The sequence below is a fragment of the Skermanella aerolata KACC 11604 genome (genome assembly GCF_000936425.1).
Taxonomy (GTDB): Bacteria; Pseudomonadota; Alphaproteobacteria; order Azospirillales; family Azospirillaceae; genus Skermanella; species Skermanella aerolata.
This window is the reverse complement of the sequence record NZ_AVFK01000013.1, coordinates 57,672-173,014: the sequence shown is the minus strand read 5'-3', so window position 1 is coordinate 173,014 and position 115,343 is coordinate 57,672. Positions and strand designations below refer to the sequence as shown.

Sequence of the window (115,343 nt, the reverse complement as noted above, 5' to 3'; positions counted from 1 at the left end):
CGTGGTCCAGACTAGGACTCCTGCCGCAAGGAACGATGCCTGTTCCATGACGAAGAGACCGGTTTGCATCCGGGCGGCGTCATGCAGCGCCGGGGCGTGCCATGTCCAGACGGCCGCGAACTCGAACAGCGACGCCGCGATCGCCAAGGCGGGCGGCAGGGCCGCGACTTGTGCCGGAAGCGCCCGTGAGATGCCGAGGGCGAGCAGCGGCGACACGACTGCGACGACTCCCATATGCATCACCATGTGTGCCGAGAACGACCCTCGTGCCATTTCGGGGAGAGGGCCGAACCACAGGAATCCTAGCAGGGCCAGCCCGGCGGCGAGCGGCCAGAGATGTGCCTGGTTGACGGCGAATGGGGCTGTGGTGTCCGTCATCGGCAATCCCAGATGGTAAGTGCAGGCATCGCGACGAATATCACGCCGACGAAGGAGAGTGCCGCCAGAAGCACTGTCGAGAACTCCAGGAACCTCTCACGGTCGAGGTCGGTGTCCTCGTTGTGGCGGTAGCCGCCGCCGTGATAGCGCCACTCCCGGATGGACCGCCACAGGACGAAGCCTATGGCTACTAGGGCAATTACCGTAATGCCGGCCACCAGGAGCCGCGTTCCGCCGATCGGCTCGAAGATGTCGCTGTTCGGAGCGCATTCGACGGCGGCGACGACGTAGCTGAGAAGGAAATGGAAGGCCCAGACTGTCGGAGCCGCGATCAATGTCCAGAGGTTGTCTTCGGTATGCCGGGAGAATGCCAAATCAGCCTCCTCAAGCCGCAAGTGGAGACAGGCCGATGGCGGCGACCGTGATCAGACCTGTCGCTGCCATGAAGTGCCAGTAGAGGGCGACATTCTCGATGTCGATGTCGTAGACCGGGGTCAGTCTGCCGGCGAAGGAGCGCGCCAGACAATAAGCCAGCATCAGGGCGCCGACGGCGGCATGGGCCACCGTCCAGATGACGAGCACCCAGACCGTGGCCGGATAGACGTGGCTGACGGGGTCGAGGCCGGCTCCGTACGGCGCCCAGACGAGAGCCGCTCCGCCTGCCAATGCCAGACCGGTACCGCCTGCCATCAGGACCCGCGCCACGGCGACATTCCCCGCCTTGTTCGTCTTCAACGCCGCCCAGGCGGCCGCCCAGGCTCCGGCCGTCAGGGCCAGCGAGACCAGCGGCCACAGCAAGCCCGGGGTCGGCGCTCCGGTCGGCGGAAAGTCCTCGTGGATCGTGAAGAAGAAGAAATAGCCGAAGACGAGGGACAGGAAGGCCGTCCCGTCGCCGACCATGGTGATGAACATGGCCCACCAGCCGACCGATTGCGGGCCGGACTTGTAAAGGGGCAGGCTGAGGCCGAGGCCGACGTCCTTCTCCGCTTTTTCCGGGATCAGCGACGTGCCGCGCCACAGCCAGACCAGGATCGAGATCGTCGTCAGGACCATGGCGACAAGTGTCGCTTCCCACCAGTGGAAGGTCGCGAAGATGAAGACGGCGCCCAGCAGGATCGCGGCGATCATCGTCATGAAGGTAGGGCCGGGTACGCGAAGACACTGCACCGGCTCGCCGTCGAGCACGCTTGTCACCATCGTCTCGCGCTGGAGTTCCTCGGCGTCGGCCAGATAGAAGCGTCCCTTGTCGTAGTCCTCCATGAAGCCTGGCTGCTCCCACAGCGGATAGCGCGTCTTGATGATGGGGACGCAGCGCACGCCCCAAGACTTGCCGGGGACCTCGGAAAGCCATTCGAGCGTTCCGGCATTCCAAGTATTGCGCTCGGCGTAGGGCTGGTTCCCCTTCGGCCGAAGGATGTCGAAGACGATGATCAGGATACCCGCGGCGAAGATGAAGGCTCCGACCGTCGATATCAGGTTGGGAAGATCCAGTCCCAGGCCCGTCGGATAGGTCCAGACGCGCCTCGGCATTCCCATCAGCCCCGACAGGTGCATCGGGAAGAAGGCGACGTTGAAGCCGATCAGCATCAACCAGAAGGCGATCTTGCCCAGCCGGTCCGACAGCCGTCGCGAGCCGACCAGCGGCCAATAATAGTAGACGCCGGCGACCACCGGGAAGAGCATGCCTCCGATCAGGACGTAGTGCAGGTGAGCGACGATGAAATAGGTGTCGTGCGCCTGCCAGTCGAACGGCGCCAGCGCCACCATGACGCCGGTCAGCCCGCCGATGACGAACACGGCGAGCGCTCCGCTGACGAACAGCATCGGCACGGAGTTGACGACCCGGCCGGCCAGCAGGGTCGCGATGAAGACGAAGACCTGGACGCCTGTCGGGATCGCCACCGCTTCGGAAGCGGCCGAGAAGAAACCCAAGGAGATCGACGGCAAGCCGGTCGCGTACATGTGGTGGACCCACAGGCCGAAGGACAGGAAGCCGGTGCCGACCGCCGCCAGCACGATCCAGGAATAGCCGATCAGGGGCCGCTGTGCGAAGGTCGGTATGATCATTGCTACCAGAGCGATAGCTGGAAGGAACACGATGTACACTTCCGGATGACCGAAGATCCAGAAAAGGTGCTGCCACAGCATCGGGTCGCCGCCGCGTTCCGGATCGAAGAACGGCCAGTTGAACAGCCTTTCGAGTTCGAACAGGATGTCGCCCGCAATCAACGGCGGGAACGCGAACAGGATCATGCCGGCGACGACGAGCACGTACCAGGCGTAAAGCGGCATCAGGTTGAGCCGCATGCCGGGCGGGCGACATTTCAGGGTTCCGACGATCAGTTCGACGGCGGCGGCGATGGAGGCGACTTCGATGAACGACAGGCCGAGCAGCCAGATGTCTGGACCGTAGCCCGGCGTGAACCGTTCCTGCGTCGTCAGCGGCGGATACATGAACCAGCCGCCCTCCGGTGCCGCACCGAAGAAGATCGAGCCCGAGACGAAGACGCCGCCGATCAGGAAGCACCAGTAGCCGAAGGCCGACAGCCGAGGGAACGGCAGATCGCGGGCTCCGAGCATCTGGGGCAGGATGACGATGGCCACCGCCTCGAAGATCGGCACCGCGAACAGGAACATCATCACCGTTCCGTGCAGCGTATAGACCTGATTGTAGAAGCTTGCCGTCAGGAAGTCGTTCTCGGGAACGGCGAGCTGAACGCGGGCCAGCAGTCCCAGCACACCGGCAAAAAGCATGAAGGCGAAGGATGTCGCGGTGTACCAGATGCCGACTTCCGTGTTGTTGACCACCGACCAGTAGCGCCAGCCCTTCGGCGTTTCCCAGACCTTGTTCAGCCGTTCTTCCTGGCCTTTGCGAAGCTCCTCGGCATCGCGACCGTCATGAGTGGCGCTCATCGCAGTTCTCCCAGCCAGTTCGCGATGACCGCGATATCGTCATCGGGGAGCATGCCGAAGGCCGGCATCTGCACACCCGGTTTCACATGGTCGGTGGCGCGGATGAAGGCGGTCAGGTTCTCCCTGTTGTTTTCCAGCAGGCCGGCGCCGAGGGTAAGCCGGGACGCCACGTGGGTGAGATCCGGTCCGACGGAGCCCGCAGCCGGCGTTCCGCGGACGGTGTGGCAGGCGGCGCACCCGTTGCCGAGGAAGGCATCGACCCCTCTGCCCGACACGACGGCGGCGGGCTCGGCCATTGCCGCGACATGAGCCGCATACTCGGCTTCCGGGACGGCGACGACGCGGAGACCCATCTGGGCATGGGCATCGCCGCAGAACTCGGCGCAGACGCCGTTGTAGACACCCGCGACCAGCGGTTCCAGGACGATCCGGTTGACCCGGCCCGGTATCATGTCGGTCTTGCCGGCCAATGCCGGAACCCAGAAGGAGTGGATCACGTCGGGGCTGCCAAGCAGGATCTCGGTCCGGCGGCCAACCGGTATCCAGATTTCGTTGGCGCTTTCGACGCCGCCGGTGGGCAGGCTCTTGACGATGCCCGGTTCGCCCTCGACGTCGTAGGCGACACGCCACCAGAAGCGCTCGCCGGATACCGCGATCCTTGGACCGTCCGCCGGCCGGCGATACCCCGGCATCTTCTCCAGGCCCCAGTACAACAAGAGCGCCAGCACGACGGTCGGGAAGACGCAGCCGCCCCAGACGATCAGCCGGACCCCTATGCGGGCACTGTCGCGGGCGGGGGTCGAGCGCACCGCATAAAGGCTGAGGCCGATGACGAAGAGCCAGATGACCGAAGCGCCCGCCAGCATCACATAGAACAGGTGGAGGATGCTTTCGGATTCACTTCCGGCGGCCGTGAACGTCGACTGCGGACCGGAGCAGGACGCAAGCACGGGAAGGGCGGCCGCTACGGCTTTAGCGGCTCCGGCACGGCTGCGGGTCGGTTCCGGCGGTGGATGGGGGTCTGTCGGGTCGTGCAGCAAGATCGGCCAAGCTCTTCCGGGGGAGGTCAGGGGGACGAAGGCTGGTTCGCCTTCGCGTCGGGCTGGAGGGTATCCAGGATGCTGGCCATGAGGTCGCGGGCCTGCTTGAGGCGTTCGTGGTTGAGCCCTACGACAGGAAAACTGCCCGAGGTCATCACGCTGATCACGACGTTGGCATGATCGAGCCGCTCGTCCAGATCGCCGGACGGTTCGGACCGGCGGCGGGCGATCAGATGGTTCCGGATCGAGACCAGGCATCTCAAGACTTCCACGACTTCCTCGTGGTACTGCTCGGGCTTTTCGTCCAGCACGCGGTCCAGCGTTTCCAGCGCCTTGTCGCAACCCTGCCTGTCGATCATGGCAGTCGCCCCCGCGCATCGACGGCACGGTCGACGCGGCGGCGCGGCTTTGCCCCCTCGGGTATACGCTGGGTCAAGCGGAAGTAATCATCGGGCCGTTCGGCCGACTTATTGCCTGCCTGGAAGATCGCCTGCCGCATGACCATCCCGCCGGCCAGCAGAGCCAGCGATCCCAGGATCGAAAGTCCGCGGCTGGGCCGCTTCGACAGCGCGTTGATCGAATGGCAAACCAGCGGGACGCCAAGTCCCAGGGCCAGCGCACCGGTCTTGTAGCTCATGCCGATGGGGCCGTCGCGCAGGGTGGCGCCTACTCCGGTCTCCCGGTGGCGCTTCTCGGCGAACGCCGTCGCGATCAGTTCGCCCGCCGCCGCCACGGCGGCAAGGCCGTCCAGGCGCCGGCTGTTGTCCGCATTACCGGCGATCTGTTCACCGAGCGACAGCGCCGCCGCCGCCGTCGCCATGGACGAGGTTCCGAACTGCGCCGCCATCGCCTGTGGCGCCGATGCCCAGAGGGGCGTGCTGGTGGCGCTCAGGAGTGCGGCGGTGTAGGTGCTCATGCCGGCACCCAGGAAGGCGGCCGGAACCTGCGTCATGTCGGCCGCGCGGCGCATGGGAGAGCGTCCGCCGTCGGCCCGCCGCTCTCCGATCAGGTGCGCCACGGCGGTCAACCCGCTCGCGGCGCCGAACGCCCCCAGGATGTACGACCCGAACGACATGGGCGAACTGGTCCGGTAGATCCGCAGCATGTTGTAGAAGCGGCTGGGGGTCTTCAGGTCCATGATCAGCAGCGGCGCGCCGATCGCTACTCCGGCCACGGCCAGGAACCGGCCGTTCCGTATGGTCGTCTCGTCCCGCTCGTCGCCCAGCCGGTCGGCCAGGGTCGCGATGATCTGCGCCGACCCTGCCAGCCCCGCGACATAGACATAGGCCGCGACCCTCCAGTCGAACGGGCTGGGCTTGACCGAGGCTTGGCCGTAATAGGTCTCGCCGTTCCATTCCTCGACGGCGGGGTGCGGTATAGCCGTTTGCTCGACCCGTCGTTCGACCGGCTGCCGGGCCTGTTCCTGCTTCATCGTCCCCGCTCCCGACCCGACGACATCAGGGCTGCCGCCGCAAGGGTCAGCCCGGCCATCGCTGCCAAGCCGGTGAGGAAGCTGGGCCTGACCCGGTCGCTTGCCCGCGTCGGCGCCACCGGGAGGTTGTAGACCTCCGGCCGGTCGGTCAGCAGGAAGAAGGCGTTCAGGTGCTTCAGGCCGCCGGTCGCTCCCGGCGTATCCGGTGCGCCGTAGAGGTAAGCGTCGGTTGCACCCTTCTCGTGCAGGTCCTCGACCCGCTTTCCTGCCCGTTCGAACAGCTCGTTGATCTCGCCGAACTGTATGCTGTCGGTCGGACAGGCCTTGGCGCAGGCCGGCTCCAGCCCGCCCTTCAGCCGGTCATAGCAGAGGGTGCATTTATGCGCCTTGCCGTCCTCCAGGCTCAGTTCGACCACGCCGAACGGACAGGCCGGCACGCAGTAGCCGCAGCCGTTGCAGATGTCCTGCTGGACGACGACGGTGTCGAACTCGGTCCGGAAGATCGAGCCGGTCGGACAGGCCTCCAGGCAGGGAGCGTTCGCGCAGTGCTTGCACACGTCGCTCATCATCAGCCAGTTGCTCTGGAACGGCTTCATCTCCTGCGCGCGGTCGCCGCCGCTGCCGATCTTCTCGACGAAGGCGACGTGCCGCCACGTATTGGCACCGAGATCGCCCGTGTTGTCGTAGCTGTTGCCGGTAAGACCCAGGTGATCGGCCGGCAGGCCGTTCCATTCCTTGCAGGCGACCTCGCAGGCCTTGCAGCCGATGCACAGCGTCGTATCGGTGAAGAAGCCGTAGCTCTTGCCGGGTTCGATCTTCGTGCCGCAGGTCAGTTCCGACTCGTCTGGGATGACATGGTTCGGAAATGACTCGGCATAATCAAGCGCGCGCGGATGGACGCCCATCAGCCGTCTCCTCGGGTTGGAGCGCCCCGCGTCAGGCGCCCTGGTCTAACGTTGCAGACCAGCGCCTTGTTCTCATGCATGCTGGTATTCGGATCGCCGACGACCGAAGTCAGGACATTGGCGACGTCGCCGGTTGCATAGCCCTTCCAGCCGAAATGCCAGGGCATGCCGACCTGATGGACCACCCTGCCCTCCGCCAGACGGAACGGCTGCATCCGGTCGGTCACGAGCGCTCGCGTCTCGATCTCGCCGCGCAGCGTCGAGATCACGATCCAGTCCGTGTTTCCGATACCGAGTTCCCGTGCCAGTTCGGTCGGAATCTCGGCGAAGCCTTCCGGCTGCAACTCCGCCGTGACCGGGACCGACCGGGTCGGAGTGCCGCCGGAATGGTGCTCAGTCAGCCGGTATGTCGTGAAGGCATAAGGAAAGCGCGGATCGCCCGGCTTCGCCAGCTGGTTGTCAGGTTCCTCCCAGCGTTTTGCGACAGGGTTGGACTGCCTGGGATAGACGGCGTTGTGGACAGGGCTTTCCAGAGGCTCGTAGTGGGCCGGCAGCGGTCCGTCCTTCATGCCGGACGGAGCGAACAGCGCCGCCTTGCCGTCTGCGATCATGATATAGGGGCTGCGTCCGTCCAAAGCGTCCATGCCGGTCGGATGGCTGCTCCAGTCAGGATCGAAGCCGGGCGCCTTGTCCTTGGGGAAGTCGACCGAGTCATGGCCGGTCCACGACTCGTTTTCCTCGTCCCACCAGATCAGCCGCTTCTTCTCCGACCAGGGTTTGCCTTCCGGATCCGCCGAGGCACGGTTACACAGGGTCCGGCGGTTTTCCGGCCAGGCGAAGCCCCAGCCCAGATGGGTTCCCGGTCCCTCTGGCCCATCGGCGCGGCGCGAGCGTGACTGGTTGTGGTCGTCCTGCGGGAAGACGCCACTATAGATCCAGCAGCCGCAAGCGGTGGAGCCGTCGTCCTTGATGTCGCTGATGCCGGTAAGCTGCTTGCGGTCCGCCCAGGTATATCCGTTGATTTCCTTAAGCACCGCTTCCGCCGAGGGGTCGCGGTCCGGACCCATCTCCGGATAGGTCCAGGTCAGGTTCAGCATCGGCTTGTCCCGCTCCTTCTCGCTGCCTGCGTACAGATCCTTCAGACGCAGGCCGAGATGGTAGATGAACCACAGTTCCGACTGGCTTTCACCCGGTCCGTCCACGACCTTGTCGTGCCACTGGAGGAGCCGATGGGTATTGGTGAACGTGCCGTCCTTCTCGCCCGCCAGCGACCCCGGCATCAGGAACACCTCGGTCCCGATGTCCTCCGGCCTCATGTCGCCGTCGCGGACCAGATGCCCGTCCTTCCAGAAGGAGGCGGTCTCGGTATCGGCGCAGTCGCGCACCACCATCCAGTCCAGTTTCGCCAGTCCGGCCTGAACCAACTTGGAGTTGCTGCCGCCGATTGCCGGGTTCTGGCCCAGGAAGAACATCCCCCTGATCACGCCGTCGCGCATCGCCATAGTCATCGGCAACTGGCTGTGGTCGCCGACGATCTTGGGCAGCCATTCGTAGCCGAAGCCGTTGGATTTAGCCGCATGGTCGCCGTACCAAGCCTTCAGCAGGCTGACCGCGTATTTGGGGAAGTTGTGCCACCAGCCGGTCGGTGTCTGCTCGGTCTCCAGATACTGGTCGAAGTCCTTGTGCTTGCGATAGGCATGGGGCTGCTGAAGGTAGCCCGGCAGCATGTCGTAGAGCGTGGGGATGTCGGTGCTGCCCTGGATGCTGGTATGGCCCCGCAGCGCCAGCACGCCGCCACCCGGCCGCCCAACATTGCCCAGTAGCGCCTGGATGATCCCGGCGCCCCGTATCATCTGGACGCCGGTGCTGTGGTGCGTCCAGCCGACCGCGTAGCAGATCGCCCCGGTCCGGTCCCGTCCGGAGTTACGGGTCATCGCCTCGCAGACCTTCAGGAAGGTGTCCGCGCGGCATCCCGTCACTCGCTCGACCATCTCGGGCGTGTAGCGGGCGTAGTGCCGCTTCATGATCTGGTAGACACAGTTCGGGTGCTGGAGCGTGCGGTCTTGCGGCGGCGGACCCTCGCTGGTGCTCTTCGAGGTTTCGTCGAAGGACTCTGTCGTGGTCGCATGATGTTCGGCCAGCGACGACGGCACCTTCATGCCTTCGTACTGCCAACTGTCCAAGACGTAGCTCTTGCTGTCCTCGTCCCAGCCGGAAAACACGCCGTCCAGTTCGTCCGGTCCTTGGTAGTCCGGCGAGATGATGGTCGCGATGTTGGTGTATTCCATCGCGTATTCCTTGAACCACAGGTCGTTCTCAAGGATGTACCGGATGATGCCGCCCAGGAACGCGATGTCCGTCCCGGCGCGGAGCGGAGCATGAATATCGGCCAGGGCCGATGTCCGCGTGAAGCGCGGATCGGCATGGACGACAGTGGCGCCCTTCTCCTTCGCATGCATGACGAAGCGGAAGGCGATCGGATGGTTCTCGGCCATGTTCGACCCCATCACCAGGATGAAGTCGGAATTGGCAAGATCCCACTGGGCGAGCGTCGCCGCTCCCCTGCCATAGGTGGCACCCAAACTGGGCACCGACGAACTGTGTCAGACGCGGGCCTGGTTCTCAATCCAGACCATCCCCAGGCCGCCCGAGAACAACTTCTTGATCAGGTAGTTCTCTTCGTTGTCGAGGGTGGCGCCGCCCAGCGAACCGACGCCAAGGGTATGGTTGACGATGGTACCGTCGGGTAGTTTGTGGACGAAGGTCTCGTCGCGCGTCCGCTTGGTGAGGTGAGCGATGCGGTCCATCGCCCAATCCATCGGTTTTTCCTCCCACTGGTCGGAATGCGGCGCCCGGTATAGGACCTTGTCCAGCCGATCCGGCATCGTCATCAGCCCCAGGGTTGCCGCTCCCTTGGGACAGAGCGTCCCTTGGTTGATCGGGCTGCGCGGATCGCCTTCCACATGGATGACGCGGCCGTTCTTGGCATACATAAGCTGGGAGCAGCCGACGGCGCAGTAGGGGCAGATGTTGGTGCCGACGGTATCCGCCTCTTCCAGCCGGGGCCGCAGCCCCCGTGACAGGCTGCTCTCCGCCGCCTTCGTGGCGGAAGACTGTCCGGCGATCTGGCGCGGAACCGACCAATCGCGGACGAAGCTTCCGATGCGGTCTGAAAGGGAGCGGCTGCGGATACGCTTCATCGTCTTGCCCTTTACTGGCTTAAACTTTAACCGGCTTGAACTTAGATGGCTTGCCTGTGGCTGGGTTCGTCGGCCCACCCGATATCGTGGACGACGCCGGCGATCAGGGTCGCGGAATCCTCGTAACGGACGGTCACCTGCGCTTGGGAGCGCTGAAGCTCCGGCAGATCCTGCGGCTCGATCGGGGCGGAGTGGGACAGCACGAACAGCATCGGCTGCCCGTCTTCCGGCTCCATCTTGAAGCGCCCTTCCTGGACGATCGTGATGGTGCCGGTCATCGTCTTTAGATCTTGCTTCATAAATTCTCGACCCCGGCTTTCCGCCGCTCGGCGCTTGTTTTTTCCGAAACCTGCACGCCGGTAACGACGCTTGCCGGGGATTGTTCCGCAGTGGATTTTCAACGTCGGGGAATGCCGCCCAGCCGGACCGATATACGGTCCGCACAGGCGCGCAGCATGGCGAGGGCTTCGGCCTGACCGACCTTGTTTCCTTTCATGTGCAGGAAGGGGACCGTCAATGCGGCCAGTGCTGTGCCGGAGTACCCCAGAACGGGGCATGACAGGTCTACCACGCCCTGAACGGCGTCGCTGACGTTCTCCTCGTATCCCTGTGCCGCGATGGCATCCAGGCGGATTTCCAACCCTCCATCGGGCGGCGCGTCTTCCGGCCCGTCCACATGTCGCGACATGTAACCGGTCTTCTCGGCCGCTGGCAGGAAAGCGAGCAGCACCCGGCCCGAAGCCGTCGCCGTCAGCGAAAATCCGGCACCTGTTTTGACCGAAAAGGTCCGGCTGGTCGGAGCCTCGGCCCTTGCGATCACCAGAATGGCGTCGCCGTCCAGGACGGATAGATGGCAGGACTGGCCGGTCTGCTCGGACAGCGCCCGCATCTCCTGCCTGGCAGCCGACAGGATGCGGTCCATGGTCGGGTGCCGGATCGAAAGCTCGAACAGCTTCAGGGTCAGGACGTACCCAGCGTCGATGCCGCACCGCCGGACGTAGCCCCGCCGTTCCAGTGCCGCGAGCATCCGGAAAATCTCGCTGATCGACCGGTCCAGTCTGGACGCGATCTGGCTTTGCGACAGGGGTTCCTCTTCGCCCGCCAGAAGCTCGAGGATGTCCAATCCTTTTTCCAGCGCCGGGGCGCTGTAGCCTGACGCCCGCTCCGCCGTTGTCTGAATTTCACTCATTATAGCCTACACCCGCCTACTGTAATTTTACCCTTGCGTGGTCGTTGCCAAATATGAAAACCTTATAACCAAGGCTGCGACAACAGGCCGCATGAGGTCACCCCCAATGACCCAGTGGCCACCAAGATCAAGCCAGGAGGAAACGACATGACCCAGGCTCTGTCGAGCGATAGCATCGCCCGTCTTAAAAACGATGGAATTCTTTTCCCCATCCCCGTCTTCAGCGAGGAGGAGATATCGGGCTACCGTACCAGGCTGGAAGATCTCGCCCGGCAGGAAGGCGGAAAGCTGTCCCGCGCCACCAACCAGAAACCGCATATCCTGCTGCCATGGCTGAACCGGCTGATCCGCGATCCCCGGATCCTGGGGCCGGTATCGGCGGCTCTCGGTCCGAACATCCTGTGCTGGGGCTCCGGCTTCTTCTGGAAGCAGCCCAAGGACCCCGCCTTCATCTCCTGGCATCAGGATTCGACCTATTGGGGCTTGTCGGCGCCCGATATCGTGACCGCGTGGGTCGCCTTCACGCCGAGCACGGTGGAAAGCGGCTGCATGCGGGTCGTACCATGTAGCCATCACAAGGACCAGCTTCCCCACAAGGATACCTTCGCGGAAACCAACCTGCTGTCGCGCGGCCAGGAGGTCGCTGTCGAGGTCGACGAGCGGGAGGCGGTCGACGTCGTCCTCAAGCCGGGCGAGATGTCGATCCACCATGTCCGCCTGATCCACGGATCGGAACCGAACCGTTCCGAGCAGCCGCGCATCGGCTTCGCGATCCGCTACATCCCCACCTATATCCGGCAGACCGCCGGCGTCCGCGACAGCGCTACGCTGGTCTGGGGCGAGGACGAGTTCGGCAACTTCGATGCCGAGCCGGTGCCGGAGACCGATTTCGACCCGCGTGCCGTGGCCTTCCATACGGCCATGCTGGAGCGGACGGAACAGATCCTCTACGCCGGCGCCGAAAAGGTGAAGCCTTACGCTCAGCCGACCACACGCGGCTGAACGGCCCCGCCAAAAACTAGAAGCCAAAATCCAAAAACAAAACAACGGGATCAGGGGGAAACAATGAAGCGGATACTCTTCGCGGGCCTGCTGGCGGCTTTCTGCGCCGGCACGGCTCCGGCCATGGCGCAGAGCTACGTGATCAAGTTCGCACACTCGCTGTCTAGCACCGAACCGGCCCACCTTGCGGCGGAATACTTCGCCAAGAACGTCGGCGAGCGCACCAAGGGGGAGGTCGCCATCAGCGTCTTCCCCAGCGAGCAGCTCGGCTCCGGCAAGGACGTCAACGAGATGATGCGGCAGGGCGCTCCTGTCATGAACATCACCGATCCCGGCTACCTGTCGGATTTCGTGCCAGACGTGGGCGTGCTGAACGGCCCCTATCTTTTGAAACAGGCCGACGATTTCAAGAAGATCCTGAAAAGCGACTGGTACAAGGACCTCGACAAGAAGCTTCAGAAGGCCGGTTTCCGTGTCGTTTCCTTCAACAACCTGTTCGGGCCGCGCCATATCCTGTCGGATAAGCCGGTACGTTCGCCGGCCGACATGCAGGGCGTCACCATCCGCGTCCCGCCCAACCAGATGTGGATCGAGACGTTCAAGGCCATGGGCGCCCGCCCGACCACGGTCAACTGGTCCGAAGTCTATACCGCACTCCAGCAGAACGTCGTCTCGGCAGTCGAGGCTCCCTTGGCTTCGCTCTACGGCTCCAAGCTGCACGAGACCCGTAAGGTGCTGTCGCTCGACCAGCATTTCATCTCATGGATCACCTTCGCCATGAGCGAGCAGTATTTCCAGATGCTGCCCAAGAACATTCAGCAGGTGCTTCTGGAGGAAGGCGAGAAGGCCGGCGAGTATATGACCAAGCTCACCCTGGACCGTGAGCAGGACTACATCGCCAAGTTCAAGGAAGCCGGCGTTACCGTTGTCGACGACGTCGACCTCGCCGCCTTCGCCAAGCAGACCGAAAGCGTCTACTCGGCCTTCCCGAAATGGACGCCGGGCCTTCACAAGCAGGTCCAGACGATCCTCGACAACTGACGCCGATACGCCAAGGACCTGGGGAGAATGCCATGGTCGAACTGGCCGACACGGGCAAAGCCCGTCTCGCCGGGCGCGGGGAAGCCGGATGGCTCACCCGCGCGCTCGCCAACCTCGAAGAAACCGTCGCCAGTGCCGCCCTGCTCGTGGTCATCGGCTCCGTCTGCTGGGGCGTACTGAGCCGTTACGTCACGCAGCAGCCAGCCGTCTGGTCGGGAGAAGTCGCCGCCATCGCATTCGCCTGGGTGGTGTTCCTCGGAGCGGCGGCGGGCTTCAAGCGGGGACTGCACGTTTCCATCGACATGCTGGTGGCGCTGCTTCCCGCGAAGGCCCGGCGCGTGCTGGACCTTGCCGTCGAACTGCTGGTCGCGGCGTTCTGCGTCTACATGGTCTGGCTGGGCGCTACCTTCACCGTCACGAACTGGGACAACCCGACCTCGGTGCTCCGCCTGCCCTCCTCCATCGTCTATGCCGCCGTGCCCGTCGGCTTCGCCCTGATGGCTGTTCGGATCGTCCAGCGGGGATTGGGGTTGGGTCCGCGCTTCGATCGGCCGGAGGATGCGCCATGAACCTGCTCCCAGTTTCCATCATGTTCGGGATGCTGGCGCTCAACGTGCCGGTCGCCTTCGCGATCGCCATGGCGGCGCTTAGCTTCTTCCTGTTCGCCGGCGGCTTGCCGATCAACATCTTCGTCCAGCGTCTGGTCGGCGCCACGGAGTCCTTTCCGCTGCTGGCCGTGCCGTTCTTCATCCTGGCCGGCTCCATCATGAACCATGCCGGGATCACCCGGCGCCTGATGGTGCTGGCCGACGCCCTGGTCGGCCACTGGATCGGCGGTCTGGCGCAGGCCAACATCATCCTGGCGACCATGATGGGCGGCCTGTCGGCGTCCGCCAATGCCGATGCGGCGATGCAGGCGAAGATGCTGGGGCCCGAGATGATCCGGCGCGGCTATGCGCCGGGCTTCGTCGCGGCGCTGACCGCCTGTGCTGCGGTGATCACGCCGATCATCCCGCCGGGCATCGGCCTCATCATCTACGGCTTTCTGGCAGATGTTTCGATCGGCCGCCTGTTCATCGGCGGCGTCGTCCCAGGAATGATGCTGTGCGGCGCGCTGATGATCGTGACCGCCGTGATCTCGCGCCGCCGGGGATACCAGCCGAGCCGCCCGCGTTTCGTGTCCAGGGCGGAACTGTGGTCCGCCTTCACCAACGCGATCTGGGCGCTGACCATCCCGCTTTTCATCCTGATCGGCATCCGCTACGGCATCTTCACACCGACCGAAGCCGGGGCGATGACCGTGCTTTATGCAGCGCTGATCGGCTTCGCGGTCCACCGGGAACTCAAGCTCTCGGACCTGCCGTCCGTCCTGACGGAGACGGTGCTGGCGACCAGCACGGTCATGCTGATCATCTGCTCGGCGTCTGCCTTCGGTTTCTACATGGCATGGGAACGCATCCCGTTCACCGTGGCTGCCGGGCTGGTCGAACTCACTCAGAACCCGTACCTGCTGCTTCTTCTGATCAACGTGATGCTGATCGGGGTCGGCATGCTGATCGAGGGGACGGCCGCCCTCATCCTGCTGGCGCCCATCCTGGTTCCGGTAATCACCAAGGTCGGGATCGATCCGGTGCATTTCGGTCTGGTGATGGTGGTCAACCTGACGATCGGCGGCGTCACGCCCCCGGTCGGAACCCTCATGTACACGACCTGCTCGATCCTCAACGTGCGGCTTCAGCGCTTCACGGTGGAGGGGCTGCCCCTGATCCTGGCTCTGATTGCCGTGCTGATGCTGATCAGCTTCTTCCCGCAACTCGTCCTGTTCCTGCCCGACGCGCTGATGGAATGACGAAGAGCCGGTCAAACTAAAAACCCCTTGGGGAGGATGAAATGCTGACGTCGGAACAGATCGATTTCTACCACGAGAACGGCTACGTCCTTGTCGAGGACGCCGTGCCGCCTGACACGCTCAAGGCGCTCCGCGACCTCACCTACGACTTCATCGACCGGTCGCGAAGCGTCACGGAAAGCGATGCGATCTTCGACCTCGACGAGGGGCACAGCCGCGAAACGCCGAAGCTGACCCGGATCAAGCTTCCTCACAAGCAGCACCCGCTTTATTGGGAAACCGCCAAAAGCGAGCGTATCACCGGCATCCTCAAGTCGCTTCTCGGTCCGAACGTCCTACTTCAGACCAGCAAGCTGAACACCAAGGCTCCCGGCGGCGGCGCAGCGGTCGAATGGCATCAGGATTGGGCCTTCTATCCCCACACCAACGACAGCCTCCTTGCCTGCGGTCTGATGCTGGAGGACGTCACCGAGGAGAACGGTCCGCTGATGGTAGTCCCCGGAACCCATAAGGGACCAATCCTCAGCCATCACAACAGCGACGGCATCTTCTGCGGTGCCGTCGACCGTGACGATCCGCTCTTCGACAAGGACAAAATAGTCACGCTGACCGGCAAGGCCGGAAGCATGACGATCCACCATGTCAGGACCCTGCACGGCTCCGCTCCCAACCGGAGCGACCGGGCGCGGCTGATCATGTTCCTGGAGTGCCACGCCGCCGACGCCTGGCCGCTGCTCGGGTCCAGCGCCTATATCCACCGCCTGGGCCAGCAGGCGATATGGGACGACGCCAAGGAACGCCTGATGTGCGGCGAGCTTACGATCGAGCCACGCGTCGAGCCGGTTCCGGTACGTTTGCCGCTGCCTCCCGCACCGGACGCCAGCTCGATCTTCAAGGTGCAGAAGACGGCCGGCGTCAGGAGCGCCTTCGCCGTCTGATCCCTCGCCGCACAAACCGCGGTTCAGGAACGCGTCGCCACGGCGCGAATAACAAAGATAATCAGGGGAGGAAGAGCGATGAACATGCTGAGGAAGCTCGCGCTTGCGGGCGCGTTCGCCATGAGCCTCATGACGGCGCCGGCAAGCGCGCAGCAGACGTTGACCTTCGGCGGATCGGACGCCGTGGGTTCCCTGTTCGATCGGGCTAATGCTAAGTTCGCCGAACTGGTCAACCAGCGCGGCGGCGACAAGCTGCGGATCAACTACATCCAGGGCGAGCAGCTTGGGAACGACATCGACGTCATCCAACAGATGATGCAGGGGTCGGTCCAGATGTACGGAGACGTTCTCGACTGGTATGGCAACTGGGTGCCCGACTTCAACGTCCTGAACTGGGGCTTCACCTTCCGCGACAGCGACCATCTCGAGAAGTTCCTGGCCAGCGACCTCTACGCGGCGGCGGCGGAGCGCTTGAGGAAGGAGCAGGGGCTGAGGATTCTGTCGGCGGCCTCCACCCAGCCCCGAATCCTGCTTGCCAAGCGCGCCGTCAATACTCCCGACGACCTGAACGGCATCAAGATGCGGGTGCCGGAAATCCGCACCTACCTGCTGCTCTGGCAAGCGCTGGGCACCAAGCCCAGCCGTTTGGCCTGGGCGGAGATCTTCCTAGGCCTGAGCACGGGCACGGTAGAGGCGACCGAGGGACCGGTGTCGGCGACATACGCCGCGAAGCTCCATCAGGCGGCCAAGTTCGTGATGAGGACGGATCATCTGCTGTCCACGCACCACATCACCATCAACGATGCCGCCTATCAGGCGCTCGAGCCGGATCTTCAGCAAATACTCGTCCAGGCCGCCAAGGAGACCAGCGCGTGGGTTCGCCGGCAAGGCGAGGCCGAGACCGAGCAGGTCGTTCAGAACATGGCCAACGAGGGCGCTACCGTCATCAAGGTGGATCGTGAACCCTTCGTCCGGAAAGCGCTGGAAGGGGTCGCGGAAATGGAGAAGACCGGGGTCTGGCCGGCGGGGCTTTGGGAAAAGATCCGGGGTCTCTGAACTCGCCGATCCGACGACAAGCGGATCCAATAAAAAGCTGAATGGAAGCTCTCCGGCGCGGCAATGCACCCGCGCCGGAGAGCCCGTGCGCAGGGGAGCAAGCGGGTGGATCTCATACTCAAACCTTGGCGCAGTCTTCTGGCAGGCATCGCCTGGATCGAGCGGTTCCTGATCGTCGTCCTCATCGCGGTCATCGTCATCAGCATCACGGGTCAGGTCATCTCCCGTTATGTCTTCGGCGAGCCAATCGTCTGGGTCGAGGAAGTTGCCACATACTCGTTCATCTGGGCGACGTTCATCGGCGCTTCGCTCGGTCTCAAAAGCGACCGGCACGTCAAGATCGACACTTTCGTCGGGCGGCTGCCGCCGCGCGCGGCTGCCATCTTCAAGGCCCTAGTATTCGCCATCATCCTTGTCCTGCTTATTGCGATGCTGCCGAAGGTCTGGATCAACGTCCAGCTCGAGATGCGGCGCATGACCGTGGCGCTTCCGGTCATGGTGCCGATCGGCTGGTTCTTCTCCGTTCCGCTGTTCGTCGGGCTCGCATCCATGGCGCTGACCGCCGCCTACAGGCTGCTGGAGGAGGCGACCTTCTGCCTTTCAGGGCGGCACAGGCAGGTCATTCAAGAGGAATACGGCGACGATTCCTCGTCCGACGGCGAGATCGAACGCGCCTTCTCGGGGAGCGCCACATGAGCGTCGCCAGCCTCTTCTTCATCTTCGCCGGTCTGGTGGTGATCGAAGTGCCGATCGCCTTCGCGCTGATAGCCGCCACCATGACTTTCCTGACAATCGCCTCCCCGCTTCCGCTCACCATCGTCGCCCAGCGCATGGTATCCGGGCTGGACAGTTTTCCGCTGCTGGCGATGCCCCTGTTCATCCTGGCCGGAAACCTGATGAACCGGGCTGGATTGGCTTCGCGAATCTTCGCCTTCGCGCTGTCCCTGCTCGGGCACATCCGGGGAAGCCTGGCGCATGTCAACATCGGCTCCAGCATCATCTTCGCCGGCATGTCGGGAGTGGCCCAGGCCGACGCCGCCGGTCTTGGCACCGTCGAGGTGCGGGCGATGCGCAAGGCCGGCTTCGACCCCGCCTTCGCCGCTGCGGTCACGGCCGCGTCGTCGATCATCGGGCCGATCATCCCACCCAGCGTCATCATGGTCATCTATGCGGTGATCGCCCAGGTTTCCGTCTCGGATCTCTTCCTTGCGGGAATCCTTCCCGGCCTCCTGATGGGCGGCTTCATGATGCTGATGGTCTGGGTCCTGGCAGTGACGGGACGCATCCATGCACCGGTGCGTCCGCGAGCGACCGCGCGCGAGATCGGCCGGACCTTCATGGCCGCCCTGCCCTCCCTGCTCGCGCCGGTGATCCTGATAGCAGGACTGCTCAGCGGAGCCGCCACACCTACGGAACTGGGGGCGCTTACCGTCGTCTACGCGATCGGTGTCGGCTTCGTTCAGGGAGAGCTGACCCTGGAAGGACTGCGCCGCTCGGTAATCGAAACGGGAGTGACGGCCGGCGTCCTGATCTTCATCATCGCGGCGGCGATACCGTTCGGCTGGGTGGTCTCGATCAACAACCTGCCGGCGCAGCTTGCGACGACATTGCTCGGCCTGTCCAACGACCCGAACGTCATCCTGCTGCTCGTGAACCTGATCCTGCTGGTTGCCGGGCTGGTCATGGAAACCACGGCGATCCTCCTGATCGCTGTGCCGGCGCTGCTGCCGCTGGCGCTGGCTCTTAACATCGATCTGGTGCATTTCGGCGTGGTGGTCGTCCTCAACCTGCTGATCGGGGCGACCACGCCGCCCTTCGGCGTTCTCCTGTTCATCATGATGGACATCGCCAAGGTCAGCCTGGGCCGGTTGGTTATCGCGATGCTGCCGTTCTACGTGGCGCTGCTGGGCGCGTTGCTGGTCGTGACGTTCTGGCCCAGCTTCGTGCTTTTCCTGCCCAATTTACTGGGCCGGTGAGATACCGGCACTCAGCGCCGGCGCTGAGTGCCGTTCCACGACGGAGCAAACCGCTCAACCCGTCTGCTTGGAGGGAAGACGGATCAAGCCGTTGCCTCCAGGATATCCAGTCCACGGTTGCGGTCGATCACGTAGACCAGTTCGCGCTCATCGACGAAGACGTCGTTGCTCTGCGCGCAGGCCTGCCCCTTCGGGGGTTCCGGGATGAACCAGCCCGTTTCCTTCGGCGCCGTGGGATCGGATATGTCCAGCATGCGAAGCCCGCCGGAAAACCAGGTGCAGTAGAGGCGGTCTCCCGTCACCCGTTCCTGGAACTGGTGAGCGCCGAACCTTGCTCCGGCGCGGGCGAAGGGCGAGTCCAGTTCGCTCAGGTGGAACATGCCGATCGGTCTGATATCGGCCCTGTCCTCCACGTCGAAGAACCAGAGCCCGCCATGGAGCTGTCCATGGGTGTGGTCGTGCTCCTCGTCCACCGCGACCGCGACCTGCCTGCCCTGCCACCGGACGGGGACCGGAGCCACGGTATGGGTCGGCTCCGGGAATGGGGGATGGTAATCGTAGGCGCCGATGGTTCGCAGGTTGCCGATGTCGGAAGCGTCGATCACCCGCAGGCCGGCGTACCAGACCGAAGCCCACAGCTCGTCCCCAAAGCGGAGCGCATGATGCAGGCGGTTGCGCTGACCGGTCCAATGGGGAGTTTCCCCGCCAGCGACATGCTGACCGGGCATCGACCAGCGCGATACCTCGGCGGGCCGGGCCGGATCGGCGATGTCGTAGACGACCAGGATATTGCCGACATAACCTTCCATCTCGGTGGAAATATAGGCGTATCGGGCATCCATGTCGAAGCGGTGGACCCCGACGCCGTGTGTCCTGACATAGGCGATCTCGACCGGTCGCGCCTTGTCCGAGATGTCGTAGACCTTGAAGCCGCCGTCGCGGTACCCGTGGTCCAGCACGTGCCGCAGGCGCGGCAGCAGGTTTTCTGGAATGTTGAGGTCGGCGGCGACTTCCGCATCGGTGGGAGGGCGGCCCAGGCGGGCGGTCAGGCCGGTCGTCGCCTCCGCCAATTTCGCTCCCCGCCGCAGCGCATGCCGGTCATTCTGCTCGACATTGGTGATCATAAGGTCGCCGACGACGCGGACCTTATGAGTGTGAGAGTCCTCGGTCGGGAGTTCGATGGAGGAGGCGACACGCGGATTGGCCGGATCGCGGACATCGACGATGGTGGTCCCATGTGGCGGCTTCATGTGCCCGACATAGGCGTAGCCGTCGGAAACGGTGACCTGCCCTCCGCCGGGCAGGTCGAGGTGACCCACCAGGCGGAGGTTCTTGGACAAGGGCATGTCGGCCATCAGGCTTGGTCTCCCGTCAAGGCGGTCGGCGCCCGGTCCTGAAGGTTCTTCCTCTGCCGCTCCTGCTGCTTGCCGCGCAGCCAGGGCAGCAATACCGACAGCACGACGAAGGCCCACAGGACGTTGGCGGTTGTCGAGGAGAACAGGATGGTCAGATCCCCCTGCCCGATCCGCAGCGAGCGCAGCAGGTACTGCTCGAACAGCGGTCCCAGGATCACGCCGATCAGGATCGCGGTGACGTGGTAGTTGGTCTTGCGGGCGATATAACCGATCACGCCGAAGACGAGGGCAAGGCCCATGTCGAATACGTATTCGCGGTTGGCGAAGGCGCCGACGATGGTCAGGGACAGGATCAGCGGAACCAGGATCTTGGTCGGTATCAGCACGACCTGGCTCATATAGCGGGCGAGCGGCAGGATCGTGAAGATCATCACGATGTAGGACAGCGTCATCGAGAAGAAGATGCCGTAGGCGATGTCAGGCGATTCGATGAACAGGCGAGGACCGAGCACGATGCCGTGATATTGCAGCACGACCATCATGACGGCGGCGGTGCTGCCGCCCGGCACGCCGATCGCCATCAGCGGGACCAGCGTGCCCGAAGTGACCCCGTTGTTCGCCGATTCAGGCGCCACCACGCCCGGAGCGAAGCCCTTGCCGAATTCCTCGGGGGTCTTGGAGAACATGCGGGCCTGCTGGTACGCCACGAAGGACGCGATGCTGGCGCCCGCTCCCGGAACGACACCGATCAGCAAACCCACGAAGCTGGTCCAGATCGTCAGCCACCAGTATTTGAGGCTGAGCCGCAATCCCTCCAGGGTGTCCGCCCACTGCGCCTTGGTATCCACGACCGACGAGCGCGGCACGACGGTCGAGCGCTCCATCATGCTGAACGCTTCGGAGATCGCGAACAGCCCGATCAAGGCCGGCACCAGCGGCACGCCGTCGTAGAGTTCCAGAAAACCGAAGGCGGCGCGCGGCGTGCCGTAGATATGGTCGGTGCCGATGGCGCCGATCATCAGGCCGAAGAAGCCGGCGATGATGCCTTTCAAGGGATCGTCGGCGGCGATGGCGGCTATCAGGACAAGGCCGAACACCATCACCGCGACCATCTCGACGCTGCGGAGATAAAGGCCGAGCTGGGCCAGGTAGGGCAGCAGTGCGACGGTCGCGACGCTGGTGACCAGACCACCGACCGTCGATGCGACGAAGCAGAGGACGAGCGCCTGCTGCGCCTTCCCCTTCAGCGTCATCTGATAGCCGTCCAGCGTGGTCGCCGCCGCACCTCCCGTCCCTGGCATGTTGACAAGGATCGCGGGGATGCCGCCGCCCAGATGGGTCGCGCAGTAGAGCGACACCATGAAGGCCAGCGCGACGTTGATGTCCATCGTGAGCGTCAGCGGCAGCAGGATGATCAGGGTGTTCTGCGCGCTGAAGCCGGGTATGGCGCCGACCACGATGCCGAGCAGCACCGCCGGCACCACGATCCAGGTCAGCATCAGGGTGTCGGTGATCAGGGAGAGAAGGAGCGCGTTATCCCAACCCATGGTCAGATGCCTCCCCCGAACAGCGGAGCCAGCCCGTTCTCGATCGGTCCGGCGGGGAAACGGGCGCCCAGCAACACGATGAAGACGATATAGACGGTGGCCGAAACGCCGACCGCGACGCCCAGCAGGGTTGCCGGCGACCGGACGCCGAGAATCCACATGGCGGCCAGCATCACCGCGAACAGACCGAGCGTCGTTCCCAGCCACGGGATCGTCATGACGAACACGATCAATGCTGCGATCAGCATCAATCGCTGGCCCTGCGCCGGCGTCCATTGGGCGAAGTCGCCGAAGCCCAGGCTGCCGGTCCCGTTGCGGAGCTGGACCACGACGCGGGCGACCTGAATGGCGATCAGCACCAGCAGCGTTACGCCCACGACCGTCCCGTTGGCCCGCGCTTCCCAGACCAGATTGAACGACGAGATCAGGTAGTAGAGGGTGAAGCCGGCGGCGAGGACCGGGATGATCAGATCGGCGCCCAGCTGCGCCTTCCGGCGCTGTTTCAGCGTCCGCGATACGTCTACGCTCATGGTGTCGCTCCCTGGAGCATCGGGTTACCGCTGCGCGCTGAGCACCGGTTCGTAGCGCTTGGCCAGTTCGACCATCGCGTTGGCGTATTCGGTGCAGACTTGGCGGCTGCCGAATTTCAGCGATTCGACCGGCGCTCCCGTCTTCACGAAGGCATCGCGGAATTCCGCCGAGGCATGGGCCTGCTCGGCGGTCTTCTCCAGCATGGCGAAGTTCTCCGGATTGGCGTCCGCCCATTTCGCGTGGACCGCCCAGGCGCGCGAGGAGTAGAGGTCGGGGATCGAGGAGCCGAAGACGGAATTGATCGTCGGCGCGTTCTCGGTGATGCCGGCGAAGATGTTTTCCTTGTTGAAAACGCCGAGCACCTTGAACTGGCTGGTGAGCGAAAGCACGCCGGTTATCGGGAGCGCCCCGACATCGGCCTCCCCGTTCATGACAGCGACATAGGTCGGGTTGCCACCGCCATAAGGGATCAGGTTGTAGCTGGAGCCGGTAGCCTCGCCCAGTGCCAGCAGGCCGATGGAAGCCGGATGGGGAATACGGCTGACCGCCACGTTGAGGGGCTTCTTCTTGGCCGCCTCGACGATCGACTTGACGTCCTTGTAGGGACTGTCGTTCCGGACGAAGATGCAACTGTCGTCGATATCCGTCCGGCCGAAATAGATGAAGTCTTCCGGAAAGCGGTAGTTCGGCTTCTGCACCGCATACATGATCATTTCCGGACCCATGTTGCCGAACAGCAGGTTGTAGCCGTCGGCCTCGCGCTGCCTGACGAACAGCTCGTATCCGATCTGGCCGGCAGCACCGGGATGGAAGGTGTATTCGAACTGGTGCTTGAGGAGCTTGGACCAGGCGTCGTCGAAGGCGCGCGCCAGCCGCTCGGCTCCGCCGCCCTGCCCCGTCGGGATGATTACGCGGAAGTTCCGCTGCGGGTAACTCTGCGCGAAGGCGCTGGAGAGCGGCATGCCAGCCAGCACTCCGGCTGCGGTCAGGCCGCCGCAGAACGCCCGACGGGACATGTGCAGTGATCGGTTCGGTGAGTGATTCATGGAAGTCCCTCCCCTTTGTTTTTTATTGGGATGCCTGCCGGTCAAGTAACCGCAGGCTGGTGCTGGTCAGCCCCGGTAGACGGGGGCCGGCTGTTCGAAGAACGAATTGAGGATGTGGTAGACGAGCGCGTGATTCTTCTGCTGGAAGCTGGCATGGGCAATGCCCGGCATCACCGCGAACTGCTTGTCCGGATTGGGCAGCGCCGCGAAGAACTTGAGCAGGTCGTCCATGCCGGCGATCCCGTCGTATTCGCCGCGCATGACGATGGTCGGCACGGTGATGCGCGCCGGATCGATCAGCGGCAGGTTCTCGCACATGTCGATGTAAGTGCCGTTCGGCATGGAATCGTCGAGCGCCAGGATGGCATCGGCGAAGGCTTCAACGGTCTTCTCGTCGGCGGTTCCGGGGTGGTCGCGGTTGAAGATCGAATGGACGAAGGCCCGGTCGATCGGACGCCGCTTCATTTCCTTGAACTGCGGCAGCTTCTTGCGCCGGTCGGCCAGCGTCGGACTGCCCTCCCCCGTCCAGACCATCGCGTCGAGCGCCAGACGCGCCACGCGGTCGGGGTGCCGCTCCGCGAAGAGGGCCGCGCGCAACGCGCCGGACGAAATGCCGTAGACCAGCAGCGGGCCGCTGTCGCGGTTGGCCAGGATATAGGCCGAGGCGGCGGCGAGATCGTCGGCGCCGTCGGAGATGTTGGAGGTTATGTTCCCGTTCTTGTCGGAACGTCCGTAGCCTTCCATATCGACGCACCACGTATCGAACCCGCGCCGGCTGAACCAGTCCATGACGGAGGAGTCGTCGCGTCCAGGAACTTGCAGGTCGAAGGTCGGCGTGGAGGCCATCGAGGAGCCGTGGACGAACAGGATCGTTCCGCGCTTGGCGGTTCCTTCGACCGCCGGCTTCTCCCACAGGAAGAGACGCACGTCGCCCTTCTTCGTCCTATGTTCGATACCGGTCGAGGTCTTCTGAGGGGGCCTCTGGGGGGTCTGGGTTGTCGTCATCGGTTCATTCCCCGTCTTTGAGCCAATCAGTGACCAATTGGCAATAGGTTTACATTGGGCGACAATGGTGAACCATTGTCAAGCCGATGTTTCCTCAAGGATGCGTATTGCTGCGGAGCGGAAACCAATCGTGGATTGGTCAAACCGGAATTCATATCAGGGGCCGAAGACATCGACCTGGGTGGACAGTGCTTGTTGGGCCACGGCCCAACCTACGAAGCAGAAGCCTGTAGGTTGGGCCGTGGCCCAACACTCACGGAATGCCGGTCAGACTCTTCGGCTCCTGGTATCAGATGCCCAGCCGCCGGAGCTGGCCTTCCGGGTAGCGGAGACCGGAAGCGGCACCTGGCGGGAACGCCTCGTCCAGTGCCTTCAAGTCGGCGTCGTCAAGGGTGATCCGGGCCGCGGCCACGTTCTGCTCCAGCCAGGAGCGGTGCTTGGTCCCCGGTATCGGCACGATATCCGGACCGCGCGACAGGACCCAGGCAAGCGCTACCTGGGCGGAAGTCCGGCCGTTTGCGTCGGCGATCCGGTCCAAGGTTTCGAGCAGACCGAGGTTCCGTTCGAAGTTGCCTTCCTGGAAACGCGGATGGGCATGGCGCCGGTCGGCAGGAATCAGATCGTCACGCCGGCGGAAGGTTCCGGTCAGGAACCCGCGTCCGAGCGGGCTGTAGGGCACCAGCCCGATACCGAGTTCACGCAGGACCGGAATGATCACGTCCTCGGCATCGCGGGTCCACAGCGAATATTCCATCTGGAGGGCCGATACTGGGTGAGTGGCGTGGGCACGGCGGATAGTTTCGGGACCGGCCTCGCACAGGCCGATGAAGCGCACCTTGCCCTGTTCGACCAGACGCGACATGGCGCCGACGGTTTCGGCGATCGGGACGTCTGGATCGACCCTGTGCTGGTACAGGAGGTCGATGACGTCGATGCCGAGGCGGCGCAGGCTGGCGTCGCAAGCCTTGAAGACATGCTCGGGGCGGCCGTTGACCCCTCCCCTCTCGCCGTTGGGGCCTCGGATGTTGCCGAACTTGGTGGCCAGGACGAGGCCGTCGCGCCGGCCGGCTATGGCGCCGGCGATCAGCTGCTCGTTGCGGCCGTCCGCATAGGCGTCCGAGGTATCGAAGAAGTTCACGCCGAGTTCCAGCGCCCGGTGAATGGTGGCGACCGACTCCACGTCGTCCGGGACGCCGTAGTCGCCGGTCATTCCCGAACAGCCGAGGCCGATGACGGAAACGACAAGCCCGGCTCTTCCAAGATTGCGGCGCTCCATTCTCGTTCCTCCCCGTTTTGTTATGCCCGTTCGTTGGGGCGTGTCCTGTGTTGCCTTGCGAGGTGCCGTTTCAGCCTGCCGCGAAGGCGGCGATGCCTTGCAGCAGGTAGACGGCGCCGACGCCCAGCACGATCCGCTGGGTCCAGCTGCGGAACTGGATGTCGGTCAATCGTTCAAGCATCGCCCGGCTGAGGCTGGTTCCCGCCATCGCCAAAACGACGGAGATCGCCAGCACGGGCCAGCCGAGTTCGCTGCCGCCCTCGCCGATGATGCGTCCGAAATACACCAGCTTCAGCAGGTGCGTGGCGACCTGACAGGCCGCCTTGGTAGCGACCACCGCCCGCCGGTCGAGCGGACAGCGGACGAAGAAGACGTCCAGCAGCGGCCCGGATACGCCGGACAGGAGCTGGAAGGACGTGCCGATGAAACCGCATAGTTCGGCCCCGCCGATCCTGTCCGCCCGTGGTGCTGCCCAGTCCGGTACCATCCAGGCGAGGAACGGCGTCAATCCGAGCACTACCAGCACAAGCGGCGGATCGGGCACGAAGCGCACCAGCGAGAAGGCGGCGAAGGCGATCGCCGAGCCGATCAGGTAGCGCAGCAGGATCGGCCATGCGACATAGCCGCGCCACAAGTAGGCACGCCAACCGTTGGACGCTGTCTGGGTGACCCCGTGCAGGACCATGGCGGCGGGTACCGGCAGCAGGAGCAGCAGGGCGCCCATGTAGATCATGCCGCCCGCCATGCCGAAGATGCCGGACAGGAACGACGTCGCGAGCACGATGACGGATATCAGCAGAATGGCGCCGATGCTCACGACTTGACCCACATGAGTTCTGCACTCCATCGTGGACCAAATATGAGCCAATCACCCATCACGAATTCACCGGACCGAGCAGGTTGGAGCGGACGAGAAGCAGGTGGTCGCGCAACTCGTTCCGGGCGGTGACGGCGTCGCGGTCCGCCAGCGCGTCCACGATGCGCCTGTGCTGTTCCTGATAAATCCGGCGCCGCTCGGGCGTCAGGGAGCGGTGCTTGAGCCGGAGCCATTCCGGCTGGTTCCGCGTCTCGTTCATGGTCGCGTAAAGGTCCATCAGCAGGCTGTTCTTGGACGCAGCGACGATCGCGACATGCAGTTGGCCGTCCCAATGCTCGAAATCCGCGATCTCGCCGGCCTGTTCGGATTGGGTGAGGCAATCCCTGATCCGTCGCACGTCCCCCGCATTGGCGCGAAGTGCCGCCAGTTCGATCGCCGCCGGTTCGACCACGAGACGGACCTCCATGATCTCGGCCGGACTGGCGCCGTGAATGCGCAGCACCAGGCTGTCGGCGGAAACCGGAACGAAGGAGTCCAAAGCCCGGCTTTGGGGAAGATCCTGCCGGGCCGGCGCCACGAACGATCCCCGGCCGACATGCCGGACGATCCTGCCTTTGTCCTGGAGCAGCTTGAGGCTCTTGCGCAGGGTATTGCGGGAAACCCCGAACTGCTTTTCCAGGTCGCGCTCCGGCGGTAGCTTGAACCCGGCGGTCCAGGAACCGTCCGCTATGTTGCTCTCGATAAGCTGGACCAGGGCATTGGCTCCCGTCGCGGCGCGTGTGCGAATGTTGCGTGTATCCATGGGAGGTCTCGAGGTCCGCAGAGGTGAGCCAAACAGAACCCATTTCTAGCCGCCGGACAACCCGTCGGCAACAGCCTTGGAAGCAGCTTCACAAGCAGCCTTCTTAAGGGAATTCAGGAACGTTGACGTCGTTCCGCTGCTGCTTTCTCCCGGTCCGACATGATCCATGATTGCGCGGACGGCGCCATTTGGCAATAATGGATTTCCTAATGGTTTAGTAATGGTTCAGGAGTGACGGATGAAGTTCGCGACTTTCCGGATGGGTGGCCGCAGGATGACCGGCCTTGTCGATGCTGAGGCTGGCAAGGTGCGACCGCTCGACATGGTCCTCGGCGAGCCTGTTGCCGACATCGTCGATCTGATCCGGCGCTACGACGACCTGAAAGCCCGCCTCGCCGGCATCGGCAACGAGGGCGATGCGGTCGACCTGTCCGACGTGGAACTGGAGGCGCCGATCCCGCGCCCGGCCCGTAACGTCATGTGCGTCGGGAAGAACTACTTCGACCATGCGCACGAGTTCAGCCGTAGCGGCTTCGACAGCAGTTCCAAGGATCGGTCGGATGCGATTCCTGAAGTGCCGATCATCTTCACCAAGGTTCCGGAATCGGTCGTTGCCGACGGCACCGATATCCGCTATCCGGAAGGCATCAGCGACAGCATCGATTACGAGGCCGAACTGGCCATCGTGATCGGCACGGGCGGCCGGGGCATATCGAAGGATCAGGCTTACGGCCATGTCTGGGGCTACACGATCATCAACGACGTGACCGCCCGCGATATTCAGGGGCGGCACAAGCAATGGTTCCTCGGCAAGTCATTCGACACCTTCTGCCCGATGGGACCTTGGATCGTCACGGCGGACGAACTGGACCCGGCGTCTCTGGCAGTCCGGTGCTGGGTGAACGATGAACTGCGACAGGACGCGAATACCTGCGACCTTATCTTCGATATCCCGACCCTGATCGAGACGATCTCCGCCGGCATCACGCTCCAGCCCGGCGATGTGATCGCGACCGGTACGCCGGCCGGCGTCGGCATCGGCTTCAACCCGCCCAAATATCTCAAGAGGGGCGACCGGGTGACGATCGAGATCGAAGGCATCGGCCGTCTCGCCAATACCTTGCGCTGAACCGTGCGCCGACGGCCGCAACAAGGATGGCGGCATCAAGAAAGATGTGTGGGGGGAAACATGCAGAGTGAACAAGCCGGCTGGCGCAGCCTGCTTTTCGTGCCGGCGAACCGGCCGGACCGTTTTGCCAAGGCTGCGGCCAGTGGGGCCGATGCGGTCTGCGTCGATCTGGAAGATGCCGTACCGCCGCAGGGCAAGGAACAGGCCCGCACCGAAGCGGTGCGCTTTCTCACTGGTCCGCCGCTTGGCGAGTGCGACCGCGTCGTCCGGATCAACAGCATCCGCACCGAGGCCGGTCTGCGCGACATGTTGGCGATCATCGAGGCCCGTCCGCGACAGGGCCTCATAGCGGTCCCCAAGGTGGATTCGGCACAGGAAGCCGGTTGGATCGACCAGCTGCTTGCCGTTGCCGGCCTGGACATGCGGATCGTCGTCCAGATCGAGACGCTGCGCGGCATCGAAGAGGCCACGGCGATTGCCGGCGCCTCGCCTCGGATAGCCGCCGTGATGTTCGGCGGCCTGGATCTGGCGGCGGAACTGGGATCGCCCGCCACATGGGACGCCCTGCTCCACGGTCGGTCGCGGGTTGTCCATGCGGCGGCGCTTGCCGGGGTTCCGGCCATCGACATGCCCTTTGTCGATGTCGGAGATCCCGACGCCTGCGCCGGCGAGGCTCGCCGCGTGCTTGGTCTCGGTTTTTCCGCCAAGATGGCGATCCATCCGACCCAGGTGCCCGTCATCAACGCGGCGTTTTCGCCGACGGATGAGGAAATACGTCAGGCTCGCCGTATCGTCGCCGCGTTCGAAGACACCGCAGCCGCCTCGTCGGGCGTCGTGCTGCTGGACGGCAGGATGGTCGAACGGCCGGTTGCACTTGCGATGCGGCGCGTGCTGATGCGGGCAAGGCGCGGCGACACGGCGTCCTGACCGAGGTGTTAGCCTGGGCTGAGCGGCATGCTACTGGGCCTAGTGCATGCCGTTTACGCGACGAAAAGATAATCTTGGCCTTCGCTCAGGCCGACCCTATCCACTGTAACGCTTCCCGAAATCCAGGTGAACACGGTCGTTCCATCCGTTTCCTTGACAGAGACATCGTCGCTGCTGGCAAAACCTCGAAATTTCATCACGTCGAGATCGTTAAAGCCGACGATAATGTCCTTACCCTGGTAGTCTTCGTACTGTTCCGTGCCGGCATGATAGATGAACTGATCTCTGGAGTTCTGCGGGCTGACCAACGTGTCGTTACCTCCGCCGCCGTCGAAGACGCTGCCGCTGGAGGCGGCGGCAACGATCAGGTGCTCGGATGCCCCGCCGCCATTCAGGAAGTTGATGGGTGAGAAACTGACGACCGTGATGGGATCGTCGCCGCCCTGATAACCGAATTCCGGCACCTGACCATCCACGGCTGTGATCTCGATGCGCTCGAAGTTACCGAACCGGCTTCCCCGCCAAGAAGGATCCTCGTCGTTCGGCGATCCCCAGCCGGTGGTTCCCGTAGCCGAATTGACACCGAGGAACCCGGCATAGGGAAAGTTACTGCCCATCTCGATCCGCAATGTATCGGCGCCCGAACCGCCATCCGCGTAGCTGCCGCTATACTCGTCCGCGTTCCGATCGGGTCCGGTCAGGATTATGGTGAAGTCCAGGACGACGGTGTCGTTACCGGCATCCCCGAATACCTGATTGGCACCACGTCCGCCGTGGATCTCATCCTTGCCATCATCGCCGAATAGCCTGTCGTTGCCGTCGTCACCCATCAGCCAGTCGGCCCCGCTGCCTCCCAGTGCGAGATCGTTCCCAGCTCCGGCTTCGATCCGGTCGTCGCCCGTGTCACCGTGCAGGATGTCATCGCCCTCTTGTCCAAAGATTTGGTCGTTGTCCCAGTCACCATGGATGAGGTCGTTCCCGGTGCCGCCCAAAGCCGTATCATCGCCGGAACCGGCGTGAATCTGGTCTTCGTGCGGCCCACCGTCCAGGACGTCGTTGCCCTTGTCGCCGTAGAGCAGGTCCTGGCCGGTGCCGCCGGAGAGATAGTCGATACCGTCGTTGCCATGTATCCAGTCGTCGCCGGCTTCGCCGCGCAGACCATCATGTCCCTTACTGCCGAATAACCTGTCGTCGCCGGCCTGCCCCCAGATCCGGTCATTGTCGCCAAGACCTTCGATCCAGTCGGCGGCGGAGGTTCCAACCAGGTCATCGCGTGCATCCGTGCCGATGATAGTTGCCATTTTGCGTTTCTTCCCCTGTTGCCGTCACCACCTTGGGACGTGATCTGGCTGGAAGGGGAACGCCGTGCCGACGGTGCGTCATTAACCTGGATCAGGAAGAATACCGGAACCTAGGGACCATTTGTAACGGCATCGCCCTGGAGTCACTCCGGCTGCTCGATGGCTCCGATCGATGGTGCGGAGGCCGAACGCGCCTTGCCTGATGAGTCCAGCAGGGTGCCGGTAACGCCGCTGCCGGATTTGAGAGCCGGGCTGCCGGACACCGGGGCGTAGCGTTGCCTGGCGTCGTCAAGGCCCGTCAGACCGTCGTCGCTGGGATTCCGTACGACCTTGGCGACATCGTAGCGGCTGACCACCTTGTCGAAGGACTGCGGGAAGGTGGGCAGGCCGTTACGCTCGTACTGCTTGAACAGTCCGGCCCAGACCTGCGGTCCGACGCTGAAGCTGCCGACATTTCCATCGTTCCAGGCATACATCAGGGGGGTGGACGCCGTGTTGACGACCAGATTGTCGCTGATCTCGATCTGCTGATTGCCGCTTTGGCCACCGGCCGCGTTGTTTCCGTAGGTCAGGCGGAAAACGGCGTAGGGTGAATCGCCGACGATCGTGTTGTTGTAGATCAGCCCGCGCACCACGCCCCGGACCTCGATGGCGCTGTCGTTGTAGTCGGCGATGATGTTGTTCCGGGCGACCTGATCGGTCCCTTCCTGACTGGGGAGATCGGGGTCGAAGTATTGCGGGCCGGTATTGCCGCCCAGCATGAGGGCCGAATTGCCGCGGATGCCGCTGATCAGGTTGTCCTCGATCAGCACTCTTGTCGATCCGCCCTTGAAGAAGATGCCGGAATTGCCCTGCGTCGGGTCGTGTATCCAGTTGTTGCGTACGACAGCCGTCCGGACGCCGACGCCATCGACGACCGCGTTGTTGATCGGCTGCTGAAGGTCCGAGTCCTCGATATAGACGTTTTCGACATCGGCCTTTATCGGGTTGTTCCGGTTTATCTTGATGGCCGCTCCCGACCCGGTGCGGAGCGAGTGGATCTTCATCGACCGGACGATGATGTTGCGGATCGAGCCCTGCCACGGCGAAATGTGAAGATTGTCGCCCTTGCCGTTGATGATCTCCAACCCCTCGACGACGACGTTGGAAGCGGCGATCTGGAATGAGCCCGTGTTGTTCAGGTCGATCGTCGGAGTGGCTCCCGGAGCGGCGCGGACGGTGATCCATTGTCCGGGAGTGCCCGAGTTGAGCAATGCCACCCCGTTGGTCGCCCGGTACACTCCCTCACCAATTTCCAGGATATCGCCCGGCTTCGCCTTGTTGAAGGCATCCTGGAGAGACTGGCCGCTGGCAACCGGTACTTTCCGGCTTCCCGTTCCCTGCGGTTCTGGCGTTTTGAACCATTCCGGATCAGCGGCCGCACTGGCGGCTCCGGAAAAAGCCGCCAGCGCAACCAACAACGTCAGGCAGAATTTCGACTTCATAGATAACCACCGCACCGTGTGACCTGAGGTGCGTGGTCTTAATGCGTCCCGTGGCGCATTAATGCATCATTTTGTTAAACACCAGTCGGACCGGCTTCGGCCTAAATACCCCACAACGGCAGCTTACATATTCCACGATGTTGTCACATCAGGCCAAGAAGTAATCGATGCCTTCCACCAAGCCGATCTTGTCCACCGTGACTACTGTGGGGCCGAATTCCCCACCATTTGCCTGAATGGTGAAGCAGGTCCGTCCCGCACTCTCCACGACGCTGGCCGTCAGACTTCGTCCGTACATCATGTCTTCGAAGTAAAGGAAGTCGCCGGACTGCGTTCCGGCACCGTTGAAGCCGGTGATCCTGGCGTCGGTGCCGCCGGAAACATCGAAGCGGAATGTGTCGTTGTCCAAGGCGCCGCTGATGATGGTGTCGGTACCGCCGTATCCCGTCAGGATGAAGGTATCGTCCCCGCCCCCGCTGCGCATGATGTCGCTGGCGGTGTCGCTGTAGAACAGGTCGTTCCCTGTGGTCCCCGTCACGTCGATGCCGTCGGAAAAGCCATGGCCGCCGTAGAATTCCAGCCGGCCTGCTCCGGTCACCGTGATCTTCTCGATCCCGGAAAACTGACCGGCATCGTGCGAAGCACTTCCTCCGGCCTCCTGGAACGCAATGCTTCCCGCCCCCTGGCCCGTGACGATCAGTCTGGTTGCCGCCGCCAAGGCCGTTCCCGCCCCGGCGAAGGTCGTGTTGTTGTAGAAATGCAGGGAATCGCGTCCGTTTCCGCCATCCAGGACACTGTCCGCCAAGGGGAGGCCGGCGGGAAAGTTGCCGGTGAAGGGATTGGAATGGAGGGTATCGCTCCCCTCTCCGCCATACAGGTACGAAACGCCGGTGCCGCCCATCAGGACATCGTCGCCCGCTTCCCCGTAGAGCCTGTCCGTTCCGGAGTCGCCGTAAAGCCTGTCGGCACCGTCGGCGCCCCAGATCGTGTCGTCGCCGGCACGGCCATAAAGCGTATCGGCCCCTTCATGACCGTACATGGTGTCGCTGGCGGCCGTTCCCGTGGTCACGGCGCCGCTGGTGGCTCTGATCGTCGCCAATCTTCTCTCCGGAAATGGGGTTTAAGAACCAACGGGATATTAACCTGAGATAATCGCTTCAGTCTGGACAATGATAGTTAAGATCTATTTACCAATATTTTCAATTACCGTGATCGATCTAGCCGGAAGGTGCGGATCGGCTGCCTTCCTCTTCCATATGATGCAGGAGCTTGGCGATCTGTGTAGCCAACTGACGTTGCGTGTAAGGTTTTCCCAGCCGGGGAAGGTCTATGTTGAGCCCGTCCGGCAAGTCGGCATAGCCGGTCGCGAGAAGCACCGGTAGGCCGGGATGGCTTTTCCGTATACGGAGAGCGAGATCGGCGCCGGTCATTCCCGGCATGGCGTAATCGGTCAGGACAAGGTCTACCCGGGTTTCTCCCGACAGGATCTTCAGCGCTTTCGCGCCGGAACTTGCTTCCAGCGCCACATGGCCGAGATCCTCCAGCATGGCGGTGGTGCTCATCGAGATCAGCGCATCGTCGTCAACCACCAGGATGGTTGCCGGGCCGGCCTTTGCGACCGCTGTCGGCTGTGGCTCCGCTTGGCGGACCGGGATCGCGGAGGTCGGCAACCAGATCTCCGCCGTGGTGCCCTCCCCCGGAGAACTGCGCAGCCGGAGCGTACCGTTGGACTGGACTGCCAGCCCATGAACCATGGCGAGCCCAAGACCGGTGCCCTTGCCGATGCCTTTGGTCGAGAAGAACGGCTCCATGGCACGGGACAAGGTCGCTTCATCCATGCCGGCACCGGTGTCGCTGACCCGGAGAACGACATAGGTTCCCGGCATGACCTCGCCGTGCAGGAATCTGCTCTCGTCGGAATGGTCGAGAGCGATCGTCAGCTTGCCGCCGTCCGGCATGGCGTCCCTGGCGTTGACAGCCAGATTGAGGAGGGCAAGCTCCAATTGGTTCGGATCGACTTGGGCCGGGGGCATCCGCGGGGCGGCTTCCAGGCGCAGTTCGATCATGGGACCGATCGAGCGAGTCAGCAGGTTGGTCATGCCCTGGACCAGTTGGACGACATCGACCGGCTGCGGCTGAAGGTCCTGCCGTCTCGCGAAGGCCAGGAGCCGCTGGGTGAGGGCGGCGCCACGCTGCGCACCCTGCATCGCGCCGTCGATGAAGCGCAGAAGCTTTGGGTTTTGCGGCATGTGCCGGCGCAGCAGGTCCAGATTGCCGACCACCGCCATCAGCAGGTTATTGAAGTCATGAGCAACGCCGCCGGTAAGCTGCCCGATCGCTTCCATTTTCTGCGATTGGCGCAATTGCTCCTCGACGCGTTTCGGCTCTCTTAGGTCTCGTGTCACGGTGGCGAAGTTGACCGGCTGTCCGGTGGCCGGATCGCGGATCAGGAAGAAGTCGAGATGCACTTCGATGGGCTTGCCGGTGTCGAGATGGCAAAACTGAAACTCTCCGGCCCATCGTCCGTCCCGCATCGCCGCTGGCATGATCTCGTCGGCAAAGCGGGCGCGATCCTGGGGAAGCAGATAGTCCAGGATGGCGGTATCCGTAACACTGTCCCGATCGGTCAGCCCGACCATGTGACGGCCTGCCCGGTTGATGTAGAGCAGGGAACCGTCCAGCGCCGCCACGCCGATGAAGTCGGATGAAGCTTCGACGGTGGAGACCAGCCGCTGGCGCTCCAGGGAAAGCCGCTCGACGTCGGTGGTCCGCTCCGCCACCCGTTGTTCGAGAAGCTCGTTGACCCGGTCGCGCTCGGCATCCGCGGCCTTGCGGTCGGTAATGTCCAAGGAGACCCCGACCATGCGGTGAGCGCACCCGTCGCGGCCGAACACGACACGCGCCATGAGTTCGACCCAGTGGATGGTGCCGTCGGGCCATATCACCCGGTTTTCGGCGGCATAATCGGCACCGGTCGCAACCGCATGGGCTACTGAGTCCTGGATGCGAGTCCGGTCAGCCGGATGGACCTGCTCCAGCATTTCGGCATAGCTCAGCGAAGTATCGGGCGACAGGCCGAAATTGGCCTTGCACCGCTCCGACGACGTCAGCGTCATGGTGTCGAGGTCGAGTTCCCATGAGCCCAGGCGGCCGGCCTGAAGCGCCAGCCGCAGCCGGTCCTCACCCTCGCGAACCTCTTCCAAACGTGCCCTGGCTTCGTACTGCCGGCGCCGTCCGCGAAGAGCGGTGGACACGGTGCTGATCAAGGTCATGGGGTGGAAGGGGCGTTCCAGGAACGTGACGTTCCCCAGCAGGCCTGCCAGACGCTGGGCGGCCGGGTTGCGCTCGGTTCCCCCGCCCCGGACGGTCAGCAGAACGAAGGGAAAATCGGACCAGGCAGGCTGGTCGTCTAGCCAAGCCACCAGCGCCTGGAGATCACCGTGACGGATGGCCTCGTCCGTCACCAGGGCGGCTCCGGCACCGTCCGCTATGGCTCGCGTCAGAGCCGGCAGATCCCGGTAGATCTCTCCCTCAATCCCGGCCTCTGCCAGGATGGAGCGCGCCACGACGGAGTCGCGCCCCATCGACGCGAAGATCACGACCCGCTCGGACCGCAGCGGATGAGCTTCACTCAATTGAGATCGTCCATGAGAAGCGTGTCGTCATCGGTGCCGATGAAGGTCGGTACGCCGCGAAGCACCCCCTGGAACTGCTGAAGGGGCTTGCCGATCTCGATGCCCCGATCGGAGATACGGAATTCACGAATCGTGTCCTCATGGGCGCTGGCACGCTTCTTGACGACCGAAATGGCCCGGCGGACGCGTCCAATCGCCTCGAAGTAGCGCAGCAAAACGACCGTGTCCGCCAGATACGTGACGTCGACCGGCGACTTCATGTCGCCGACCAGTCCATGCTGCGCAACGGTCAGGAAGGTGTTGACGCTTTGCCGGTTGAGGTATTGCAGCAGCTCGTGGATATGCAGGATCAGAAACTTCTCCTCCGGCATCGCTTCCTGGTAGCCGTTCAGGCTGTCGATCACGACGGTCCGGACATCCTTTTCGTCGACCAGCCTGCGCACCTTGTGGGCGAATTCACCAGGGGACATTTCCGCCGCATCCACCTGTTCGATGAAGATGCTGCCGGTGTCTAGCAGCCCTTCCAGATCGATACCCATCTGCCTTGCCCGGCTGAACAGCAGACCAAGTTCCTCGTCGAAGACGAAAAGCGCCGCGCGTTCTCCACGCGATGCCGCCTGAACGATGAACTGCTGCACGAGTAGCGATTTCCCCGTGCCAGCAGGACCGAGGATCAAGGCACTCGATCCGCGCTCGATCCCGCCGCCCAGCAGCAAGTCGAGTTCGCTGATGCCGCTTTCCAGCAGAGTCCGGCTGAATCCCGTTCTGTGCTCCGATGCTACCAGACGGGGAAAGACGTGAACCCCGCCTCTAGAAATCGTGAAGTCGTGATAGCCACCCCGGAAAGCCTGCCCGCGGTACTTTATGACCCGCAAGCGGCGGCGTTCGGCGCCGTAATCCGGCGCCAGTTCCTCCAGCCGGATGACTCCGTGGGCGACGCTGTGGACCGTCTTGTCCGTCGTGTCCGCCGTAAGGTCGTCGAGCATCAGGACCGTAGCGGCGTTCCTCGCGAAGAAGTGCTTGAGAGCCAGGATCTGACGGCGGTACCGGAGAGACCCCTGGGCGAGCAGCCGGATCTCGGAAAGGCTGTCTAGCACGATCCTCGACGGCTTGATGCGCTCGACCGCCTCGAAGATCATTCGCGTCGTCTCGCCCAGTTCTAGATCCGAGGAGTAGAGCAGGCTCTGCTGCTGGTCGGGGTCGAGCAAGCTTTCCGGCGGCACGAGCTCGAAGACCTCGATGCTATCGTCCAGCGTCCACCCATGGGACGCGGCGCCCTGGCGCAGTTCCCGCTCTGTCTCCGACAAGGTGATATAGAGGCCTCTTTCCCCGGCTTCGGCCCCGGTCAGCAGGAAGCGGAGCGCCATGGTCGTCTTGCCGGTGCCCGGCGATCCTTCGAGCAGGAAGACGCTGTCGCGTTGCAGTCCCCCGGATACGACGTCGTCAAGGCCCGGAATGCCAAATGCCGCCTTGGGAATGGCGTCGGAGGTGTTGAGCATGCTGGTCTCCGGGCATCAGCCGTCACGGGTTCAGGTTCGTTCGCACGAACTCGAATAACTACCACAATCAATGCTATGGGATGGAAACCGTTGCTGAACCGCGCTCACATTTCTGGCTGCCCGGTTCGCTGTCCCGATCTGGACCGGGTTACCAGGATCGGCACAATGCCTCGTCTATCCCGCTGCGGCCGGCCGCACCGATGAGGTGAAACCTCATGTAATAGACCGCCCCCTCGGAATCGTGCCGTTCCAGCGCCTCGACGATGTTTTCATGCTCCGCGATCGGTTCGAAAAGCCGGTTGCGGGCCGTCAGCGGGACGCGGTGGCTTTCCAGGACCATGGTCGACAGACTGTCGTACATGTCCTTGAAAGCCTGGTTTCCGGCAGCCGATACGATCGTCGTATGGAAACTGAGATCGGCCTGGACCACCCCTTCGAGCTGTCCGGACTCGAGGAACTGCTGCATCGTCCCGATACTCCGGCGCAGTTCTTCGATCTCCTGCCCGGTGATGCGGAGCGCCGCCAGGCCGGCGGTATAGCCTTCCACCAGCAGGCGGACCTGGAACACGTCCTCCTTGGGGATGCGGCTGCCGAAGCGCCAGCCGCCGGACGAGCCTTCGGTGCAGACGACGGCGCCGCGTCCGGGATCGATCCGGATCGATCCGAGCGTTTCCAGCACGCTCAGCGCCTCGCGCAGCGATGCGCGGCTGATGTTGAACATGACCGCCAGATCGCGCTGTGACGGCAGTCTTTCGCCGGGCTTGATCTCACCGGACGCGATCATTTCCTGGATGCGCCACACGATGGTTTGCGGAACCGGTGCGCGCGCACCGTTGAGAGGGTTCATGGTCACTCCGGGTCTGATGATTGTCCGCAATCCTGCATCGGGATGAACGGCCTGACATGTATGGACGATCCAATTCAGGATTCACTCCCCGGCACCGTTCCTAGCCGGTTCGGAAGGCCATACCCGCCTAAGTTGATGGTAACCTGCCGTCGACTTCTCTGTCATCTGTTCTGACCGGCAGTGGAAACAAGCGATGGAAATAAACTGTGGTCTGACCGGTCGGAGCGACCTTGTGTCCGGCAGCGAGAAGTGTTCGCGCCTAAAAAATAGTATTCGACCGCTTTCTCACTGAGCATGCTGCGGAAACTTTCGGCATACGAAGAAAAAACTTGCGTAGTGAATTATTGTATGATGAAGCTATGTGGTCTTACCGGTATGACATAGCCTCAAAGCCGACACGCTTCCTGGGAGATCGTTGACTGAGCCGCGACCGCCGTGGCACGGACGAGTAGAGGGAGAACCTCATGAAAATTTTCAATTACGGGGATGTATCGCGGGTAACTTTCAATATCGGTCGTTTCCCCGCTACGGCCTTGTCAGGGTTGATCATATCCGCTGCCGTAGCACTGACCGCAGCACCCGCCGCCGCCCAGGATGCGAAGTCGACGCTGGTCGTCGCCGGTCCCCGGACGCCGGAATCCCTGGATCAGGAATACCCGCCGACCGAAGCTGTCCACGAACTGCGCCGCAACGTCTATGAACGCCTGCTGACCTATGCGCCGAAGACCGGTGAAGACGGCGTAGTCTATGAAGATTTCAGTAAAATCGTCGGAGCTTTGGCCGAAAGCTGGGAAGTTCCGCCGGACAAGACGTCGATTACTTTTAAACTGCGCAAAGGCGTCAAGAGTTCGGCTGGAAACGAACTGAATGCCGATGCTGTTATGTGGTCGTTCGAACGCGGCTGGAATCTGAAATCCAACTTTCACTGGTATATGACGCAGATCCTGAAGATCACGTCTTATCAGGATGCGTTCTCGAAGATCGACGACTATACCGTCAAGGTCAGCATTCCCAATTCCTCGCCGCTGATCGAACGTCTCTGGATCAACAGCGACCTCGGCATCCTGGACGCCGTCGAGATCAAGAAGCACGTCACCGCCGACGATCCTTGGGCGCAGCGCTGGCTGGCGACCAACAGCGCTTCGTTCGGCCCGTACTCCGTCAGCAAGTACACGCCCGGTCAGGAAGTGGTTTATGACGCGAACCCCGATTATTACCGGGGAGCGCCCAAGCTGAAGCGGATCATCTTCCGCGAGATGCCGACCTCGGCCAATCGGGTCGCGGCCTTGCAGGCAGGCTCGGTCGACGTCGCGGAGTATCTGCTGCCGCGCGAGCTGGCGTTGCTCGAGAAGTCGCCTGCCGTCAAGGTCCAGAAGGTCTTCGGCAACTACATCCACCGCGTCGAAATGAACAATTCGACGCCGCCATTCGACAATGTGAACGTCCGTAAGGCGCTGAACTATCTAGTCCCGCGCGACGATATCCTGAAGGCCGTCTACTTCAACACGGCGCGCCCGACAAAAAGCCCGATCTCGGAAATCTATCCCGGTTTCACGGACGAATACTTCACGTTCACCACTGATGTCGAAAAGGCGAAGGCGCTGCTCGCGGAAGCGGGATTGCCCAACGGCTTCAAGACCGAGATCGGATACCGCACCGGCGACCAGATCGAGGAAGAGATCGCCGTCATCCTGAAGTCCGCTTTCGCCAAGGCGGGCGTCGACGTCACCCTGTCCAAGCTGCCCGCCTCGACCCTGGTCGAGCGCTACAGCAAGGGCACCATCCCCATGTACTTCTTCCGTGACATGGCGATCGTTCCCGATGCCGCCTATGTCGCGAACCTGTGGCTCAACAGCGCCTCGCTGATCAACTACTCGCACTTCAAGAGCGACGAGGTGGACAAGCTGATCAACGAAGCCCTGACCAGCACCGACGAGCCCAAGCGGCTGGAAGGCATGAAGCGGGTTCAGCAGATCACGGTCGAATCCGCTCCCTGGGTATTCCTGGCGAACCCCGGCTATCAGGTGGCGACGCGAGCCAACCTGAAGGGCTATTCCTGGTACACGCCCAACGGCAACGCTTGGTTCGACTGGTCCAAGAACTGAAAACGGATATGCGGAGACCTGGATGAGGTCTCCGCGTGCTTGCCCGGTCCCCATAGCCGATCTTGATTGTCCCGCTCTTGAATGTGATGATTCATGACTCTTCAGAGTTTCTGGCGCGGGTTGCCGCGCCCACTCCGTATCGTCATCACGCGATTGCCCTTGATCGTGCCCCAGATGTTCGGCGTGATGCTGGTAACGTTCCTGCTGGTCCGGCTGCTTCCGGGCGACCCTACGCTCCTGATGCTGGGGAACACGGCTACGCCCGAAAGCATCGCGGCGCTTCGCGAGAAGTTGGGTCTGGACCGGACCGTGTGGGAGCAGTTCGTGGCCTATGTCGGCAATGTCCTGCAAGGCGATCTCGGCGTTTCGCTGTTCACGTCCAATCCGGTCACGGTGGACCTGATGGAGCGGGCACCGGCCACGCTCGAACTCATCACCTATGCGATGATCCTGACGGTGATCGTCGGCGTGACGCTCGCCGTCGTCTCAGTCGTCCGGAAAGGCGGGATCGTCGATAACTTCAGCCGTATCTACGGACTTGCGGCCGGCGCCATTCCGGACTTCTGGGTCGGACTGCTGCTGATCTTCTTTCTCTTCTATATCGCGGGCATCGTTCCCGCTCCCTTCGGACGGATCGACGCCTTCGTCACGGCGCCGCCCGCCGTGACCGGCTTCTACACCATCGACAGCCTGATCGCCGGCGACTGGGCTGCCTTCCAGTCTTCCGCCGGCCGTCTGCTGCTGCCGGTCCTGACGCTGGCGATCGTCAATGCCGGGGCTCTGATGAAGATGACCAAGACCACCTTCGAGGACATCTACCGCAGCGACTTCATCCGCCACCAGCGGGCCAGCGGCTTGCCGGGACGGGCGATCATCCGGAGCGCGCTGCGCAACAGCCTGCCGCCGATCATTACGCTGGTCGGTTTCCTGTTCGGTTTCCTGCTCGGTGCTGCCGTTCTGGTGGAAACGATCTTCGCCTGGGGCGGCCTCGGGCAATACGCGGTGCAGGCCGTTATCAACAGCGACTACCCTGCCCTCCAGGGCTTCGTGCTGGTGGCGGCCGGCTTCATCCTGATCGTCTACCTGATCGTGGACATCCTGTACGAACTGGCCGACCCGCGGATCAAGGTGTGAGGAGGAACCCAGCATGAAAAGCCTGCGCAGCCTCTTCACCCATATCCGCCGCCATCCGGCCGCCATGGTCGGTGTCATCCTCCTCGCCTTGCAGATCGTCGCCATCGTCTTCGCGCCGCTGCTCTCGACCCATTCGCCGACGGAAGCCGACCCAATCAGTTCGCTCCAGCCGCCCTCGTTCGAGCATTGGCTGGGCACCGACGTCTCGGGGATGGATATTTATTCGCGGATCATCTACGCGACCCGGATCAACCTTCTCATCAGCATCTCGGCGGTAGCGCTCGCCTTCGTCCTGGGCGTGCCGATCGGGCTGCTGATCGGCTACTACCGGGGCTTCGTCAGTTCGCTGATCATGCGGCTGTTCGACTTCATTCAGTCCTTCCCGGTCTTCGTGCTCGGCATGGCGCTGGTCTCGGTGATGGGACAGGAGATCTGGAACGTCGCCATCGTGCTTGCCGTGCTGTTCACCCCGATGTTCGCACGGCTGATCCGGGCGGAGGTCCTGTCGCTGAGGGAACGTCCGTTCATCAGCGCCGCCCGATGCAGCGGCGCCACCGACGCATCGATCATGTTCCGCCACATCCTGCCGAACGCGCTGACCCCGGCCATAGTCCAGGTCTCCATCAGCATCGGCATGGCGATCCTACTGACGGCCGGGCTGTCCTTCATCGGCGCCGGTGTCCGGATGCCGACGCCGGAATGGGGACTGATGGTCTCCAGCGGCGCGCAGCAGATGATCCTGGGTGTCTGGTGGGTCTCGCTGTTCCCCGGCCTTGCCATCGTGATCTCGGTACTGTGCTTCGCATTGCTCGGCGATGCCGCCAAGGAACTGTCGGACCCAACGACGAGGACCCGCCGATGAACCCGCGTGATCCCAAGGCTCTGCTAAAAGTCGACAAACTCACCGTCTCTTTCGGCGACAATACAGTCCTCGACGACGTCAGCTTCACCCTGCGCCGGGACGAAGTGCTTGGCATCGTCGGCGAGACTGGAGCCGGCAAATCGGTGCTGGCGCGGGCGCTGATCGACCTGCTGCCGGAGGGCGGGAAGATCGTGTCCGGCGACGTGGCGCTGGACGGCACTTCCATCCTGTCGATGAACCCGAAGCAAAAGCGCGAGCTGCGCGGCGGCCAGATAGCCCTGATCGGCACCAACGCGAAGGCCCTGCTCGATCCGGTGGAGAAAGTCGGAACCCAGGTCGCCCGGGTGCTGCGGGCACACCAGGGCGGCAGCCGGGGCGCCACCTGGAAGGCGGCGGTCGACCTGTTCGCCAAGGTCGGCATCGTCGATCCGGAACGGCGGGCTCATGCCTATCCGCATGAGCTTTCCGGCGGCATGGCCCAGCGCGTGGTCATCGCGATGGCGCTGATCGCCCATCCCCAGGTCGTGCTGGCCGATGATGCGACGCTGGGGCTGGACGCCACGATCCAGGTGCAGGTGCTCGACCTGCTGGTCCGGCGCTGCCGCGAACTGGGTCTCGGCGCCGTCATCATCACCCATGACCTGGGCGTCGTCGCCAATTACTGCGACCGCATCGCGATCATGCGCGAAGGCCGGATCGTCGAGCTGAAGCCGGCCGGCCTGTTCCTGAAGCAGCCGGAGGAACCCTACAGCGGTGTCCTGCTCGATGCCGCCAGGGCACGCCCGACGCCGAGAGGCGCCGCCGATGCATCGGCCGCCAAGCCGAAGACTCTGCTTCAGGTCGATAAGCTGGAGAAGTTCTTCACCGTCGGCGGATCGAACAAGGTGGTCCGCGCGGTGGACGGCGTCTCGTTCTCGGTCGGGTCCGGGGAAACGCTGGCACTAGTCGGCGAAAGCGGGTCCGGCAAGACGACGGTCGGCCAATGTCTGGTCCGCCTGCTGGACCCCGGCGGCGGCCGGGTGCTGTTCGACGGAAACGACATCACGACGCTGCCGGAGCGGGAGTTCAGGCCCATCCGCAGACGGATCCAGATGGTGTTCCAGGAGCCCTATGTCGCGCTCAACCCGCGCTGGCCGGTCGAAAGCCTGATCGGAGAACCCTTGGCGTTGATCCCGAAGACCAGCGGCGCGGCACGAGCCAAGCGCGTGCGGGAACTTCTCGACATGGTGCGGCTGCCGGCGCGGATCGCCGACTACTATCCGCACCAGCTCACCGCCGGCGAGCAGAAGCGGGTCGGCATAGCCCGGGCGCTGGCCACCAGCCCCGACTTCGTGGTGTTCGACGAACCGACAACCGCGCTCGACATTCGTGTCCGTGCCCAGATCATCGATCTGGTCAGGGATCTGCAACGGGACATGGGGTTGTCGGCGCTGTTCATTACCCACGACCTCAACTCCGTCCGGTCGCTCGCCCACTATGTCGCCGTGATGCGTCACGGCAAGATCGTCGAGCATGGCGAAACCGAGACGATCTTCGCCCGCCCGGCCGAGGATTACACCAAGGCCCTGCTCGCCGCCGAGTTGCCGATCGAGCAAAGTGAAGCCCAGCGCACACGGGCCCTGGATAGACATAGCGTGGAGCCGAGCCTGACATGAGCGAACCGACTATCCTCGTCACCGGCGCCTCCGGTCTGCTCGGCAATGCCGTCCGGGTGCTGCTGGAATCAGGCGGCCGCAAGGTCCTGCCGATAGACCGAACGCCCGGCGCCGTCGATGGGCGGGAGGTCACCGTCTGCGACCTCGGCGATGTCCATCGGCTGCACGCCCTGGCGGTCGAGAACAGGATCGTCGGCATCGTTCATTGCGGTGCCCATTCCGGCCCGATGGTGGCGCGCGACAACCCGAACTCCATGGTGCAGGTAAACATCGTCGGCACCGCCAACGTGCTGGAGATCGCCCGTATCCACGGCAGCCGCCTGGTGTTCTGTTCCTCCACCAGCGCCTACGGCAATACGCCGGACGGACCGGTGCAGGAAGACGTGCCGATGGCGCCGACCAGCGTTTACGGCGCAAGCAAAGTCGCCAGCGAGCTGCTGGTGTCGGCCTATGCCGGACAATACGGCGTCGACGGAGTCAGCCTCCGGCTGTCCTGGGTCTATGGACCGCGCCGGACGACGGACTGCGTGATCCGTACGATGATCGTGGATGCGCTGGCCGGTCTCCCAACTCGGCTGCCTTTCGGGCGCGACTTCCACCGCCAGTTCATTCATGTCGAAGACGCCGCGCGCGCGCTGGTCATGGCACTCGACAAGCCGGACCTGCCGCGCAGGACCTACAACGTGACCGGCGGCAGCTATCTAACCCTGGCGGAAATCGCCGACGTGGTCCGCAGCGTGTTTCCCGGCGCCGATATCGAGCTGGGACCGGGGGCCGATCCGGTCGACGACATACAGCGTTGCTTCGACATCTCGGCGGTCGAGAGGGATCTCGGCTACCGGCCCGCGATCAGCCTGGAACAGGGCATCAGTACTTATTCGGACTGGCTGCGCGCCGGAACCGCCTCCGCTTGACCGATACGGAAAGAGTGTCATGAACGATATCTTCAGCCTGAAGGGCCGCAAGGCGCTAGTGACCGGGGGCAGCCGGGGCATAGGGGCGGCGGTCGTCGAACTCTTCGCGCGCAGTGGCGCCGAGGTGGCGCTGTGCCATTACCATGATGAAGCGAACGCCGACGCCCTGGTCGCCCGGCTGGGCGGCGAAGGCCTCACCATCCACGCGATGCATTGCGACGTCGCCAGCGAAGCCGAAGTTGCCGAAATGGCTGCCTGGGCCGAACAGCGGCTGGGGCATGTCGACATCCTGGTGAACTGCGCCGGCATCGGCGGCGACAAGTCCTTCACCGAGATCACCGTCGCTGATTGGGACCGGATGATCGGGGTCCACCTGCGCGGCACCTTCCTGGTCACCCACGCCTTCTTCGGCAAGATGATCGAGCGCTCCTATGGCCGTGTCATCAACTTCGCTTCCCAGCTCGCCTACAAGGGTGCGCCAGGACTGGCGCATTACTGTGCCGCTAAGGCCGGGATCGTCGGTTTCACCCGTGCTTTGTCCTACGAAGGCGCCCCGCATGGCGTCATGGTGAACGGCATCGCTCCCGGTCCCGTGGAGACGGAGTTGCTGCGGGGCCTGAGCGAGGAGTGGCGGGCGATGAAGAAGGCGCAGCTGCCGATTGGGCGGTTCGGCACGGTCGATGAAATCGCCCCCACCGTCCTGATGCTCGCCTCCGAAGCGGGGGCATTCTATGTCGGGCAAACGCTGTCGCCCAACGGCGGCGACGTCATGGTCTGACGCGGCCGATCTGAAGAAGGGGCTTCGATATGAGTGATTACGATCTGATCATCCGGGGCGGAACCGTCGTCACCGCCGCCGATACGGTGCGCGCCGATGTCGGCATCCGGGGCGGGCGCATCGTCTCCGTGGCCGAAAGCCTGGAAGGCGGGGCCAAGGAGATCGACGCATCCGGGCTGCTGGTGATGCCCGGCGGCATCGACAGCCACGTCCATCTGGCCCAGCCGGCTTTCGGCGGGCCGAAGATGGCGGACGGCTTCGAGACCGGCACGCGGTCGGCGATTGCGGGCGGCAATACCACCGTCATCCCGTTCGCGCTGCAACCACGCGGCGCTTCGCTCCGCGCGAGCGTCGCCGACTACCATAAGGAAGCCGACGGCCAGAGCTATTGCGACTACGGCTTCCATCTCATCATCAGCGATCCGACTGTAAGCGTCCTGGGCCAGGAACTCCCGGCGCTGGTCGAGGACGGCTACACGTCGTTCAAGGTCTTCATGACCTATGACGACCTGGTCCTGAGCGACCGCCAGATGCTCGAGGTCTTCGACTGCGCGCGCGGCTGCGGCGCGCTGGTCATGGTCCACTGCGAGGGCTACGACGCCATCCGCTTCATGACGGAGCGGCTGGAACTCGCCGGCAAGAAGGCGCCCTACTACCACGCTGTCTCACGGCCGGAATCGGTCGAGCGCGAAGCGACCCACCGCGCCATCAGCCACGCGGAACTGACCGACGTCCCGATCATGATCGTCCATGTTTCCGGACGGGAGCCAATGGAGCAGATCCGCTGGGCGCAGCAGAAGGGACTGAAGGTCTACGGCGAAAGCTGCCCGCAATACATCGCGCTGACGGCCGACGATCTCAAGGGCCTCAACATGGACGAGACGGGCGGCAAATACGTCTGCTCGCCGCCGCCCCGCGACGAGGCGAGCTGGGGCGCCATCTGGGAAGGCATCCGGACCGGCGTCTTCCAGACCTTTTCGTCCGACCATTGCCCATTCTTCTATGAAGGCGAAATGGGCAAGCTCAACCCCAAGGCGCGCACGTCGTTCCGCTGGGTGCCCAATGGTATCCCCGGCGTCGAGACGCGCCTGCCGCTGCTGTTCTCGAAAGGGGTCGTCGAGGGGCGCATCACCCTGAACGAATTCGTGGCCTTGACCTCGACCAACCATGCACGGATGTACGGCCTCTACCCCAAGAAGGGCTCGATCGCTCCCGGCTTCGACGCCGACATCGTCCTGTGGGACCCGAACCGCAAGGAAACGATCCGGCAGGAGCTGATGCATCACGGGGCGGACTACACGCCGTACGAGGGCATCGCGGTCACCGGTTGGCCGGTGGCGACGTTCCTGCGCGGCAAGCTGGTCGCGGAAGAAGGAAAGATCCTGGGCGAGCCGGGCGACGGCGCCTTCCTGAAGCGCGACCTGTCGCCGTTCGCCGTGCCTACCGGAGCTGCGGCACCAACCGTCTAGCCATGGGTTAATCAACCATGATGCCTATCGTACTGATCACCGGAGCCGGCATCGGGATCGGCCGGGCTTCGGCCAAGGCCTTCGCCGATGCCGGGTACCGCGTCATCCTGACCGACGTCCTCGACGATGAAGGCCGTCAAGCTGCCGAGGAGATCTCGGCTGCCGGCGGACAGGCGGAGTTTCATCGCCTGGACGTCCGCGACACCGCCGGGGCGAATGCCATCGTGGCGGCGGTCGAGGCGGCCCATGGACCGATCGACGTCGTCCTCGCCAATGCCGGCATCGCCCACAAGGTCCCGCTGGCGGACCTTACCGACGAGAAATGGGAGCAGACGCTCGACATCGACCTGGGCGGCGTCATGCGGGTCGTCAGGGCCGCGGCGCCGGCGATGCGGAAACGCGGCCAGGGCTGCGTGATCGCCCTGTCGTCCATCATGGGCGTGGCCTACGGCTGGGACGAACACGTCCACTATTCGGCCGCCAAGTCGGGGGTGGTCGGTCTCGTCCGGGGGCTGGCGGTCGAACTGGCGAAGGACGGCATCCGGGTCAACGGCATCGCTCCCGGCTACATCCGCACGGCCCAGGCCCTGTCCGAGAAGCACTCGCTGGGGCCGGCCGGACTGGAAGCCGCCGCCAGCTTCATCCCGCTCGGCCGCGTCGGGGAGCCGGAGGAAATCGCCGATGTCGCCGTATTCCTCGCCTCCCAGGCGGCCCGTTATCTCACCGGACAAGTCATCGTCGTCGATGGCGGCTTGCTCGTCGGACGCTACTGACCCGGCGGCATTGCCGCCAAGTACCGGAAAAGGAGTCCCGTGACACATATCGTCCTTCTCAGCACCGGCGGAACGATCGCGTCGCGCTACAGTGCGGAACAGGGATCCGTCGTCAGCAGCGTGGCCGGCGACGAGCTTGTCTCGCTGCTCGGCCCGCTGGCGCCCGATATCCCGGTCAAGACGGAAGAGTTCAGCAACGTCGGCAGCTACAGGATCGACCTGCCCATGGCCTTCGGACTGGCCCGGCGCATCAACGCGCTGCTTGCCGATCCGGAAGTCGCGGGCGTGGTCGTCACTCACGGCACCGACACGATGGAGGAGAGCGCCTATCTGGCCGACCTCGTGCTGGAGACCGATAAGCCTGTCGTCTTCACCGGGGCGCAGATGGATGCGGACCAGCCCGATTCCGACGGCCCGAGGAACCTCGCCGATGCCATCCGCGTCGCCGCCAGCACGGAAACCCAGGGTCTGGGCGCGATGATCGTGTTCGGACAGGAGATCCACGCCGCACGGGACGCGACCAAGACCCATGCCTCCCGGCTCGGCACCTTCGCCTCCGCCGAGCATGGCAAGCTGGGCGAGATCGACGTCGGCCGGGTCAGGCTTCACCGCCGCACCATCCGGCTGGGTCCCATCAAGGCCGAAACGATCGAGCCGCGCGTCGAGCTGATCAAGCTGGTCATGGGGTCCGACGCGGTTTTCGTGACGGCGGCATTGGAGAACGGCGCGCGCGGGCTGGTGCTGGAAGGCTTCGGGCGCGGCAACGCGACGCCGGCCGTGACCGATGCCGCCGTCGAGGCGATCCGGAGCGGCATCCCGGTAGCGGTCACCTCGCGCTCTCCCCAGGGACGGGTAGAACCGGTCTACGGCGCCGGGGGAGGCTCGGATCTGGCGGCGGCGGGAGCGGTCTTCTGCGGCGATCTCAGCGGCATCAAGGCGCGAATCCTGCTGGCGCTGTTGCTGGGATCGGGCGCGGACCCGTCGATCGTCCGGCAGCGGATGGAGTTGCACGCCAATTAGGGCCACTCAAGGCTTTCAACGAAAAGCATCACTTACAGGGAAGAAGAAACCATGACGAAGGAAATCCTGGTATCCTACGGGGTCGACGTCGACGCGGTCGCGGGCTGGCTCGGATCCTACGGCGGCGAGGACAGCCCCTGCGATATCTCCCGCGGCGTCTTCGCGGGCCGGGTCGGCAGCAAGCGGTTGCTTCGGATGTTCGAGAAATGGGACATCAAGACGACGTGGTTCATGCCCGGCCATTCGATCGAGACCTTCCGGGAGGAGATGAAGGCTGTCGCCGATGCCGGACACGAGGTCGGCATGCATGGCTACAGCCATGAGAACCCCATTGCGATGACGCCGGTCCAGGAAGAGGCGATCTTCGATAAATGCGTCGATCTGATCACCGAACTGTCGGGCAAGCCGCCGCGCGGCTACGTGGCGCCGTGGTGGGAGTTCGGGTCCAAGACCAACGAGCTGCTGCTGAAGAAGGGCATCAAGTACGACCATTCGCTGATGCACAACGACCACCATCCCTATTACGTGACGGTCGGCGACGAGTGGACCAAGATCGACTACTCGCAGCATCCCTCGGCCTGGATGAAGCCCTATGTCACCGGGCAGGAAACAGACCTGATCGAAATCCCGGCATCCTGGTACCTGGACGACCTGCCGCCGATGATGTTCATCAAGGCCGCTCCCAACAGCCACGGTTTCGTCAACCCGCACGACATCGAGCAGATGTGGCGCGACCAGTTCGACTGGGTCTACGAGAACTACGACTACGCGGTGTTCCCGCTGACGATCCACCCGGATGTATCGGGTAAGCCGCATGTCCTGCAAATGCACCAGCGGTTGTTCGACTACTTGAAGGGCCACGACGGCGTCCGCTTCGTCACGATGGAGGAGATCGCCACGGACTTCGCCACCCGGTTCCCGAAGTCCGGCTCGGCGCGGCCCGAGTCCTGACCGCCATGTGCGGGCTTTGCGGCACCTTCGGGTCCGCCGATCACTGGACCGACGGCGTGGGAGAGGCGGGGACATCGTTCCCCGCCGCCGAACGGCGGCGCCGCGCGGGCGTCGCCAACGAGGTGTTGGGCCTCTATGGGCTGAAGCTGATGGAGTGGTCGAACCGCTTTACGCTGACCGGCCGGACCGGTAAATCGGCCGTAGTCGATCAGTTCGGCGCGATCTGGGCCGAGGCTGAAAAACTGACCGGGCGGGTCTGCGATCCGCTCGATCCTGCTGTGATCGAAGCGATGGAAGCCCGTCGCGGCACGGGCAGTCCTGTGTGACCCAATGAACCCGGAAACTTCGTTGCCGCCGGTGACGGTTAACATCCTGACCGGCTTCCTCGGCTCCGGCAAGACCTCGCTGCTCAAGAGGCTGTTGGCCCTGCCCGCCCTGAAGGACGCGGCGGTGCTGATCAACGAGTTCGGCGAGGTCGGGATCGACCATTTCCTGGTCGAGGAAGTCGATGACGACGTGGTGCTGCTGAAGAGCGGCTGCATCTGCTGCACCATTCGCGGCGATCTGAAGGGCTCGCTCCTGGATCTACACGAACGCCGCGCCGCCGGACGCGTGCCGCCCTTCAGCCGGCTGATCCTGGAAACGACGGGACTGGCCGATCCCGGCCCCATCGTCGCCACCCTGGTCGCCGACCCTGTTCTCCGCCATCAGTTCCGGATGGGCAACATCGTGACGGTGGTGGATGCGGTCAACGGGGCGGAGAACCTGGACAGATTTCCCGAATCCTCGCGACAGGCCGCCGTCGCCGACCGGCTCGTGATGTCCAAGACGGATCTGGCCGATGAGGAAACGATAAACGCCCTCCGGCACAGGCTGGCCGGCCTGAACCCGGCCGCCGACATCCTTCCGCTCGACGACGTCCGGATACCGGACGCGGCCCTGTTCGTCAGCGACATCCACGACCCCACGGCCAGGGCGCGCGAAGTGGCCCGCTGGTTGGCTGCCGAAGCGCACCATCATGACCATCACAGTCACGACCTAAACCGCCATGGCGATATCAGGGCCTTCGTCCTGACATCCGATGCTCCCCTCGACTGGGCGAGGTTCGGGCTGTGGCTGTCGATGCTCCTCAACCGGCACGGCACGGAAGTCCTCCGGCTGAAGGGCCTGCTGTCGATCCAGGGCGTCGATACGCCGGTCGTGATCCAGGGCGTGCAGCACCTGATCCACAAGCCCGTGCACCTCGACGACTGGCCCGACGGCATCGTCGGGACCCGCATCGTCGTGATCGCGAAGGGACTAGACCCGGAGATCGTCAGGAGGTCGTTCGCTGCTTTCGTCGATCAGACGAACTGAAAAGGATCGTAGCAGCTGCCGCCCGCACCGGCGGCGATCTAGTTGACCCCAAAAGCGGTTTTCACATATATATGTGACACATGGGGGTGCGATATGCTGAGGAACACGACGCTCAACCTACCGGACGATCTTGTAGCTCGGGCCAAGTCTTATGCAGCCGCGCATGGGACGACGATGACGGCAATCGTCCGAGAGCACTTGGAGGCGGTGACCTCGGATGGCACCGACCGCATCACGGACGATCCGTTGCTGGCGTACTCGCAAGGGCGATTGGCCAGGAACGAGGCGATCAGGCTTCTTGGACTGCGCGACTACGCCGAGTTGCTCGTAGCACTTGGGGATGCCGACCTGCCACTTCCGCAGCCGCCAACCCATGACGTCGAGAACCAAGCCGTAACTTTTGCCAAACTCTGGAAGCAGTCTTGAAACGGTGCACCGTCATCATTCCCGATGCCGGACCCTTCAACAGCCTTTGGGTGGCCGACCGGTTGGATTTGCTGCTCGCACTGGACATGCGATTGGTCGTGGTCGATGCGGTTTACGACGAGTTGACCAGCGATCTTTCCTATCTCAAGGACCGGACCGTCAAGGCATTCATCGACAACAATCAGCCACCATTCATCATCGAGAACACCGAGATCGGGGAACAGGAGCGCGAAAAGCGTCGCACCGGAAAGAAGCTCAAGAAGAACGCCGGCGAACTCGCCATCGTCGATTTTATGTCGTCGGACGACGGCCTGCTCAAGTATGTCAGCTTTGGCGAACCGGTGGCCATCCTATTCGAGGACGCCGGAGTCCGCGTCTTCAACAAGCCGCCGAACCTCCACCTGCTTTCGACCGTCGGACTGCTGCGGGGCCTGGAGCGGGTCGGCGTGATCCTGTCGGCGAATGCGATCATCCACGAGATGACGCATCCATCGAAACCGGATCGACGCCCTGCGAACAAGCGCATCTTCACCGACCTGCCGGATGGCGTCGATGATCCGGCAGCCATAGGTAGCGCTCGGGGTCCATCGTAGTTAATCGTTACGACAGCGGCGCCGATGGAAAGTGAAAAAGGCTCGACAACTGAATGAGAGGCGAGGGTGTTCAGTGAGGATCGGAATGCCGCGGAATTCGGCGGACAAAAACTGAACCGCATGGAAGCTGGCTTTGCCAGGGATGCCATGGTGCTGGAACTCGCCAGCCTGCGTGACCTGCTCCGGTCGCGGGAAAAGGCGCCCGCGCAAGCCGGGCAGCGAAGCGACCCTCTGCTGCCGGGTACCGGCATTGCCGTTCATAGCGTGGCGGCTCTGGTCAGGCCCGCCGCGAACGGCCGCCTTGACCTGTCCGAAGCCGAAGCGGCGTTTCCTGGGCTGAGCCGTGACCAGATCCTGACCGCATTCCGGCACAGCCGCGCCTGTCCCGTCCGGGGGGAGGCTTATCCGGCCGACCGCCTGATGACGCGAATCGACCGGATGGAGCGGATGCTGGTGTCGGATTAGGCACCCTGTAGAAGCAGCCAGAGGCCGCTTCTAATCGATCAAGCTTCCGACCGCTGTTTCTTCCCACCACTCATGACGGCCACGCTTGCCAGCACAACCGCCGACAGGATGATCAGCAGCGACGAGATCGCGGCGATCGTCGGATCGATCTGGTCGCGCAGCGACTGGAACATGCGGCGTGTCAGCACAGTGTTGTCGCCGCCGGCGATGAACAGGCCGATGACCACCTCGTCGAGCGAGGTGATGAAGGCGAACAGGGCGCCCGAGATCACCGACAGCTTGATCTGCGGCAGGGTCACCAGCATGAATGCTTTCCAGCGCGGGGCGCCCAGGCTCCTCGCCACCTTTTCCTGCGTCATGTCGTAGCTGCGCAGGCCCGACATCACCGTGACCACCACGAACGGCACCGCTAGCAGCGTATGGGCCAGCACGATCCCGAACAGCGTGTTGACCAGTTGAAGCTGGATGTAGATGTAGAAGATGCCGATGCCGATCAGGATCACTGGCACCATCTGCGGCAGCAGCAGGATCACCTGAAGCACCGGTGTCAGCCGCAGCCGGACGGCATTGAGGGCATAGGCGGCGGCGACGCCCAGCGGCGTTGCGATCAGCGCCGTCAGGACGGCGGCGGCGAACGACACCCGCGTCGAGGCCATCCATTCCGGCGAGTTGAAGTAGCTGGCGTACCAGCGGAGCGACCATTCGCGGGGCGGAAACTCCAGGTATTCCGACCCGGAGAACGACATCGGCACGACGATCAGCATCGGCACGATCAGGAACAGCAGGACGGCGGCGACCAGGACGTAGAGCCACGCTCGCCGCCAGTGGGAAATCGGTATCGGCTGTGCTGACATCGCTTACCCCTTGAACATGCGTTCGAGCCCGGCAAGCCGGTGAGCCACCAGGAAGATCAGACCGACGAAGACCAGAAGCGCCACGCCCAGCGCACTTCCCGCTCCCCAGTCGAAATACATGCCGATGTTCTGCTGGATCTTCATGGAGACGGTTGTCACCCGGCCACCGCCCAGGATCTGCGGCGTTACGTAGAACCCGAGGCAGATGATGAACACCAGAAGCGATCCGGCGATCAGCCCCGGCAGCGACAGCGGCAGGAAGATCTTCAGGAACGCCTGGGTCGGCGAAGCGCCCAGGTTGGACGCGGCCCGGACATAGTCCATGTCGATCGCCTTGATCGAGGCGTAGAGCGGCAGGATCAGAAACGGCAGCATGATATGGGTCATGCCGATCACCGTTCCCGTGTAGTTGTGGACCAGTTGCAGCGGCTCGTCGATGATGCCCGCCGATATCAGCGTCGTGTTGATGACGCCGGTCCGCTGAAGCAGCACCAGCCAGGCATATGTGCGGACAAGCAGGCTGGTCCAGAACGGCAGGATGACCAGCGCCATCCCCAGCGTCGCCCAGCGCCGGGGCAGTTGCGCCAGCAAGTAGGCGACAGGATAGCCCAGCAGCACGCAGATCAGCGTGACCAGGATGCTGAGGCTGAACGTGGTCTGGAAGATCGCGATATAGGAGGAATGCTCGACCATCCTTAGGTAATGGTCGAAGGTGAAGACGCCGCGCTTGAAGAACGACAGGCCGAACAGCCAGCCGACTGGGATCAGCAGCAGGGCCGTTACCAGCAGCAGGCTGGGCAGCGAAAGACCCAGGATTCGGCGCTGCTCGGACCGGGAATCCGCCGCCAGTTCGCCGCTGTGGGGACGGGCAGCGGCCGGCCTGCCGAGGCCGTGCGCCCCCTGAACCGGGATGTCCATCGTCATGCCGCCATCTCCGGCACGATGATCGTGTCGTCCCGGTGCAGCCCGAGCGTCACCGTTTGGCCGACTTCCGGCAGGCTGGTGAACACGCCCTGACGGGTGCCTTTCCGCACCGCCAGCCGGTTGCCGTCGCCGATCCGGACATAGACCAGCACCGCCTCGCCCTGGAAGATGATCTCGTCAACGGTGCCGGAGATACGGTTATAGCCGTCCTCCGCACCGTTGAGGAATTCCAGCTTCTCAGGCCGCACCAACAGGAAGTGCCGCCCCTTGCCCGCCGCCTGCGGGTTGCTCGACGCAATGGCGGAGCCGGCCAGCGAAGCGCCTCCCCGCCCGTCCCATTCGACCGGCAGGAAGGTGGATTCGCCGATGAAATCAGCCACGAACTGGTCGGCCGGACGATCGTAGATGTCGCGCGGCGTCGCAAGCTGGCGGATGGCGCCCTTGCACATGACGGCGATCCTGTCCGACATGGTCAGCGCTTCGCGCTGATCGTGCGTGACGTAGACCGTCGTCATGCCGAGCCGGTCATGCAGATGCTTCAACTCGATCTGCATCTCTTCCCGCAGCTTCTTGTCGAGCGCCGAGAGAGGCTCGTCCATCAGGACGATCTTCGGCTCGAACACCAGGGCGCGGGCCAGCGCCACGCGCTGGCGCTGGCCGCCCGAGAGCTGGTCGACGCCCCGGTCGATGAAGCTTTCGAGCTGCACCTGGGCCAGCGCCCGCCGCACCCGCGTCTCGATCTCCGCCCTCGCGACCTTGCGCAGCTTCAAGGGAAACGCAACGTTTCCTGCGACATCCATATGAGGAAACAACGCGTAGTTCTGGAACACCATGCCGATGTCCCGCTTGTGCGGCGGGGTCCGGACGATCTCCTGCCCCGCCACCTGGATGCTGCCGGCATCCGGCCGGGTGAACCCGGCCAGGATCATCAGCAGCGTGGTCTTGCCCGAGCCCGAAGGTCCGAGCAGCGTCATGAACTCGCCGGCGGCGATATCCATGTCGATGCCCTCGAGGGCCACGAAGTCGCCGTAAGTCTTGCGAACGCTGCGGATGGTTATCGGGTTGGCCATGTGCAGCCTCTCGATTTGCGGTTTTTCAAAACTGACCGGACAGGCAGCCGGCTTTCTTCCAAGCCGGCTTACTTCTGGGTGAAGCTGTCCCAGCGCTCCTGAAGCTCGGCGCCGTTCTCGCCCCACCACTGGGCATCGACCACGACCTGCTTCTTCATGTTTTCGGGCGAGGAGTTCAGCAGCGCCTTCTGCTCCGCCGTCAGGACGTCCAAGTCGAAGGCCTTGGCATTGACTGGACCGTAGTTGATGTATTTCGGTATTTCCGCCTGCTGTTCGGGGGAGACGAACATGGCGATTGCTTTCTGCGCCAGCTCGACGTTCTTCGATCCCTTGGGGATCGCCAGGCAGTCGGCGTTCAGGAGACCCTGGTCGTAGGTGTAGTCGGCGTTGGCGCCGTCCTTCATGGCGGACGAAAGCCGCCCGTTCCAGATCGCGAGCATATCGACCTCGCCGTCCTTGATGAGCTGCGCCGACTGGGCACCCGATCCCCACCATGTCGTGATGTGCGGCTTGATCTCTTCCAGCTTCTTGAACGCGCGGTCGGCGTCGAGCGGATACAGCTTGTCGAGCGGCACGCCGTCGGCCAACAGGGCCAGTTCCATGATGACTTGCGGGTTGTTGCGGAGCGACCGGCTGCCAGGGAAGTCCTTGGCATTCCAGAAATCGGCCCAGGTCTTGGGTTGCTTGTCGAGTTTCTTGTTCCAGGCAAGGACGGTCGAATAATAGATGATGCCGATCCAGTCGTCATTGACCATCGGCTTGGCGATGCCATCGGCCTTGATGACGTCATAGTCCAGCGGCTCGAACAATCCTTCCGCAGCACCGATCGCGCAGTCCGTTGCGCCCAGATCGACCACGTCCCAACTGACGCTGCCGGAACGCACCTGCAAGCGGACCTCGGCCAAGCCGCTCAACGTATCTTCCTTGATGTCGATGCCGAGCGCTTTTGCCGTCGGCTCGAACATGGCCTTCCGCTGGGCATCCTGATACGACCCGCCGAACGACACGACCGTCAACGTGTCCTTGGCCTCGGCCACCGTCGCCGTCAGCAATGCCGCGACTGACACGGCGCCGAAAAGCGCCCGAAGTTTTCCTGTATTCATCGCCGTCACTCTCCTCTGTTCTTTTTGCAGGCTTGTTGTTTGCTTGCGTTCCATCGGTGCGCTCAGGCGGCCTTGGAGCCGAACCTTGCTTCCAGCGCATCACGGATCTTGTAGTACTCGGCGATCGCCATCACGGCGGGCCGGTGCAGTCGGTGGAACGCCATCGGCTTCATGGCGGTGATCGGAAACGGAACGTCGCGCGGGTCGGCCCCTCCAGCCAGCAGGGCCAGCATGCGCCCCATGACGGTGCCCATGGCGACACCCCGACCGTTGAAACCCAATCCGGCATACAGGCCGTCGGCCAATACGTGAAGGTGCGGCAGGTGATCCTGCGTCATGGCGACCTTGCCGGCCCAGACGAATTCCAGGGGATCTTCCGCCACCTGGGGATACAGCCGGGAAATCGCCGATTTCAGGCTTCCCGCGTCGTCGTAGCCGGGCGTTTCCTTGAAAGGCCCCCTGCCCCCCATCACCAGCCGGCCCTGATGGTCCAGCCTGTAGTACCAGAGCAGCCGGCGCGTATCGGATGCGACCTGCCCTTCCGGCAGGATGGAACGCCGGACATTGTCGCCCAGCGGACGCGTCGCGATCTGGAAGCTGTAGATCGGCACGACCGTCTTCGCCAGTCCGGGCCAGAGATGATCGGTATAGCCGTTGGTCGCCAGGATGACCTTCTGCGCAGTGATCGTCGCGTCCCCGGTCTCGACGATCCAGCCGGCGGGTGCCCTCGACAGCGCCTTGACGGGAGAGTCCCCATGGATGCCGGCACCGGCCTTGGCCGCCGCCGCTGCAAGTCCGCGTGCGTAGCTGAGCGGTTGGATGCCGCCGCCGCGCTTGTCGATCCAGCCGCCGACATAGAACCCGGTGCCCATGAGCTGGTCGAGCCGATCCTTCTCCAGCACTTCCATGTCGACGCCGCGCTTCGCCCATTGCGCCGCACGGCCCAGCACGGTGCCGAGCGCCTTGGAGTCGTGAGCCGGCTGGATCCAGCCCTTGCGGACGGGATGGCAGTCGATTGCATGTTTTTCGATCAGGGAGAACACCAGATCCGGTCCGCCGCCGGCCGTCTTGACGACTTCCGGGCCGAAGTGGCTTTCCAACTCGTCCGGGTCGTATTTGAGACCCGGAATGACCTGCCCGCCGTTCCGTCCCGAAGCGCCCCAGCCTGGTTCATGGGCTTCCAGAACCAGGGCCTTAGTACCGGCCTCCGCCAAATGCAGCGCGGCGGACAATCCGGTGAAGCCCCCGCCCACGATCACGACGTCGGCGAGATGGACGCCCTGGAGACGAGGGTACTCTTTCTTCGTCGTCGCGGTCGCTGCCCATAAAGAAGGCGGCAATGCTCCATTCTTCACCATACCAGACATAAAGGCTCTGCTCCTGCCGTTATCGTGAAATTCTAGGCTATTTTTTTCACGGTATGAGCGATATACTTTGCTTGTCAACGATCAAGGCCCTTTCCGCAATGGGTACTCCCCCGGCTCAGACTACCCAGGATTCCCTGTCCCAGGACCCCGATGCCATCGTAGGACGCCGTATTCGCGCACGCCGGCGCATCCGAAAACTGTCGCTCGAAAGCCTCGCGCGTGAGGCGGAAGTGTCGATCGGTTTGCTCAGCCAGATCGAGCGGGGTCTGTCGTCGCCATCGATCAGCGTCCTGAGACGCATCTGCACAGCGCTTCAGATTCCGATGAATTGGCTGTTCTCGGACGCCGACAGCGAAGCGCCGGAGGAAGCCGGCCTGATCGTGCGCGCCGGGCGGCGTCGTACGCTGGATTTTTCCGGCCGAGGCATGGTCAAGGAGCTTCTGACCCCCGATGACGGCGGCAACCTGCAGCTCATGATCGTCCGTCTGGAAGGTCACGGCGGCTCCGGGATGGAGCCCTACAGCCATGTGGGAGAGGAAGCGGGGACCGTCCTGAAGGGAACCGTGGAACTTGCGGTGGACGATCTCGTCTTCGTCCTGAATGCCGGCGATACGTTCCGCTTCGATAGCCCGCGACCGCACCGCTTCCGCAATCTGGGAGAGGACGAGGCGGAAATCCTATGGGCCGTTACGCCGCCATTCTACTGATCGGCGCTGGTGCCAAAGCGCGCGGCGGCGGGTTGACGTTGCATAACAAGAATCCTTCCGTCCCTTCGAGGAAACGCATTGGCACAGGCAACCGACTCCGCATCGCAAGCTCCGGCCGCCTCATCGTCCGAACAACTGCCCCGCCAGGGGTTCTTCCTGCTGGCCTCGCTCGCCTTCTTCTGGGGCACGAACTGGCCAGCGATGAAGCTGGCCGTCATCGACATGGACCCCTGGACATTCCGGGCAATCTGCTTCATCGCCGGAGCGGGCGGACTGATGCTGGTAGCCCGCGCCCGTAGTCTCAGCCTCCGGATTCCGCCCGCCGATCTTAAGCCGCTGATCCTGACGGCACTGATCAACGTTACATGCTGGCAGATCTTCTCGGCGTTCGGGCTGACGCTCATGGCTGCCGGGCGGGCGTCGATCATCGCCTTCACCATGCCGCTATGGGCATCCATCCTGAGCGTCGTCTTCCTGCGGGAGCGCATGACCGCACTGCGCATCGTCGGCCTTGCCCTGGGACTGGCGGCGCTCGCGATCCTGCTGATTCCGGAGTTCGGGCGGCTGGGCGGAACGCCTTGGGGAGCCGCCATGATGCTGGCCGCCGCAATCTGCTGGGCAATCGGCACCGTCATGCTGAAGGCGATCCCCTGGCGGATGGACACCATCCAGCTCGCTGCTTGGCAGCTTGCGATCGGCGGTGTGCCGGTGATCCTGGCAGCCCTTCTGATAGGCGATCCGGCATCCGTGATGGACCTGACCACGCCTGGGGCGCTCGGCGTGATCTATGCGGCGCTGATCCCGATGATCTATTGCCACTGGGCCTGGTTCCGCATCGTCTCGCTGTTTCCCGCCAATGTCGCCGCGATCGGAACGCTGGCGATCCCGGTGGTCGGGGTATTCTCCAGCGCCCTGATCCTTGGCGAGCCGCTGGCCGGCGCCGACCTCCTGGCCCTGTCGCTGGTAGTCGCCGGCCTGTTCATCGTTCTGGTGCTGCCAAGTCTGCTGCCGCAGCGCCCCAAAGCCCGCACGGCCGATCCGGTTTCGTCCCGCCGATGAGGATTGGCCGGTGCGGGCTTCGGCTTTACTTGCGGATGTCCAGCGGAGACCAGGTGGCGCCATAGGTCCGCCGGCGGGTTTTTCTGCCCGTCTCCGCCGTGCCGGACTCCCCGGCCGCGTCCGCTTCGTCCGACGCTTCCTCGGCGACGCTCTCGCGGACCGGTGCCGTATCGGGAGCCTTGGCGTTCTTGCGAGGCCGGCCTCTCGGCCGGCTGACTGGCGTTGCGACCGGATCGGGAGTCCTGAACGTCCCGCCGGTTTCGCGATCCTGCCCTGAAATGTACCCGAGCAAAGTTCTTACCGCGTCCTGGATAACGCCGGGAGCGGCCTTGTAGTGACTCAAGACTTCAAGTTCGTCGCGGGTGAAGCGCTCGTCCTGTCGTTCCTTTACCTCCGGTTCGGCAGGAGCGGAGATCCCGTCGAGACCGTCGTAGAAGAAGCTGACCGGAACATCCAGCGCCTTTGCGATTTCGCAAAGCTGGCCGGCTCCCACGGAACTCGCTCCCGTTTCGTATTTCCGCATCTGCTGGAACGACATCCCCAAGGCCTTGCCGAGTTCCGGCTGAGACAAGTTCAACAGGGTGCGGCGAATACGAATCCTTTCACCAATGTGCTGATTGGCTTCCTGAGACGCGCCTCTGTTTCTGGCCTGACGTCCGCGTTTGACCTCGACCTGATTATCTTCGGTTTCAATCACATCAGCATCCCATTACAAGAAAATTGCATTTGACCAAGTTTTCAAACAAAAAGAACATCCGTTCCATAGTTCTGACCTCAATTACGACAATTCTGGCTTCTTTGTCAACTCCGGTGGTAAATCGTTGATTAAAGTGGCTTGCGCCATACCGTAGAGCAAATCTGATATGCCTGTCATTGGGCTTCTTTCGAAACCGCCGACGAAATTTAATTCTCGGAACTTGCTGCGTCCGAGTTGCAAGCCGTTCAGTCAGACGAGCAGGAGGGATGCTCCGTCTGTTCTCATCAATGAACGCTTCGTTGCAAAGAACCGGGTATCGACGGTTTCGCAAATTGAAAATCTTTCGCTTCCCAAATTGCAATATGGCTACCGTTCATTTTCAGTTTTGATGAAGAAATTTTTAACGTTTGGGAATTGGGGAGCATACCGGGCTCATGGAGTAAAGGTGGATGAGGATGAAAAGGTGTAGTGTTATGGTTAAGATCCACGCTGAAAAACAGCCTCTCAAGTCTGATATACAAATCAGCAGACCAAACGCTGATCCTATTCTAAAAAAAAGGATTTGTGGTTACATCAATGATTGCATAATGATTCATTATATTTTTTTGCTGGAGATCATCTCTCTACGTCTCCACGAAATCTGGCTTCACCCCGTTTTGGCACTCCCTTTGCTTTATCAGGCTTTCATCAAGCCTGCATAATCATGGCAAAGGAAAAAACGTGAGTCAGCATCGTGACCCTGGCGCCAGACAGATACTTCAACGCCTGGACCCGCGTGCCCTTCACACTATTCTGGCAGCCCATCAGCGGTATGTGACCGCGCAGCCCGGTGGCCGCCGGGCACTGCTGCCCTATCACGACCTGTCGGACTTGGATCTTTCCGGCCGCAATCTCGCAGAGGCGGATCTGACCGGCTCGGTCCTGCACCGCACGCTGCTTCCGGGTGCGATCCTGCGCAAGGCCACTCTGTTCGGCGCGGATCTGCGACTCGCCAACCTCGATAACGCTGATCTGTCGAAGGCCGACTTGCGCGGGGCCTGCTTCAGGGGAGCTTTGCTGAAAGGGGCTCGCCTGATCGAAGCGGATATCCGGGAAGCCACGCTGACCCGATATGACGGCACCCGCTCCCAAGGTCCCGAACTGCAAACCATCCATCCCGATTTCTCGTCGGCCAATGCAAAGGGCATCAACCTGACCAACGCGACGATCAGCCGAGCCTATGTCGTCCAGTCGGATTTTACCGATGCGGTCCTGTGCGGCGTCAATCTGCACGGTGCGGATCTGCGCAACACCAACTTCACCGGCGCCAACATGGAAGGCGCCACGCTTTCCGGCAACCAGTTGACGGGAGCCTGCTTCACCGGCGCATTGCTGACCGGCAGCAGGCTCGGCGGAGCTTGTCTGGACGGTGCTGATTTCCGGGGCGCGCTTCTCGATCCAGATCTACGGGAAGCCATAGAGCGCGGGAGGGCGCTGAGCACCTGCAATGCCGGCGCCGGCCTCCTGTCCGAGATCCTGCGGGACCATAAGCTTTGGCTGGACAGCAGCGGCGGCAGGGGTATTCGGGGCGATCTTTCCGACCGGGATCTGTCCGGGGCGGATCTGAGGGGACTGGACCTGACGGCTATAGTCGCCGCCCGATGCTGCCTGATGGGAGCCCAGCTTCATCGAACGGTTCTCGCCATGGCCGACTTCAGCTTCGCCGATCTGCGCGATGCGAGGCTGGCCCATGCCGACCTACGCGGCACCAACCTCACGCGCGCTTGCCTGTCCGGCGCGGACCTGCGCGGGGCCAATCTGGCTGCTCTCGTCAGTACCCACCGTCCCGGCCGCCGATGGGCGACCAGCCTGGAATCGGCCCGGCTGATCGGGACCGATCTCCGCGGTGCCAACCTGAGGAACGTCAAGCTGACGGGTGCGGATCTGTCCCACGCCAACATCGAAGGCGCCGACCTTGCTGACGCCGTTCTGGATCAGTGCGTTCTGCCCCGGATATCCACGGCGCGGCCGTTCCTGGGAACGGTTTCATCGATCGGAACGGAGGTATGATATGAGTTTCCTATCCTCCTGGTCTCGGTCTTCCCTGCGCAGCGGCATAGCTCTCAGCATGCTCGCTTCCGCGGCCGGTGCGGCTCTTGGGGCCAACCTGGAAGGAATGGTACCTTATTCAGCCTCCACTGCTGTCGCCGTGCTTGGCGCGGTCTGGGTCATGCTCCTGTCGGTCCGGCATCGCGCCATGGCAAGGCGGACTGCCGCACGGACGAGAAGCAGCCTTGAGGCGTGGGCGGTGGCCGGGGCGGCTCAACAGGAACTACGGCGAGCCCAGGATCGCTATGAAAGGATTGTGGAAGACCTAAAGTCCTCACGAGACGAAGCGATCGCGGCGAACCACACCCGCGCGATGTTCGTTGCCGGCATGAGTCACGAGTTGAGGACACCGCTCAATGCCATCATAGGCTTTTCCGAAGTCCTGGAAATGGAGTTGTTCGGTCCTCTCGGAGACCAGCGGAACCTGGAATACATTCACGACATCCGGGAAAGCGGGCAGCATCTGCTGACGATGATCAACGACATCCTCGACATGTCCAAAATAGACGCTGGCAAGATCGAACTGAACGAGGGCACCGTGGATATCGTCCGCGTTGTCGCTGGCTGCTGCCGGACAATGCGCCAGCGCGCCGAGGACGCGGGCGTGGACCTGATTATGGACATCGCTGACGGGCGACTGCTTTGCATCAGGGCCGATGAGGTGCGGTTGAAGCAAATTCTGTTCAACCTGTTGTCCAACGCCGTCAAGTTCACGCCGTCGGGGGGCAGGATCGTGGTCGGCGCCGAAGCGACCGAAGCCGGTGAGGTCGCCATCACTGTCCGGGACACCGGCATCGGTATTCGCGCGGAAGACGTGGCACTGGCGTTCGAGCCGTTCAGGCAAGTCGATGGTTCGCTGACCCGGTGCGCCGGAGGCACCGGCCTCGGGCTTCCGTTGTCAAAGGCCCTCGCGGAAATGCACGGAGGCAGCCTCGAACTGGTCAGTGCGGAAGGCGAAGGTACATCCGTGACTGTGACCCTGCCCAACCTGATCGCGGAATGGACCTCTTCGATGGTGAGCGGGTCGGCGGTAGCGCAGGAAGGTCCCGAGCGAGTGCTTGAATGGCTGGATCAGGCGTCCGACGGCACGGACAGCCAAATCCCGCCGGAACCTCGGGGAACACTCGTCGGGATGTTGCACTGACGGTATCGCCCAATCCGCTCGGCGAGCCTGCGGTGTTTCAGTTGCCGTAAGGGGTCGTAAGGGCAGTCTCTCCGGTATCGACGACAAATACCGCAAGCAATCGGGCCGGAGCGGTGTCGCTCGCGTTCTCACTGACACCATGGCGATCGCCAGGCATCTCTGAAAAGCTCTCACCCGCCCGGTATACCATCACTGGCCCGTCGTTCACCTGGCTTCGGACGGATCCTTCCAGGATCGTCGCATAGATGAAGGCGGAACTCGGATGGCTGTGTGCGGGCGACGACCCCCCAGGCTGATACTCGACAAGCACGCCCTTGATGCTTTTACCTGGAACATTGGGAAGTACATGTTCATAGACCAGGGTCACTTTTGACTTTTGGTCCGCGCTCCAAGCCGGCATGACGCCGAGCAGGGCCATAGCAAGCGCTGTCGCGCTGAGAATTCTTCGGATCATGTAGGGGCTCCTTGCTTTAGATTTCAAAACGCTGGTAGGCATCGGTATCCGAGGAAAGAGATGCGGTCACGACCTCACGCCCGTTGCCGCGGGGCCTCTTCCCCGTCCTAGGCTCGATCTATCCGGTGCCGCCGATAGCAACGATCTTCATGTCCCTTCCTTTGGGTTTCTTAAGGCGAGCGCGTCGGACTCTCCGAAACGCCGGCTTTGCGGTCTACATCATGACGAAACGGTGTGATCCGATGTGACATGGGAGGGAGCCTTCACGCGCAGTGCGGAAATCGACGTCACCATTCCAAAGGCCAACTCGGTCCCGGCAACCAAGGATTAGGCAAAAAGACCTAGAAAAGACAGCCTTGTTAAGCATAACACGGTGTATTTTGTTTTGATTTTGGCGTTTTTTGAATCCTAATTCTAAACAACTCAGTGTCTTTAGTAAATAACACGATAAGTATTGGGTAGTGTCAACGACAGCCTTATCGAATCGGACATCATGGCCGCGTTTTGAGCACCATCGCGAAATCCACCGCCGTAAGGATCATATCGACCGTCCAGCCATCGCTGGACAGCGGCAGATGAATCCCGGAAACGGTCGCAACGCCGGCTTTGGGGCCGCTATACGGGGGAGCCGAGAACACCGGCTGTCGCGTCCTGACCACCTTCATCCTGTCGATCCAGACAGTGCTCGCAGGTCCCGTATGGTCCATTTCGGAAAACCTCTTGCCAGTATAGTCCTGACGGGCCTGCGCAACGACCTGAGTACCGATAAGACGATACCGGAAATCGGGTGGATCGTAGAATACGTCCGTCAATATCAGCCACGGCAGCAGTTGAGGAATCTCACAAGGATCGATATCGCGACGCGCCGGCATCATGCGGTTGATGATTTTACTCTTCCAGTAGTCGAGCGCCGATTGAACGATAGGTGAGCGTATAATTGTTTCGGTGGTCATCATACTCACTGCTATGACCCTTTTGAGATAGATTCTTGCAAAACGAGCTGTATTATGATCACTTCATGCCTGGTTTTTAAACTTCAATCATTCGTTCGTAATTAAATTTCAGAAGGTATGAAAGTTTATAATTGGTCATACCAAGTCATTAGACAGACTTGTACATAATAGATTGGCCGCACGTTTTATATTGCGGACCGACATGGTTTCAGCAGCAATTTTTTATGGTTAATATTAAATTAATCATTTGAAGCCAATGTGAACCATCCCTGATGGAGGTCACGCAATGATGTCCAGCGCCTTAAGTCCCCTTACTGGCGGAAACACCTCCAATGAGAACCGCATTCTGATCTGTGAAGACAATTCGCTGATTGCGATGGGATGGGCGTCGTTGTTGTCGATGACCGGGTACACCGTGCTCGGTCCTGCCGACACCGGGGAAAAGGCGCTGGAACTGGCTTATCAGGATCTGCCTGATCTGGCTGTGCTGGATATTGGCCTGCGCGGCGCGATCGACGGCATCTCTGTCGCGTCCGAACTGGCGCCCCTCGGCGTGACCATCATCTTCGTCACGGCCGACTACCAGCGGGCGGGGTCGGAAGGCCGGGAATTCGCCACGGAAATACTCATCAAGCCGGTGTCGGCCGATACCCTGCTGAACCTCATATCTTCCAGCCTGGAGACCAAGCGGAGGATCAGGGAGGAGCAGGACGGCATGCGTCCCGCCGTTTAAGCGACAGCGACAGCCGCCGGACGCGGTTTTCCATGCCGACGGGACTTGCCGTCGGCCGGACATTCGTCACCAGGACGCGGTGGCCCTTCACCATCCTTGCGATGTTCTTCAGCTTCAGATCGCCCATCGGCTTGACCTCGGCGTCAGGCATCGTGACGATCCGATGCAGCACGTCGTCGGAAACGCAGACTTCGCCCGCCTTGGCGAGACTCTGAAGCCGAGCGGCTATATTGGGCGCATTGCCGTATAGTTCGCCATCGGCAATCAGCACATCGCCGACGCTGACGCCCATGTGAAGATGGATCCGCCGGTCGGCCGGCACTTCCTGTTCGGCAAGGGCAAGCCCGCGGTGCAGGGCGATCGCGCAGTGCAAAGCGTCCTCGCACCTTCCGAACGCCATCAGCGTTCCGTCGCCCGCATGATTGACGATCCATCCGTGATACGCCCGGACGGTCGGCAGGATGACATGCTGGCGCAGGTGACGGATGCGGATCGCTGTCGCCATCTTGTCGATCTCGATCAGCCTGCTGTAGCCGGCGATGTCGGTGATGAGAATGGCGAGCCAGCGATGTTCGAAGGGGAAAGGTACCGGCACCGTACCGGGGACCGCCTTGGGCTCCGCCCCAATCAGGGTGCGAAGGTCGGTTCCTGCGAAAGTCTCGATCTCACCGCTGGTCAGCATAGCCTTCTCCCGCCCTTTCCCGTGCATCCGGAGGACATCCTCATCGGCTGCCCCAGATTGGAATATGCGGCGGGAGCGTGACGGCAGCGTGAAATCGCACAATGCTTTGGCGGACAAAAACGACAAACGGGCGTGAAAAGGACCGAAAAAACAGCGCCGCGGCGACGGTGCCGCCTGGGATAGGATGCTGCCGGGATTTTACCGTGCCTGGAAAGGGCGCTTTGTGAGAAAAGTCACTTGAAGGCCGGATCTTCAGAATCGCTTGTGACCTTTTGGGCGCGTCGTCCTTTGATGAAGCAAACAATCCGTCCGGCGTTCATCGAGCAGTGAAAGCCCTAAAGAACAGGACAGCGTTCCTTTTGAACTGAGCTGGTACTTGCCATGGTAGGCCATTGATAGATTTAGAGGCACCGGGACAAAGCTGATGTCTTCGCTCTATCGAATCGGCATTGAAAGTATTGATATCTCTTTTACACTATACGGCACTCAGCCCAAATAGGCACTGGGATTTACCCGTCTCACCGTTTATGCAGTGCCCCAGCGCGATAGCGGAGCAGGAAACAAAGGAAACGCTTAGCAGTCACATACCCAGGGGAAGGTACCGCATCGATGCCTTTCGATCGTAAGCCGGCGGCTCGTCTCTACATTCTTGGCAACACGCGGCTCGTAAGCCATGACGGCCGCGACGCAACGCCGAAAAGCGTCAAATCGCGCGCTTTGCTGGCATACCTTGCCTTGTCGCCGGGCGGTGTTTCCAACCGAAGCAAGATTTCGGAGTTACTGTGGAGCGAGGCTGCCGATGCGAAGGCCAGCCTCCGCCAGTGTCTCAAGGAAGTGCGCACCACACTCCTCTCATCCGGCCTGGCGGTCCTTTTCGCGGACGTCCAGCGCGTAGGCCTTGACCTCGGCTCGATCTGGGTCGATGCCCTCGAGGTGGATCGCCTCGTGCGTTCGCACGATCCCGCCGATCTCGAAGCCGTGGTTTCCCTATATTGCGGCGACCTGCTGGAGAACGTCGACGTCCGCGACCCGGCATTCGAAGACTGGCGGCTGGTCGAACGGATCAGGCTGCGCAGACGGGTCTGCGAAGCATTGGAAGCGGCGCTCGCGCGCGGTCCGGAAGGCTGCGATGCGGACTGGGTGGAGCGGATCGCACTCTCCCTCCTGACCCTGGACCCGACCAGCGAGGAGGCCCATCGAACGATCATCCGGCGTCACGCGGTTCGTGGCGACGTCGCCGCCGCGATCCGCCAGTACCAGGCATGCCGCGACGCCCTAGCCCGTGAGCTGGACATCAAGCCTTCGGGGGAAACCGAAGCCCTGCTGCGACACCTCCGGTCGGAGGAGGCGCACCGCAGCACCCATCCTGCAACACCGCCTTCCCTGCTCGCGCCATCGCAGCCGGCGCCTCCACCGCCGGCCATGTCGTCCATCAGGCTGAGGGAGGTGCTGTATCCCACGATCACCGTGGTGGAAAAGCTTCCCGCGATCGGCGGCCCGGCCGATGCCGCCGCCGTCACGGTCCTGGCATCCGCCCTGCGCGAGGCGCTGTCCCGCAAGCGCTGGCTGGCCGTGCGCAATGGTCCACCGACGCCGGTCATCCTGCCGGCCGACGGCAGTCCGGCTGCACCGGAAGGGTCTTATCGCGTCAGTCTCACCTGCCTGCCGTTTCTGGACAACATCAGGTTCTGCGCCGAATTGCAGGAAGAGGCTACCGGCCGCATCCTGTGGTCGAACCATCACGATTGCGCGCTTGGTGGAGCCGGGTTCGACCTGATCGACGACCTTTCCAGGACCCTGGCCTACCGGCTGGACCGGGAGATCGAACTTTGCGAGATCCGCAGGGCATCGCGTCTTCCCAGCCAGTCGCTCAGCCCTTACGACTGCGTGATGCGCGCCATTCCGCTGATCTTCAAGCTCACGCCGGAAGCCTACGCCGAGGCCGACCGCCTTCTGACGTCCGCTCAGGATGCCGGCCCCCATGAGTCGATGGTCTATTCGTGGCGGGCTTTCTGGTACACCCTCAGCATCGGCCAGAACTGGAACAGCGACCGGAACGCTACCAAAGCCGAGATCCGCTTCCTGATCCAGCGCGCCATGGAACTGGACTCCCGAGACGCTTTCGCCCTGGCGATCGCGGGCCATATCGCGTCGTTCCTGGATCACGACTATGGACGCGCGCTGGACCTGTTCCGGCACTCGCTCCATCTGGATCCGAATTCGCCGTATGCGCGCGACTTCAGCGCCGTCACCCTCTGCTATGCCGGCAACGCGCCGGAAGCATTGAACCAGATCGCCGCGACCAACGAGATCTGGCAGCAGCACCCGGCTCCGTTCTACGCAAGGACGACGGACTGCATCGCCTTCTTCCTGGCCGGCGAGCACGACCGGGCGGCGGAGATCGGCCGGCGGGCGGTGCGGACGAACCCCAATTTCCAGGGCGCCTACCGTCCCCTGATCGCAAGCCTTGGGCACATGGGCAAAGTCGAGGAAGCCGGCAGGTACCTGGAAGATCTGCGGAAGCTCCAGCCGGAATTCAGCATCGACTGGTTCCGCGCCAATTACCTGCCGCTGCACCGCGATTACAACGATCACTACATCGAGGGATTCCGCAAGGCCGGGGTCGGCTGACGCCGCCTTTACGTCTTTCGAGCGTCGAAAGTGTGAGTTTAACCACAGAGCCGGGGCAATCCGGCGTCTAGCGTCTGAGTGGGACTGATCCGGTCAATATCTGAGAAAGTCACAGCCATGGCGTTCAGCAAGAGCAAAAGCAAGAGTAAAAGCAAAACATATACGAAGCCCGGCACCACTTTCTCCATCAACGGCTGGGACCCGGAGATGGCGGCCCTGATCGAGCTCCCCAACTTCTTCGAAATACCGGGGTGGCGCGATCACGATATCCCGCTGCCGCCGGACCCAGACGAAACGGAGATGGAGATCAGGGACCTGCTCGCCAAACAGCAGCAGATCCGAAGCGATCCGTCGATGTGGCTGGTGCGGAAAGCCGAGATCGAGGCGGAGGCCAACGACGATGCCTTCTACATGCGCCGCCTCGTGTCGCTGACCCCGTCCGGATCCTCCGGCGCTACCGACGTCCTGATCGATGCCATGTTCCACCTCGGCTTCATCGTCGTGGCCACCTACAAGAAGAAGTTCATGCGGCTGAGGCCGTCGCAGATCGAGCCCAAGCTGAGGCCGCTGTTGCCGGTGCCCCATCATCCTGCCTATCCGAGTGGCCATGCCTTGCAATACCTGTTGATCGCAAAGGCACTTTCCACGGTCATCCACAACGACGAACTCGGCATCGAACTGTTCAGGATCGCCCGGCGTGTCGCCGAGAACCGTGAATGGGCAGGGCTTCATTACGCAAGCGACACCGTGGGGAGCGAGCATCTTGCCCTCGCCCTTTTCCCGGCCGTGACCGAGGCCTACCGCGACACCTTCCAGAACGCGGCGCGCGAATGGATATGACCGCATTCCCGGTCCTTTGCGGATCGCCCTCCCCGGCAAGACGTCGGCCCCGATCCGCTCAACGGAGAAATCGACAATGAGTCTCCATTATTCAGAACGATATGACTTCGGGCTGCCGAATACCGACGATTGCTGGCACCTGGACCCGTGCAAGGACGTGGTCATCAGTCGGAAATCCGACCGCCGGGATGGAGACGCCGTGCCGGTCGCCAATGTCCGGCGAGTCGGCATCGATGCCCGGACCGTCTGGAGCCAGGGGAACCGGGGGACAGGAATCAAGGTGGTGATCTTCGACATGGGTCTGGACCTCGGGCATCCGAGCCTGAGCCCCAACATCGCCAAAGTGATGGATCTGGCCGCCGATTTCGATCACCGCCTCGGCGGACGAACGCCCGCCAGGAACGCCCAGATCCTCAACCGCTACAATGCGCATGGCACCGCCTGCGCCGGGATCGTCGCGGCGGTGGACCCGTCGACCTCAAGCGATCCGCGTTTGAAGAACGTCCGGGTGGTCGGCGTCGCTCCCGAAGCCTGCCCGGTACCGGTCCGCATCTCGTCCAACTTCGATATCGCGTCGCTGATCGCCGCCCTGGATTACTCCCGGGAGCATGGCGACGTGATCCTGATGCCCAGGTATCTGCCCTTGGACGACGAGACGCCTGTGCTGAAGGGCAAGCCAAACTCCCGGGACCTCAGGAACGCCGTCGAGCGGCTGGCCAGGGAAAAGCCCGTCGTCTGCGCCAGCGGCAACAATGGCCGGGCAGAGCTGGTCTATCCCGCTTCGCTGGACGACGTCATCGCCGTCGGAGCCTGCAACGATCGCGGCTACCGGTCCACCTACAGCCAGTATGGTAAAGGCCTGACCCTAGTGGCGCCCAGCAACGACGTGCCGGAGAAGCATAGCGGTCTGGTCAGGCTCGACCTGGACGAAGTAAACCTGCTCAAGCGGGAAAGAGAGGAGCTGCAGGCCCGGCTTGCGCGACGTCCGCCGCCGGCCGAAGTGCCTTACGGCATCGAAGACCTCTATCTCGGAAAGATACCCGCAGGCGACCGAATGGGGAGCGAGGAGATCGGACTGCTGTCGATAGCGGCGCCCGACAACCTCGGGGAGTTCGGATACAACTATGAGCCTGTCGGCGATTACTGCGATGCCAAGGGCTTCTTCGGCTTCGGCGGCACATCAGCGGCTGCGGCGCAGGTCGCGGGGGTGATCGCTCTGATGCTCTCGGCCAATGACCGCGTGAAAGGAAAGCCGCGGGCGATCAAGGAAATGCTCATGCTGACGGCGGACAAAAGCCCCCACAACCTGCACGCCCGAAGTCCCGAGCATTTCGAACGGGAATTCGGTGCCGGCTTGGTCAATGCCGCCCGGGCCGTAGCACTGGCGAAAGACTATCGGGGTTCCTGACCACGGTGCGAAGCCACGCTGCCGACTGCCCCGGCATCCGCCGAGCCGGCCGGCAGCGTGGCCCGATCCTACTCTGCCGCCATTACGGCATTCGTCCGTGCTTTCGCATTGGACATCATTCGCCCTTCCAGTGCGGCAATTTCGTCCTTCACCGCAAGGCGCGACAGCTTGAGCCGCTTGAGGCGAGTTCCATCGGGATAAAGCCTGCCGGACTCGCTGTCGGCGGCGTAGTCGTAGCGCCGGTGAAGGTCGCGCAGGATACGAAGGCGGGCGCCGATCTGGTCGGCGCTAAGCGATCTGGTCGTCATGGTCGACTCCCTGAGTTTGGTCATGTCGATAGTCGTCAACTGGGGATACGAACCGGGGATGCGTCCTGTCCGGCGGGACGATCACGCCGGCGACAGCAGACTTCTCATCGCGGCGTTCTGGGCGACCATGATCTGGCGCCGTACTTCCCGTCCGCAAGCGATCAAGCCGGCACGCCGGAAATCAGCCGCCACCTTGCGCGCAACGTCGCCGAAGCCCGGTTCCTGCCGGTCAGCGATCAGCAGGTCGCGCGCATACCGTCGGGTGGAGAAGGCATCCAGGCGGAGGCGCCGCGCCGCCCACAGCGCGACCATCACGTTGCGGTAGTCGGCGACAGGGTCGCCAGCCTCGTGGGCGAGCATGCCCGGCACAGGCGGGGTCTGCGTGACCTGCCTGCCGACGGGGCCGTTAACGCGGAACCGCCGGGAAGGTCGGATGCCGAAACCGTCCGTCCGGTCGGGACGATGGAACGCGGCGGACAGGCAGGCGGGATGTATGATGTAACGCATGGAACAAGGGTCCTCCTGGATAGAGCGCAAAAGCTTCACCACAAGGAGTCCGACATCGCGGAAGCGTCGACTGAGCAACCGCCAGAGGGGCCCGGACCCGGGATACCTGATCAGATGGGAAAGGCCTCCACCCAAACAAGAGGCAGGCATGCAAAAAACCAATACCAGCCATGATTATTTCTGGGGGGCACCGCAATCGGGCCACGTCTCCGGATCTCGGGTGTTGTCCGAGGGCGGGCATGAGACGCTCGCAGAACAAGGAAAGAGCGGATATGGAACCGATGAAGCCCATGAAGCCCATGGAACCGATGAAACCGATGAGCGGCGGAGAAAAGTGGTGGCCCGACGATCTCGGCCAGCCCTCCACCAGCGGAGCGCAGAACGGGATGCGGTACGCCTTCTTCCCCGACAAGCAGCGACTGCTGATCGAGCAGGACGGCAAGCTGACGACCTACGACAGCGGCGATCACCGGATCGGTGGCGTTTCCCAACAGGGCGGTGGCGCCTCGTCGCTGACTTTCACAAGCCAGAACGGCTCGGTCGACCTGGATCAGCTCAAGAAGATCTAAGCAGGGCAGGTCTGAACGGACGGAGGGCGCGGCGGGCACCGCGTTCTTGCCGCTCCTCTGGCTGGCGTCTATTATCCCGGCGACCAAGCAGAGGACCGTCATGCCCCAACTCCGTTCAAGGACTTCAACCCACGGCCGCAACATGGCCGGCGCCCGCGGCCTGTGGCGTGCAACCGGCATGAAGGACGGCGACTTCGGCAAGCCCATCGTCGCGATCGCCAATTCCTTCACCCAGTTCGTACCCGGCCATGTCCACCTGAAGGACCTTGGCCAGCTCGTGGCGCGTGAGATCGAAGCCTCGGGGGCGGTGGCGAAGGAGTTCAACACCATCGCGGTCGACGACGGCATCGCGATGGGGCATGCCGGCATGCTCTACAGCCTGCCCTCGCGCGAGATCATCGCCGACAGCGTCGAGTACATGGTCAACGCGCACTGCGCCGATGCCCTCGTCTGCATCTCCAACTGCGACAAGATCACGCCCGGCATGCTGATGGCGGCACTTCGCCTCAACATCCCGACGGTGTTCGTCTCCGGTGGTCCGATGGAGGCCGGCAAGGTCAAGCTGCACAACAAGACCCGCGCCGTCGATCTGGTGGACGCCATGGTCGCGGCGGCCGACACCACGCTGAACGACGACGAAGTGCTGGAGATGGAGCGGTCGGCCTGCCCGACCTGCGGCTCCTGCTCCGGCATGTTCACCGCCAATTCCATGAACTGCCTGACCGAGGCGCTGGGACTGGCGCTGCCGGGCAACGGCTCCGTGCTGGCGACCCATGCCGACCGCAAGGGTCTGTTCCTCCAGGCGGCGCGGACCGTGGTCGATATCGCGCGCCGCTACTACGAGCAGGACGACGCCAGCGTCCTGCCGCGCTCGGTCGCCAGCTTCCAGGCGTTCGAGAATGCCATGATGCTCGACATCGCGATGGGCGGTTCGACCAACACGGTCCTCCATCTGCTGGCCGCCGCGCACGAGGCGGAGCTGAATTTCACGATGAAGGACATCGACCGGCTGTCCCGCCGCATTCCGCAGCTTTGCAAGGTCGCCCCATCGGTCCCCGACGTTCACATGGAAGACGTCCACCGCGCCGGCGGCATCATGTCGATCCTGGGCGAGTTGGACCGCGCCGGCCACCTGCATCGCGACCTGCCGGTGGTTCACGCACCGACCCTGGGCGCGGCACTGGACCGCTGGGACGTCAAACGGACGGACGACCACGACGTCCTGCGCTTCTACTCGGCGGCGCCCGGCGGCATTCCGACGCAGGTCGCCTTCAGCCAGGAAAGGCGCTACGAGACGATCGACGTGGACCGCTCCGGCGGCGTGATCCGCGATGCGGAGCACGCCTTCAGCAAGGACGGCGGTCTGGCCGTCCTGTACGGCAACCTCGCGGAGGACGGCTGCATCGTCAAGACGGCCGGCGTCGATGCCTCGATCCTGAAATTCTCCGGCCCGGCGCGGATCTTCGAAAGCCAGGATGCATCGGTGGAAGCGATCCTGGGCGGCAGGGTCGCGGCCGGCGATGTGGTGCTGATCCGCTACGAAGGCCCACGCGGCGGCCCCGGCATGCAGGAAATGCTGTATCCGACCAGCTACCTGAAGTCCAAGGGCCTGGGCAAGGCCTGTGCCCTGGTCACCGACGGACGCTTTTCGGGCGGCACGTCGGGCCTGTCGATCGGCCATGTCTCGCCGGAAGCGGCCGAGGGCGGGATCATCGGGCTGGTGGAGGAAGGCGACCTGATCGAGATCGATATTCCCAATCGGTCGATCCGCGTCGTCCTGACCGACCAGGAACTGGCCGCGCGCCGCGCCGCCATGGAGGACCGGGGAGATGCCGCCTGGAAACCTATCGACCGTCAGCGCACCGTCTCGACCGCACTCCAAGCCTATGCGGCACTGACGACCAGCGCTGCGCGCGGCGCGGTGCGGGACGTTTCGGCGGCGCTCCGCGCACCGCGCTCGCGGGGCTGAACCTGACCGGGCAAGGGCAGGACCGGGGCCGATGTCCCGGTCCAGGCCTTGTTGGTCAAGGGCATTCCTCGAGCTTCATGTCGGACAGGCCGAATGCCTGTCCGACCAATTCCATAAGGTCTTTGGCCTTGTAGGGCTTGCGGATGGTAGGCACGGTCTGCAAATGCGGCGGCAGACTGTCCTTGAGGGTGTAGCCGGTCGTGAAGATGACGGGGATGCCGCGCCCGATCAGGCAGTCAGCCACGGGGAATATCATTTCACCGTGAAGATTGACGTCCAAAATCGCGATGTCCGCCGCTGCCGTCTCGGCAAGCGCCAAAGCTTCGCCCACCGTGGAAGCGGGGCCGACGACCTGAATACCGTGCTGTTCGAGAATCATCTCCAGCGCGATCAGGACCAGAAGGGTGTCCTCAGCGACGAGCGCGCGTCGGTCATTCAAGGCCGCTGCCCTCGCCCTTGCCGGTAGACGGATCGCCGGCAGGTATGACGCAATCCGCCGGTATCATGAAGACGCAGTCGACGCCTTCGCGCCCGAAGGTCAGCGAACATGTCCCTTTGACTTCATGCCGCAGGCTGCGTTCGATGACGGCGGAGCCGAAGCCGCGTCTCGTCGGCGGCGCTACCGCCGGCCCTCCCCGTTCCATCCAGTTGAGCACGAGGGCGCCGTCCTTAAGGCCCCACCGGATGTCGATGGCGCCTGCGGGAGTGGAAAGGGCGCCGTACTTGGCCGCGTTGGTGGTCAGCTCGTGCATGACCAGCGTGAAAGGCAGCGCCGCCTTGGGCGACAGCATGACATCGTCGCCGGAGATGCGGAGGTTGCAGTTCCGCTCCGAGCGGAAAGGCGCCATTTCCTCCTCCACCAATGCGCGGACCGAGGCGCCTTTCCAGCGGGTCTCGGACATCAGGTCATGGGCATGCGACATTGCGCGGATGCGTCTTTCGAGGCCCGTTGCGAAATCATCGATCGATCCGGCCCCTACCCTGGTCTGCTGCACCAGCGCCTGGATGCTGGCCAAGGCATTCTTGACCCGGTGGTCCAGTTCGGCCATCAGCAGGTCCTGGTGCGCCAGCGTCGCTTCCCGCTCCTTCCGGGCCAGATCGACCTGACGCAGGACGCTCTCCAGCAGCCATACGCGGAAGCTCTGGGCGGCTTCCATCTCGATCGCGGTCCAGACCGTCGACTGGCACCGGACTTCCTCCCGCCACGCCTCGAACGACTTGCGCGGCTTCAGACTTCCGCCAGACGGCCCTTCCTCGACCAGCTTGTGCGGGTCGCCGGCCCATGTTACCGAGCGCACCGCCTCCGGCCGGAACCAGATCACGTAGTCGGCGGGTTGACGCGACAGCGAGATGGCAAGCACCCCGCTGGCGGTCGCGGCGAACGGGATCGCCGGGGGATAATCCGCACCGAGGTGGCGGGTGTCGAAAAGAGGCTGATCCTGTTCGGTCAGCCATGCCGCCAGACCCGACATGAAGTCGGCCGGAGGAGTCTCGCCCAGCGTCGCGGTCTCGCCATCCATCAGCACCGCCACACCGCCTGCGGGGATCAAGTCCAGCAAGGTGACTTCGCCCGTCACCAGCGCCCTGGGAATATCCGATGCCGCCGCCAGACGGACGGCGAGAGCCTCGATGACCCGGCCGGCGCCGTGCCGCTGCCGGGCCGCGTCAGCCTCGATCCTAGCTTCCAGGTGCAGCGAAAAAATCTGACCGAACAACTCGCATGAAGCGCGAAGGTCGGCCGAAACGTGGCGCGGTGAATGGTTATGGCAAGCGATCAGGCCCCACAGCTTGTCACGCATCACGATGGAGACGCTCATGGAGGCGCTGACCCCCATGTTGCGAAGGTATTCCAGATGAATGGGAGAGACGGCCCGCAGGGCACAGCAGCTCATGTCGAGAGGCTGGCCATCCGGCTGGCCGCCGGGGCCATCGGCAGCATCGGGGTTCAGCGGCTCGAGCGGTACCGGCGGGCGGTCGACATCCGGGATGAGACGCAGCCAGTTGCGCCGGTATAGTTCCCGCGCCTGCCGGGGGATGTCCGATGCGGGATAGTGCAGGTCCAGGAAGCCATCAAGGCGATCAGCTTTGCTTTCAGCCACCACCCTGCCGCTCCCGTCATGCAGGAACTGATAGACCATCACCCGGTCGAACCCAAGGGCCGAGCGCATCTGGATGGCGGCGGCGGTGCAGCAAGCCTCGAACCCATCCGACGATTGCAGTGCCGCCAGCATCGCCCTCACCTGCGACAATGGATTGCCGACCGGCACGGCGCCACGCTGCGCCGGCTCCAACTCGATGATGCTGAACGATCCCTGGGTGTGCAGGGTGACGTCCAGCGGCAGCGCGCCGCTGCGTGGCATCATGCCGAGGAGGACGGCGGGAAGCCCCGGCACCGGAGCGAGCGGACGTCCGGCGATCCTGTCGAGCACCTGATCGTCGAACAGGTCGGCCAGCGTCAGACTCCGCAGCCGGGCTGGCTCCACATCGAGCAGTAGGCATGTATCGCCGGCAAACTGCCGGATGACGAGATCTTCGCCCCCGACGACCAGCAGAGCGCCATGCGCCTGGATCGATCCTGGAATATGGATAGGCTCCCGGTCGCAGGAAGTGAGATCGACCTTGCCGAACCGGGCTTCTCCAGCAGTCATGCCAGCACTCCACACTGCCCTGGAACCTTGCCTTCCCCGATGCGGAACCGACTCCGGCAAAGGCTGGAGGCCCAAGCGTCTCTTGCCCGGCATTATCCTCAAGCCGTTACCGGGCATACGGTGCCGTTCGGTCAATTCACCCGCTTTTCAAGCCGGAACCCGCGATGCTCGCTCACATATCCAAGTGTCTGACCCCCGAACCGGGAAAGATCCAGCATCGCTTACCTGATCGAAATCACAGTGCTCAAGGCGAAAACAGCATATAACTTCCGGTAGGTTTGTATAGCACGTTAGTTAATCATATGTTAGCGATGTAGGTAAATCCATCAACGGGACCGTAGCGGCTCAAGCCGTCAGTCGATGAGGTCGATCACCCCGATGATGGTGTCGGCTTCCGCTCCGCAGCGGATCAGCGGAATATCGACGGACTCGAAAAGCCGGTGTTCACGCCCGGCGTAGAACAGAGGTCCCGTGCAGCGCCAGCATTGCCCGGTTCGCAGGACGCGGCTGTAATAATCGTGAAGGTGCTCGCTGATTGCGCCGGGGCTGTTGGCGGTGATGACCTCGCCGGTCGCATTATGCCCGATTATCTGGATCGCCCGCTCGCCGTAGAGGCGGAGATGGAAAGCACCATCGATCGCGCGCACCAGATAAATGTTTGCCGCCAGTGTGGGATGGCTGGTGATGTCGAAAGCAGACCAGCGGGGGATACCCTCGCAGCTTACCGTCACCCACCATTGCCAGAGCTTTTCGGTAAGGCTGCTCCTGAAGACCGGTTGCTGGAAGGCCGTCGCCTCGATCGCTTCTTCGACTATACCAGAATTGCGCGGCACGGATTCCTGTGGATCGTTCAGATACATATTGATCCGTCGCGGATTGTTCGACATGCAACTACAATGTCATATAGCAGCTTAAATTTGTGTTAGGCAATCGGTCTGATCCCGTCGATGGATCGCCTTTTCGCAAATTCCATCAATTCATCCGACAGCGGGCTTGGCGGGTTTGACAGTCGGGAGTCGATAGCCATTACTGCGCTGCAATCGGGTCTCTTTGGATGATGCCTGCCTGGGATGATATGACTCCGCCACCTCCTGTATAAATTGTTGTTGTACTCATGTTCTAGTTGTCTTGATCTGGGATCAGCTCAATGGCCATCTTTAACGGTACTGCTGCTCGTGACATTTACAATGGTACATCGTCGGCCGACAGTGCCCGTGGCAATGGCGGAGACGACACCCTCAGCGGCCTGGGCGGAGGGGACGCTCTCTACGGCGACAGCGGCAATGACGGGCTTTACGGAGGGACCGGCATCGACCGCATCTTCGGCGGCACCGGCGTCGATGCGCTGTTCGGCCAGGACGGCGCCGACCAGCTATATGGCGAGGCCGGGAACGACTGGCTTCAGGGTGGTGCCGGCAACGACTATCTGCATGGCGGCTCCGGCAATGACAGCCTGCGCGGCGACGACGGCGACGACACGCTGAACGGCGCTGTGGGAGACAACGACCTGCGCGGTGGCGCCGGCAATGATACCTTGATCCATTCCGGCATCGGCCCGACCTATTCGCCGACGGTGAATGCCTTCTACGATGGCGGGAGCGGACACGACACGCTGCTGATCGATTATTGGGGCGACTACATTCAGACCTCTACCGACTTTTCGCCCTGGGTTGAAATCAACATCAATCCCGATGCCAGCAGTACGATGAACTATAGCTCGGACCCGCTCGAAGGCCCTTACGAGATCGTGGCCGCCTTCGCTGGCATAGAAGAGTTCCGCCTGACCGGCGAAACCGGCCGCTTATCGGTTACCGCCCGGACGGATGCGGTCATTTTCGGCAACGACGAAAGAGACAAACTGGAAGGGCGGCAGAGAGATCAGGATTTTACCGGCGGCGGCGGCGCTGACGAATATCAATTCTATTGGCGCAAGGGCTTCGAACCCAATCACGACACCGTCCACGGTTTCAGCGTCGCGGAAGGGGATACGATCGCTTTCGGCAATCAGTCGGAAAATGACCTCGACGAACCACTTCCGCTCGATATCACGGCTGAAGAGGTGAATGGACACACGATCTATACGTCGGTGGAGATCGCTACCGGACAGGTGGTCCATACGCTCGATGTCGATGCGGTCGGGCTTCCGGAACCGCAGCCCTGGTACTATCTCGGCTGATTCGCGGCTGCGACGTACCCGGAGGACGATCCATCCGAGGGCCGGGCGAAGGTAGATCCCATCAGGAGCATTTCGGCTTCAGCCCCTTGTTCGTGTCGATTCGTCCACGACAAGGGGCCTATTCTATAAGCGACACTGTCATCAAGCTTCGATCAGGAGATCGCATGTGGGGCAGACCTCATCCCATGTGCCGGCGCTTCAGCGCCCCTTCGGTACCGTGCAGGCCGGAAGGCCCGACGGAACCGTGGTGCTACTGCTTGCGGTTCCCCTCGGCGTCCTTGATCGCCGCTTCGTGATACCAGCTGCCACCGAAGGCGGCGTCGGAAAAACGGTTGGACAGATCGAAGGCGCTATCGTCCGGCTCGCGGCGGATGCCGGGGACAGTACGAGCCATGATGGGGAACTTATAAATTTTAGCCGTTTGTCTCTGAAAGTTACCAGTCATCTTTGTTCTCTCCTTTTAAAGCAGACCGTCTGTGGAACTGACCATCAGCGGTCCGGTGTAACGCTATCATATTAGCTTTGGCTCCCTGATGTGCAATATGACTTAAATAAAATCATGGTATGCATAAATTTTAATCATTCTTGTTTTTGCTTTTTTAAAAAGCATGCTGCGTCAGCGAACTTTTACTGTTCGAACGGTGTTGTCCCTTCGGTTGCATCGAATTTGTACAAATTGGCGCTTTTTCGCCCGATGCTGCGTCGCATGAGGAGGATCGAGCGTCACGGGAGCGCCAGCTCAAGTGGCGGCCGGGCCAGCCATGCCAGCCAGAACTCCACGTCAGCACCGATTGGCATGCAACATGCTTGGGAACACCCAGCCGTTGGTGACCGTGTGCGCCTGTGGCGCCATGGCAAGCATCAGGACTTCCTCGAACTATGTGTCGTAAGCTTGTGAGGGACCCGCAATGACAAAGTATAAACTCGAATATATATGGCTCGACGGGTACACTCCGGTGCCTAATCTTCGTGGAAAGACGCAGATCAAGGAATACGAGGAGTTCCCCACTCTCGAACAACTTCCCTTGTGGGGCTTCGACGGCAGCTCCACCATGCAGGCGGAAGGCAGAAGCTCGGACTGCGTCCTGAAACCGGTCCGCATCGTCCCCGATACCGAGCGCAAGAACGGCGCCATCGTCCTGTGCGAAGTCATGATGCCGGACGGTGAGACCCCTCACCCCTCGAACAAGCGGGCGACCATCCTCGACGACGAGGGCGCCTGGTTCGGTTTCGAGCAGGAATACTTCTTCTACAAGAACGGCCGCCCCCTCGGTTTCCCCGACTCCGGCTACCCTGCTCCCCAGGGTCCGTATTACACCGGCGTCGGCTACAGCAAGGTCGGCGACGTCGCGCGCAAGATCGTCGAGGAGCATCTGGACATCTGCTTGGCGGCCGGCCTCAACCACGAAGGCATCAACGCCGAAGTGGCCAAGGGTCAGTGGGAATTCCAGATCTTCGGCAAGGGCTCCAAGAAAGCCGCCGACGAGATGTGGATCGCCCGGTACCTGCTGGAGCGCCTGACCGAAAAGTACGGCATCGATATCGAATATCACTGCAAGCCGCTCGGCGACACCGACTGGAACGGGTCCGGCATGCATGCCAACTTCTCCACGACGTTCCTGCGCGAAACCGGCGGCAAGGAGTATTTCGAAAAGCTGATGTCCGCTTTCGAAGCCGCGCGTGAAGACCACATCGCCGTCTACGGTCCGGACAACCACATGCGGCTGACCGGCAAGCACGAGACGCAGTCGATCCATCAGTTCAGCTATGGCGTCGCCGACCGCGGTGCGTCGATCCGCGTCCCGCACAGCTTCGTCAGGAACGACTACCGGGGTTACCTGGAAGACCGCCGCCCCAACTCCCAGGGCGACCCGTACCAGATCGCTTCCCAGATCCTCAAGACGATCGCGACTGTCCCGACTGCTGCTGCATCCGGGGTTTCCGCCGCGGCCTGATCTTTCATCACGTCAACATTTTCAAGCTTTTCGGCGGCGCGGGCCTCAGGGTCCGCGCCGCAATTTTTTGTCGCCGCCACGTTCCAAACTGCACAAAAGGGCGGTTGGCATCTTGGACGCCCACCCCTTTGTAGAACTTTTCAAATCCTAGAAAGATGCACCTTGACTTGTCTCATTGTACATACTGAAATTGAATAAGTATGAATTTTACAATGAAACACCGTCATTTTACCGTAAGGTGAAATGACCAGGGGACGGCAATGGACGACATCGATCTCGGTATTCTCGACCTTCTTCAGCAGGATGCGGGACTCTCGATCGCTCAAGTGTCGGAACGGGTCGGACTGTCGCCCACGCCTTGCTGGAAGCGCATTCAACGCCTGGAAGCCGCAGGGGTCATCGAGAAACGTGTAGCGCTGCTCAACCCGGAGAAGCTGGGGCTCGGCATCACCGTCTTCGTGACGGTCGAGACGGGCGACCATTCCCGGGAGTGGCTCGAGCGGTTCGCCGACTTGGTTGCAGGCATGCCCGAGGTGCTCGAGCTATACCGGCTTGCCGGCGATGTCGACTACATGCTGCGTGTCGTCGTGCCCGACATGCAGGCTTACGACGGATTCTACAAGCGCCTGATCGCCGGTCTGTCGCTCAAGAAGGTCACTTCCCGCTTCGCGATGGAGAGGATCAAGTCCAGCACGATCCTGCCGATCGCGGCGCCGGCAAGGGCGCCGCGATCGGTCAGCGCGTGACCGTCAGGCGACTTTGGCGGCAGGGACCTTGCTTCTGGTGAAGCTGCGCCGGCCGTCGACTCCGACCGCCGCGTCTCCCGCGATGGTGACACGCCGCACCACGCGCGGCGCATCGCCATAGTCGTCGATCGCCCGGTGCTGCGTCGCCCTGTTGTCCCAGATCGCAACATCGCCGGCGGCCCAGCGCCAGCGCACCGTGTTCTCCGGCCGGATGATGTGCTCCTGGAAGATCGCCAGCAGGTGAGCGCTGTCGGTCGTGCCGTAGCCGATCACCTTCTGGGCGAAATGCCCCAGGATCAGGGCACGCTCGCCCGTTTCGGGATGGACATGGACCAGCGGATGCTCGGTTTCGTAGCGGGTCGAGGTGAAGACCTCGTTGTAGCGCCGCCTGCCCTCTTCCGAGACGGTGTGGCGATTGCCGACATAGTCGTAGACATTGGAGTGCAGCAGCCAGAGCGTCTCGGCGAACTCGCGCAGCCCCTCCGGCAGATCGTTATAAGCGGCGACCGTATTGGCCCACAGGGTATCGCCGCCCGCCTCCGGCACGACCACGCCGCGCAGGATCGAGATCTTGGGATAGTCGGCGACGAACGTCACGTCGGTATGCCACGAACTTGCCCGCTCGCCCCGGCTGCCGTCAATGTCCAGCACGTTGTCGGTGCCCTTCAGCGACGGGACCGTGGGGTGCGGCACCAGATCGCCGAACAACCGTCCGAAGGCCTCCTGTTCGGCCTCGTCCAGATGGCTCTGGTCCCGGAAGAAAATGACCTTATGCTTCAGCAAGGCTTGCTTGATCGCGTCGACGGCGGCCGACGGCAGGTCGGAGGCCAGCCGCACGCCCTGGATCTCGGCGCCGATGCGGCCCCCGATCGGACGGATGTCCAGAGCGGCGGTATTCGTGTTCGCGAGGATTTGTACGGTCATGATCGACTCTTCCTATGTTTTCTTCTGGGTTTTTCGCTTCGATTGCGAATGGTCAGGCGGCGAGGCGGCCTGGTAATGCTGGGTGACCGGCGCCAAGGCCGGTCAGCACGGTTTCGCGCAGGTGTGCGAAGGAGGTTGAAGCGCGGTCTTGGCCGCTGGCGGCATCGACCGGCAGGATTTCCGCGATTCGCCCCGGGCGGGGGTGCATGACGACGATCCTGTCCCCCAGGAAGATCGCCTCCTCGACGTCGTGGGTGACGAGAACGGCGGTGATCCCTTCGCTCCGCACGATCCGCCGGAGTTCGGCCTGGAGATAGGCCCTGGTCAGCGCGTCGAGCGCGCCGAACGGCTCGTCCAGCAGCAGGATGTCCGGCCGGTTGACCAGCGCGCGGGCAATGGCCACGCGCTGCGACATGCCGCCGGAAAGCTGGGCCGGATAGGCTCCCGCGAAAGCGCTCAGGCCGACCAGCTCAAGGTGCTCGCGGACCAGCTTCCGTTTCTCGGGCGCCGGCAGAGCGGATTTCAGCAGCCCAAGGGCGACGTTGTCCTCGACCCGCAACCAGGGGAACAGCCGATGTTCCTGGAAGACGATGGCCCGGTCCAGCGTCGGCCCGGCAAGCCTCCTGCCGTCCAGCAGGATTTCGCCGTCATAATCGCGGTCCAGCCCGACGATCAACCTCAACAGGGTGGACTTGCCGCAGCCGGAAGCGCCGACGACCGAGACGAACTCACCGGGAGCCACGGACAGGTCGATGCCGCTCAGCGCCTCGACGGTCCGGCCCGCAACCTCGAAACGTTTGAAGACGTTGCGGATTTCCAATGTTCCTTGATCGGGCATGGCGTAGGTCCTTCCCAGGTTCAGTATCGCTTCCAGCGGAGTGCGCTGGTTTCCATTAAGGCGGCGAGCTTGTTCAGGCCAAGACCGATGCCGCCGAGCAGCAGGACGCCCAGGATCACGAGGTCCATGTGAAAGTGTTCGCGCCCCTCGGTCATCAGTCCGCCGATGCCGGGGCCGATGGTCATGAAGTATTCGGCTCCGACCGTCGCCAGCCACGAGTAGATCAGGCCGAGTTGCAGGCCGACGAAGATCGACGGCAGGGCGGAAGGTATTTCCAGTCGGGTCAGCCGCTGCCAGCGGCTGAGGGCCAGGACATCAGCGACCTCCCCCAAGGTGCGGGGCACGCTACGGGCGCCGGCCCAGGTGTTCACCACGACAGGCGTGAAAGCGGCCAATGCGATGAACGCGATCTTGGCGGCCTCTCCGACGCCGAACCATACCGAGATCAGCGGTATCCAGGCGAATACGGCAATCTGCTTGGCGGCGTTGAAGGTAGGACCGACGAAGCGGTCCAGGGTCCGCGACAATCCCAGCGCCAGCCCGACCGGGATGCCCAGCGCGCTGCCGATGGCAAAGCCGCTGACGTCGCGTGCCAGACTGGAAGCGATATCCACCGCCAGCCTGCCGTCCGCCAGCTCGCTCCACCCCCGTCCGGCGACGGTCCCAAGCGACGGCAGCAGTCTGTCGTCGACCAGCCCGGACTGGCTGGCACCCTCCCACAGAAGGATCAGGACGGCCGGCAGGATCAGTCCGTTCCAGCGCCGCTTCGGCTCGGTCGTCGCGGCGGCCTCGCCGGCCGGCGGGATGATCGTTACGGCGCTCATGAGCCGGCCGCCTCCCACCTCTGAAGCCGCCGCTCGACCAGCCCCAGGCTCCAGTCGAGAAGGAAGCCGATGACCCCGACCACGATCATGGCCATGATGACGAGGTCGAGCTGGAAGAGCTGGCGGCCCCAGACCATCAGGTAGCCGAGACCTTCCGAGGAGGCCAGCAGCTCGACCGCGACCAAGGCCAGCCACGCGTTGGTCAACCCGTAGCGGATGCCGGTGAAGACCGTCGGGACCGAGGCCGGCGCCAGGATCCTGGTCAGCGTCTGCCAGCGCCCGAAGGTCAACACCTCGCCGACCTCGCGGTAGCTCCTGGGCACGTTCAGGATGCCCCTGCTGGTATTGATCGTCACCGGGATCAGTGCAGCCTTGGCGATGATGATCACCTTCAGCGCCTCGTCGATGCCGACCAGCAGCATCACCAGCGGTATCCAGCCGAGCGCCGGGACCTGGGCCAGCGCCAGGAACAGCGGTTCGACGAATTCCCGCACCCGCCGCGACAACCCCATCGCGATGCCGAGAAGCAGTCCGGCGCCGGCGCCGAGGGCGAACCCCTGAAGCACACGGAGCAGGCTGATCCGGGCATGGAAGGCCAGATCGCCGGTGTCGTAGAATTCCCGGAAGGTCGCGAGCACGAGCCTCGGGTCGGGCAGGATCTGGGCCGGGACGAGGTCGAACAGGCTGGCGACCTGCCAGACCAGGAAGAGTGAAGCTGGAAAGATCAGGGCTGCCGCAATGGTGCCCGCTCGCTTGGCGACCCCGGCACCGGCCCGCGCTCCGAAGCGCCTGCCGGACAGCCTGTACCGTTCCGCGACCGCTGCCTCGAAGGCGACGCGGTCCAGGTCAAGGTTCGTCATTATCGGGTTCCCTTGGTATCGGGTTCCATTCGTCATTGAACGGGAGACTTGTCCGCGAAGCCCTAGCGGCCGGCTACTTCGGCCACGCCATGGGCGTCGTAGCGCTTCCAGTAGCCTTCCAGGCCAAGCTCCTTGATCGCCCGGTCGACATATTTCGGCTCGAACCAATCGTCGATGCTCACCTCGCCCCGTAGCAGGCGGTACTGCTTGGCGCGTTCGGCCTGATCGCGATACGCCGAGATCAGGAAGTCGTCGATCAAGGGCGTGTTGCGAAGCTTCAGTGCCTGGCCTTCGTAATCGGCGCGGAAAGTCTCGGCCGGGATGCCCGATTTGGCCCAGGTCTCGAACACCGCGTCGCGGTTGCTCTCGTCCGATGCCCAGGCCGCCGCCTTGACCAGCACCTTGACGACGCGGGCGACGACCTCGGGATGCGCCTGCTCGAACTTCTCGGTGACGTGGACGTGCGAATGCCGGGTAAACGCGGGGTCGTCCCCCTTGGTCGAGTAGATCACCCGTGCGACGCCCTGCTTCTCGAGTCCCAGGTAGTCCGCCTGCCCGAAGGCGCCGTCGATGTCGCCGCTGGCCAACGCCGCCGTGGCGGTCGCGAAGTCCATGCTGATGAACCTGACGTCGCGTTCGGTCAGCCCATGCGCCGCCAATACCTTATCCGTCGCAAGCTGGAGGTTGGTGCCCCGGAACTGAGCGATCTTGCGGCCCTTCAAGTCCTCGATCCGTTCGATCCCGGAGTTCGGCAGGACGGCCAGATAGATGTTGGCGCGCAGGCCGTTCGCCGCGACGATCTTTGTCTTAAGCCCGTTGGAGCGACCGACGATGGCGGGCAGGTCCCCGTGGAGAGCGAAGTCGATCTGGTCGTTCGCCAGGGCCTCGTTCACCGCGGGACCGGCGCCCTTGAAGAACGACCAGTCGATCTTCACGCCGGGATCGTCCTTGAACTCGGCTTCGACCAGCCCCTGGGCGTGCGCGATGGCAGCGGAGTTGCCGCTGCCGAACTGCCGGTTGCCGACGCCTACCTGGGCGAACCCGAAACGAACGGTAATATCCTCGGCGAAGGCCGGCGTCAGCGTGGCGACCCCGACAAGCAGCGACGTCGCAGCGGCGACTGATAAACGTAGAATGGATTTCATCGATCTGGCCCTTCGGCAGCGCATGGACCGCCATTATGATGAAAAGCTATTCTGGGAAGCTCATCCCAGGAAAATATAATCGCTACCGCAGGCGCAGTAGCTTGAAACACTCAGAGACAGCAAAAAAAGCAGTTATAAAACATGTTATTACTGCCGATTTCAAACTTCCAGATCATCGAAAGGACCTCGCTATTTATTAACAAGCTTGGTTATGATGATCAAGTACTGAAGGAAGGTCAAATAGTCATTTTCACTTATTATTCTTGTCTTGGAAGGAAATTATTTTCCTTCATCCGGTCAAGAGAGATGAATTTTCACTCCTTCCAGGATGGCCTATCGCGTGCGGGGTCGCGGGGTTGGCGCTGGCAGGTCGATCAAACGTCGGTGCTCTTCAGCATGCCTTGGATCTTCACCATCAGGGCGGCGACGCTGAACGGCTTGCTGAGCAACTGGGTCCGCGGTCCAAGCGCCTCGTCACCCTGTGCGGCATTGGGGGCGTAGCCGGTCAGGAACAGCACGGGCAGGCCGGGCCGGGTCTCTCGGGCGATCTCGGCAAGCTGACGTCCGTTCATGCCGGGCAATCCGACATCGGTCGCCAGCAGATCGATCCGCACGTCGGTTGCCAGGACGGCGATAGCAGCTTCGGGGTCGGCCGTCTCGATCACCTTGTAGCCGCGCCCTTCCAGGCTTTCGACAAGCTGCAGGCGGACCAGCGCCTCATCCTCGACGACCAGGATCGTCCGATCGCCATGGGCGCGGACGGCTTCCGGCAGGACCGGTGCCGGTTCCTTCCGTTCGGGTCCATGATGACGGGGCAGGTAGAGTTTGACTGTCGTCCCTTTGCCTGCCTCCGAATAAAGGGCGGCATGTCCACCCGACTGACGGGCGAAGCCGTAGAGCTGGCTGAGCCCGAGGCCGGTGCCCTGCCCTATCGGCTTGGTCGTGAAGAAGGGTTCGAAGGCGTGCTCGATGACCTCGGGAGCCATGCCGGTTCCCGTGTCCGTTACGCACAGCACGACATACTGTCCGGCCTGCAAGCCGGCTTCGGCGGCGACGTAGCGGTCGTCGAGATGGCTGTTGGCCGTCTCGATCGTCAGGCGGCCACCTCCTGGCATGGCGTCGCGGGCGTTGATCGCAAGGTTGAGCAGCGCATTCTCTACCTGATTGGCATCCGCCCAGGTCTGCCACAACCCGCCGGCCAGGATGACCTTTATGTCGATCGCTTCGCCGACCGAACGCTGCACCAGTTCCTGCATGCCGCTGACCAGCGCGTTGAGGTTCAGGCTGGCCGGCGACAAGGGCTGACGCCTTGCGAAGGCCAGCAGCCGCCGGGTCAGGGTGGCGGCGCGCTCTCCCGCCTGCGACGCGGCGCGGACATGGCGCAGGGCGTCCTCCCGGTCGGCCACCCGGTCCTGAAGCGCCTCCAGGTTGCCCAGGATCGCTTGCAGCAGGTTGTTGAAGTCATGGGCGACGCCGCCGGTGAGCTGGCCCACGGCCTCCATCTTCTGGGCCTGCCGCAACGCCTCCTCGACGCGTTCGCGCTCGGCCATCGCGGTGCGCAGGTCGCGGGTCTGCTCCTCCACCCGGGCCTCCAGGCGGCTGGCGGCCTCCTCGATCTGGGACATATGGGACCGGGTCCGATACTGCCGGTCGCGCGCGCGCGCCGCCGCCCGCGCAGCACTCTTCAAGGTATCGGCATGAAGCGGCCGGTCCAGGATGGTGACGTTGCCGAGCCGGCTGAACAGGTCCCAGCGCGCGCGATGCCCCCGGCGGCTACCCTGTGCGGTCAGCAGGATGACCGGAAGGTCGGACCAGGACGGCTGCGTGTCCAGCCAGTCCGCAAGCCCGCCCAAGCCCTGCATCAGCGATGCCTCCGTCAGAAGCAGCGCCGTCGCGTCCCGCTCCAGCATCCGCCGTACGTCGACCAGGTCGGCACAGGCATGCGACGCTATGCCGATCGCGTCGAGCACCAGCCGGATGACGTCCGCGTCCCGTCCATCGGGAGCCAGGACCAGTATCGGCGCCGACACCGGAACCTCCGTCAGCCCGTCTCTCCCTCGCCTCGCAGCAGCGGATCGAGCGGCCCGCCGTAGCTGGGGACGCCGGTCAGCACGCCCTGAAACTCCAGGAGCTTCGGTCCGACCTTCATGCCGTCCGGGAACAGCCGGAATTCGCGGATCGCCAGTTCGTGGATGCCGGTGCGCTTCTTGACGACCGAGATCGCCTTGCGGACCTCGCCCCCGGCCTCGAAGAACCGGAGCAGCACGACCGCGTCGCTCATGAACGACAGGTCGACCGGGTTCTCGATGTCGCCGATGATGCCCTGCTGCGCCAGGATCAGGATCGTGGCTACTCCCTGATTGTTCAGATAGGTCAGCAGCTCGTGCATCTGCAGGATGAGGGCCGTCTCCTCCGGCATGGTGCTGAGATATGAGTTGAGGCTGTCGATCACGACGATGCGGGCATCGTTGTCCTCGACCTCGCGGCGGACCCGCCAGACGAACTCGCCGGGCGACAGGCGCGATGGATTGGCCCGATGCCACCCGAGCCTGCCGCTCTCCACCGCCTCCGCAAGGTCGAGCCCAAGCGCGGTGCTGCGCTGGGTCAGCGTGCCGAACGCCTCGTCGAACGAGAAGTACGATCCGTGTTCGCCGGCCCGGACGGCGGACATGACGTATTGCAGCGCCAGCGACGACTTGCCCGCTCCGGAAGGGCCGACCAGCATCGTCGTGGTCCCCCGCGTCAGGCCGCCGCCGAGCAGGTCGTCCAGCTCCGCAAGGCCGCTCGACAGGGTGGACGGCTCGAATTCCGACTGGTGCTCCTCGGCGATCAGGCTGGGGAAGACCAGCACGTTGCCTGCGGTGATCGCGAAATCGTGCCAGCCGCTCTGGTAGTCGGTGCCCCGCATCTTCACGACTCTCATCCGCCGTCTTGCCGCCCCGTAGGAGCGCTCGATCATCTCCAGCGATATGACGCCGTGCATCAGGCTGTGCAGTTCCCGAGCTCCCGCCTGGCTGGTCAGGTCGTCCAGGACAAGGGTCGTGCACTGGCGGCCCTGGACCGCCTGTTTCAGCGCCAGGATCTGACGGCGGTAGCGGAGCTGGTCCTGGGCGATCAGCCGCAATTCGGCCAGACTGTCGACCACCACGCGGTCAGGCTGGTCGGCGGCGATCCTGTCGGTGATCAGCCGCATCGTCTCGCCCAGCTCCACTTCGGACGGGTAGAGCACGCTCTGCTGCCGTTCCAGCTCCGCCTCGATCGGTATCAGGTCGAAGACGTCGATCCCGTCCAGCGACCAGCCATGGCTTGCGGCGGCCGCCGTCAGCTCGTCGGTCGATTCCGACAGCGTGATGTAGAGCCCGCGCTCGCCTCGGGCGACGCCTTCCAGAAGGAACTGAAGCGCGATCGTCGTCTTGCCGGCCCCCGGCACCCCTTCGAGCAGATGAAGGCGGTGACACGGCAAACCTCCCCTCAGGACAAGGTCCATTTCCGGGATACCGGTCATCAGCTTCTTCATCGGCACAGGTTCGGGCACGTGTCTCTTCCTCGGCAATCAGGCAACCATGCTGTTCCGGGGATATACAACGTTCGAGAGACATATTTGTTTACCGCCGGGGCGCCGATACGGCGGAGCGACCGCAATCTTTTATTAACCAGGGCTGCCTATGGTGGATCGACGATCCAGCGACTATGCACCCAGGACTATGACCGCTTCCCATCTCGCGTTCTATACGGCGCACGGAATCTCTCCGGTCCGCCAGGATATTTCCGACTGGGAACGGCACCAGCAGCGGCGATCCGCGCTTTACCGCCAGCTCGGCATCCTGCCGTCGTACCTCAAGGGCCGCTCCGTGCTCGAAGTCGGGCCGGGCAGCGGCCACAACGCGCTCTACACCGCCAGTCTCGACCCGGCGCGCTTCGTCCTGGTGGAAGGCAACACGACCGGCATCGGACATATCCGTGCCCTGTTCGCCGATCACCCCCGGATCGCCGTGCCGGAGATCGTCGGTTCGCGGATCGAGGACTTCCGGACAGCGGAGCCGTTCGACTTCGTCTTCTGCGAGGGTCTGCTGTCCGGCGTGCCCAACCCGGATGCCGTGCTCACCCGGCTGGCCGACTGCACGGCGGTCGGCGGGCTGCTGGTGGTGACCTGCGTCGACCATCTCTCCCATTTTCCGGAAACCCTACGCCGCCTGCTGGCGCAGCGGATCGTGGACCCGGCCGATCCGGTGGAGGTCCAGGCCGCCGCGATCCTTCCCATGGTCGAGCCGCATCTGGCGACATTGGGCGGCATGAACCGGCGGCGAGACGACTGGGTGATCGACAACCTGATCCATCCCGGCTCGATCATTCCCCTGATCAACCTGCCGGAAGCGATCAGCGTCCTGGCTTCCCGCTTCGACTTCATGGCGAGCGCTCCGCATTTCGTGACCGACTGGCGCTGGTACAAATCCATCACCGGCGCCGACCACGAATTCAACCTGCCAGCGATCGAGCAATACTGGCTGAATGCCCACAACCTGCTGGACCACCGCTTTACCCTGCCGCCCCGGCCGGTCGAAGCCAACCAGCGGCTCTACGACCTCTGCACCCGGGCGCGTGCCCTTGTCGAATCCTATGAGACGACCCGCCGCGACGGCTTCATCGCCGAATTCGTCGAAGTCCTGGACGACATCGTCGCCGATGTCCGCGAGTTCTCACACCCCACGGCCGAGGCGCTGGCCGAAGCGGCCGGTCTGGTCCGCGCCGCGCCGGATATCGGCGCCACGGCGGCAGCCGCCCGCTTCGGTGCCCTGTTCGGCCGGGGTCAGCAATATCTGAGCCTGTCCCGCCGCCGATAAGGCGGCCGGCACGGCACTTAGTAAAGGGAAAGACATTGACCAAGGTCCTGATCATCGGCGGCGGCTTCGCCGGCTGCATCTCCGCCGAGATGCTTCACGCCAAGGGTTACACCGACATCACCCTGGTCGAACGCGCGCCGGTGCTAGGCGGCGGCTGCCGCACCTACACCTATGGCGGCCATCCCTACACCCTCGGCCCGCGCCACTTCCTGACAAGGCGGGAAGAAGTGTTCGAGTTCCTGAACCGCTCCTGCCCGATGCGCCGCTACGACCAGGGGCACGAGTTCCTGACCTATATTGAGCGCGACCAGGCCTTCTACCATTTCCCGATCCACCGGGACGAGGTGGACGACATGCCCGACGCCGAGCAGATCCGCCGAGAACTGGCGGAAGCGCCGGGTGCCGAAGGTGCCCGCAACCTTGAGGAATACTGGGTCTTCTCGGTCGGCCCGACGCTCTACGACAAGTTCGTGGACGGCTATTCGCGCAAGATGTGGAACATCGAGAGCAACACCGAACTGACCGATTTCGGCTTCACCCCGAAGGGCGTCGCTCTCAAGACAGGTCCCAAGGCCGCCTGGACCGAGGCGATCTCCGGCTTCCCCCACGCGCTCGACGGCTACAACTCCTATTTCGAGATCGCGACGCGGCATGCCAAGGTCCACCTCGACACCACGATCGAGGACTACGACATCGCGAACTACCGGGTGAAGATCGCCGGTGAGTGGCACACCTACGACCTGATCATCAGCACGATCTCTCCGGAAATCATCCTGAAGGACGCTTATGGCCCGCTGCGCTGGGCCGGCCGCGACTTCCTTAAGTTGGTACTGCCGGTCGAGAAGATCCTGCCCGACGACATCTATTTCCTCTACTACGCCAACGCCGAGCCGTTCACCCGCGTCGTCGAGTACAAGAAGTTCTATCACTACGACAGCCCGACCTCCCTGATCGGCATCGAAGTGCCGTCCACCCGCAACAAGCTGTACCCGTATCCGACCAAGGCCGACCAGGCGCTGCACCGCCGCTACATCGAAGCCCTGCCGAAGAACGTCTTCTCGATCGGCCGCAACGGCAGCTACCGCTACCTCGACGTCGCCCTGACGATCGAGCAGTGCATGGACCTGTTCAAGGACCTGTGAGGCCGTCATGACCGCCGTCATCGAAGCAGTTCCCCAGAATGCCCAGGATGTAGTGGGTGAGGATGGCGAAGCCCTCGACGGCCTGCCGACGCCGCAGCCGGTCCCAGACCTGGAAACCTACCTGCGCGTCCGGCGCACCTGCCTGTCCCGCTCGCCCGAGCGGCTCCGCAACTATCTGGCCTATCAGGCATCCGGCCGCCGCAACGCTGAGCCTGCCTATCTGCCGATCCGGCTCGACTTCGAGAATGTCAGCCGGTGCAACTTCCGCTGCACGATGTGCACCGTCAGCGACTGGCACAAGGGCACCCGCGCCGCCGACATGCCGCTTCAGGCATTCAAGCGGCTGATCGACGAACAGACCGGACTGGTCGAGATCAAGGTCCAGGGACTGGGCGAACCGACCCTCCAGGGCGACGACTTCTTCGAGATGATCCGTTACGCCCGCGCCCGGCACATCTGGGTCCGGACCACGACCAACGCCTCGCTGCTGCACCTCAAGGACAACTACCGCAAGCTGATCGACAGCGGCGTCAACGAGGTCCAGATCTCCTGCGACGGCGCCGACCGGCAAACCTTCGAGAGCATCCGGCGCGGCTCGGTGTTCGACCAGGTCGTGAAGAACTGCAAGCTGATCAACGCCTACTGCGCCGAACGGAACGTCGAGCGGACCAAGATGTGGACGGTGGTCCAGCGAGGCAACCGTCATCAACTGCCCGAACTGGTCGATCTTGCCCATGAAATGGGCTTCCGCAGCATGGCCTTCTCCCTCAACCTCGTCGATTTCGGCCTGGACCGCTGGCGCACCGCCAACGATGCCGTCACCGTCGAGCGGGAATTCACCAGGGCCGAAGCGCTGTCCCTGCTGCACCGGGGCGAGCGGCTGGGCATCAAGGTCGCGTTCTGGAACGTCACCCGAAAATACGACACGGACAAGCCCGAGCACTTGTGCCCCTGGCCGTTCGAGCGCGCCTATGTCGCCTCCGACCTGCGCGTCGTGCCGTGCTGCATCATCGGCAACCCGGATGTCAGCGAGGTCGGCACGGCCGACGGCGACTTCAGCGCGGTCTGGACGGGCAACGCCCTGCGGGAGTTCCGTCAGGCCCATGTCGACGGCAAGGTTCCCGCTGTCTGCCGGTCCTGCTATGTCCAGCCCGGCGAAAGCCGATGATGACGGCCTGCCCCATCTGCGCGAGCGCGTCCGCCCAAGCCGTCTTCCACATCCCGGCCTATCCCGTCCGCCTCTTCGCTCCCGCCAGCGGATCGGCCGGGGACACCGCCCCTCTGACCCTGGTCCGGTGCGACGGCTGCGGCCATCTCTACAACCGGGACTTCTCCGACGCGTTGGCGGAGCGGATGTACGGCGACGTGCCGCTGACCAACGTCCCTGTCCACCCGTCCATGGTGAAGCGTCTCCAGGACGCCATAGCCTGGATCGATCCCGAGCACTATGCCGGCAAGCGGGTGGTGGAGATCGGCGGCGGCGCCGGTCACGTGGCGCGCCTGCTGTCCGCCAGCGCCGCCGGGGTGGTCGTGTTCGAGCCGTGCCGTGCCCTGACGCCGGACCATCTGCCCGAAGCCAACATCGCGCTGGTATCGGACATCTTCCGCGGCGCCGTGCCCGGCGGTCCGGCCGACCTGATGGTCTGCCGGCAGGTGATCGAGCATGTGGCCGATCCCTTCGCCTTGCTGTCCGCGATCCGCGAAGGACTGGTCCCCGGCGGCCACGCGTATCTAGAGGTCCCCGATGCCCGGTTCATCGACCGGGGCGCCGCCTTCGGCGACATCGTGCTCCAGCACGTCCAGTACTTCACGCCCGACACTTTCACGGCCTTGGCGCGCCGGGCCGGGCTGGAGCCGCTACGCACCCTGTCGATCAAGGACGGCCATGATTTCGGCGTGCTGTTCCGGGCGGTTGGACGGCCGGCGGAATGGCGGGCGCCGCAGTCCGGCACATCCCCTGCCGCCGACCTGTCGGTCCGCCTGACCGCCGCCGCCGACCGGGGCCGGGAACGGGTGGCAGCCGTCTCCGGTGCGATGGCGCTGTACGGGGCCACGGCCCAGGGCCAGTCGTTCCTGACCCGGTACGGAGCCGCGCGGCGGTTCGTCCGGGTTCTTGACGACAATTCCGCCCTGGAAGGACTGCACCTTGCCGGAGGCGGCCAGACGCCGCCGATCGTCAAGCCCGATGCGGCATCCCTGCGCGACGTCGATGCCGTGCTGATCTGCGCCTACCTGCATGACACCGCTATCGCCGGCCGGCTGCGCGGCCTGGGATTCCAGGGTGTCATCCTGTCGGCAAGACCCGATCTGCCGCAAGCCGACGACTGAGAGAAGGACTGAACGTTGCCTAAGCCCAAGCGCATCGCCATCTTCGCCGAAGATGACCATATGTATATCAACCAGACGCTCGGGCTGAAGCGCGGCTTCGAAGAACTCGGCGTTGAAGCCCATGTCGGCTGGCCGCACCTCAACGAACGGGCGCTCAGCTGCTTCGTCGACAATTACCAGCCGGACTTCGTCCTGGAGATCGACCGGTTCCCAAGCCAGATCCCCGGCTACAACCCTGCCGTACGGCACATCACCTGGATCCATAATCACGCCGTCCATGGCCGGCGGGTGCTGGAGGATGCCTGGGGCAGCCATGCCGTCTACACCGCCCTGCTGCTCAAGGTCTATGGCCATGAGGACTTCAACGGCGGCGACTACCGGTTCCTGCCCATGGCGACCGACCCGGAGATCTTCACCGATTCCGAGACGCCCGAGCTGTTCGACTTCGCTTTCGTCGGCCACATGTACGAACCGCTCAACGAGGGGACGCTCAGTATCGTCGCCGGCCACGACGACGGCCGGCCGGTCACCATGGGCGAACTGATCGACCGGTTCCTGGCCGCCGGTTTCCGCCACTCCAATGCCGACAACAACGAGATCTACGCCTTCCTGACCGACTTCTATCGGCAGTCCGATCCTAACTTCACGGTGGAGCAGTTGCCTGCCCCGCTGAAGACCTTCTTCGACGAGCGTCTGATCAGGCTGGTCGACCGGACGGAGGTGATCGACACCCTGCTGTCGATTTCCACGCAGATCGCCTTCTACGGCAATCCGGAATGGACGAAATGGCCGCAATACGCTCCCCATTACTTCGGCGCGATCAATCGCGGCCGCGAGCTGGCGCAGTTGTTCCGGTCGACGCGCGTCAACATCCATAACGGTCCCGTCACGATGCACAACCGGGTGCTCGACATCATGTGCTGCGGCAAGGCGGCCATGGTCAGCCGTTCGCGCTGGGACGGCGAAATCAGCAGCCTGAAATCCTACTTCACCCCCGGAGAGGACTACCTGTCATACGACAACGACGACTTGGCCGAAGTCGCCGAGCGAGCGTTGCGGGACGGGGACCTTCGCCGCCGGGTCGGAGCGAATGCGCGGCGGCGGATACTGGAAGGACATACCTGGCGCCATCGGGCCGCCTTCATCATCGACGATCTGGCACAGCGTTAGGCCGGGAGTGCATGGCGCTCCCCGGCACAGCGGCCCTTAAACGCAGTGCCGCCATCGGCACTTAGGAAATCAAGCGAGGTTCAATGGGCATCAGCGCGGTCATGGTACACTGGTTCGCCCGTCTGCATAAGAAGCGCGCCTTTGCCGATGCCAACTCCATCGTCGAGCTGGGACCTCAGGACGTCATGACGACGCCGGCAATCTTTCAGTCGGCCCTCGGCCCAATGACGGACAAGGCCGCCATGGCCGATCTGCTTGGCGAAATGTTCAAGGACGGCCGCCCGAAGCCCTGGGCTCAACAGGCTCTTTACCGGCATCTCGGATTGCAGGACTACAACTCGATCGATATGTTCGATCCGAGGGCGAATTGGCGTCTGGACCTGAACTATCCCTGCCGGCTGCCCCGCCGGTTCTCGGTTGTCACCAACTTCGGGTCGAGCGAACATATCTTCGATATCGCGCAGTCGTTCAGGACGGTTCATGACCTGCTGGAGCCGGGCGGTATCGCATTGTTCGTGCTGCCGGCCTTCGGCGATATCGATCACGGGTTCTGGAATGTCCATCCGACCGTGTATTTCGATGTGGCCCAGGAAAACGGATACTCCATCCTGGATTTCGTCTACATCGACAACTTCGGCGTTCGGTGCCGGCTGGCCGAGGAGCGGCCTGACGAGCCGTTCGGCTTTCGCGACCTGCCGATCAAGGTCGAAGATTGCATTCAGCCCAATCTTCCCCGCACCGTGACCCTGCAATACATCCAGAACCTCAACAACCCCGATACCGCCCGGCTGGGAATGGAATTCCCCTGCATCGTCTTCGACTACTGCTTCGTAGCGCTCCGGAAGCCCGGCGAGGGCGAGGAACAGGGTTTCGTATTCCCAACCCAGGGCAAGTATCGGGCAAGCTGAATCCCTTCGACCGCCCGGCCGTCATACCGCCGGTCAGCTTGAGGACAGCGACGCGCCGAGTTCCTCCAGCAGGTCGTGCCGGTCCGGCAACGAGCCGGCCTCAGCCGGGAAGAAGGCATCGAGAAGGCGGGGTTCGGCAAAGCAGACCGTGGGCTGGGTGAAACACTCCGACCGGAACTGTCCGGCCCACAGGGGATGGCCCCTCTTGACCAGAACGCCGTTGGGGACCGTGAATTCCTGACGGATCAGGCGCCCGCCAGCGCCGCCCTCGCCGCCAAGCCGTAGTTCCACGGTGCCCGCCGCCAGGAAGAGAGGGGCGAAGCCGGCTTCATACAGGAACCGGTTGGTGTCCCGGCCGTCATGGTTCCAGCCCGGGCATTGAAAGAAGAAGATCCCGTCATCGGCCAGAAGCTGATAGGACAGGGCAAGGTATTCGGTCAGCGCTCCGACGGAGAACTCGTTCAGATTGGCGTTGGAAGTGATGACATCGAACTTGCGGCCGCACCCGGCCAGATCGGGAATGCGCCACCAGGGATAATGCGAACAGATCTCCCGGTGGCACGCGCTCCCCGCCACGGTCAAAGTGTTCAGATGCTCATAGTCGTCGGATCGGAAATAGCCACCGCCGTGCCAGGACGAATCGCCCGATGACTGGCTGGGAACAGCGGCATATTCGCGGAAGTTGGATCCGAAGAGATGCGTGTCCAGCAGGCTTTGCAGCAGATAGAAGCTCTCGCAAGCTTCGACCGAACTATAGTTTTCCAGTCCTTCGTGCCTCGCGAAGAACAGGCTGGTATAGCCGCAGCCGGGACCGATTTCGAGGATACTCTTGAAGTCCGGCTTGAGCAGGGAGATCTTCTGGTAAATGGCCAAAGCTGACATTACGGTCGAAAATGGAACGACGACTTCCTGGGTATTCAAATATTTGAGCTGTAGAATGCAGATGTCCCGCAACGCCGCCATCAGCATTGAACGGCGAGCCGGTGTCAATCCCCCCAGTTCGCGCACATAGCTGTCGAACCGGTTCTCCTGCATCGTGTCGATCAACGGACGCAGGTCGGCGAAGGAATTCGCGCGGACAGGAAAACCTGCCTTCTCGAACACTTCGAGGGTATGCCGCTGCGCAATACGCCAGGTCGGAAGCTGTTGCTTGGCAATAGTTTCGGCCAGGCGGTATTGGGTTGGATCAAGCATTATCCGGTCCTTGTTGAAAGCCAGCCTTTGAGCAAGCTCAACGGCTGGAGCAATGCTCGGATACGCAAGCGGCATCTTATCGGGCTTTTGCTCTAGGTCATGGGAACACCTGTAATAGTTAAGATTTCCTTTAAGTTTGCTCCCCTCTATCGAACAGCCGAAAGATGAACATCTCGTTTAGGTTTGGTTAACCGTTCCGTCCTAAGCTCGTAGCCCTAGTGAAGATCCGCTGAATTACGGGAAGCGACGAGGACATGGGGAGAGTATCGCCCGCCGGCCCCACCGGCTCGATCGGAGTTTTTCAGACGGGCCGGACACCCCGTTCCACACACTGCTCCAGCAGAGCATGACCGTGAGCAACGACGGCGCAGGGGCCGCGACCTCCAAACTGGTCGGCATCGATGAGGCCGCCCGCCTTGCCGACAGCCACAAGGCGGCGGGACGGCGGGTCGTCCTGGCCCATGGCGTCTTCGACCTCCTCCATATCGGGCATCTGCGCCACCTGAAGCTTGCCCGCCGGGAAGGTGACGTACTGATCGTCTCGATCACCGCCGACCGGTTCGTCAACAAGGGACCGGGACGCCCGGTCTTTCCGGAACAGGTCCGGGCCGAGATGCTCGGCGCCCTGGATACCGTATCGCTCGTCGTGATCAGCGAGGCCCCGACCGCCGTCCCGATGATCGAATCGCTCCGGCCCGACGTCTACATCAAGGGCGCGGAATATGCCGAGGCGGAGCAGGACGTCACCGGCAAGATCGTTGACGAGAGACTGGCGGTGGAGCGCGGCGGCGGGCGGATCGTCTTCACCGACGATGTCGTCCACAGCTCGTCGGCGCTGATCAACCAGTTCATGGATATCCATGACCCGCCGCTCCAGGACTATCTCAACAGGCTACGCGGCACCCAGCGCCTGGGCGATGTCCTGGCGGCGCTCGACAAGGTGGCCGACTGCCGGGTCCTGCTGGTCGGCGACGCCATCCTGGACGAGTACGACTACGTCCAGCCCATGGGCAAGTCGCCCAAGGAAAACATGATCGCGACCCGCTTCACGGGCCGGGAGATCTTCGCCGGCGGCGTATTCGCCGCCGCCAACCACATTGCCTCCTTCTGCCGGGGCGTCGATGTCGTGACCTGTATCGGCGACGACGGCTACGAGGACTTCATCCGGTCCTCGCTCAAGCCGAACGTTACCCTGCACGCCGTCCGTCGGCCGGAAACGCCGACCACCCGCAAGAGCCGCTTCGTCGAACCGGCCTATGTCCGGAAGCTGTTCGAAGTCTACCATTTCGACGACGCGCCGCTGTCAGAATCCCTTCAGGCGGAAGTGGACGGCTTGGTGGCCCGCCTTGCTCCGGAACGGGATCTGGTCGTCGTCGCCGATTTCGGCCATGGCCTGATCTCGGCCTCGACCATCGAGACGTTCCAGCGCCACGCCCGCTTCCTGGCGGTCAACGCCCAGAGCAACAGCGCCAACCAGGGCTTCAACCTCGTCACCAAATACGGCCGCGCCGACTACATCTGCGTCGACCGGCCCGAAGTCCAGCTCGCCATGGCGGACCGGTGGAGCCCCCTGGACCAGCTCATGCGCCGGCTGTCCGAACGCGTCGCATGCGGCAGGATCATGGTTACGACGGGCAGGGACGGCTGCATCAGCTTCGACCGCGAGACCGGCTTCAATCAGATCCCCGCCTTTACCCGCTCGGTGGTCGACACCGTCGGCGCCGGCGATGCCTTCCTGTCGGTGACGTCGCCCCTGGTCGCGCGCGGCGTCCCGCTGGACGTCGTCGGCTTCGTCGGCAATGCGGCCGGCGCCATGAAAGTGGGGATCGTCGGTCACCGCCAAGCCATCGACAAGGTGCGCCTGATCAAATATGTCACCGCTCTGCTGAAGTGAGACCCGGGATGCAAGACCAGTTCGACCGCTATCTGAAGACCCTGGGCTCGACGCTGGAGGATGTCGTTGCGACCGACGGTGCTGGAAACCCGCTCGCCACGGGAAAGGCGATAGCCTCCACGGCCCTTGCGGCGCGGCGCATCCACGACGCCGGCGGCAAGGCGATGTTCATCGGCAACGGCGGCAGCGCCGCCATCGCAAGCCATATGGCGATCGACTTCAGCAAGAATGGCCGCGTCCGGGCGCTGGCCTTCAACGACGGGGCCGCCCTGACCTGCCTCGGCAACGACCACGACTTTTCCGAGGTGTTCTCCCGTCAGATCGGCTTCCATGCCCAGCCGGGCGACCTGCTGTTCGCCATCAGCAGTTCGGGCCGCTCTGCCGATATCGTCAAGGCGGTAGCCACCGCCCGTGACATCGGATGTCATATAGTGACGCTTTCGGGTTTTACCCCGGACAACCCGCTTCGCCTGCTCGGCGACATCAACCTGTTCGCCCCGTCCGACGCCTATGGCTTCGTCGAGATCAGCCATCTCGTTCTTTGTCATGCCGTCGTCGATCACCTCTCGGGTGCGACGGAGGAACTGATCGCCGGCCATCCCGCCGTGTCCGCCCTGGCGCACGTGACATGATGATCCGGCCATGCTGATCGGGATCGATTTCGACAACACCCTTGCCGGTTACGACCGCGCCTTCGCGGCGGAAGCCGGACGGCGCGGCTTGATGCTTTCGGATTTCCCCGTCTCCAAACGGTCGATCCGCGACCGGCTGCGGCAGCGCCCCGACGGCGAACGGGAATGGATGGCGATCCAGGGGCAGGTCTACGGCGCCCGCATGGGCGAGGCCGAGCTGATCGCGGGCGTCGCGGAATTCCTGCTCGCCTGCCGCGCTCGGGGCGTCAAGGTGGCGATCGTCAGCCACAAGTCCCACTACGGCCACTTCGATCCCGCAGGCGTCGATCTCCGGCAGGCGGCATTGCGCTGGATGACGGCACAGGGCTTCTTCGACGACTTCGGCCTCGATCCATCCGCCGTCTTCTTCGAGGACGACCGCGACGCCAAGGTCGCCCGGATCGCCGCCTGCGGCTGCGACGTCTTCATAGACGACCTGGAAGAAGTGCTGACCCATCCCGGCTTCCCGGCAACGACCGCCCGTCACTTGTTCCATCCCGACCCCGGCCCGCTTCCCTCCGGCCCCTTCAAGGCCCATCGCGACTGGGCTGGACTGAACGCCGCGATCCTGACGCCGAATATTTCCGATCGGCACACGACCAGCCTCCGGGCGTCCGATCCCGCCGTCGCCGAAGCGACCGATTGGGCGGAACGCCAACTCGGGCATCCCGTAACCGCGATCCGGCGCGGGACGGCCAGCGGCAACAACCGGATTTATCGGCTCGACACCGCCGCCGGTCCCTTCTGCCTGAAGCTATACCCGAAGCTGCCGGGTGACACGCGCGACCGCCTCGGGACGGAGTTCGCCGCCCTCTCCTTCCTGGAGCGCCACGGCGTCGAGCGGACGCCGCGCGCCATCGCCGCCGATCCGGTTTCCGGTGCGACGCTCTATTCCTGGATCGACGGCGCTCCGGTGAGCAACCCGGGCGACGATCACCTCACCTGCATGCTGGACTTCGTGGCGACCCTCGACCGCCTGCGCCAGCGTCCCGACGCTGCCACGCTGCCGCCGGCCTCCGAAGCCTGCCTCAGCCCGGCCGAACTGATCTGCCAGATCGACCGGCGGCTGGCGGCGCTGGCAAGCGCCGCCGACGGTATGCCCGCTCTCGACCGCCTGCTGGGCGATGGGATCGGACCTCTGCTGGACCGCTGGGGCAGCCGGGTTCGCCGGATCGACGCACCGCTGCCGACGGACCTCCGCACCCTCAGCCCGTCGGACCTGGGCTTCCACAACGCCCTCGCGGCACCGGATGGCTTGTATTTCGTCGATTTCGAGTATTTCGGCTGGGATGATCCGGTAAAGCTGGCCGCCGACTTCGTGCTTCATCCCGGCATGGCGCTACAGCCGGCCCTAAAGGCGCGCTTCCTTGCCGGATGCCGGATCGTTTTCGCCCGCGACGCCGGTTTCGCCGATCGTTTCGATCTGCTTCATCCGCTCTACGGTTTGCGCTGGTGCCTGATCCTGCTCAACGAATTCCTGCCCGAACGCTGGGCACGCCGCGCCTTCGCGGGGGCTGAGGACCGCATCGCGGCGGAAACCCGGCAACTCGCCAAGGCCACCACTCTGCTCAGGACGCTGACCGACCATGACGGCCGCTTCTCCTTCGCCGCTTGATTTGCCGCCGCTCGACCAGGCGCCACCTGACCTGCCCCCGTTCGAAGGGCCGATCGGGTCGGACCGGTCGAACGCCGCACTCGATGCGCGCTCGCTCCATCTGCGCCGGCTGGTCGTCCGGGCACTGGAAGGCGGCGGGCGCGGCCATATCGGCTCCAGCATGTCGCCGGTCGAAGCCATTCGCGTCCTCTATGACGACGTGATGCGCTACCGCCCGGACGACCCGCGCTGGGTCGGACGCGACCGCTTCATCCTCAGCAAGGGTCACGGCTGCCTCGCCCTCTATGCGGTGCTGGCCGACAAGGGCTTCTTCCCGGAAGCGGCACTCGACGATTTTTGCCGATTCGACAGCTTCCTCGGCGGACATCCCGAATACGGCAAGGTGACGGGCGTCGAGGCATCGACCGGAGCGCTTGGCCATGGCCTTCCCATCGGCGTCGGCATGGCGCTGGCCGCACGGATGCAGGGGCGCGACAGCCGGGTCTTCGTGCTGCTCGGCGACGGCGAGCTTGGGGAAGGTTCGGTCTGGGAAGCGGCGCTCTGCGCCGGCAAGCACCGGCTCGGTTCGCTGACCGCCCTGATCGATTACAACAAGCTGCAATCCGCCGGTCCCGTCTCCGCGATCCAGCCCCTCGAACCGCTGGCGGCCAAGTGGGAAGCCTTCGGCTTCAATGCTGTGGAGGTGGACGGCCATGACGTGGTGGATCTGCGCCGCGTCCTGACCGCCGCCCCCGCCGATCCATCCCGCCCGACCGCCGTGATCTGCCATACCATCAAGGGCCGGGGCGTCGATTTCGCCGAAGGCCGCGCCGAATGGCACCACAAGGCCAAGCTGTCGCTGTCCGATCTGGCCGGACTGCACCGGGCGCTGGCGTGATGCCGATCTCCCTGCCCTTGCCCCTGTCCTCCCGGCAAATGATGACATCCGATGACATCGGCGGCCTGTTGACCCAGGCCGCTTACCGCTGGTTCCCGACAACGGGCACCCGCCCGCCGGAGATTTTCTGATGCGTCAGACCAGCCTCAAGATGGTCCATGAGCTGGCCAAGGCCGACCCCCGCGTCGTCTTCATCGGCTCAGACCTTGGTCCCGACACCCTGACGGAGATGCGGGACGAGTTCCCCAACCGCTTCTTCATGGAAGGGATCTCCGAGCAGAACGTGATCGGCATGGCGGCCGGCATGGCTCTGGACGGCTTCATTCCGTACATCAACACCATCGCCACTTTCCTGACCCGCCGTTCCTACGAACAGGTCGCGGTCGATCTCTGCCTGCACGACCTGCCGGTGCGGCTGATCGCCAGCGGCGGCGGCGTGGTCTATGCCCCCCTGGGTCCGACCCACCTCGCCATTGAGGACATCGCCATCATGCGGGCGCTGCCCAACATGACCGTGGTGGCCGTGGCGGATGCCGAGGAGATGCGCCGGCTGATGTGGGCGACGCTGGACTGGCCGCACCCGATCTATATCCGCCTCGCCAAGGGCGGCGATCCCGTGGTGACCAGCCCGGAAGACGGATTCACGCTCGGCAAGGCCATCCTCAAGCGCGCTCCCGGCGACGTGCTGCTGGTCTCCACCGGCGTCATGCTCGGGCCGTGCCTGGATGCCGCCGACCTGCTGGACGCCCGGGGCATCAACTGCGGCGTGCTCCACATGCACACGGTGAAGCCGATCGACGCCGACGCCCTGGTGGACCTTGCCGGCAAGGTCCGCCTGATCGTCACGGTGGAAGAGCACATCCTGACCGGCGGCCTCGGCAGCGCCGTGCTGGAGACGTTGTCCGACCGTCTGCCCGGCCGGATTCCGCCGCTCCGCCGGATCAGCCTGCCCGACGCCTTCCCCGTCAAGTATGGCTCCCAGCAGGAGCACCACAGGCTGAACGGCCTGACGGCGCCCGCGATCGCCCAGGCGGTTGAAAAGGCAGCCGTCGAAGCCGTTGTCGAGGCGGCGCCATGACCGGCTTCCTCAGCCCCGATGAGATCGCCCTTGGAGACCGTTTCGTAGCCGACCAGTGGCTGATCCTGCCGGTCGAGGACGCCGATGCCCTTGCCCGTATCCGCGACCGCACGGCGGCTCTGGCCGCCGGCCATCTCGGCATGCCGCTGCCCAACGATCCCCAGCACTTCCTGGACCGGATCGGCGACCGGGTCGGTCCGGCCCGGCTCAACGACCTTCGCCTTGCCGTCATCCAGGGATTGAACGCCGAGTCCTGGTTCCGGACCTCCTATCACGCCTTGGCCCGCCGGGCGCTGTCGACCGTCGTCGGCAACGAGCTGGCGATGCAGCGCACCGTCGGTCTTTCCGTTCAGCTCCCCGGCGACGACAGCTCGCTCCTGCCGCTGCACTGCGACGTCTGGGACGGCGATTCGCCTTACGAGGTCGTGCTCTGGCTGCCGCTGGTGGACTGCCTGCGCACCAAGAGCATGTGCATCCTGCCGCCCGCCGCCAACGCCAGGGCCTGCGCCGGCCTCAAGGGATTCGCCGACCGCACCGTGGACGACCTGTTCGCATCGGTCGAGCAGGACCTCGTCTGGCTCGACGTACCCTACGGGCATTTCCTGCTGTTCAGCCAGAACCTCCTCCACGGCAACCGGGTCAATCTGGAACCGGCCACCCGCTGGTCGATGAACTGCCGGTTCAAGAGCCTGTTCAGCCCCTATGCCGACAAGCGGCTGGGCGAGTTCTTCGAGCCGATCACCCTGCGCGCCGCAACGCGGCTCGGCCTCGACTTCCGGTTTCCGGACGGCTTCCATGACTGAAGCCTTCGGATACAGGGGCTATATCGGCAGCCGGTCCTATTTCGGCCAGAACCCGCCGCAGCACGTCCAGAACCTCGTGATCAGGGACTTCTGCCGGCGCAAGGGCTTCGACTTCCTGCTGAGCGCCACCGAATACGCCATGCCCGGCTGCCACATGATGCTCAACCAGGTGCTGACCGAACTCCCGGTCGTCCAGGGTATCGTCCTGTACAGCCTGTTCATGCTGCCCCGCGACACCGAGAAACGGCGTGCGATCTACCGCCGGGTGATCGACAGCGGCGCCAGCCTGCACGGCGCCGTCGAGAGCCAGTCCATCCACGGCGCCGCCGATGCCGCGCGCGTCGAGGATATCTGGCTGATCCGGATGGCGCTCCCGCACTGCCCCACGAATCTCTGAAAGGGGGGATGACCGGCCATGGCGACGCTCTACAGCCCGCTCAAGTACCTGGGTTATGCCGACCACCTCGCGGCGATCCGCGAGCGCCGAGTGGAGGCGCCCGTCCATATCCGGATCAAGCCGACCAACCGGTGCAATCACAATTGCTGGTACTGCGCCTACCGCGCCGATGGCCTGCAACTGGGCGAAGGGATGCGGGAAGCCGACCAGATCCCCGAAGCCAAGATGATGGAGATCGTGGACGACCTGATCGCCATGGGCGTCAAGGCCGTCACCTTCTCCGGCGGCGGCGAGCCGCTTCTCTACAAGCCGCTTCCCGACGTCATCGACCGGCTCGCCAAAGGCGGCATCCACGTCGCGACGCTGACCAACGGCAGCAACCTGAAAGGCCGGGTCGGCGAAGCGCTGGCCCGTCATGCCACCTGGGTCCGGATCTCCGTCGACGCCTGGGACGACACGAGCTACAGTGCCGCGCGCGGTGCGCCTGCCGGGGCATTCACCCAGCTTCTCTCCAATGTCCGGGACTTCAAGGCGACCGGCACCAAGGCGGTGCTCGGCGTCAGCCTGATAGTGTCGAAAGATAACGCCGCGCGGATTTTCGAGATCGCCAGCCTGTTCAAGGAAGCCGGCGCCGGCCACGTCAAGCTGTCGGCCGCCGTCGTCGCCAACGATGCCGCCGCCAACAATGCCTATCATCGGGAATTCAGGGAGGTGGTCGAACCGCAGATAGCCTTGTGCCGGACGCTCGACGGCGACGGCTTCGGCGTGATCGACCATTATCACGAGATGACCGAGGGCTTCGAGAAGACCTATGCCACCTGCCCCTACCTGATGTTCCTGACCGTGATCGGCGCCGACCAGCACGTCTATACCTGCCAGGACAAGGCCTATACCGATGCCGGCGACCTGGGCTCGATCGAGACGAAAAGCTTCCGCGACCTGTGGTTCTCCGGCGAGAACCGGGAACGCCTGCATGCCTTCGATCCGCGCACCCAGTGCATGCACCATTGCGTCACCCACTCCAAGAACCTGTCGATCCTGGAATACCTCTCGATCGACCCCAAACATGCGGTATTCGTCTGATGGCCGAGATCGACTTCCTGCACCCGCTCCACACCGGTACGAAGCGCCAATACGTCGAGCGGGTAACCGCCCACGACAAGGCCGAATGCGCGGCGGTCGCCAAGCAATGGGGCTTCGACTACTGGGACGGCGCCCGGCAGTATGGCTATGGCGGCTACCGTTACGACGGCCGCTGGCGTCCCGTGGCGGAAGCCATGGCTTCCCACTACGGTCTGAAGGCCGGCGACCGCGTGCTGGACGTCGGCTGCGGCAAGGGCTTCCTCCTGTACGAGCTGACCCAGGCCGTTCCGGGCCTGGAAGTCGCCGGCATCGATATCTCGGATTATGGTGTCGCCCATGCGCACGAGGAAGTCCGCCCTGTCCTCCGGACCGGCACCTGCACCGCGCTGCCCTGGCCGGACGGCCATTTCGACTTCGTCTATTCGCTCAACGTCTTCCACAACCTTTATAACTACGAGCTGTGGACGGCCCTGAAGGAGATGCAGCGGGTCGGCCGGGACCGCCGCTATATCTGTGCCGAATCCTACCGTAACGAGCGGGAGAAGGCGAACCTGCTCTACTGGCAGCTGACCTGCGAAACCTTCTACACGCCAGCCGAATGGGCATGGTTCTTCGCGCAGGCCGGCTATACCGGCGACTACGGCTTCATCTACTTCGAATGACCGGGAACCGCACCATCGTCCTGGGCCTGATCGGCGCCGGCATGGTAGGCCAGCTGGCCCACCTCGCCAACTTCGCCGGCCTGCCTGGCTGCCGCGTCGCGGCGCTGGCCGAATTGCGCCCCGATCTGGCCCAAGCCGCCGCCTCGCGGTTCGGCGTGCCCAAAATCTATCCCTCCCATCGGGAATTGCTCCGGGACCCGGAAATCGAGGCGGTCGTCGTGGTCACCCGGCGGCCCGCCACCGGCCCCATCGTGCTGGACGCCCTCCATGCGGGCCGTCACGTGCTGTCGGAAAAGCCGATGGCCCATACCGTGGCGCAGGGCGAAAGGCTGGTGGATGCGGCGGAGCGGGCAGGATCGATCTATGCTGTCGGCTTCATGAAGCGCCACGATGCCGGCGTCCAGCACGCCAAGTTCCTGCTGGACGAGGCCCGGTCGGACGGGCGCTGGGGCCGTCTTCTGACCGTGCGCTGCCACTGCCACGGCGGCGACTTCGCGGCGGGCACGCAGCTTGAAGGCGCCCACGTCATGACGGCGGAACCGCGGCCCGACGGGCTGGAGCTGTGGCCGGCGGCGCCGGACTGGCTGCCGCCATCGATGGCCGACGACTATGCCTGGTTCCTCAACGTCTTCGTCCACGACCTCAACATCCTGCGCTGGCTGTTCGGCGCCACGCCCGATGTGACCGCCGCCGACCTGCGCCGACCCAACGGCCGGATGGTGCTGCTCGACTTCGGCGATTTCCCGGCGGTGCTCGACATGGCGGAGACATCCGGCCCCGGCTGGAACGAGGGGATCGAGGCGACGTTCGAACGCGCGACCCTGACGGTCTCGTTCCCGCCCCCGCTGCTGCGCAACGTCCCGGCCGGCATCACCCTCCGCCACGCCGGCGCCGTCACCGCCATTCATCCGCCGCCGTCGGGCTGGAGCTGGTCGTTCCGCCGTCAGGCCGAAGCCTTCGTCACCGACATCCGCGCGCGGCGAACGCCACTCGCCAATGGCCGCGACGCCCTTGAGGATCTTCGGCTCGCCGAAGCTATCTGGCGTCATTCCGGGAGCTTTGCATGAAATCCGCCTTCCACCATCGCGACACCTGCCGGCTGTGCGGCGGAGCCAATGTCGACAATGTCGTGCCGTTGCGCCCAATCCCGATCGCGACGCCGAACACCGGGGAAGTCGCGGCAGGGCTGAAGGACAGTCAGGTTCCGCTCGACCTCTATTTGTGCCGCGATTGCGGCCACTTCCAGCTCCTGGATATCATCGACCCGGAAATCCAGTACCGGAACTTCCGCTACCGCACCACCATTTCCCTGGGCCTTGACGAATACTTCCGGTCGTTCGCCGGTCAGGTGGTCGAGAGCCTCGGCCTCGCCGCCGGGGACCTGGTGGTCGAGATCGGCAGCAACGACGGCACCCTGCTCCGCGCCTTCCAGCCCTTCGGCCTGCGGGTCCTTGGCGTCGATCCGGCGCAGGAGATCGCCGCCCGCGCATCCGCCGCCGGCACGCCGACGCTGGCGCGCTTCTTCGACGCCGCCCTGGCCGGCGAGATCCTTGAAACCCACGGCCGGGCACGGTTGGTCGTCGCCAACAACACCTTCGCCAACCTGGACGATCTCGGCGACGTCATGGCCGGTATCCGTGCGCTGCTGACCGCCGACGGCACCTTCGTCTTCGACACCTCCTACGGTGCCGCCGTCGTCCGCGAGACGCTGATCGATACCGTCTACCACGAGCATCTCTCCTACTTCATGGCGCGCCCGCTGGTCGGATTCTTCGCTCGCCACGGGATGGAGCTGATCGACGTGCTGCCCGTCCCGAATAAGGGCGGCTCGATCCGGGGCATCGTCCAGCTCAGGGACGGACCGCGTCCGGTCTCGCCCAGCATCGCCGAAACGGTGGCGGCCGAACTGGCGGCGGGTCTCGACCGGCCCGAACCCTACCGCGCCTTCGCCCGCCGCCTGACGGAAGTCACCGACCGGCTGGGCGACCTGATCGCGGCGGAGAAAGCCGGCGGCGGCCGTGTCGCCGGCTACGGCGCATCGGTCGGCTCGGTCACCCTGGTCCACCAGTTCCGCCTCGGCGACGTCCTGGACTTCATCGCCGACGACAAGCCGCTGGCCGGCACCTTGCCGGCGGAGGGACGCGATATCCCGGTCACCACGTCGGACGCCCTCTACCGCGACACGCCGCCCTCGGCGGTCGTGATCCTGGCATGGCGCTACGCCGCCCCGATCATGGCCCGGCACGAACGCTACCGGGCAGCCGGTGGCCGCTTCATTGTGCCTCTGCCCTTCCCCACGATCCTCTGAGGGGAGGAGATCCGCCATGCCCCCGGTGCGCCGCCTCGCCCATGTCTGTCTCGGCACGTTCGACCTTGAGCGCCTGATCGCGTTCTACGGCAGTCTGATGGAAGCCCGTGTCATCCACGAGTTCGTCAACCTCGCCGGCGAGCGCTACGGCGTCCTGCTGACCGTCGCCCCAGGCACGTTCCTGGAACTGTTCAACGAACAGGACCCGGAGTCTCGGTCCGGCCGCGGCCTGTTCCGCCACCTGTGCTTCGAAGTCGAAGATATCGAAGCAACGGCGGCCCATGTCCGGACGCTGGGCCTCGCCGCTGAGGTGAAGCGGGGCCGAACCGACCGCACCTTGCAGTTCACCATCGCCGACCCGGATGGGACCCCGGTCGAATTTCACCAGTACGACAGCCAGTGCGTCCAGTTTCCCTATGTCTGAGGCAAGGATCGACTTTGATTTCAGCCTACTATGGCTTTCACCTAGATAAGAAATAGCAGTAGCATAATCTTGTAACTTCAATCCTGAATAGCACTGCTCGATTTCATACGCTGCGGAAATCAATCGGCCGGGATTGTAGGATGTTGCATCGTCAACATGCCGCATTGCGCGAATTTCATCTTGTCATTACATCTTTGTGCTCCTGATATCAGGACGCATCCGGCGGCACCATGGCCGATGGGGCGGGACTCCCGGTTACAGCACGTCAACCCGTTCCGAAATGCCTGTCGTCATGACCGATACCGCTACCCAGCCCCCCGCCGCCGAAGCGGCAAAGCCCGATACCGGTCTGGTGTCGCTGGCGCTGATCTTGCGCTTTCTCGGCATCGCGGCTTCACCCGACGGGTTGAGGCACGAATACGGCCGAAGCAGCCGGGCGATGGAACCGGCCGAGCTGCTTCGATGTGCCAAGGGGCTGGGCGTCAAGGCGCGCCTCGTCCGCACCTCATGGGATCGTCTGGCCCGCACTCCGCTGCCCGCCATCGGACGGCGAAAGGACGGCGGCTTCTTCGTGCTCGCCCAGGTGGCGGCCGACAAGGTGCTGATCCAGGACCCGCTGGAGTCGCGCCCCCTAGCCATCAACCGCGACAAGTTCGAGCAGGCCTGGAGCGGCGAGTTGATCCTGCTGACCCGGAGGGCGGCGCTGACCGACGCCAACCGCAAGTTCGGCATCGGCTGGTTCGTCCCCGCCATCGTCCGCTACCGGACGCTGTTCACCGAAGTCCTGGTCGCCTCCTTCTTTCTCCAGGTCTTCGCGCTGATTTCGCCGCTGTTCTTCCAGGTCGTCATCGACAAGGTGCTGGTCCATCGCGGTTTGACCACTTTAGACGTGCTGGTCCTAGGGCTGGTTGTCGTCTCGATGTTCGAGGCGGTGCTGGGCACGCTGCGAACCTACGTCTTCGCCCACACCACCAACCGCATCGACGTGACGCTCGGCGCCCGGCTGTTCCGCCACCTGCTGGCCCTGCCGCTGTCGTATTTCCAGGCGCGCCGGGCGGGCGACAGCATCGCCCGGGTGCGCGAATTGGAAACGGTGCGCAACTTCCTGACCGGCTCCGCCCTGACCCTGGTGATCGACCTCGTCTTCACCGTCGTCTTCCTGGCCGTGATGTACTTCTACAGCCCGGTGCTGACTTGGATCGTGCTTGCCACGATCCCCTGCTACGTGGCGCTGTCGGTGCTGGTCACGCCGGTCCTGCGCCGCCGCCTGGACGAGAAGTTCGCGCGCGGCGCCGAGAACCAAGCATTCCTGGTCGAGGCGGTCGGCGGCGTCGAGACGCTCAAGTCGATGGCCGTCGAGCCGGAAATGCACCGCCGCTGGGAGGAGCAGCTTGCCGGCTACGTCTCGGCTGGCTTCAAGGTCTCCAACCTGGGCAGCACCGCCGGCCAGGTAGCACAGCTCATCAACAAGCTCGGCACGGCGGCGACGCTGTATTTCGGCGCGCTCCTGGTGATCGGCGGCGACCTCAGCGTCGGCCAGCTCGTCGCCTTCAACATGCTGGCCGGCAGGGTCAGTTCGCCGGTGCTGCGGCTGGCCCAGCTGTGGCAGGACTTCCAGCAGGCCCGCCTGTCGATCGCCCGGCTGGGCGACATCCTCAACACGGCCGCCGAACCGTCCTACAACCCGAACCGCGCGGCCTTGCCGCCGATCAAGGGGGCGCTGCGGTTCGACCACGTGACGTTCCGCTACCGGGTGGACGGATCGCCGGCGCTGACCGACGTCTCGATCGAAGTACCGGCCGGTCAGGTCGTCGGCATCGTCGGTCCGTCGGGCTCAGGCAAGAGCACGCTGACGAAGCTGCTCCAGCGGCTCTATGTGCCGGAGGCCGGCCGCGTCCTGATCGACGGCGCCGATCTGGCCCTGGTCGATCCGGCCTGGCTGCGCCGCCAGATCGGCGTGGTGCTTCAGGAGAACGTCCTGTTCAACCGTACGATCCGCGACAACATCGCCCTGGCCGATCCGGGCATGCCGATGGAGCGGATCATCGAGGCGGCCAACCTCGCCGGCGCCCACGACTTCATCCTGGAACTGCCGCAGGGCTACGACACCATGGTCGGCGAGCGCGGCAGCACCCTGTCGGGCGGCCAGCGCCAGCGCATCGCCATCGCCCGCGCCCTGGTGACCCAGCCGCGCATCCTGATCTTCGACGAGGCGACCAGCGCTCTCGACTACGAATCCGAAAGCGCCATCCAGCGCAACATGCGGCGGATCTGCGCCGGCCGGACCGTGGTGATCATCGCCCACCGCTTGGCCGCCGTGCGCGGCGCCGACCGCATCCTGACGATCGAGGCCGGCCGCCTGACCGAGGACGGGACCCATGCCGACCTGCTGCGCCGGGGCGGCCGCTACGCCGCCCTCCACCGCCTTCAGAACGGGGAGGCCCCCCATGTCGTCGCGGGCTGAATCGGCAGCGCGCCTGAAGCGGAACCGCCACGAGCTGGAATTCCTGCCGGCGGCCCTTGAGATCGTCGAGACCCCGCCTTCTCCCGCCGGACGCGCCACCGCGCTGGCCTTGGCCGGGTTCCTGGTCACGGCCCTGGTCTGGGCCTGGTTCGGCCATGTCGACGTCGTCGCCGTGGCCGAGGGCCGGATCGTCCCGGACGAAGGCAGCAAACTGATCCAGCCCAAGGAACTGGGCGTCGTCCGGTTCATCCATGTCCGCGACGGCCAGTCCGTCACGGCCGGCGACATGCTGATCGAGCTGGATCCGACCGAGAGTGCCGCGGAGCGCGACCGTCTGTCGCGTGAGGTGACCGAAACCGCGATCGAGGGCATCCGCCTCCACGCTGCCCTGGACGCCGCCGACGCCCATGTTCCGGCAGCCGTGGCCGTCCTCGACCTGCCGCAGGGCACCGATCCTGTTCTGGCGGTGCTGCACCGGGAACTGCTGCGCAGCAAGTTGGGCGAGTACCAGTCGAAGATCGCGGGATTGGGCAACGAACTGCTCCAGCGTCAGGCCGAGCGGTCCGGCGTCGTGGCGGAGCAGACGAAGCTCCGGACGACGCTGCCGCTGATTCGCGAGCGGGTGGAGGCGCTGCAATACCTCGCCCGCAGGGACCTGACGCCCAAGCTAAGCGCGCTGGAGCTTCAGCAGGAACTGGTCGAGGCCGAGCAGGACCTGTCGATCCAGAACCACCGGCTCACCCAGCTGGATGCCCAGATCGTGACGCTGCGCGACAGTGCCCGGCAGGCCGAGCAGGAGTTCAGGAGCGTCACCCTGAGCGCCATCGCGGAGGCGGAGCGCAAGCTGGCCGGGCTGCGCCAGGAGTTGATCAAGGCCGAGGACCGTCACGGGCGCCTGCGCCTGACCGCCCCCATCGATGGTGTGGTCCAGCAACTCGATGTCCATACCGTCGGCGGGGTGGTGACGCCGGCTCAGAAGCTGATGGTGATCGTGCCGCGCGATGCGAAGCTCCAGATCGAGGCGCTGGTGCTCAACCGCGATATCGGCTTCGTGCGCGAGGACCAGGAGGCGGAGATCAAGGTCGAAACCTTCCCGTTCACCAAGTACGGCCTGCTGCGCGGGCAGGTGCTGCACCTGTCGCGGGATGCCTTGACCCCGACGCCGGCGGCCAACGCCGCCGACGGCCAGAACCGGCCGCGCACCCCGGACGGCCCCGTCTACACGGCGCGGGTGTCGATGGACCGGACCGTCATGGCGGTGGACGGCCAGGAGATCCCGCTCGGCCCCGGCATGGCGGTTTCGGTCGAGATCAAGACCGACCAGCGCCGCGTCATCGAATACCTGCTGGCCCCGATGCTTCGATATAAACAGGAAAGCCTGCGTGAAAGATGAAGCCTGTTTTAGGCGGCATCAGTTGTGCCGAAGCGGGAGCCGGCCCACGAATGAAATTGAAACCATCGTAGAATTATGTGCGCATAGTTGCATTTCATTGACATTTTACCCTAAATCCCATAGGGTTCGCTTACGCGAAACGATCAGTTTGAGCCTTCGGTCGATGGTGCCGTCCTTGACAAATCAACCCTCGTCCGGTTGGTCCCCCTCATCCCTGTCCCCGATATGAGCCCATCGTCCTCCACGGCCGCGGTTCGGGCATCGGCCACCCGCATCGTGCCGCAGGATGCGGGCGATGCCCAGGCGCGGGCATGGTATGGCAGATACCGGCGCCTGTTCATCGGCGACGCGATCGTCCGCGCGACGATGGACCTTTGTGCGCATCGAGACGATCCTTGCAAGCACGCCGCCTTCGCCCGCCTGCGCGAGGATTGGAGCCGGCACGGGGGCTACATCGAGACGGTTTCGCTCGATCAAGTTCGTTCCTGGCCCGGATCGGGAGAACACATAATTGCCGAAGCAGCACCGTTCCGCCCGGATGGCCGCTTCGAGGTAGCCGCGGACTGCGTATACCATCTGCCCAGCGACGACTGGGTGATGCGGGAGTTGTCGAAGGAGCCGGTCGAGATCTATGACCGCACCCTGTACGACACGATCATCGAGGACGGCCCACAGGCGACCGCGCTCATCGATTTTCTGGGCGTTCTGCCGGAGTGGCCGCAGCGCGAACTCGCCGGCGACGCACGGTGGGCCGGCATGCGGGAGCTGCGGCGGCGCAATGCCGCGCTGCCGCCGGAGCTGCGCATCCGCCACGTCGTCGGCATGACCTTCGCTGTACAGGGCGTCGAGCCGCTCGATCCGGCCGAACGCGCCAGCTTCGGGCCGCTCGTCCACCTCGCCGATCTCGGCCAGGAGGAGATCGTGAACCGTGCATCGATGCGGGCAATCTCGTTGAGCCGCCGCTGCCCGGCCCGCCCGCTTGGCTGCTGGACGCATATGCCGCCGGTGCCGGTCTCGGTGGACGGCCGGCCCTATCGCCTCCACGTGCACTGGTACGTGCGCGTGCGTAACGTGGACCTTGCGACGGTCGATCCGTCCTCTGAACCATCCGACCCGGAGTTCGCATGCCTGCCAACCTGATATACGTGCCGACGGATCGGCAATGCGCCGATCAAGTCGAGCAGCTCGCTCAAGAGGCTTTGCTGATCCGCGAGAGAACCGGCAGCTGCCTCGTCGCGCTCATCGAGCACGCCGACCGTCCGTGGAACGGCGCCCACCGAGATGCCC

108 protein-coding genes (2 of these 108 cut by a window edge) are annotated in these 115,343 nt (G+C 63.6%); 60 read left to right on the top strand and 48 right to left on the bottom strand.

The genetic code is table 11. The features are described from left to right. From N826_RS17465 to N826_RS17415, 11 genes are all read right to left on the bottom strand, one after another. Nucleotides 1-378, bottom strand: partial view of a cytochrome c oxidase assembly protein gene (locus tag N826_RS17465; protein ID WP_044430869.1) — the 5' portion only. 270 nt of this gene lie to the left of the window's left edge; 378 of the gene's 648 nt are visible here — the first part of the coding sequence; it begins with the start codon at nt 376-378; the stop codon falls past the left edge of the window. Next, nucleotides 375-752: a hypothetical protein gene (locus N826_RS17460; protein WP_044430867.1), complete on the bottom strand. Its 378-nt coding sequence runs from the start codon at nt 750-752 to the stop codon at nt 375-377. The genes N826_RS17465 and N826_RS17460 overlap by 4 nt, the downstream gene beginning before the upstream one ends. A 10-nt stretch (nt 753-762) precedes the next feature. Next, a complete protein-coding gene (gene ctaD / locus N826_RS17455) occupies nt 763-3,291 on the bottom strand; it encodes a cytochrome c oxidase subunit I (RefSeq protein WP_044430864.1) in 2,529 nt (842 codons plus the stop codon). Beyond that, nucleotides 3,288-4,331, bottom strand: coding sequence for a cytochrome c oxidase subunit II (locus tag N826_RS17450; RefSeq protein ID WP_211099318.1), 1,044 nt, complete (start codon nt 4,329-4,331; stop codon nt 3,288-3,290). Before N826_RS17450 ends, ctaD begins: the two co-directional genes overlap by 4 nt. A 26-nt stretch (nt 4,332-4,357) precedes the next feature. Then, nucleotides 4,358-4,690, bottom strand: coding sequence for a hypothetical protein (locus N826_RS44830; protein WP_044430862.1), 333 nt, complete (start codon nt 4,688-4,690; stop codon nt 4,358-4,360). After that, nucleotides 4,687-5,763, bottom strand: a complete 1,077-nt coding sequence (nrfD, locus tag N826_RS17440; protein ID WP_052831500.1) for an NrfD/PsrC family molybdoenzyme membrane anchor subunit — start codon at nt 5,761-5,763, stop codon at nt 4,687-4,689. The genes N826_RS44830 and nrfD overlap by 4 nt, the downstream gene beginning before the upstream one ends. After that, nucleotides 5,760-6,668, bottom strand: a complete 909-nt coding sequence (locus N826_RS17435) for a 4Fe-4S dicluster domain-containing protein (protein WP_044430861.1) — start codon at nt 6,666-6,668, stop codon at nt 5,760-5,762. Before N826_RS17435 ends, nrfD begins: the two co-directional genes overlap by 4 nt. Next, on the bottom strand, nt 6,668-9,250 hold the full coding sequence (locus tag N826_RS17430) for a molybdopterin-dependent oxidoreductase (RefSeq protein WP_486669393.1): 2,583 nt from the start codon (nt 9,248-9,250) through the stop codon (nt 6,668-6,670). The genes N826_RS17435 and N826_RS17430 overlap by 1 nt, the downstream gene beginning before the upstream one ends. Nucleotides 9,251-9,271: 21 nt before the next feature. Then, entirely contained in the window at nt 9,272-9,868 is a 597-nt protein-coding gene (locus tag N826_RS46295) for a dehydrogenase (RefSeq protein ID WP_044430860.1), read from the bottom strand. A 41-nt stretch (nt 9,869-9,909) separates the two neighbouring features. Further along, nucleotides 9,910-10,167 (bottom strand): hypothetical protein, encoded by a 258-nt coding sequence (locus N826_RS17420; protein ID WP_044430858.1) that lies wholly within the window; start codon nt 10,165-10,167, stop codon nt 9,910-9,912. 98 nt (nt 10,168-10,265) lie between these two features. Further along, nucleotides 10,266-11,057 (bottom strand): IclR family transcriptional regulator, encoded by a 792-nt coding sequence (locus tag N826_RS17415; protein WP_044430857.1) that lies wholly within the window; start codon nt 11,055-11,057, stop codon nt 10,266-10,268. Nucleotides 11,058-11,204: 147 nt separating this feature from the next. Between N826_RS17415 and N826_RS17410 the strand changes: the two genes are divergently transcribed. The 8 genes from N826_RS17410 (at nt 11,205) to N826_RS17375 (ending at nt 18,919) form a co-directional block, all read left to right on the top strand. After that, a complete protein-coding gene (locus N826_RS17410) occupies nt 11,205-12,059 on the top strand; it encodes a phytanoyl-CoA dioxygenase family protein (protein WP_044430855.1) in 855 nt (284 codons plus the stop codon). Between the two features lie 63 nt (nt 12,060-12,122). Continuing rightward, the gene (locus N826_RS17405) at nt 12,123-13,100 is read left to right on the top strand and encodes a C4-dicarboxylate TRAP transporter substrate-binding protein (protein ID WP_044430853.1); all 978 of its coding nucleotides are present in this window, start codon (nt 12,123-12,125) and stop codon (nt 13,098-13,100) included. 32 nt (nt 13,101-13,132) lie between these two features. Next, nucleotides 13,133-13,669, top strand: a complete 537-nt coding sequence (locus tag N826_RS17400; protein WP_052831496.1) for a TRAP transporter small permease — start codon at nt 13,133-13,135, stop codon at nt 13,667-13,669. Beyond that, nucleotides 13,666-14,949, top strand: a complete 1,284-nt coding sequence (locus N826_RS17395) for a TRAP transporter large permease (RefSeq protein ID WP_044430850.1) — start codon at nt 13,666-13,668, stop codon at nt 14,947-14,949. Before N826_RS17400 ends, N826_RS17395 begins: the two co-directional genes overlap by 4 nt. A 41-nt stretch (nt 14,950-14,990) precedes the next feature. Further along, on the top strand, nt 14,991-15,887 hold the full coding sequence (locus N826_RS17390; protein ID WP_044430848.1) for a phytanoyl-CoA dioxygenase family protein: 897 nt from the start codon (nt 14,991-14,993) through the stop codon (nt 15,885-15,887). 78 nt (nt 15,888-15,965) lie between these two features. Continuing rightward, complete coding sequence (locus N826_RS17385) at nt 15,966-16,943, top strand: TRAP transporter substrate-binding protein (protein ID WP_084720843.1); 978 nt, start codon at nt 15,966-15,968, stop codon at nt 16,941-16,943. A 105-nt stretch (nt 16,944-17,048) separates the two neighbouring features. Beyond that, nucleotides 17,049-17,639 (top strand): TRAP transporter small permease, encoded by a 591-nt coding sequence (locus N826_RS17380; protein WP_044430846.1) that lies wholly within the window; start codon nt 17,049-17,051, stop codon nt 17,637-17,639. After that, a complete protein-coding gene (locus N826_RS17375; protein ID WP_044430844.1) occupies nt 17,636-18,919 on the top strand; it encodes a TRAP transporter large permease in 1,284 nt (427 codons plus the stop codon). Before N826_RS17380 ends, N826_RS17375 begins: the two co-directional genes overlap by 4 nt. Before the next feature lie 83 nt (nt 18,920-19,002). Here N826_RS17375 and N826_RS17370 read toward each other — a convergent pair whose 3' ends face one another. The 8 genes from N826_RS17370 to N826_RS17335 all read right to left on the bottom strand — a co-directional run bounded on the left by N826_RS17370 (nt 19,003) and on the right by N826_RS17335 (nt 27,298). Further along, a complete protein-coding gene (locus tag N826_RS17370) occupies nt 19,003-20,274 on the bottom strand; it encodes an LVIVD repeat-containing protein (RefSeq protein ID WP_044430842.1) in 1,272 nt (423 codons plus the stop codon). Beyond that, complete coding sequence (locus tag N826_RS17365) at nt 20,274-21,821, bottom strand: tripartite tricarboxylate transporter permease (RefSeq protein WP_063772268.1); 1,548 nt, start codon at nt 21,819-21,821, stop codon at nt 20,274-20,276. The genes N826_RS17370 and N826_RS17365 overlap by 1 nt, the downstream gene beginning before the upstream one ends. A 2-nt stretch (nt 21,822-21,823) precedes the next feature. Continuing rightward, on the bottom strand, nt 21,824-22,351 hold the full coding sequence (locus tag N826_RS17360; protein WP_044430840.1) for a tripartite tricarboxylate transporter TctB family protein: 528 nt from the start codon (nt 22,349-22,351) through the stop codon (nt 21,824-21,826). Nucleotides 22,352-22,375: 24 nt separating this feature from the next. Beyond that, on the bottom strand, nt 22,376-23,398 hold the full coding sequence (locus N826_RS17355) for a Bug family tripartite tricarboxylate transporter substrate binding protein (protein WP_063772267.1): 1,023 nt from the start codon (nt 23,396-23,398) through the stop codon (nt 22,376-22,378). 66 nt (nt 23,399-23,464) lie between these two features. Further along, nucleotides 23,465-24,403, bottom strand: a complete 939-nt coding sequence (locus N826_RS17350) for an alpha/beta hydrolase (RefSeq protein ID WP_044430839.1) — start codon at nt 24,401-24,403, stop codon at nt 23,465-23,467. Nucleotides 24,404-24,692: 289 nt separating this feature from the next. Further along, nucleotides 24,693-25,679 carry an aldo/keto reductase gene (locus N826_RS17345; RefSeq protein ID WP_044430838.1) on the bottom strand — a complete coding sequence of 329 codons (987 nt, stop codon included), beginning with the start codon at nt 25,677-25,679 and terminating at the stop codon, nt 24,693-24,695. 70 nt (nt 25,680-25,749) lie between these two features. Then, nucleotides 25,750-26,508, bottom strand: coding sequence for a sulfite exporter TauE/SafE family protein (locus N826_RS17340; RefSeq protein ID WP_244619478.1), 759 nt, complete (start codon nt 26,506-26,508; stop codon nt 25,750-25,752). A 46-nt stretch (nt 26,509-26,554) separates the two neighbouring features. Then, nucleotides 26,555-27,298, bottom strand: a complete 744-nt coding sequence (locus N826_RS17335; protein WP_044430836.1) for a FadR/GntR family transcriptional regulator — start codon at nt 27,296-27,298, stop codon at nt 26,555-26,557. 238 nt (nt 27,299-27,536) lie between these two features. Between N826_RS17335 and N826_RS17330 the strand changes: the two genes are divergently transcribed. Beyond that, on the top strand, nt 27,537-28,427 hold the full coding sequence (locus N826_RS17330) for a fumarylacetoacetate hydrolase family protein (protein WP_044430834.1): 891 nt from the start codon (nt 27,537-27,539) through the stop codon (nt 28,425-28,427). 60 nt (nt 28,428-28,487) lie between these two features. Further along, entirely contained in the window at nt 28,488-29,354 is an 867-nt protein-coding gene (locus tag N826_RS17325; RefSeq protein ID WP_044430833.1) for an HpcH/HpaI aldolase/citrate lyase family protein, read from the top strand. A gap of 53 nt (nt 29,355-29,407) precedes the next feature. Here N826_RS17325 and N826_RS40180 read toward each other — a convergent pair whose 3' ends face one another. From N826_RS40180 to N826_RS17295, 6 genes are all read right to left on the bottom strand, one after another. Further along, nucleotides 29,408-30,655 carry a calcium-binding protein gene (locus tag N826_RS40180; protein ID WP_052831493.1) on the bottom strand — a complete coding sequence of 416 codons (1,248 nt, stop codon included), beginning with the start codon at nt 30,653-30,655 and terminating at the stop codon, nt 29,408-29,410. A gap of 143 nt (nt 30,656-30,798) precedes the next feature. After that, nucleotides 30,799-32,139: a right-handed parallel beta-helix repeat-containing protein gene (locus N826_RS17315; protein WP_044430831.1), complete on the bottom strand. Its 1,341-nt coding sequence runs from the start codon at nt 32,137-32,139 to the stop codon at nt 30,799-30,801. A 148-nt stretch (nt 32,140-32,287) separates the two neighbouring features. Beyond that, a complete protein-coding gene (locus N826_RS17310; protein WP_044430829.1) occupies nt 32,288-33,238 on the bottom strand; it encodes a calcium-binding protein in 951 nt (316 codons plus the stop codon). A 118-nt stretch (nt 33,239-33,356) separates the two neighbouring features. Continuing rightward, on the bottom strand, nt 33,357-35,774 hold the full coding sequence (locus N826_RS40175) for a PAS domain-containing protein (protein WP_052831491.1): 2,418 nt from the start codon (nt 35,772-35,774) through the stop codon (nt 33,357-33,359). Then, the gene (locus tag N826_RS17300) at nt 35,771-37,273 is read right to left on the bottom strand and encodes an ATPase domain-containing protein (protein ID WP_044430827.1); all 1,503 of its coding nucleotides are present in this window, start codon (nt 37,271-37,273) and stop codon (nt 35,771-35,773) included. The genes N826_RS40175 and N826_RS17300 overlap by 4 nt, the downstream gene beginning before the upstream one ends. Nucleotides 37,274-37,421: 148 nt before the next feature. Beyond that, nucleotides 37,422-38,120 (bottom strand): FadR/GntR family transcriptional regulator, encoded by a 699-nt coding sequence (locus tag N826_RS17295; protein WP_044430826.1) that lies wholly within the window; start codon nt 38,118-38,120, stop codon nt 37,422-37,424. A gap of 464 nt (nt 38,121-38,584) precedes the next feature. On the opposite strand from N826_RS17295, the gene N826_RS17290 reads away from it, so the two are divergent. From N826_RS17290 to N826_RS17220, 15 genes are all read left to right on the top strand, one after another. Further along, nucleotides 38,585-40,225: an ABC transporter substrate-binding protein gene (locus N826_RS17290; RefSeq protein WP_044430825.1), complete on the top strand. Its 1,641-nt coding sequence runs from the start codon at nt 38,585-38,587 to the stop codon at nt 40,223-40,225. A 93-nt stretch (nt 40,226-40,318) separates the two neighbouring features. Further along, a complete protein-coding gene (locus N826_RS17285) occupies nt 40,319-41,359 on the top strand; it encodes an ABC transporter permease (RefSeq protein WP_044430823.1) in 1,041 nt (346 codons plus the stop codon). A 13-nt stretch (nt 41,360-41,372) separates the two neighbouring features. Further along, nucleotides 41,373-42,221 (top strand): ABC transporter permease, encoded by an 849-nt coding sequence (locus tag N826_RS17280; RefSeq protein WP_186818073.1) that lies wholly within the window; start codon nt 41,373-41,375, stop codon nt 42,219-42,221. After that, on the top strand, nt 42,218-43,876 hold the full coding sequence (locus N826_RS17275; RefSeq protein WP_044430821.1) for an ATP-binding cassette domain-containing protein: 1,659 nt from the start codon (nt 42,218-42,220) through the stop codon (nt 43,874-43,876). Before N826_RS17280 ends, N826_RS17275 begins: the two co-directional genes overlap by 4 nt. Further along, nucleotides 43,873-44,790: an NAD-dependent epimerase/dehydratase family protein gene (locus tag N826_RS17270; RefSeq protein WP_044430820.1), complete on the top strand. Its 918-nt coding sequence runs from the start codon at nt 43,873-43,875 to the stop codon at nt 44,788-44,790. Before N826_RS17275 ends, N826_RS17270 begins: the two co-directional genes overlap by 4 nt. Nucleotides 44,791-44,809: 19 nt before the next feature. Continuing rightward, the gene (locus N826_RS17265) at nt 44,810-45,568 is read left to right on the top strand and encodes an SDR family NAD(P)-dependent oxidoreductase (protein WP_044430818.1); all 759 of its coding nucleotides are present in this window, start codon (nt 44,810-44,812) and stop codon (nt 45,566-45,568) included. A gap of 29 nt (nt 45,569-45,597) precedes the next feature. Then, a complete protein-coding gene (gene hydA, locus N826_RS17260; protein ID WP_044430816.1) occupies nt 45,598-47,037 on the top strand; it encodes a dihydropyrimidinase in 1,440 nt (479 codons plus the stop codon). Between the two features lie 17 nt (nt 47,038-47,054). After that, nucleotides 47,055-47,810, top strand: coding sequence for an SDR family NAD(P)-dependent oxidoreductase (locus N826_RS17255; protein ID WP_211099316.1), 756 nt, complete (start codon nt 47,055-47,057; stop codon nt 47,808-47,810). A 39-nt stretch (nt 47,811-47,849) separates the two neighbouring features. Beyond that, nucleotides 47,850-48,830: an asparaginase gene (locus tag N826_RS17250; RefSeq protein ID WP_044430814.1), complete on the top strand. Its 981-nt coding sequence runs from the start codon at nt 47,850-47,852 to the stop codon at nt 48,828-48,830. 51 nt (nt 48,831-48,881) lie between these two features. Then, entirely contained in the window at nt 48,882-49,781 is a 900-nt protein-coding gene (locus N826_RS17245; protein WP_044430812.1) for a polysaccharide deacetylase family protein, read from the top strand. Between the two features lie 5 nt (nt 49,782-49,786). Next, the gene (locus N826_RS17240; RefSeq protein WP_044430810.1) at nt 49,787-50,107 is read left to right on the top strand and encodes a hypothetical protein; all 321 of its coding nucleotides are present in this window, start codon (nt 49,787-49,789) and stop codon (nt 50,105-50,107) included. Between the two features lie 31 nt (nt 50,108-50,138). Continuing rightward, complete coding sequence (locus N826_RS17235; protein ID WP_244619477.1) at nt 50,139-51,137, top strand: CobW family GTP-binding protein; 999 nt, start codon at nt 50,139-50,141, stop codon at nt 51,135-51,137. Nucleotides 51,138-51,230: 93 nt separating this feature from the next. Beyond that, complete coding sequence (locus N826_RS17230; RefSeq protein ID WP_044430808.1) at nt 51,231-51,563, top strand: DUF6364 family protein; 333 nt, start codon at nt 51,231-51,233, stop codon at nt 51,561-51,563. Then, entirely contained in the window at nt 51,560-52,156 is a 597-nt protein-coding gene (locus tag N826_RS17225; RefSeq protein WP_044430807.1) for a hypothetical protein, read from the top strand. The genes N826_RS17230 and N826_RS17225 overlap by 4 nt, the downstream gene beginning before the upstream one ends. A gap of 120 nt (nt 52,157-52,276) precedes the next feature. Beyond that, a complete protein-coding gene (locus N826_RS17220) occupies nt 52,277-52,621 on the top strand; it encodes a hypothetical protein (RefSeq protein ID WP_147040325.1) in 345 nt (114 codons plus the stop codon). A 38-nt stretch (nt 52,622-52,659) separates the two neighbouring features. Here N826_RS17220 and N826_RS17215 read toward each other — a convergent pair whose 3' ends face one another. From N826_RS17215 to N826_RS17195, 5 genes are all read right to left on the bottom strand, one after another. Then, complete coding sequence (locus N826_RS17215; protein WP_044430805.1) at nt 52,660-53,475, bottom strand: ABC transporter permease; 816 nt, start codon at nt 53,473-53,475, stop codon at nt 52,660-52,662. 3 nt (nt 53,476-53,478) lie between these two features. Then, complete coding sequence (locus N826_RS17210) at nt 53,479-54,399, bottom strand: ABC transporter permease (protein ID WP_084720841.1); 921 nt, start codon at nt 54,397-54,399, stop codon at nt 53,479-53,481. Continuing rightward, a complete protein-coding gene (locus N826_RS17205) occupies nt 54,396-55,469 on the bottom strand; it encodes an ABC transporter ATP-binding protein (RefSeq protein ID WP_044430804.1) in 1,074 nt (357 codons plus the stop codon). The genes N826_RS17210 and N826_RS17205 overlap by 4 nt, the downstream gene beginning before the upstream one ends. A 68-nt stretch (nt 55,470-55,537) precedes the next feature. Further along, nucleotides 55,538-56,572 (bottom strand): ABC transporter substrate-binding protein, encoded by a 1,035-nt coding sequence (locus N826_RS17200; RefSeq protein ID WP_147040323.1) that lies wholly within the window; start codon nt 56,570-56,572, stop codon nt 55,538-55,540. A 62-nt stretch (nt 56,573-56,634) separates the two neighbouring features. Further along, the gene (locus tag N826_RS17195; protein WP_211099315.1) at nt 56,635-57,939 is read right to left on the bottom strand and encodes an NAD(P)/FAD-dependent oxidoreductase; all 1,305 of its coding nucleotides are present in this window, start codon (nt 57,937-57,939) and stop codon (nt 56,635-56,637) included. 71 nt (nt 57,940-58,010) lie between these two features. On the opposite strand from N826_RS17195, the gene N826_RS17190 reads away from it, so the two are divergent. Continuing rightward, complete coding sequence (locus tag N826_RS17190) at nt 58,011-58,646, top strand: helix-turn-helix domain-containing protein (protein ID WP_169789365.1); 636 nt, start codon at nt 58,011-58,013, stop codon at nt 58,644-58,646. A 78-nt stretch (nt 58,647-58,724) separates the two neighbouring features. Continuing rightward, the gene (locus N826_RS17185; RefSeq protein ID WP_052831489.1) at nt 58,725-59,705 is read left to right on the top strand and encodes a DMT family transporter; all 981 of its coding nucleotides are present in this window, start codon (nt 58,725-58,727) and stop codon (nt 59,703-59,705) included. Nucleotides 59,706-59,730: 25 nt separating this feature from the next. Here the strand turns inward: N826_RS17185 and N826_RS40170 are convergent, their stop codons facing one another. Continuing rightward, nucleotides 59,731-60,402 carry a helix-turn-helix domain-containing protein gene (locus N826_RS40170; RefSeq protein ID WP_280178446.1) on the bottom strand — a complete coding sequence of 224 codons (672 nt, stop codon included), beginning with the start codon at nt 60,400-60,402 and terminating at the stop codon, nt 59,731-59,733. Nucleotides 60,403-61,122: 720 nt separating this feature from the next. Here N826_RS40170 and N826_RS17170 point away from each other — a divergent pair. Together N826_RS17170 and N826_RS40165 are read left to right on the top strand one after the other, a co-directional pair. Then, complete coding sequence (locus N826_RS17170; RefSeq protein ID WP_084720840.1) at nt 61,123-62,451, top strand: pentapeptide repeat-containing protein; 1,329 nt, start codon at nt 61,123-61,125, stop codon at nt 62,449-62,451. 1 nt (nt 62,452) lies between these two features. Further along, on the top strand, nt 62,453-63,634 hold the full coding sequence (locus N826_RS40165; protein WP_052831485.1) for a sensor histidine kinase: 1,182 nt from the start codon (nt 62,453-62,455) through the stop codon (nt 63,632-63,634). Nucleotides 63,635-63,671: 37 nt separating this feature from the next. Here the strand turns inward: N826_RS40165 and N826_RS17160 are convergent, their stop codons facing one another. Both N826_RS17160 and N826_RS17155 read right to left on the bottom strand, forming a co-directional pair. Further along, on the bottom strand, nt 63,672-64,088 hold the full coding sequence (locus tag N826_RS17160; RefSeq protein WP_186818072.1) for a cupin domain-containing protein: 417 nt from the start codon (nt 64,086-64,088) through the stop codon (nt 63,672-63,674). A gap of 491 nt (nt 64,089-64,579) precedes the next feature. Beyond that, a complete protein-coding gene (locus tag N826_RS17155) occupies nt 64,580-65,044 on the bottom strand; it encodes a PAS domain-containing protein (protein WP_044430801.1) in 465 nt (154 codons plus the stop codon). 283 nt (nt 65,045-65,327) lie between these two features. Between N826_RS17155 and N826_RS40160 the strand changes: the two genes are divergently transcribed. Continuing rightward, entirely contained in the window at nt 65,328-65,774 is a 447-nt protein-coding gene (locus N826_RS40160) for a response regulator (protein WP_052831482.1), read from the top strand. On the opposite strand, the gene N826_RS17145 is transcribed toward N826_RS40160, so the two are convergent. Further along, nucleotides 65,737-66,456, bottom strand: a complete 720-nt coding sequence (locus N826_RS17145) for an adenylate/guanylate cyclase domain-containing protein (protein ID WP_044430800.1) — start codon at nt 66,454-66,456, stop codon at nt 65,737-65,739. The two genes, N826_RS40160 and N826_RS17145, sit on opposite strands and share 38 nt — an antisense overlap. Nucleotides 66,457-67,065: 609 nt before the next feature. Here N826_RS17145 and N826_RS17140 point away from each other — a divergent pair. From N826_RS17140 to N826_RS17130, 3 genes are all read left to right on the top strand, one after another. Next, nucleotides 67,066-69,087: an AfsR/SARP family transcriptional regulator gene (locus tag N826_RS17140; protein ID WP_044430798.1), complete on the top strand. Its 2,022-nt coding sequence runs from the start codon at nt 67,066-67,068 to the stop codon at nt 69,085-69,087. A gap of 117 nt (nt 69,088-69,204) precedes the next feature. Then, the gene (locus N826_RS17135) at nt 69,205-69,927 is read left to right on the top strand and encodes a phosphatase PAP2 family protein (protein WP_052831480.1); all 723 of its coding nucleotides are present in this window, start codon (nt 69,205-69,207) and stop codon (nt 69,925-69,927) included. A 76-nt stretch (nt 69,928-70,003) separates the two neighbouring features. Beyond that, entirely contained in the window at nt 70,004-71,335 is a 1,332-nt protein-coding gene (locus N826_RS17130; protein ID WP_044430797.1) for a S8 family peptidase, read from the top strand. A 68-nt stretch (nt 71,336-71,403) separates the two neighbouring features. On the opposite strand, the gene N826_RS17125 is transcribed toward N826_RS17130, so the two are convergent. Both N826_RS17125 and N826_RS17120 read right to left on the bottom strand, forming a co-directional pair. Then, nucleotides 71,404-71,643: an HP1242/YdcH family protein gene (locus N826_RS17125; RefSeq protein WP_044430796.1), complete on the bottom strand. Its 240-nt coding sequence runs from the start codon at nt 71,641-71,643 to the stop codon at nt 71,404-71,406. 81 nt (nt 71,644-71,724) lie between these two features. Continuing rightward, a complete protein-coding gene (locus tag N826_RS17120) occupies nt 71,725-72,150 on the bottom strand; it encodes an ATPase inhibitor subunit zeta (protein ID WP_052831478.1) in 426 nt (141 codons plus the stop codon). Nucleotides 72,151-72,431: 281 nt separating this feature from the next. On the opposite strand from N826_RS17120, the gene N826_RS17115 reads away from it, so the two are divergent. Continuing rightward, nucleotides 72,432-72,719 carry a hypothetical protein gene (locus N826_RS17115; RefSeq protein ID WP_247870467.1) on the top strand — a complete coding sequence of 96 codons (288 nt, stop codon included), beginning with the start codon at nt 72,432-72,434 and terminating at the stop codon, nt 72,717-72,719. 100 nt (nt 72,720-72,819) lie between these two features. Beyond that, complete coding sequence (ilvD, locus tag N826_RS17110) at nt 72,820-74,688, top strand: dihydroxy-acid dehydratase (RefSeq protein ID WP_044430793.1); 1,869 nt, start codon at nt 72,820-72,822, stop codon at nt 74,686-74,688. A 55-nt stretch (nt 74,689-74,743) separates the two neighbouring features. Here the strand turns inward: ilvD and N826_RS17105 are convergent, their stop codons facing one another. The 3 genes from N826_RS17105 to N826_RS17095 form a co-directional block, all read right to left on the bottom strand. Continuing rightward, entirely contained in the window at nt 74,744-75,127 is a 384-nt protein-coding gene (locus N826_RS17105; RefSeq protein WP_044430914.1) for a response regulator, read from the bottom strand. After that, nucleotides 75,120-77,336, bottom strand: a complete 2,217-nt coding sequence (locus N826_RS17100; RefSeq protein ID WP_052831476.1) for an HWE histidine kinase domain-containing protein — start codon at nt 77,334-77,336, stop codon at nt 75,120-75,122. Before N826_RS17100 ends, N826_RS17105 begins: the two co-directional genes overlap by 8 nt. Nucleotides 77,337-77,689: 353 nt before the next feature. Beyond that, nucleotides 77,690-78,169, bottom strand: a complete 480-nt coding sequence (locus tag N826_RS17095; protein WP_147040321.1) for a PAS domain-containing protein — start codon at nt 78,167-78,169, stop codon at nt 77,690-77,692. Between the two features lie 314 nt (nt 78,170-78,483). Here N826_RS17095 and N826_RS40155 point away from each other — a divergent pair, with 314 nt between their 5' ends. Beyond that, nucleotides 78,484-79,512: a calcium-binding protein gene (locus N826_RS40155; RefSeq protein WP_052831474.1), complete on the top strand. Its 1,029-nt coding sequence runs from the start codon at nt 78,484-78,486 to the stop codon at nt 79,510-79,512. Nucleotides 79,513-79,762: 250 nt separating this feature from the next. Here the strand turns inward: N826_RS40155 and N826_RS17085 are convergent, their stop codons facing one another. Beyond that, nucleotides 79,763-79,957, bottom strand: coding sequence for a DUF2735 domain-containing protein (locus tag N826_RS17085; RefSeq protein ID WP_044430790.1), 195 nt, complete (start codon nt 79,955-79,957; stop codon nt 79,763-79,765). A gap of 463 nt (nt 79,958-80,420) precedes the next feature. Between N826_RS17085 and N826_RS17080 the strand changes: the two genes are divergently transcribed. Both N826_RS17080 and N826_RS17075 read left to right on the top strand, forming a co-directional pair. Next, nucleotides 80,421-81,467: a glutamine synthetase beta-grasp domain-containing protein gene (locus tag N826_RS17080; protein WP_044430788.1), complete on the top strand. Its 1,047-nt coding sequence runs from the start codon at nt 80,421-80,423 to the stop codon at nt 81,465-81,467. 260 nt (nt 81,468-81,727) lie between these two features. After that, nucleotides 81,728-82,213: an Lrp/AsnC family transcriptional regulator gene (locus N826_RS17075; RefSeq protein ID WP_044430787.1), complete on the top strand. Its 486-nt coding sequence runs from the start codon at nt 81,728-81,730 to the stop codon at nt 82,211-82,213. A gap of 3 nt (nt 82,214-82,216) precedes the next feature. On the opposite strand, the gene N826_RS17070 is transcribed toward N826_RS17075, so the two are convergent. The 7 genes from N826_RS17070 to N826_RS17040 all read right to left on the bottom strand — a co-directional run bounded on the left by N826_RS17070 (nt 82,217) and on the right by N826_RS17040 (nt 90,339). Further along, nucleotides 82,217-83,137: a TauD/TfdA dioxygenase family protein gene (locus tag N826_RS17070; RefSeq protein WP_044430786.1), complete on the bottom strand. Its 921-nt coding sequence runs from the start codon at nt 83,135-83,137 to the stop codon at nt 82,217-82,219. A gap of 52 nt (nt 83,138-83,189) precedes the next feature. After that, complete coding sequence (locus tag N826_RS17065; RefSeq protein WP_044430784.1) at nt 83,190-83,975, bottom strand: ABC transporter ATP-binding protein; 786 nt, start codon at nt 83,973-83,975, stop codon at nt 83,190-83,192. A gap of 20 nt (nt 83,976-83,995) precedes the next feature. Next, nucleotides 83,996-84,799 (bottom strand): ABC transporter permease, encoded by an 804-nt coding sequence (locus N826_RS17060; RefSeq protein ID WP_084720835.1) that lies wholly within the window; start codon nt 84,797-84,799, stop codon nt 83,996-83,998. Then, nucleotides 84,796-85,659 (bottom strand): ABC transporter permease, encoded by an 864-nt coding sequence (locus N826_RS17055; protein WP_052831472.1) that lies wholly within the window; start codon nt 85,657-85,659, stop codon nt 84,796-84,798. Before N826_RS17055 ends, N826_RS17060 begins: the two co-directional genes overlap by 4 nt. A gap of 62 nt (nt 85,660-85,721) precedes the next feature. Further along, complete coding sequence (locus N826_RS17050; RefSeq protein WP_044430783.1) at nt 85,722-86,804, bottom strand: ABC transporter substrate-binding protein; 1,083 nt, start codon at nt 86,802-86,804, stop codon at nt 85,722-85,724. A 374-nt stretch (nt 86,805-87,178) separates the two neighbouring features. Further along, a complete protein-coding gene (locus tag N826_RS45730) occupies nt 87,179-88,834 on the bottom strand; it encodes a response regulator (protein WP_052831470.1) in 1,656 nt (551 codons plus the stop codon). An 11-nt stretch (nt 88,835-88,845) separates the two neighbouring features. After that, a complete protein-coding gene (locus N826_RS17040; RefSeq protein ID WP_244619476.1) occupies nt 88,846-90,339 on the bottom strand; it encodes an ATPase domain-containing protein in 1,494 nt (497 codons plus the stop codon). 169 nt (nt 90,340-90,508) lie between these two features. Here N826_RS17040 and N826_RS17035 point away from each other — a divergent pair, with 169 nt between their 5' ends. The 6 genes from N826_RS17035 (at nt 90,509) to N826_RS17010 (ending at nt 97,193) form a co-directional block, all read left to right on the top strand. Continuing rightward, complete coding sequence (locus tag N826_RS17035; RefSeq protein WP_044430779.1) at nt 90,509-91,645, top strand: class I SAM-dependent methyltransferase; 1,137 nt, start codon at nt 90,509-90,511, stop codon at nt 91,643-91,645. A 35-nt stretch (nt 91,646-91,680) separates the two neighbouring features. Next, a complete protein-coding gene (locus tag N826_RS17030; RefSeq protein WP_044430778.1) occupies nt 91,681-92,787 on the top strand; it encodes a UDP-galactopyranose mutase in 1,107 nt (368 codons plus the stop codon). Nucleotides 92,788-92,794: 7 nt separating this feature from the next. Beyond that, nucleotides 92,795-93,955 carry a radical SAM protein gene (locus tag N826_RS17025; RefSeq protein ID WP_044430777.1) on the top strand — a complete coding sequence of 387 codons (1,161 nt, stop codon included), beginning with the start codon at nt 92,795-92,797 and terminating at the stop codon, nt 93,953-93,955. Beyond that, nucleotides 93,952-95,115, top strand: a complete 1,164-nt coding sequence (locus N826_RS17020; RefSeq protein ID WP_044430776.1) for a class I SAM-dependent methyltransferase — start codon at nt 93,952-93,954, stop codon at nt 95,113-95,115. The genes N826_RS17025 and N826_RS17020 overlap by 4 nt, the downstream gene beginning before the upstream one ends. Before the next feature lie 15 nt (nt 95,116-95,130). Beyond that, nucleotides 95,131-96,285, top strand: a complete 1,155-nt coding sequence (locus N826_RS17015) for a glycosyltransferase family protein (protein ID WP_044430775.1) — start codon at nt 95,131-95,133, stop codon at nt 96,283-96,285. Nucleotides 96,286-96,368: 83 nt separating this feature from the next. Then, nucleotides 96,369-97,193 (top strand): class I SAM-dependent methyltransferase, encoded by an 825-nt coding sequence (locus tag N826_RS17010; protein WP_044430774.1) that lies wholly within the window; start codon nt 96,369-96,371, stop codon nt 97,191-97,193. A 33-nt stretch (nt 97,194-97,226) separates the two neighbouring features. On the opposite strand, the gene N826_RS17005 is transcribed toward N826_RS17010, so the two are convergent. Next, nucleotides 97,227-98,387: a class I SAM-dependent methyltransferase gene (locus tag N826_RS17005; RefSeq protein ID WP_169789364.1), complete on the bottom strand. Its 1,161-nt coding sequence runs from the start codon at nt 98,385-98,387 to the stop codon at nt 97,227-97,229. A gap of 346 nt (nt 98,388-98,733) precedes the next feature. Here N826_RS17005 and N826_RS17000 point away from each other — a divergent pair, with 346 nt between their 5' ends. The 16 genes from N826_RS17000 to N826_RS16925 form a co-directional block, all read left to right on the top strand. Continuing rightward, entirely contained in the window at nt 98,734-100,281 is a 1,548-nt protein-coding gene (locus tag N826_RS17000; RefSeq protein ID WP_044430771.1) for a PfkB family carbohydrate kinase, read from the top strand. Nucleotides 100,282-100,289: 8 nt separating this feature from the next. Further along, entirely contained in the window at nt 100,290-100,913 is a 624-nt protein-coding gene (locus N826_RS16995; RefSeq protein WP_063772265.1) for an SIS domain-containing protein, read from the top strand. Nucleotides 100,914-100,923: 10 nt separating this feature from the next. After that, a complete protein-coding gene (locus tag N826_RS40150) occupies nt 100,924-102,567 on the top strand; it encodes a phosphotransferase (RefSeq protein WP_052831467.1) in 1,644 nt (547 codons plus the stop codon). Continuing rightward, the gene (locus N826_RS16985; RefSeq protein WP_084720833.1) at nt 102,539-103,444 is read left to right on the top strand and encodes a transketolase; all 906 of its coding nucleotides are present in this window, start codon (nt 102,539-102,541) and stop codon (nt 103,442-103,444) included. The genes N826_RS40150 and N826_RS16985 overlap by 29 nt, the downstream gene beginning before the upstream one ends. A 130-nt stretch (nt 103,445-103,574) precedes the next feature. Continuing rightward, nucleotides 103,575-104,522, top strand: a complete 948-nt coding sequence (locus N826_RS16980; RefSeq protein WP_044430770.1) for a transketolase family protein — start codon at nt 103,575-103,577, stop codon at nt 104,520-104,522. Continuing rightward, nucleotides 104,519-105,325 carry a sporadic carbohydrate cluster 2OG-Fe(II) oxygenase gene (locus N826_RS16975; protein ID WP_044430768.1) on the top strand — a complete coding sequence of 269 codons (807 nt, stop codon included), beginning with the start codon at nt 104,519-104,521 and terminating at the stop codon, nt 105,323-105,325. The genes N826_RS16980 and N826_RS16975 overlap by 4 nt, the downstream gene beginning before the upstream one ends. Then, a complete protein-coding gene (locus N826_RS16970; protein ID WP_044430766.1) occupies nt 105,318-105,722 on the top strand; it encodes an LIC12192 family sporadic carbohydrate cluster protein in 405 nt (134 codons plus the stop codon). Before N826_RS16975 ends, N826_RS16970 begins: the two co-directional genes overlap by 8 nt. A gap of 18 nt (nt 105,723-105,740) precedes the next feature. After that, complete coding sequence (locus N826_RS16965; RefSeq protein WP_044430764.1) at nt 105,741-106,805, top strand: radical SAM/SPASM domain-containing protein; 1,065 nt, start codon at nt 105,741-105,743, stop codon at nt 106,803-106,805. Then, nucleotides 106,805-107,467 carry a class I SAM-dependent methyltransferase gene (locus N826_RS16960; RefSeq protein WP_044430763.1) on the top strand — a complete coding sequence of 221 codons (663 nt, stop codon included), beginning with the start codon at nt 106,805-106,807 and terminating at the stop codon, nt 107,465-107,467. The genes N826_RS16965 and N826_RS16960 overlap by 1 nt, the downstream gene beginning before the upstream one ends. Further along, nucleotides 107,464-108,534: a Gfo/Idh/MocA family protein gene (locus N826_RS16955; RefSeq protein ID WP_044430762.1), complete on the top strand. Its 1,071-nt coding sequence runs from the start codon at nt 107,464-107,466 to the stop codon at nt 108,532-108,534. The genes N826_RS16960 and N826_RS16955 overlap by 4 nt, the downstream gene beginning before the upstream one ends. After that, a complete protein-coding gene (locus N826_RS16950; protein WP_044430761.1) occupies nt 108,531-109,775 on the top strand; it encodes a class I SAM-dependent methyltransferase in 1,245 nt (414 codons plus the stop codon). The genes N826_RS16955 and N826_RS16950 overlap by 4 nt, the downstream gene beginning before the upstream one ends. A gap of 16 nt (nt 109,776-109,791) precedes the next feature. Next, nucleotides 109,792-110,199 carry a VOC family protein gene (locus N826_RS16945; RefSeq protein ID WP_052831466.1) on the top strand — a complete coding sequence of 136 codons (408 nt, stop codon included), beginning with the start codon at nt 109,792-109,794 and terminating at the stop codon, nt 110,197-110,199. Between the two features lie 292 nt (nt 110,200-110,491). Next, entirely contained in the window at nt 110,492-112,663 is a 2,172-nt protein-coding gene (locus tag N826_RS16940; RefSeq protein ID WP_044430760.1) for a type I secretion system permease/ATPase, read from the top strand. After that, nucleotides 112,647-114,056 carry an HlyD family type I secretion periplasmic adaptor subunit gene (locus N826_RS16935; RefSeq protein ID WP_044430759.1) on the top strand — a complete coding sequence of 470 codons (1,410 nt, stop codon included), beginning with the start codon at nt 112,647-112,649 and terminating at the stop codon, nt 114,054-114,056. The genes N826_RS16940 and N826_RS16935 overlap by 17 nt, the downstream gene beginning before the upstream one ends. Nucleotides 114,057-114,281: 225 nt before the next feature. Continuing rightward, nucleotides 114,282-115,196: a hypothetical protein gene (locus tag N826_RS16930; protein ID WP_044430758.1), complete on the top strand. Its 915-nt coding sequence runs from the start codon at nt 114,282-114,284 to the stop codon at nt 115,194-115,196. Beyond that, nucleotides 115,181-115,343, top strand: the start of a protein-coding gene (locus N826_RS16925) for a DUF6271 family protein (protein ID WP_044430757.1). 1,172 nt of this gene lie beyond the right edge of the window; 163 of the gene's 1,335 nt are visible here — the first part of the coding sequence; it begins with the start codon at nt 115,181-115,183; its stop codon lies beyond the right edge, outside the window. Before N826_RS16930 ends, N826_RS16925 begins: the two co-directional genes overlap by 16 nt.

Coding starts and splice junctions, on each gene's coding strand:
- ctaD (WP_044430864.1), bottom strand. CDS start 3,291: ATGAGCGCCACTCATGACGGTCGCGATGCCGAGGAGCTTCGCAAAGGC.
- N826_RS44830 (WP_044430862.1), bottom strand. CDS start 4,690: ATGATCGACAGGCAGGGTTGCGACAAGGCGCTGGAAACGCTGGACCGC.
- nrfD (WP_052831500.1), bottom strand. CDS start 5,763: ATGAAGCAGGAACAGGCCCGGCAGCCGGTCGAACGACGGGTCGAGCAA.
- N826_RS17435 (WP_044430861.1), bottom strand. CDS start 6,668: ATGGGCGTCCATCCGCGCGCGCTTGATTATGCCGAGTCATTTCCGAAC.
- N826_RS46295 (WP_044430860.1), bottom strand. CDS start 9,868: ATGAAGCGTATCCGCAGCCGCTCCCTTTCAGACCGCATCGGAAGCTTC.
- N826_RS17420 (WP_044430858.1), bottom strand. CDS start 10,167: ATGAAGCAAGATCTAAAGACGATGACCGGCACCATCACGATCGTCCAG.
- N826_RS17415 (WP_044430857.1), bottom strand. CDS start 11,057: ATGAGTGAAATTCAGACAACGGCGGAGCGGGCGTCAGGCTACAGCGCC.
- N826_RS17410 (WP_044430855.1), top strand. CDS start 11,205: ATGACCCAGGCTCTGTCGAGCGATAGCATCGCCCGTCTTAAAAACGAT.
- N826_RS17405 (WP_044430853.1), top strand. CDS start 12,123: ATGAAGCGGATACTCTTCGCGGGCCTGCTGGCGGCTTTCTGCGCCGGC.
- N826_RS17400 (WP_052831496.1), top strand. CDS start 13,133: ATGGTCGAACTGGCCGACACGGGCAAAGCCCGTCTCGCCGGGCGCGGG.
- N826_RS17395 (WP_044430850.1), top strand. CDS start 13,666: ATGAACCTGCTCCCAGTTTCCATCATGTTCGGGATGCTGGCGCTCAAC.
- N826_RS17390 (WP_044430848.1), top strand. CDS start 14,991: ATGCTGACGTCGGAACAGATCGATTTCTACCACGAGAACGGCTACGTC.
- N826_RS17385 (WP_084720843.1), top strand. CDS start 15,966: ATGAACATGCTGAGGAAGCTCGCGCTTGCGGGCGCGTTCGCCATGAGC.
- N826_RS17375 (WP_044430844.1), top strand. CDS start 17,636: ATGAGCGTCGCCAGCCTCTTCTTCATCTTCGCCGGTCTGGTGGTGATC.
- N826_RS17370 (WP_044430842.1), bottom strand. CDS start 20,274: ATGGCCGACATGCCCTTGTCCAAGAACCTCCGCCTGGTGGGTCACCTC.
- N826_RS17365 (WP_063772268.1), bottom strand. CDS start 21,821: ATGGGTTGGGATAACGCGCTCCTTCTCTCCCTGATCACCGACACCCTG.
- N826_RS17360 (WP_044430840.1), bottom strand. CDS start 22,351: ATGAGCGTAGACGTATCGCGGACGCTGAAACAGCGCCGGAAGGCGCAG.
- N826_RS17355 (WP_063772267.1), bottom strand. CDS start 23,398: ATGAATCACTCACCGAACCGATCACTGCACATGTCCCGTCGGGCGTTC.
- N826_RS17350 (WP_044430839.1), bottom strand. CDS start 24,403: ATGACGACAACCCAGACCCCCCAGAGGCCCCCTCAGAAGACCTCGACC.
- N826_RS17345 (WP_044430838.1), bottom strand. CDS start 25,679: ATGGAGCGCCGCAATCTTGGAAGAGCCGGGCTTGTCGTTTCCGTCATC.
- N826_RS17335 (WP_044430836.1), bottom strand. CDS start 27,298: ATGGATACACGCAACATTCGCACACGCGCCGCGACGGGAGCCAATGCC.
- N826_RS17330 (WP_044430834.1), top strand. CDS start 27,537: ATGAAGTTCGCGACTTTCCGGATGGGTGGCCGCAGGATGACCGGCCTT.
- N826_RS17325 (WP_044430833.1), top strand. CDS start 28,488: ATGCAGAGTGAACAAGCCGGCTGGCGCAGCCTGCTTTTCGTGCCGGCG.
- N826_RS40180 (WP_052831493.1), bottom strand. CDS start 30,655: ATGGCAACTATCATCGGCACGGATGCACGCGATGACCTGGTTGGAACC.
- N826_RS17315 (WP_044430831.1), bottom strand. CDS start 32,139: ATGAAGTCGAAATTCTGCCTGACGTTGTTGGTTGCGCTGGCGGCTTTT.
- N826_RS17300 (WP_044430827.1), bottom strand. CDS start 37,273: ATGCTCAACACCTCCGACGCCATTCCCAAGGCGGCATTTGGCATTCCG.
- N826_RS17295 (WP_044430826.1), bottom strand. CDS start 38,120: ATGAACCCTCTCAACGGTGCGCGCGCACCGGTTCCGCAAACCATCGTG.
- N826_RS17290 (WP_044430825.1), top strand. CDS start 38,585: ATGAAAATTTTCAATTACGGGGATGTATCGCGGGTAACTTTCAATATC.
- N826_RS17285 (WP_044430823.1), top strand. CDS start 40,319: ATGACTCTTCAGAGTTTCTGGCGCGGGTTGCCGCGCCCACTCCGTATC.
- N826_RS17280 (WP_186818073.1), top strand. CDS start 41,373: ATGAAAAGCCTGCGCAGCCTCTTCACCCATATCCGCCGCCATCCGGCC.
- N826_RS17275 (WP_044430821.1), top strand. CDS start 42,218: ATGAACCCGCGTGATCCCAAGGCTCTGCTAAAAGTCGACAAACTCACC.
- N826_RS17270 (WP_044430820.1), top strand. CDS start 43,873: ATGAGCGAACCGACTATCCTCGTCACCGGCGCCTCCGGTCTGCTCGGC.
- N826_RS17265 (WP_044430818.1), top strand. CDS start 44,810: ATGAACGATATCTTCAGCCTGAAGGGCCGCAAGGCGCTAGTGACCGGG.
- hydA (WP_044430816.1), top strand. CDS start 45,598: ATGAGTGATTACGATCTGATCATCCGGGGCGGAACCGTCGTCACCGCC.
- N826_RS17255 (WP_211099316.1), top strand. CDS start 47,055: ATGATGCCTATCGTACTGATCACCGGAGCCGGCATCGGGATCGGCCGG.
- N826_RS17245 (WP_044430812.1), top strand. CDS start 48,882: ATGACGAAGGAAATCCTGGTATCCTACGGGGTCGACGTCGACGCGGTC.
- N826_RS17240 (WP_044430810.1), top strand. CDS start 49,787: ATGTGCGGGCTTTGCGGCACCTTCGGGTCCGCCGATCACTGGACCGAC.
- N826_RS17230 (WP_044430808.1), top strand. CDS start 51,231: ATGCTGAGGAACACGACGCTCAACCTACCGGACGATCTTGTAGCTCGG.
- N826_RS17220 (WP_147040325.1), top strand. CDS start 52,277: ATGGAAGCTGGCTTTGCCAGGGATGCCATGGTGCTGGAACTCGCCAGC.
- N826_RS17215 (WP_044430805.1), bottom strand. CDS start 53,475: ATGTCAGCACAGCCGATACCGATTTCCCACTGGCGGCGAGCGTGGCTC.
- N826_RS17210 (WP_084720841.1), bottom strand. CDS start 54,399: ATGACGATGGACATCCCGGTTCAGGGGGCGCACGGCCTCGGCAGGCCG.
- N826_RS17205 (WP_044430804.1), bottom strand. CDS start 55,469: ATGGCCAACCCGATAACCATCCGCAGCGTTCGCAAGACTTACGGCGAC.
- N826_RS17200 (WP_147040323.1), bottom strand. CDS start 56,572: ATGAATACAGGAAAACTTCGGGCGCTTTTCGGCGCCGTGTCAGTCGCG.
- N826_RS17195 (WP_211099315.1), bottom strand. CDS start 57,939: ATGTCTGGTATGGTGAAGAATGGAGCATTGCCGCCTTCTTTATGGGCA.
- N826_RS40165 (WP_052831485.1), top strand. CDS start 62,453: ATGAGTTTCCTATCCTCCTGGTCTCGGTCTTCCCTGCGCAGCGGCATA.
- N826_RS17160 (WP_186818072.1), bottom strand. CDS start 64,088: ATGATCCGAAGAATTCTCAGCGCGACAGCGCTTGCTATGGCCCTGCTC.
- N826_RS17155 (WP_044430801.1), bottom strand. CDS start 65,044: ATGATGACCACCGAAACAATTATACGCTCACCTATCGTTCAATCGGCG.
- N826_RS40160 (WP_052831482.1), top strand. CDS start 65,328: ATGATGTCCAGCGCCTTAAGTCCCCTTACTGGCGGAAACACCTCCAAT.
- N826_RS17145 (WP_044430800.1), bottom strand. CDS start 66,456: ATGCTGACCAGCGGTGAGATCGAGACTTTCGCAGGAACCGACCTTCGC.
- N826_RS17140 (WP_044430798.1), top strand. CDS start 67,066: ATGCCTTTCGATCGTAAGCCGGCGGCTCGTCTCTACATTCTTGGCAAC.
- N826_RS17135 (WP_052831480.1), top strand. CDS start 69,205: ATGGCGTTCAGCAAGAGCAAAAGCAAGAGTAAAAGCAAAACATATACG.
- N826_RS17130 (WP_044430797.1), top strand. CDS start 70,004: ATGAGTCTCCATTATTCAGAACGATATGACTTCGGGCTGCCGAATACC.
- N826_RS17125 (WP_044430796.1), bottom strand. CDS start 71,643: ATGACGACCAGATCGCTTAGCGCCGACCAGATCGGCGCCCGCCTTCGT.
- N826_RS17120 (WP_052831478.1), bottom strand. CDS start 72,150: ATGCGTTACATCATACATCCCGCCTGCCTGTCCGCCGCGTTCCATCGT.
- N826_RS17115 (WP_247870467.1), top strand. CDS start 72,432: ATGAAGCCCATGAAGCCCATGGAACCGATGAAACCGATGAGCGGCGGA.
- ilvD (WP_044430793.1), top strand. CDS start 72,820: ATGCCCCAACTCCGTTCAAGGACTTCAACCCACGGCCGCAACATGGCC.
- N826_RS17100 (WP_052831476.1), bottom strand. CDS start 77,336: ATGACTGCTGGAGAAGCCCGGTTCGGCAAGGTCGATCTCACTTCCTGC.
- N826_RS40155 (WP_052831474.1), top strand. CDS start 78,484: ATGGCCATCTTTAACGGTACTGCTGCTCGTGACATTTACAATGGTACA.
- N826_RS17085 (WP_044430790.1), bottom strand. CDS start 79,957: ATGACTGGTAACTTTCAGAGACAAACGGCTAAAATTTATAAGTTCCCC.
- N826_RS17080 (WP_044430788.1), top strand. CDS start 80,421: ATGACAAAGTATAAACTCGAATATATATGGCTCGACGGGTACACTCCG.
- N826_RS17075 (WP_044430787.1), top strand. CDS start 81,728: ATGGACGACATCGATCTCGGTATTCTCGACCTTCTTCAGCAGGATGCG.
- N826_RS17070 (WP_044430786.1), bottom strand. CDS start 83,137: ATGACCGTACAAATCCTCGCGAACACGAATACCGCCGCTCTGGACATC.
- N826_RS17065 (WP_044430784.1), bottom strand. CDS start 83,975: ATGCCCGATCAAGGAACATTGGAAATCCGCAACGTCTTCAAACGTTTC.
- N826_RS17060 (WP_084720835.1), bottom strand. CDS start 84,799: ATGAGCGCCGTAACGATCATCCCGCCGGCCGGCGAGGCCGCCGCGACG.
- N826_RS17055 (WP_052831472.1), bottom strand. CDS start 85,659: ATGACGAACCTTGACCTGGACCGCGTCGCCTTCGAGGCAGCGGTCGCG.
- N826_RS17050 (WP_044430783.1), bottom strand. CDS start 86,804: ATGAAATCCATTCTACGTTTATCAGTCGCCGCTGCGACGTCGCTGCTT.
- N826_RS17035 (WP_044430779.1), top strand. CDS start 90,509: ATGACCGCTTCCCATCTCGCGTTCTATACGGCGCACGGAATCTCTCCG.
- N826_RS17025 (WP_044430777.1), top strand. CDS start 92,795: ATGACCGCCGTCATCGAAGCAGTTCCCCAGAATGCCCAGGATGTAGTG.
- N826_RS17020 (WP_044430776.1), top strand. CDS start 93,952: ATGATGACGGCCTGCCCCATCTGCGCGAGCGCGTCCGCCCAAGCCGTC.
- N826_RS17010 (WP_044430774.1), top strand. CDS start 96,369: ATGGGCATCAGCGCGGTCATGGTACACTGGTTCGCCCGTCTGCATAAG.
- N826_RS17005 (WP_169789364.1), bottom strand. CDS start 98,387: ATGCTTGATCCAACCCAATACCGCCTGGCCGAAACTATTGCCAAGCAA.
- N826_RS17000 (WP_044430771.1), top strand. CDS start 98,734: ATGACCGTGAGCAACGACGGCGCAGGGGCCGCGACCTCCAAACTGGTC.
- N826_RS16995 (WP_063772265.1), top strand. CDS start 100,290: ATGCAAGACCAGTTCGACCGCTATCTGAAGACCCTGGGCTCGACGCTG.
- N826_RS40150 (WP_052831467.1), top strand. CDS start 100,924: ATGCTGATCGGGATCGATTTCGACAACACCCTTGCCGGTTACGACCGC.
- N826_RS16985 (WP_084720833.1), top strand. CDS start 102,539: ATGACGGCCGCTTCTCCTTCGCCGCTTGATTTGCCGCCGCTCGACCAG.
- N826_RS16980 (WP_044430770.1), top strand. CDS start 103,575: ATGCGTCAGACCAGCCTCAAGATGGTCCATGAGCTGGCCAAGGCCGAC.
- N826_RS16975 (WP_044430768.1), top strand. CDS start 104,519: ATGACCGGCTTCCTCAGCCCCGATGAGATCGCCCTTGGAGACCGTTTC.
- N826_RS16970 (WP_044430766.1), top strand. CDS start 105,318: ATGACTGAAGCCTTCGGATACAGGGGCTATATCGGCAGCCGGTCCTAT.
- N826_RS16965 (WP_044430764.1), top strand. CDS start 105,741: ATGGCGACGCTCTACAGCCCGCTCAAGTACCTGGGTTATGCCGACCAC.
- N826_RS16960 (WP_044430763.1), top strand. CDS start 106,805: ATGGCCGAGATCGACTTCCTGCACCCGCTCCACACCGGTACGAAGCGC.
- N826_RS16955 (WP_044430762.1), top strand. CDS start 107,464: ATGACCGGGAACCGCACCATCGTCCTGGGCCTGATCGGCGCCGGCATG.
- N826_RS16950 (WP_044430761.1), top strand. CDS start 108,531: ATGAAATCCGCCTTCCACCATCGCGACACCTGCCGGCTGTGCGGCGGA.
- N826_RS16945 (WP_052831466.1), top strand. CDS start 109,792: ATGCCCCCGGTGCGCCGCCTCGCCCATGTCTGTCTCGGCACGTTCGAC.
- N826_RS16940 (WP_044430760.1), top strand. CDS start 110,492: ATGACCGATACCGCTACCCAGCCCCCCGCCGCCGAAGCGGCAAAGCCC.
- N826_RS16935 (WP_044430759.1), top strand. CDS start 112,647: ATGTCGTCGCGGGCTGAATCGGCAGCGCGCCTGAAGCGGAACCGCCAC.
- N826_RS16930 (WP_044430758.1), top strand. CDS start 114,282: ATGAGCCCATCGTCCTCCACGGCCGCGGTTCGGGCATCGGCCACCCGC.